79 protein-coding genes and 1 tRNA gene (2 of these 80 cut by a window edge) are annotated in these 115,343 nt (G+C 63.6%); 39 read left to right on the forward strand and 41 right to left on the reverse strand.

Annotation, left to right across the window (positions count from 1 at the left end; genetic code table 11):
* Window positions 1-697, forward strand: the 3' portion of a protein-coding gene (locus E5K00_RS13455; protein WP_135463846.1) for a BamA/TamA family outer membrane protein. It extends 1,181 nt beyond the left edge of the window; the window shows 697 of its 1,878 coding nt (coding positions 1,182-1,878); the start codon falls outside the window, past its left edge; the stop codon is at window positions 695-697.
* A 72-nt stretch (window positions 698-769) separates the two neighbouring features.
* On the opposite strand, the gene E5K00_RS13460 is transcribed toward E5K00_RS13455, so the two are convergent.
* Window positions 770-1,930 carry an alpha/beta hydrolase gene (locus E5K00_RS13460; protein ID WP_245328293.1) on the reverse strand — a complete coding sequence of 387 codons (1,161 nt, stop codon included), beginning with the start codon at window positions 1,928-1,930 and terminating at the stop codon, window positions 770-772.
* A gap of 243 nt (window positions 1,931-2,173) precedes the next feature.
* On the opposite strand from E5K00_RS13460, the gene E5K00_RS13465 reads away from it, so the two are divergent.
* The 8 genes from E5K00_RS13465 to E5K00_RS13500 all read left to right on the forward strand — a co-directional run bounded on the left by E5K00_RS13465 (window position 2,174) and on the right by E5K00_RS13500 (window position 12,232).
* Window positions 2,174-2,246, forward strand: a tRNA-Met gene (locus E5K00_RS13465).
* A gap of 131 nt (window positions 2,247-2,377) precedes the next feature.
* Entirely contained in the window at window positions 2,378-2,803 is a 426-nt protein-coding gene (locus E5K00_RS13470) for a DoxX family protein (RefSeq protein WP_135463847.1), read from the forward strand.
* A gap of 150 nt (window positions 2,804-2,953) precedes the next feature.
* Window positions 2,954-3,370: a hypothetical protein gene (locus E5K00_RS13475; protein WP_135463848.1), complete on the forward strand. Its 417-nt coding sequence runs from the start codon at window positions 2,954-2,956 to the stop codon at window positions 3,368-3,370.
* Between the two features lie 243 nt (window positions 3,371-3,613).
* Window positions 3,614-7,987, forward strand: coding sequence for a CusA/CzcA family heavy metal efflux RND transporter (locus E5K00_RS13480; RefSeq protein WP_135463849.1), 4,374 nt, complete (start codon window positions 3,614-3,616; stop codon window positions 7,985-7,987).
* Window positions 7,988-8,013: 26 nt separating this feature from the next.
* Window positions 8,014-9,198 carry an efflux RND transporter periplasmic adaptor subunit gene (locus E5K00_RS13485; protein WP_167856882.1) on the forward strand — a complete coding sequence of 395 codons (1,185 nt, stop codon included), beginning with the start codon at window positions 8,014-8,016 and terminating at the stop codon, window positions 9,196-9,198.
* 152 nt (window positions 9,199-9,350) lie between these two features.
* Window positions 9,351-10,538: an MFS transporter gene (locus E5K00_RS13490; RefSeq protein WP_135463851.1), complete on the forward strand. Its 1,188-nt coding sequence runs from the start codon at window positions 9,351-9,353 to the stop codon at window positions 10,536-10,538.
* 215 nt (window positions 10,539-10,753) lie between these two features.
* On the forward strand, window positions 10,754-11,191 hold the full coding sequence (locus E5K00_RS13495; protein ID WP_245328294.1) for a DUF983 domain-containing protein: 438 nt from the start codon (window positions 10,754-10,756) through the stop codon (window positions 11,189-11,191).
* 177 nt (window positions 11,192-11,368) lie between these two features.
* On the forward strand, window positions 11,369-12,232 hold the full coding sequence (locus E5K00_RS13500) for an AraC family transcriptional regulator (RefSeq protein WP_135463852.1): 864 nt from the start codon (window positions 11,369-11,371) through the stop codon (window positions 12,230-12,232).
* Between the two features lie 264 nt (window positions 12,233-12,496).
* Here the strand turns inward: E5K00_RS13500 and E5K00_RS13505 are convergent, their stop codons facing one another.
* Entirely contained in the window at window positions 12,497-14,689 is a 2,193-nt protein-coding gene (locus tag E5K00_RS13505) for a TonB-dependent receptor (RefSeq protein WP_135463853.1), read from the reverse strand.
* A 192-nt stretch (window positions 14,690-14,881) separates the two neighbouring features.
* Between E5K00_RS13505 and E5K00_RS22845 the strand changes: the two genes are divergently transcribed.
* Genes E5K00_RS22845 through E5K00_RS13520 form a run of 4 tightly spaced genes read left to right on the forward strand, consistent with a single transcriptional unit; the run spans window position 14,882 to window position 19,476 of the window.
* Complete coding sequence (locus E5K00_RS22845; RefSeq protein ID WP_167856883.1) at window positions 14,882-15,448, forward strand: biliverdin-producing heme oxygenase; 567 nt, start codon at window positions 14,882-14,884, stop codon at window positions 15,446-15,448.
* Window positions 15,430-17,745, forward strand: coding sequence for an ATP-binding protein (locus tag E5K00_RS13510; RefSeq protein WP_167856884.1), 2,316 nt, complete (start codon window positions 15,430-15,432; stop codon window positions 17,743-17,745). Before E5K00_RS22845 ends, E5K00_RS13510 begins: the two co-directional genes overlap by 19 nt.
* Complete coding sequence (locus tag E5K00_RS13515) at window positions 17,746-18,192, forward strand: response regulator (RefSeq protein ID WP_135463855.1); 447 nt, start codon at window positions 17,746-17,748, stop codon at window positions 18,190-18,192.
* Window positions 18,193-18,204: 12 nt separating this feature from the next.
* On the forward strand, window positions 18,205-19,476 hold the full coding sequence (locus tag E5K00_RS13520) for an ATP-binding response regulator (protein WP_135463856.1): 1,272 nt from the start codon (window positions 18,205-18,207) through the stop codon (window positions 19,474-19,476).
* Here E5K00_RS13520 and E5K00_RS13525 read toward each other — a convergent pair.
* Together E5K00_RS13525 and E5K00_RS13530 are read right to left on the reverse strand one after the other, a co-directional pair.
* Window positions 19,464-21,032 carry an ABC transporter permease/substrate-binding protein gene (locus tag E5K00_RS13525; RefSeq protein ID WP_135463857.1) on the reverse strand — a complete coding sequence of 523 codons (1,569 nt, stop codon included), beginning with the start codon at window positions 21,030-21,032 and terminating at the stop codon, window positions 19,464-19,466. The genes E5K00_RS13520 and E5K00_RS13525 overlap by 13 nt on opposite strands.
* Entirely contained in the window at window positions 21,020-21,982 is a 963-nt protein-coding gene (locus E5K00_RS13530) for an ABC transporter ATP-binding protein (protein WP_135463858.1), read from the reverse strand. Before E5K00_RS13530 ends, E5K00_RS13525 begins: the two co-directional genes overlap by 13 nt.
* Window positions 21,983-22,046: 64 nt before the next feature.
* Here E5K00_RS13530 and E5K00_RS13535 point away from each other — a divergent pair, with 64 nt between their 5' ends.
* The gene (locus tag E5K00_RS13535) at window positions 22,047-22,568 is read left to right on the forward strand and encodes a GNAT family N-acetyltransferase (protein WP_135463859.1); all 522 of its coding nucleotides are present in this window, start codon (window positions 22,047-22,049) and stop codon (window positions 22,566-22,568) included.
* Window positions 22,569-22,573: 5 nt separating this feature from the next.
* Here E5K00_RS13535 and E5K00_RS13540 read toward each other — a convergent pair whose 3' ends face one another.
* The 3 genes from E5K00_RS13540 to E5K00_RS13550 all read right to left on the reverse strand — a co-directional run bounded on the left by E5K00_RS13540 (window position 22,574) and on the right by E5K00_RS13550 (window position 28,420).
* Window positions 22,574-24,679, reverse strand: a complete 2,106-nt coding sequence (locus tag E5K00_RS13540; RefSeq protein WP_135463860.1) for a tetratricopeptide repeat-containing sensor histidine kinase — start codon at window positions 24,677-24,679, stop codon at window positions 22,574-22,576.
* Between the two features lie 145 nt (window positions 24,680-24,824).
* Complete coding sequence (locus E5K00_RS13545; RefSeq protein WP_135463861.1) at window positions 24,825-27,629, reverse strand: outer membrane beta-barrel protein; 2,805 nt, start codon at window positions 27,627-27,629, stop codon at window positions 24,825-24,827.
* A 2-nt stretch (window positions 27,630-27,631) separates the two neighbouring features.
* Complete coding sequence (locus E5K00_RS13550) at window positions 27,632-28,420, reverse strand: GLPGLI family protein (protein WP_135463862.1); 789 nt, start codon at window positions 28,418-28,420, stop codon at window positions 27,632-27,634.
* 147 nt (window positions 28,421-28,567) lie between these two features.
* On the opposite strand from E5K00_RS13550, the gene E5K00_RS13555 reads away from it, so the two are divergent.
* The 5 genes from E5K00_RS13555 to E5K00_RS13575 all read left to right on the forward strand — a co-directional run bounded on the left by E5K00_RS13555 (window position 28,568) and on the right by E5K00_RS13575 (window position 36,899).
* On the forward strand, window positions 28,568-30,025 hold the full coding sequence (locus tag E5K00_RS13555) for a sensor histidine kinase (RefSeq protein WP_135463863.1): 1,458 nt from the start codon (window positions 28,568-28,570) through the stop codon (window positions 30,023-30,025).
* Window positions 30,026-30,209: 184 nt separating this feature from the next.
* The gene (locus tag E5K00_RS13560) at window positions 30,210-30,887 is read left to right on the forward strand and encodes a response regulator transcription factor (protein ID WP_135463864.1); all 678 of its coding nucleotides are present in this window, start codon (window positions 30,210-30,212) and stop codon (window positions 30,885-30,887) included.
* A 111-nt stretch (window positions 30,888-30,998) separates the two neighbouring features.
* Window positions 30,999-32,522, forward strand: a complete 1,524-nt coding sequence (locus E5K00_RS13565; protein WP_245328295.1) for a M28 family metallopeptidase — start codon at window positions 30,999-31,001, stop codon at window positions 32,520-32,522.
* 366 nt (window positions 32,523-32,888) lie between these two features.
* Complete coding sequence (locus tag E5K00_RS13570) at window positions 32,889-33,500, forward strand: peptidase associated/transthyretin-like domain-containing protein (protein ID WP_167856885.1); 612 nt, start codon at window positions 32,889-32,891, stop codon at window positions 33,498-33,500.
* Between the two features lie 36 nt (window positions 33,501-33,536).
* Window positions 33,537-36,899, forward strand: coding sequence for a T9SS type A sorting domain-containing protein (locus E5K00_RS13575; protein WP_135463866.1), 3,363 nt, complete (start codon window positions 33,537-33,539; stop codon window positions 36,897-36,899).
* 79 nt (window positions 36,900-36,978) lie between these two features.
* Here E5K00_RS13575 and E5K00_RS13580 read toward each other — a convergent pair whose 3' ends face one another.
* The 5 genes from E5K00_RS13580 to E5K00_RS13600 all read right to left on the reverse strand — a co-directional run bounded on the left by E5K00_RS13580 (window position 36,979) and on the right by E5K00_RS13600 (window position 45,183).
* Window positions 36,979-40,140, reverse strand: coding sequence for an efflux RND transporter permease subunit (locus tag E5K00_RS13580; RefSeq protein WP_135463867.1), 3,162 nt, complete (start codon window positions 40,138-40,140; stop codon window positions 36,979-36,981).
* A gap of 122 nt (window positions 40,141-40,262) precedes the next feature.
* Window positions 40,263-41,354, reverse strand: a complete 1,092-nt coding sequence (locus E5K00_RS13585; RefSeq protein ID WP_135463868.1) for an efflux RND transporter periplasmic adaptor subunit — start codon at window positions 41,352-41,354, stop codon at window positions 40,263-40,265.
* Window positions 41,355-41,522: 168 nt separating this feature from the next.
* Complete coding sequence (locus E5K00_RS13590) at window positions 41,523-42,803, reverse strand: TolC family protein (protein ID WP_135463869.1); 1,281 nt, start codon at window positions 42,801-42,803, stop codon at window positions 41,523-41,525.
* A 198-nt stretch (window positions 42,804-43,001) separates the two neighbouring features.
* A complete protein-coding gene (locus tag E5K00_RS13595) occupies window positions 43,002-44,366 on the reverse strand; it encodes a sensor histidine kinase (RefSeq protein WP_135463870.1) in 1,365 nt (454 codons plus the stop codon).
* 139 nt (window positions 44,367-44,505) lie between these two features.
* The gene (locus E5K00_RS13600) at window positions 44,506-45,183 is read right to left on the reverse strand and encodes a response regulator (RefSeq protein ID WP_135463871.1); all 678 of its coding nucleotides are present in this window, start codon (window positions 45,181-45,183) and stop codon (window positions 44,506-44,508) included.
* 747 nt (window positions 45,184-45,930) lie between these two features.
* Here E5K00_RS13600 and E5K00_RS13605 point away from each other — a divergent pair.
* The 9 genes from E5K00_RS13605 (at window position 45,931) to E5K00_RS13645 (ending at window position 62,676) form a co-directional block, all read left to right on the forward strand.
* Entirely contained in the window at window positions 45,931-47,805 is a 1,875-nt protein-coding gene (locus tag E5K00_RS13605) for a cellulase family glycosylhydrolase (protein WP_167856886.1), read from the forward strand.
* A 94-nt stretch (window positions 47,806-47,899) separates the two neighbouring features.
* Complete coding sequence (locus E5K00_RS13610; protein WP_135463873.1) at window positions 47,900-49,930, forward strand: 7TM diverse intracellular signaling domain-containing protein; 2,031 nt, start codon at window positions 47,900-47,902, stop codon at window positions 49,928-49,930.
* 448 nt (window positions 49,931-50,378) lie between these two features.
* Window positions 50,379-52,694, forward strand: coding sequence for a beta-glucosidase family protein (locus E5K00_RS13615; protein WP_167856887.1), 2,316 nt, complete (start codon window positions 50,379-50,381; stop codon window positions 52,692-52,694).
* Window positions 52,695-52,772: 78 nt separating this feature from the next.
* Window positions 52,773-55,928, forward strand: a complete 3,156-nt coding sequence (locus E5K00_RS13620; protein WP_135463875.1) for a SusC/RagA family TonB-linked outer membrane protein — start codon at window positions 52,773-52,775, stop codon at window positions 55,926-55,928.
* 44 nt (window positions 55,929-55,972) lie between these two features.
* Window positions 55,973-57,445, forward strand: a complete 1,473-nt coding sequence (locus tag E5K00_RS13625) for a RagB/SusD family nutrient uptake outer membrane protein (RefSeq protein ID WP_135463876.1) — start codon at window positions 55,973-55,975, stop codon at window positions 57,443-57,445.
* Between the two features lie 42 nt (window positions 57,446-57,487).
* Complete coding sequence (locus E5K00_RS13630; RefSeq protein ID WP_135463877.1) at window positions 57,488-58,738, forward strand: PKD domain-containing protein; 1,251 nt, start codon at window positions 57,488-57,490, stop codon at window positions 58,736-58,738.
* Window positions 58,739-58,780: 42 nt separating this feature from the next.
* Complete coding sequence (locus E5K00_RS13635) at window positions 58,781-59,656, forward strand: glycoside hydrolase family 16 protein (RefSeq protein ID WP_135463878.1); 876 nt, start codon at window positions 58,781-58,783, stop codon at window positions 59,654-59,656.
* 114 nt (window positions 59,657-59,770) lie between these two features.
* On the forward strand, window positions 59,771-61,189 hold the full coding sequence (locus tag E5K00_RS13640) for a T9SS type A sorting domain-containing protein (RefSeq protein ID WP_167856888.1): 1,419 nt from the start codon (window positions 59,771-59,773) through the stop codon (window positions 61,187-61,189).
* A gap of 188 nt (window positions 61,190-61,377) precedes the next feature.
* Entirely contained in the window at window positions 61,378-62,676 is a 1,299-nt protein-coding gene (locus E5K00_RS13645) for a sugar MFS transporter (protein WP_135463880.1), read from the forward strand.
* 81 nt (window positions 62,677-62,757) lie between these two features.
* Here the strand turns inward: E5K00_RS13645 and galK are convergent, their stop codons facing one another.
* A complete protein-coding gene (galK, locus tag E5K00_RS13650; RefSeq protein ID WP_135463881.1) occupies window positions 62,758-63,912 on the reverse strand; it encodes a galactokinase in 1,155 nt (384 codons plus the stop codon).
* 647 nt (window positions 63,913-64,559) lie between these two features.
* Between galK and E5K00_RS13655 the strand changes: the two genes are divergently transcribed.
* The gene (locus tag E5K00_RS13655; protein ID WP_245328296.1) at window positions 64,560-66,161 is read left to right on the forward strand and encodes a family 43 glycosylhydrolase; all 1,602 of its coding nucleotides are present in this window, start codon (window positions 64,560-64,562) and stop codon (window positions 66,159-66,161) included.
* A 78-nt stretch (window positions 66,162-66,239) separates the two neighbouring features.
* On the opposite strand, the gene E5K00_RS13660 is transcribed toward E5K00_RS13655, so the two are convergent.
* Window positions 66,240-68,750 (reverse strand): DUF5686 and carboxypeptidase-like regulatory domain-containing protein, encoded by a 2,511-nt coding sequence (locus E5K00_RS13660; RefSeq protein WP_135463882.1) that lies wholly within the window; start codon window positions 68,748-68,750, stop codon window positions 66,240-66,242.
* 554 nt (window positions 68,751-69,304) lie between these two features.
* Between E5K00_RS13660 and E5K00_RS13665 the strand changes: the two genes are divergently transcribed.
* The 3 genes from E5K00_RS13665 (at window position 69,305) to E5K00_RS13675 (ending at window position 70,987) form a co-directional block, all read left to right on the forward strand.
* Window positions 69,305-69,961, forward strand: a complete 657-nt coding sequence (locus tag E5K00_RS13665) for a carboxypeptidase-like regulatory domain-containing protein (protein WP_167856889.1) — start codon at window positions 69,305-69,307, stop codon at window positions 69,959-69,961.
* A 196-nt stretch (window positions 69,962-70,157) separates the two neighbouring features.
* Complete coding sequence (locus E5K00_RS13670; RefSeq protein WP_135463884.1) at window positions 70,158-70,580, forward strand: roadblock/LC7 domain-containing protein; 423 nt, start codon at window positions 70,158-70,160, stop codon at window positions 70,578-70,580.
* Between the two features lie 47 nt (window positions 70,581-70,627).
* Window positions 70,628-70,987 (forward strand): hypothetical protein, encoded by a 360-nt coding sequence (locus tag E5K00_RS13675; RefSeq protein ID WP_135463885.1) that lies wholly within the window; start codon window positions 70,628-70,630, stop codon window positions 70,985-70,987.
* A gap of 77 nt (window positions 70,988-71,064) precedes the next feature.
* Here E5K00_RS13675 and E5K00_RS13680 read toward each other — a convergent pair whose 3' ends face one another.
* The 3 genes from E5K00_RS13680 to E5K00_RS13690 all read right to left on the reverse strand — a co-directional run bounded on the left by E5K00_RS13680 (window position 71,065) and on the right by E5K00_RS13690 (window position 79,702).
* Window positions 71,065-72,036 carry an NAD(P)/FAD-dependent oxidoreductase gene (locus tag E5K00_RS13680; protein WP_135463886.1) on the reverse strand — a complete coding sequence of 324 codons (972 nt, stop codon included), beginning with the start codon at window positions 72,034-72,036 and terminating at the stop codon, window positions 71,065-71,067.
* Window positions 72,037-72,175: 139 nt separating this feature from the next.
* Complete coding sequence (locus E5K00_RS13685) at window positions 72,176-76,129, reverse strand: DUF6923 family protein (RefSeq protein ID WP_167856890.1); 3,954 nt, start codon at window positions 76,127-76,129, stop codon at window positions 72,176-72,178.
* An 840-nt stretch (window positions 76,130-76,969) separates the two neighbouring features.
* Window positions 76,970-79,702 (reverse strand): 4-alpha-glucanotransferase, encoded by a 2,733-nt coding sequence (locus E5K00_RS13690; protein WP_135463888.1) that lies wholly within the window; start codon window positions 79,700-79,702, stop codon window positions 76,970-76,972.
* 380 nt (window positions 79,703-80,082) lie between these two features.
* On the opposite strand from E5K00_RS13690, the gene E5K00_RS13695 reads away from it, so the two are divergent.
* Window positions 80,083-85,227, forward strand: coding sequence for a translocation/assembly module TamB domain-containing protein (locus E5K00_RS13695; RefSeq protein WP_135463889.1), 5,145 nt, complete (start codon window positions 80,083-80,085; stop codon window positions 85,225-85,227).
* A 162-nt stretch (window positions 85,228-85,389) separates the two neighbouring features.
* Window positions 85,390-87,696 (forward strand): translocation and assembly module lipoprotein TamL, encoded by a 2,307-nt coding sequence (gene tamL / locus E5K00_RS13700; protein ID WP_167856891.1) that lies wholly within the window; start codon window positions 85,390-85,392, stop codon window positions 87,694-87,696.
* Here the strand turns inward: tamL and E5K00_RS13705 are convergent.
* From E5K00_RS13705 to fdhD, 7 genes are all read right to left on the reverse strand, one after another.
* A complete protein-coding gene (locus E5K00_RS13705) occupies window positions 87,693-88,286 on the reverse strand; it encodes a hypothetical protein (RefSeq protein ID WP_135463891.1) in 594 nt (197 codons plus the stop codon). The genes tamL and E5K00_RS13705 overlap by 4 nt on opposite strands.
* Before the next feature lie 143 nt (window positions 88,287-88,429).
* Complete coding sequence (locus E5K00_RS13710) at window positions 88,430-89,446, reverse strand: hypothetical protein (protein WP_135463892.1); 1,017 nt, start codon at window positions 89,444-89,446, stop codon at window positions 88,430-88,432.
* 89 nt (window positions 89,447-89,535) lie between these two features.
* Window positions 89,536-90,540 (reverse strand): hypothetical protein, encoded by a 1,005-nt coding sequence (locus E5K00_RS13715; RefSeq protein ID WP_135463893.1) that lies wholly within the window; start codon window positions 90,538-90,540, stop codon window positions 89,536-89,538.
* Window positions 90,541-90,769: 229 nt separating this feature from the next.
* Window positions 90,770-93,328 carry an FdhF/YdeP family oxidoreductase gene (locus tag E5K00_RS13720; protein ID WP_135463894.1) on the reverse strand — a complete coding sequence of 853 codons (2,559 nt, stop codon included), beginning with the start codon at window positions 93,326-93,328 and terminating at the stop codon, window positions 90,770-90,772.
* A gap of 198 nt (window positions 93,329-93,526) precedes the next feature.
* On the reverse strand, window positions 93,527-93,871 hold the full coding sequence (locus E5K00_RS13725; protein ID WP_135463895.1) for a hypothetical protein: 345 nt from the start codon (window positions 93,869-93,871) through the stop codon (window positions 93,527-93,529).
* 58 nt (window positions 93,872-93,929) lie between these two features.
* Complete coding sequence (locus tag E5K00_RS13730) at window positions 93,930-94,253, reverse strand: DUF7009 family protein (RefSeq protein WP_135463896.1); 324 nt, start codon at window positions 94,251-94,253, stop codon at window positions 93,930-93,932.
* A 100-nt stretch (window positions 94,254-94,353) separates the two neighbouring features.
* On the reverse strand, window positions 94,354-95,223 hold the full coding sequence (fdhD, locus tag E5K00_RS13735) for a formate dehydrogenase accessory sulfurtransferase FdhD (protein ID WP_135463897.1): 870 nt from the start codon (window positions 95,221-95,223) through the stop codon (window positions 94,354-94,356).
* A gap of 183 nt (window positions 95,224-95,406) precedes the next feature.
* Between fdhD and moeB the strand changes: the two genes are divergently transcribed.
* Window positions 95,407-96,540, forward strand: coding sequence for a molybdopterin-synthase adenylyltransferase MoeB (moeB, locus tag E5K00_RS13740; RefSeq protein ID WP_135463898.1), 1,134 nt, complete (start codon window positions 95,407-95,409; stop codon window positions 96,538-96,540).
* A 235-nt stretch (window positions 96,541-96,775) separates the two neighbouring features.
* On the forward strand, window positions 96,776-97,954 hold the full coding sequence (locus E5K00_RS13745; RefSeq protein WP_245328297.1) for a putative sulfate/molybdate transporter: 1,179 nt from the start codon (window positions 96,776-96,778) through the stop codon (window positions 97,952-97,954).
* 1 nt (window position 97,955) lies between these two features.
* Here E5K00_RS13745 and E5K00_RS13750 read toward each other — a convergent pair whose 3' ends face one another.
* The 6 genes from E5K00_RS13750 to moaA form a co-directional block, all read right to left on the reverse strand.
* Entirely contained in the window at window positions 97,956-99,053 is a 1,098-nt protein-coding gene (locus E5K00_RS13750; RefSeq protein ID WP_167856892.1) for a leucine-rich repeat domain-containing protein, read from the reverse strand.
* A 545-nt stretch (window positions 99,054-99,598) separates the two neighbouring features.
* Complete coding sequence (locus tag E5K00_RS13755) at window positions 99,599-100,297, reverse strand: ClpP family protease (protein ID WP_135463901.1); 699 nt, start codon at window positions 100,295-100,297, stop codon at window positions 99,599-99,601.
* A gap of 85 nt (window positions 100,298-100,382) precedes the next feature.
* Window positions 100,383-100,685 (reverse strand): hypothetical protein, encoded by a 303-nt coding sequence (locus E5K00_RS13760; RefSeq protein ID WP_135463902.1) that lies wholly within the window; start codon window positions 100,683-100,685, stop codon window positions 100,383-100,385.
* 6 nt (window positions 100,686-100,691) lie between these two features.
* The gene (locus E5K00_RS13765) at window positions 100,692-101,246 is read right to left on the reverse strand and encodes an RNA polymerase sigma factor (protein WP_135463903.1); all 555 of its coding nucleotides are present in this window, start codon (window positions 101,244-101,246) and stop codon (window positions 100,692-100,694) included.
* A gap of 93 nt (window positions 101,247-101,339) precedes the next feature.
* On the reverse strand, window positions 101,340-102,152 hold the full coding sequence (locus tag E5K00_RS13770) for an alpha/beta hydrolase (RefSeq protein ID WP_135463904.1): 813 nt from the start codon (window positions 102,150-102,152) through the stop codon (window positions 101,340-101,342).
* A gap of 365 nt (window positions 102,153-102,517) precedes the next feature.
* On the reverse strand, window positions 102,518-103,525 hold the full coding sequence (moaA, locus tag E5K00_RS13775; RefSeq protein ID WP_135463905.1) for a GTP 3',8-cyclase MoaA: 1,008 nt from the start codon (window positions 103,523-103,525) through the stop codon (window positions 102,518-102,520).
* A 129-nt stretch (window positions 103,526-103,654) separates the two neighbouring features.
* Here moaA and moaD point away from each other — a divergent pair, with 129 nt between their 5' ends.
* On the forward strand, window positions 103,655-103,897 hold the full coding sequence (gene moaD, locus E5K00_RS13780) for a molybdopterin converting factor subunit 1 (RefSeq protein WP_135463906.1): 243 nt from the start codon (window positions 103,655-103,657) through the stop codon (window positions 103,895-103,897).
* A 114-nt stretch (window positions 103,898-104,011) separates the two neighbouring features.
* Window positions 104,012-104,428: a molybdenum cofactor biosynthesis protein MoaE gene (locus tag E5K00_RS13785; RefSeq protein WP_135463907.1), complete on the forward strand. Its 417-nt coding sequence runs from the start codon at window positions 104,012-104,014 to the stop codon at window positions 104,426-104,428.
* A 165-nt stretch (window positions 104,429-104,593) separates the two neighbouring features.
* Here E5K00_RS13785 and E5K00_RS13790 read toward each other — a convergent pair whose 3' ends face one another.
* Window positions 104,594-105,784: an NTP transferase domain-containing protein gene (locus tag E5K00_RS13790; protein ID WP_135463908.1), complete on the reverse strand. Its 1,191-nt coding sequence runs from the start codon at window positions 105,782-105,784 to the stop codon at window positions 104,594-104,596.
* Complete coding sequence (moaC, locus tag E5K00_RS13795) at window positions 105,774-106,265, reverse strand: cyclic pyranopterin monophosphate synthase MoaC (protein WP_135463909.1); 492 nt, start codon at window positions 106,263-106,265, stop codon at window positions 105,774-105,776. The genes E5K00_RS13790 and moaC overlap by 11 nt, the downstream gene beginning before the upstream one ends.
* 211 nt (window positions 106,266-106,476) lie before the next feature.
* Here moaC and E5K00_RS13800 point away from each other — a divergent pair, with 211 nt between their 5' ends.
* Window positions 106,477-107,688, forward strand: coding sequence for a molybdopterin molybdotransferase MoeA (locus E5K00_RS13800; protein ID WP_135463910.1), 1,212 nt, complete (start codon window positions 106,477-106,479; stop codon window positions 107,686-107,688).
* Between the two features lie 390 nt (window positions 107,689-108,078).
* Here E5K00_RS13800 and E5K00_RS13805 read toward each other — a convergent pair whose 3' ends face one another.
* The 9 genes from E5K00_RS13805 to metH form a co-directional block, all read right to left on the reverse strand.
* Window positions 108,079-108,537 carry a putative signal transducing protein gene (locus tag E5K00_RS13805; RefSeq protein ID WP_135463911.1) on the reverse strand — a complete coding sequence of 153 codons (459 nt, stop codon included), beginning with the start codon at window positions 108,535-108,537 and terminating at the stop codon, window positions 108,079-108,081.
* A gap of 113 nt (window positions 108,538-108,650) precedes the next feature.
* Window positions 108,651-108,803 carry an MFS transporter small subunit gene (locus tag E5K00_RS22850; protein WP_167856893.1) on the reverse strand — a complete coding sequence of 51 codons (153 nt, stop codon included), beginning with the start codon at window positions 108,801-108,803 and terminating at the stop codon, window positions 108,651-108,653.
* A gap of 33 nt (window positions 108,804-108,836) precedes the next feature.
* Window positions 108,837-110,240, reverse strand: coding sequence for an L-lactate MFS transporter (locus E5K00_RS13810; RefSeq protein ID WP_167856894.1), 1,404 nt, complete (start codon window positions 110,238-110,240; stop codon window positions 108,837-108,839).
* Window positions 110,241-110,365: 125 nt separating this feature from the next.
* Window positions 110,366-111,892 (reverse strand): N-acetylmuramoyl-L-alanine amidase, encoded by a 1,527-nt coding sequence (locus E5K00_RS13815; RefSeq protein WP_135463912.1) that lies wholly within the window; start codon window positions 111,890-111,892, stop codon window positions 110,366-110,368.
* Between the two features lie 56 nt (window positions 111,893-111,948).
* Window positions 111,949-112,500, reverse strand: a complete 552-nt coding sequence (locus tag E5K00_RS13820) for a hypothetical protein (RefSeq protein ID WP_135463913.1) — start codon at window positions 112,498-112,500, stop codon at window positions 111,949-111,951.
* A 52-nt stretch (window positions 112,501-112,552) separates the two neighbouring features.
* Window positions 112,553-113,134, reverse strand: coding sequence for an energy transducer TonB (locus tag E5K00_RS13825; protein WP_135463914.1), 582 nt, complete (start codon window positions 113,132-113,134; stop codon window positions 112,553-112,555).
* Between the two features lie 252 nt (window positions 113,135-113,386).
* On the reverse strand, window positions 113,387-113,863 hold the full coding sequence (locus E5K00_RS13830; RefSeq protein ID WP_135463915.1) for a tetratricopeptide repeat protein: 477 nt from the start codon (window positions 113,861-113,863) through the stop codon (window positions 113,387-113,389).
* 115 nt (window positions 113,864-113,978) lie between these two features.
* On the reverse strand, window positions 113,979-114,935 hold the full coding sequence (metF, locus tag E5K00_RS13835) for a methylenetetrahydrofolate reductase [NAD(P)H] (protein ID WP_135463916.1): 957 nt from the start codon (window positions 114,933-114,935) through the stop codon (window positions 113,979-113,981).
* A 160-nt stretch (window positions 114,936-115,095) separates the two neighbouring features.
* A protein-coding gene (gene metH, locus E5K00_RS13840; RefSeq protein WP_135463917.1) for a methionine synthase crosses the window boundary here: on the reverse strand, window positions 115,096-115,343 show its 3' portion. 3,475 nt of this gene lie beyond the right edge of the window; the window shows 248 of its 3,723 coding nt (coding positions 3,476-3,723); the start codon falls outside the window, past its right edge; its stop codon occupies window positions 115,096-115,098.

Below are 115,343 nucleotides of genomic sequence, written 5' to 3' on the forward strand. Positions count from 1 at the left end.
CTTTTTCACCGAGCGGCGCAGCTCCCGGCTGCTGGCCGACACGGCCAACTCGCTCAAGGACCTCACCGTGCTGCCCCCGAACATCGACTCTCAGTACAACTCCTACGGCCTCGACTACAACTGGAACAGCCTCGACGACCTGCTTTTTCCGCGCCGGGGCTTTCTGGCGGCCGTGCAGGGCGCGGTGGGCACCAAGCGCATCACCAAGAACTCGGACCTGAACGACACGCTCTACAACCGGGTACCGCTGCGCACGACCCAAGTCACGCTGGGTTTGCGGCTCGAGCGGTACTACCGCATCGGGCGGGGCGGGGTGCTGCTCACCCGGCTGCGGGGCGAGTCGTTGGTGAATGAGCGGCTGTTTCTCAACGACATGTTCCGCATCGGGGGGCTGGCCACGCTGCGGGGCTTCAACGAGTACGCCTTTTACGCCAACACCTACGGCGTGGGCACCGTGGAGTACCGGCAGTTCACCGGCGCCGACTCCTACGTCTTCGTCTTTGCCGACCAGGGCTACCTGCGCCGCGACCTGGAAAAAGACCGGGGCCGCGACGCGCCCACCGGCCTGGGCGCGGGCTTGAGCTTCCGGACCGGGGCCGGCCTGTTCCAGTTCGTGTACTCGGTGGGCCGGTCCGAAAACCAGAAGATGGCGCTCAGCAACTCCAAGATTCACTTCGGCATCACCAGCCGGTTTTAGCACCATTAAAAAGCGGCTGCCCCCACCGGGAGCAGCCGCTTTTTGATATAGGCCAAAACCGTGGCGCGGAGTTTACTTCAGCGCGTTTTTCAGCTCGCCGGCGGCCAGGGCCTGCGCCTCCTTGGCCTGGGGCACGACGGCACCCATGCCGAAGAACTCGTGGGTTACGTTGTCGTAGTTCTGGTACTTCACCGCAATACCGGCCGCCTGCAGCTTGTCGGCGTAGGCTTTGCCCTCGCTCATCAGCGGGTCGATGCCGGCGGTGATAACCGTGGCCGGTGCCAGGCCCTTCACGTTAGGCGCTTTCACCAGCGAAATCATCGGGCTGTTGCCATCGGCCGGGGTGCGGAGGTAGTGCTTGAAAAACCACCCCATGAACGGCTTGCTCAGCGGCTTGGCCTGCGCGTTTTTCTGGTACGAAGGCGTATTCATGCTGTAGTCGGCAATGGGGTAGACCAACAGCTGGTGCTTGGGCTGCATGGCGCCTTTGTCGCGGGCCATCATGCACACGGCGGCGGCCAGGTTGCCCCCGGCGCTTTCGCCGGCTACGGCCACGCGCTTGGGGTCACCTTTGATGGACGCCGCGTTTTTCAGCACCCACTGGTAGGCCGCGAAGGAGTCGTTGTGGGCCGTGGGAAACTTGTTTTCCGGAGCCTGCCGGTACGCTACCGATACGAAAATAGCGCCCGTTTGCTCGGCCAGGGCCCGCACCGAGGGGTCGTACGTATCCAGGTTGGCAATAACCCAGCCGCCGCCGTGGTAATACACCACCACGGGCAGGGGCCCGGTGGCACCTTTCGGGGTGTAGATGCGGGCCTTCACGCCCGGCGCGACTTCCCGGCTCATGGTATCGAGGGGCGAGGGCGGCATCGGGATGCCGAAGTCCTTCATGACGGCCATCGTGGCGTCGGTGGCGGAGGGGGCTTTGCGTACTTCGGCCGGCGTAAGCTGCTCGGGCGGGGTGGGGCCCTGCAGGCTGGCCAGCTTCTCAATGACGGTCTGCATCTCGGGGCCGATGTTGGGCGCCCAGGCCGGGGCCGGACCGGCGGGCTTCACCGGCCGGGGCGCGGCGCTGGTGTCGGCCATTGCCGCGGTGGTGTCAGCGGTTTGCTGGGTGATATCGGCGGCCTGCTCGGTGGGCTTGCTGTTGCAGGAAGAGAAGCCGAGGCTGGTCAGAAAGACGGCCGCCGCCAAAGAGGCCGGCCGGGTCGTGGATAGGAAAGAAGATGTCATGGTGTGGTAGTGAGGGGTTGAAAAAGCAGAACAGTGGTTACGCAGCCCGTAGGTGATAGTTGGATAATATGTGGTATTAATATGGTGTATCAGGAATAGGTTATATTGAATAGTGTTGCTTGCAGCGTGTCGGGTAAAAAATATTACGCCTGATACTCAGCGGGAAAAGGCAGGGAAGGGCTGTATTTTAGGGCACTATGCAGCATTTCCGAAAAACCCTCTTACATTTGCATCACCAAACAGTGCGGGGTGGAGCAGTTGGTAGCTCGTTGGGCTCATAACCCAAAGGTCACAGGTTCGAGTCCTGTCCCCGCTACCTAGAAGGGCGTTTCCTAATCGGAGACGCCCTTTTCTTTTGTCCCCGCCTCTGAAGTTGAGCCAATAATGGCCGGCCGCGCGGCCGCAGTCGTATGCACGGGTGGCGGGGCTACTCCCCGTCTTACTGCTATGCAAGACACTGCCAAAACAACGACGTTGCAGGATGTGGGCCGGGGCGTGCTGGGCGCCTTTATGGTCGGGGCCGGGGTGGGCCACCTCACCTTCGCGCGGGTACCGTTTCAGGCCCAGGTACCCGATTTTGTGCCGATGGACAAAGACACCGTGGTGCTGCTGTCGGGCGTGGTAGAAATCGGGCTGGGCCTTGCCCTGCTGCTGGCCCGGCGGCGCAAGGTGCCGATGGGCCTGGGGCTGGCCGCGTTTTACGTGCTGGTGTTTCCCGGCAACGTGCATCAGTACACCCACCACCTCGACGCCTTCGGGCTCAACTCGGACGCCAAGCGCCTGGGGCGGCTGTTCTTCCAGCCCGTGCTGGTCGCCTGGGCCCTGTGGTCGACGGGGGCATTGCTGGCGTTGCGGAAAAGGAAAAGCGCCTGAAATGCCCCGTAAGGCCAGGAAACCCGGCGCCGGGAGTCCCGGTTTTCGGTGGAGCTTAAGCTGGTGGCGGGTGGCGCCAAGGAGGCGGACTGGATAAGCCATGGCGTAAGCGTTGGCCGAATCCCGCGCCCGGTCGTATCTTTGGGCCCCGTGATACGCCCCGTCCTCGCCCTTTTCCTGAGTGTGCTCATGCTGGTGAGCAGCCTGGTTCCGCAGAATGATGTGGAAGAGCTGGGCAAGCTGCCGCAACTCGTGCAGCACTTCCGTTCCCACGCCGCGCAGGCGCGTGGGCAGCTGTCGGTAAGCCAGTTTCTGGGGCTGCACTACGGGGCCGCCAGCACCCGCCACGACCAGTACGTGCGGGCCGTGCGCCACAGCCAGGAGCACGACAACCTGCCGCTGCGGGGCCAGCACAACTTCCCCAACCTCGACTATATCGTACCCGCCGGCCGCGTGGCCGTGCTGGCTTGCCGCCGCGTGCGGTCTAGCGCTGCCTACCGGGCTCCGGCCCGGTCGTTGTATGCTTTTGCTTTGGCTAACAGCTTGTTGCAGCCGCCCCGGGTCTAGCTTGATTCCGGCCGAGGAGTAGCAGGCGCGGCGGCAGGTACGCCGCCAGCCCGTGCCGCTCCCTTTTTTTTAGACTGCTGCCCGCCTGCCCGCCCGCTGAGTTCAGCGGTGCTGGCCCCGTGGCCCGCGGCAGTCCATTTTTTCTTGTTGCCTTCGTTAGCTGCTCCGTGCCGGAGTGGCTGGGTTCTGCCGTAGCCGGATTTCGGGCGGCGGGCCGGGCGAAGGAGTAACATCCCCTTGCTTATGCTTACCAGGATTATTGCGGCCAGCATCCGCAACAAGCTTTTCGTGGCCCTGCTGGTGCTGGGCCTTATTGCCTGGGGCGGCTACTCGGCCGCCCACCTGCCCCTCGACGCCATTCCCGACATCACCAACAACCAGGTGCAGGTCATTACCCAGAGCCCGGCCCTGGCCGCCCAGGAGGTGGAGCAGTTGCTCACGGTGCCCCTGGAGCAGCAGCTGCGCACCGTGCCCGGCGTGCAGGAAATCCGCTCGACCTCGCGCTTCGGCCTCTCGGTTATTACCGTCGTGTTCGGCGACGAAGCCGATACTTACCTGACCCGGCAGCTGGTGGCCGAAAAGCTCAAAGCCGCCGAAAGCAGCCTGAGCCCTGATGCCGGCCACCCCGAAATGGCCCCGATTACCACCGGCCTGGGCGAGATTTTCCAGTATTCCATCCGCACGGAGCCCGGCTATGAGAAGCAGTTTTCCCTGACCAAGCTGCGCGAGGTGCAGGACTGGATTGTGAAGCGGCAGCTGGCCAGCGTGCCGGGCGTGGTGGAGGTGAGCAGCTTTGGTGGGGCCGTGCGCCAGTACGAGGTGAGCGTAAACCCCGAGCGGCTGAACGCGGCGGGCGTGTCGCTGGCCGAGCTGTTTGCGGCCTTGCAGGCCAACAACGCCAACACCGGCGGCTCCTACCTGGAACAAGGGCCCAACGCCTACTTTATCCGGGGCGAAGGCCGGGTCAGCAGCCTCGACGACGTGGGCAACATCGTGGTGAAGCACACCCAGGGGCTGCCCGTGCTGGTGCGCGACGTGGCCCGGGTCGGCTTTGGGCAGGCCATGCGCTACGGGGCCATGACCCGCAACGGCCAAGGTGAAACCGTGGGTGGTATCGTGCTGATGCTCAAGGGCGCCAGCTCCGAGCAAACCATCAAGGGCGTCAAGGCCCGGGTGGCCGAGATTCAGGCCACGCTGCCCAAGGGCCTGGTCATCGCGCCGTTTCTGGACCGCACCAAGCTCATCGACAAGGCCATTCACACCGTGACCAGCAACCTGGTCGAGGGCGGCGTTATCGTCATCGTGGTGCTGCTCGTGCTGCTGGGCAACCTGCGCGCCGGCCTGGTGGTGGCTTCCATGATACCGTTGTGCATGCTGTTTGCCCTGGGCCTGATGCGCACCTTCGGCGTGTCGGCCAACCTGATGAGCCTGGGCGCGCTGGACTTCGGGCTGATTGTGGACGGGGCCGTGATTATCGTGGAAGCCATGATTTTCCACCTCGTGCACCACCGGCGGCAGGCCGAAATCGAAACGATGGACCACGTGGCCGAAGCCGCTGCCACCCGCATGATGCGCTCCGCCTTGTTCGGGCAGCTCATCATCCTGATTGTGTACTTCCCCATCCTGGCCCTGACCGGCATCGAGGGCAAGATGTTCCGGCCCATGGCCCTGACGGTGAGCTTCGCCATTATCGGGGCTATGCTCTTGTGCCTGACCTACGTGCCGGCCGTGTCGGCCTGGGCGCTGCGCAAAGACATCAAGGAGGAAGGCACCTTCGCCGACCGGCTGATGAAGTTTCTGTACCGCGGCTACCGGCCCCTGATTACGGCGGCTTTGCAGTGGCGGCGCACCGTGGCGGGCGGGGCCCTGGCGCTGCTGGCCCTGAGCGTGGTGATTTTCCTGCGCATGGGCGGCGAGTTTGTGCCCCAGCTCGACGAGGGCGACTTTGCCGTGAACGTGACGCTCAAGCCCGGCTCCTCGCTCAGCCAGAGCATTGCCACCACCACCAAGGTGCAGCAGATTCTGCTCCGCAACTTCCCCGAAATCGAGCAGGTAGTGGGCAAAATCGGCACCTCGGAAATTCCCACCGACCCGATGTCGCTGGAAGATTCCGACCAGATTGTGGTGCTCAAAGACCAGAAGCAGTGGACTTCGGCCCATTCCCGGGAAGAGCTGGCCGGCAAGATGCAAGCGGCCCTGGCCGGTATTCCGGGCGTTACGCTGGAGTTTCAGCAGCCCATTCAGATGCGCTTCAACGAGCTGATTTCGGGCGTGAAGTCCGACATCAGCATCAAGATTTACGGCGACGACCTGGCCCTGCTCTACGAAAAGGCCAACCAGGCCGCTACCCTGATCCGGCCCCTGGCGGGCGTGGGTGATTTGAAGGTCGAGCAGATTGTGGGCCTGCCCCAACTGCGTGTGACTTACGACCGGCAGAAAATGGCCCGCTACGGCCTAAACGTGGCCGATCTGAACACCCTGCTGCGGGCTTCCTTCGCCGGCGACGTAGCGGGCCAGGTCTACGAAGGCGAGCGGCGCTACGACCTGGTGCTTCGCCTCGACTCGCTGAACCGCCGCAGTATCAGTGACTTGCGCAGCCTCTACGTGGACTTGCCCGGCGGCCAGAAGATTCCGCTGGGCGAAGTGGCTACCGTGGCCTTCCGCAACGCGCCCATGCAGGTCTCGCGCGACGATGCCCGGCGGCGCATCAACATCGGGGTGAACGTGCGCAACCGCGACGTGGAAAGCCTGGTGGCCGACATTCAGCAGCAGCTCAACACCCACCTGAAACTGCCGCCGGGCTACACCGTGGCCTACGGCGGGCAGTTCGAAAACCTACTCCAGGCCAAGTCGCGCCTGCAGGTGGCCGTGCCGGTGGCGCTGCTGCTGATTTTCCTGCTGCTCTACCTGTCGTTTCGCTCGGTAAAGCAGGCGGCCCTGATTTTTACCGGTATTCCGCTGGCGGCCATTGGCGGCATTCTGGCCCTGTGGCTGCGCGACATGCCCTTCAGCATCTCGGCCGGCGTGGGCTTCATTGCCTTGTTTGGCGTGGCCGTGCTCAATGGTATCGTGCTGGTCGCCAGTATTAACGACTTTGCCGCCACCGGGGTGCGGGCCGTGCGGCAGCGGGTGCTGCACGCCACCTCCGAGCGGTTCCGGCCGGTGCTGCTCACGGCGGCGGTGGCTTCCCTGGGCTTTCTGCCGATGGCCTTGTCGTCGTCGGCGGGGGCGGAGGTGCAGAAGCCGCTGGCTACGGTGGTTATCGGCGGACTGATTTCGGCCACGCTGCTCACGCTGGTGGTGCTGCCGGTGCTCTACACCCTGTTTACCAAAGACGGGGAGCCCAGCCCCACCGACGACGCGCCCGAACACGAGCCCAGCCGTTTGGCCTCGGCCGGCCGGCTGCCGGCGATGCTGCTGGTGCTGGGTGGCTCCCTGCTGATTTCGGGGGGCGCGGCGGCCCAAAATCAGCCGCCCGCCACCCCGCTCACGCTCAGCCAGGCGCTCCAGCTGGGTACGCAGCAAAGCCTGCTGCTGCAAACGGCTACCCTGGAAACCCAGCGCCAGCGCGCCCTCACCCGCACCGGCTACGACGTGCCCCGCACCGCCGTGGATTACCAGTTTGGCCAGATTTCGGGCCCGCTGCGCGACCAAAGCCTGAACGTGGTGCAGCAAAGCGCCCTGCCCCAGGTGTATGCTGCCCAGCGCAAGCTGCTCGAAACCCAGGTGCTGACGGCCGAGCAGCGGGCCCGCAGCCAGCGGCGGCAGGTGACGCAGGCCATTCGCGGCGCCTACTACCAGCTCCTCGCCGACTACCGCCGCCTGGCCTTGCTGCGCCGCCAGGACAGCCTCTACCGCCGCGCCGCCCGGGCCGCCAGCATCCGCTACCGCACCGGCGAAACCAACCGCCTGGAGCAGGTATCGGCCGAGGCCCGGGCCCAGGAGCTGCGCAACCAGCTGGCCACGCTGCGCACCACCGTGCAGGTGCAGCGCCAGCAGCTGGGCGTGCTGCTCAACGCCGGCGGCCCCATCAGTATTGATACCACGACCAGCCTGGTGGTGCCGCTCACGGCCGCCGACACCGTGCTGCTCGCGCCCGAGGCCAACCCCACGCTGGCCGGCTTGCAGCAGCAGGTGGCGGCCAGTCAGCAGCAAACCCGGGTGGAAAAGCTGCGCCGCCTGCCCGAGGTGCGGGCCGGCTACTTCACCCAGACCATTAACACCGAGCGGGGCTTTCAGGTGGGGCAGGTGGGCGTGTCGGTGCCCTTGCTGGGCGGAGTGCAGAAAGCCCGCATTGCCGCCGCCCAGCTCGGCGAGCAGGTGGCCGCCTCCGAGCTGGCCTACGCCACGGCCCAGCTGAACGGGCAGGTGGCGGCCCTGCGCCAGCAGCTGCTCCGGGGCCGGGCGTCGCTCAGCTACTACGAGCAAACGGCCCTGCCCCAGGCCCGCCTGATTCTGACCACCGCCGAAAAAAGCTTCCGGGCCGGCGACATCGACTATGTGACCTACGTGGTGAATACCGAGCCCGCCTGGCAGATCCAGCAAGCCTACCTCAACCAGGCCCGGGACTACAACGAGCTGGTTATTGCCCTTCAAACTCTTACCGCTACCGAATAATGGCAGCTTCCTCTTCGCTTTTCCGCATGAATCGTTTTTCAGTTGCCTCCTGGGCACTACTCCTTAGTAGCGTTGGATTCAGCTCCTGCCAGTCCGACAGCCAGGCCGCCAAAACGGCCCCGCCGGCCGCTGAAGCTCCCGCCGCCCCGGCTTCGCCCGACCAGGTGACCATCAGCGCGGCCCAGCTGGCGGCGGCCGGCATCGAAATCGGGGGCTTCACCCACAAGAACATGACCACCAACGTGCTGGCCAACGGCGTGGTCGACGTGCCGCCCCAGAACCGGGTGTCCATCAGTCCCGTGATGGGCGGCTACGTGCAGCGGGTCGACGTGCTGCCCGGCCAGCAGGTGAAAAAGGGCGAGGTAGTGGCCATCCTGCGCCACCCCGACTACCTGCGGCTCCAGCAGGAATATTTGCAGGCCCGGGCCCGGCTGAAGTTTCTGAGCCAGGAATTGCAGCGCCAGCAAACCCTGGATGCCGAGGACGTGGGCGCCAAGCGCAAGCTCCAGCAGGCCCAGGCCGACTACGCCACCGAGCAGGCCACCGAGCGGGCCCTGGCCGGGCAGCTGCGCCTGCTGGGCCTGGTGCCGGAACGATTGAAGGCCTCGTCCCTGACGCCCAACGTGGCCCTGACCACCCCGCTCAGCGGCTTCGTGAAGGCCGTCAACATCAACCCCGGGCAGTACGCCAACCCCCAGGACGTGCTGGTCGAAATCCTGAATCACGCCGATCTGCACCTGGAGCTCAAGGTGTTTGAGAAGGACATTGCCCGGCTGCGCAAAAACCAGAAAATCCTGTTCAAAGTGCCCAGCAGCGCGGTGCAGCAGGAGTTTTCGGCCCACATCTACCTCATTGGCCAGGACTTCGACGGCGAGGCCCGCACCGTGAACGTGCACGCCCACCTCGACGACAACAAGGCCCCGGTGCTGCCCGGCCAGTACGTGGCGGCCCAGATTCAGACCGGCGGGGCCCGGCAGCCCACCCTGCCCGAGGAGGCCGTCATTCAGGCCGGGGAGCTGAGCTATATTTTTGCCCGCGTGGGCAAGACCGGAAACCACTTCCGGCGTTACCGCGTTCAGACGGGCCCGGTGCAGAGCGGCGACGTGGCCATCCGGCCCCTCGACGAGCTGCCCGATACCACGCAGCTGGTGCGGCGCGGGGCGTATTTTCTGGAAGCTGAGCTGAGCAAAGGCCAGCAGCAGGAAGAATAAGCCCCGCGCGGCCTGTTGCTCCGGCCTGGGCTGCCATCGGCGGCCGGGCCTCCGTTCCTTCTTCCGCTATATCCCACCTGGTTTACCGTTTCCGCCCGGCTCCTTAGCCGGGCGGACGGCTTTTTTTTGTTCAGTATTGCCTTCGCGCGCAGATGGGAAAAACGAAATTATTGCCGCTGGCCCTGGGTGGGCTGGCCATTGGTACCACCGAGTTTGTGATGATGGGGCTGCTGCCCAACATTGCCGCCGAGTTCCGGGTCACGATTCCGCAGGCGGGCTACGTTATTTCGGGCTACGCGCTGGGCGTGGTCATCGGGGCGCCGCTGCTGGCCGTGGTGGGCGGGGGCGTGCCGCCCAAAAAAATGCTGATGCTGCTGATGCTGCTCTTTGCGGGGTTCAACACGCTGTCGGCCTTCGCGCCGAATAACACCGTGCTGTTCATCACCCGGCTGTTGTCGGGCTTGCCGCACGGGGCCTTTTTCGGGGTGGGCTCGGTGGTGGCCAGCCGGCTGGCCGCGCAGGGCAAGCAGGCCCAGGCCATTTCCATCATGTTTGCCGGCCTCACGGTGGCCAACCTGCTCATGGTGCCCATCGGTACCTACGTCGGCCACCACTACTCCTGGCGCTACACCCTGGCCGGCGTGGGCCTGATCGGGCTGCTGACGGTGCTGGCCGTGCAACTGGTGCTGCCGGCCCTGGAAGCCGAGCAGAACGGCTCCGTCAAGTCGCAGCTGGCGGCCTTCAACAAGCTGGAAACCTGGCTGATCGTGCTGCTCACGGCCATTGGCACCGGCGGCCTGTTCTGCTGGATCAGCTACATTGCCCCATTGCTCACCGACGTATCCGGCTTCGCGCCCGAGCAGGTGCCCTACATGCTGATGGTGGCCGGCCTGGGCATGGTGGTCGGCAACGTGGCCGGCGGCAAGCTGGCCGATAAGCTCAGTCCGCTCAACGCCTGCCTGGTGCTGCTGCTGACGATGGCCGCCACGCTGCTGGGTATCTACTTCGTGGCCGAAAGCCGGCTGCTGTCGGTGCTGATGACCTTCGTGGCCGGCGGCTGCTCCCTGGCCGTGGCCGCCCCCATCCAGATCATGATGATTCACGCCTCGAAAGGAGCCGAAACCCTGGGCGCGTCCGTCACGCAGGCGGCCTTCAACATCGGCAACGCCCTGGGGGCTTTCCTGGGCGGGCTGCCCATTGCGGCCGGCTACGGCTACACCTCGCCGGCCCTGGTGGGCGTGGGCATGGCCCTGGCCGGCGCCGGCTTTGCCCTGGCCCTGATCCGGCTGAAAGCCAGCCAGGCGCAGCCCGCGCCGGTGGCCCAGGTCGTGGCCGGCTAGGGGAAAAGGCCGGGCTGCGTCGGAAGGTAGGCCGGCGGCCGGCTTTTTTCGGCCGGCCGGGTGGAGGCTTTTCCCGGATTCCCGTAGAAGAAAAACAGGCGCTGCCCCGGCGCTCCGGCGTTGATTTGTGCGGTAGATACTCGCTTTTGTGTCTTCTTTGGCCGGTGTGCCGCGGGTAATTTTGCCGTGTTATCTACCACTGGACTTCCACCGCTATGAAACCGATTGATTCGTCTGCCCTGGCCTTGCTCGACTTGCGCTGCCCCCGCTGCCACCAGGGGCCGCTGTTTTCGTATCCGGCCTATAAGCTCACCAAATACGCCGTGATGCCCGAGCGGTGCCCGGTCTGCGGCGTGGCCTACGAGCCCGAGCCGGGCTTCTACTGGGGAGCCATGTTCGTGAGCTACGCCTTTTCGGTGGCCTGGTTTGCCATCGGCGGCGTGGTGGCCTACTACCTGTTCAATAACCCTTCGGTGTGGGTCTACGTGCTGCTGGTCACGGGTTTGGTGCTGGTCACGGCCCCGGCCACGCTGCGCTACTCCCGGGCCATCATGCTCTACCTGTTCGGCGGCATTAAGTACGACCCCAACCTGCGGCGGCTGTCCGGCGAAACAGACCCGCCGAAACGGGCCAACGCCCCGGCTCCTTTATAAGCGAAGCCCCGCCGTCAGTGAAGCCTGGCGGCGGGGCTTCTTGCTTGAGTAAGGCAAGCTGTTTGTCGCGCAGGGGCCGGCTTTCTTGCGGCGGCGGGCCGCCCCGCTTCGTGTTGCTGCGCAATCCGCGTAGCTTGCGGCGGCAGGCGCGGCTCCGGTGGCCGGGTTTGCCGCCGCATGAAAACTCCCGCCCTGCCCGTTCTGGCCATCCATTCGTTTGCGCCGGCCGGCACCAATCATTGGTACTACGTTCAGCAGCTCGCCGCCCACGTGCGCCAGTTTCCGCACGTGCGGGAGCCTCACGCCCACGATTTCTACCTGCTGCTCTGCGTCACCCAGGGCCAGGGCACCCACACCATCGACCAGATTACCTACGAGCTGCAACCTGGCAGCCTGTTTTTCCTGGCCCCGGGTCAGGCTCACTCCTGGGCACTGTCGGCCGACGCGCAGGGGTTTATTCTATTCTTTACCGCCGAGTTCTACCTGCAATACTACCCGGCCAGCCGCCTGGCCGAATACCCGTTCTTCCACCCGGCCTTCCCGCCGGTAATCCAGCTGCCCCCGGCCGAAACCGACATTCTGCCGCTGTTCGAGCGAATGTACGGGGAGGAGAAAACGGCGGCGCCCAACCGCGCCGAAGTGGTGGGTGCCTACGTGTATCTGGTGCTGGAGCTGGCTACCCGGGCCTATCCGCGGGCCGTGGCCGGGGCACCGTCGGCCTACGGTCTGCAACAGGTGCGCGCGTTTGGCCTGCTGCTCGACGAGCATTTCCGAACCGAGAAATCGGTGCGCTTCTACGCCGCAAGCCTGGCCCTGACGGCCAACCACCTCAACGCCATCTGCCGCCGCATCCTCAACAAAACTGCCAGTGACCTGATTCACGAGCGGGTAGTGGCCGAGGCCAAGCGTCAGCTCACGCACTCGGCGCAGTCGGTGGCCCAGGTGGCGGATGCGCTGGGCTTTGAGGAGGCTTCCTACTTTGCGCGCTACTTTAAAAAGTACGTGGGCCAGACGCCGGAGGCTTTTCGGCACAAGCACTAACGGGTGGTTTTGTAGCATTCAAAAACGGGCGGGAGCGGAATGCTACAGTTCTGTAGCATTGAAAATTAAATTCTTTGGGAATGCTACAAACCCCAGGTAGCATTCCGACTCACCTGCGTCCGACATCCTAAGTTCGCCCCGTCTGCATCATCCCGCCTGAAAAGACATCGAAGCATAGCCGCACTGATTACCGCGACAGCCGGCAAGATTCCTCGGACTCTGCTTGATGCGCAGAATGCTCGGAATGACGGGCTGGGCTGGTCGTTACAGCTTCAGCGTCATCGACAGGTTCAGCACCCGGCCTTCGAGCGGGGCCCAGAGCTGGCGGAACGCGGGGTTGGTAAAGCGGCCCTGGGCGTCGCTGAGCACCACGGCCTCGCGGCGGGTCTGGCGGTAGTCGAGCAGGTTTTCGCCGTTGAGCACGAAGGCCACCGGGCCGGTACCGTAGCGCAGCATGGCGGCCGTAATGAAGTAGCCGGGCGTGCGGGTGCCGTCGTCGAGGTACTGCCGGCCCACGTAGCTGGCCTCGGCCCCCAGGCGCCAGTGCTGGCCCAGCTCCAGGGTGCCCACGCCCGCTACTTTGTGCCGGGCAATCAAGCTCAGGTAGGGGTTGGGCGTGTCGTGCTGGCGGCGGGCATCGGTAAACACGTAGCCCAGGTACAGCTCCGTCTCGTCCTGCTTGAAGCGCACGTACGTTTCCGAGCCCTGGGTCAGGAAAGGCGTCGGGGCGTTGAAAAAGCTGATCAGGCCGGTGGCCGCGTCCTGGCTGACGAGCAGCGGGTGGGCAATGCGGGTCAGGAAAAACGACTGGTTGATGGTCAGCACAAACGAGTCTTCGCCCGTGCCGCTGGTGGTCTGGAAGTTCACGTCGGCGTTGGCCCCGGCCGACTGTTCGGCCCGCACCGCGCCGGCGAACGGCAGCACGTGGGCAAAGTCCCGCTCGTCTAGCTCGTTGGCAAAAAACGACGGTGCCTTGTAGCCCAGCCCGCCCCCAATGCGCGACGACAAGGCCGGGCTGAACTGCAGCAGGGCGCTGGCCCGGGGCAGCACGAAGGTGCCGTACTGGTTGTGGTGGTCGAGGCGCAGGCCGGTTTGCAGCGTCAGCAAGGAAGTCGGCTTCCAGTCGTCCTGCACGAACACGCCCGGCGTCACGTAGTCGTAGGCGCGCAGTTGGAGCTGCTCGGGGTGGCGGGGCCGGAAACTTTCGCCCGTGACGTTCAGCCCCGCTACCAGCGTGTGGTGGGCCCAGAGCAGCAGCTGGCTGGCCTCGGAGTAGTAGGAAAGCTGGCGGGCGTCGAGGCCGGTGGTGTTGGTGCGGGCCGTGCGCCGGAAGTCGCTCAGGCTGCCCTTGAGCGTGAGCTGGTTGCCGCTGGCGCGGGTGTAGTCGTAGCGCACCTCGCCGGTGTGCCGCCAGCTGGTGTTGTCGATGAAAAACTGGTGCTGGGCGTCGGGCTGGCCGTCGAGCACCTGCATGTCGCCGCCGCGGCGCTGCTCGTAGGTGCCGGTGTAGCCCACGATGAGCTTCTGGCTCGGGCTGGGGTAGTAGAACAGCCGCGGGTGCAGGGTGAGGCCGCGCAGGCGGGGCAGGTCGGAGAAATCGTCCTGGTTCACGTCGACGGCCTGCTGCCGGGTGCCGCCGGCAAAAAACGTGTAGCCCAGCCGCTCGGAGCGGCCCGAGGCAAAGCCGTGGAGGTTGGTTTCCCGCAGGGTGCTCTGGTTGACCAGCACCGTGCGCTCGGGCCCGCTGCGCTGGGGCTCCCGCGACACGAGGTTAATCATGCCGGCAATGGCCCCGCCCCCGTAGAGCGTGCTGGAAGCGCCCTTGATGAGCTCCACCTGCCGTAAATCGAGGGGCGGAATCTGCAGGATGCCGAAGCTGCCCGCGTAGCCCCCGAACAGCGGCACCCCGTCGCGCAGCAGCTGGGTGTACTTGCCCGACAGGCCCTGAATCCGCAGGTCGGCGTTGCCGGTGGTAGCCGAGGTGGGCTGCACCTGAATGCCGGCCACGTCGCCGAGCAGGCTGGCAATGTTACCGGGCTTGAGGCCGCCTTCTTCCTGAACTTCCTCGGAGCCAATGACTTCGATACGGGTCGGCAGGTCCTCGATGCGGGAGTTGGTGCGGGTACTGGTCACCACGACTTCGCCCAGCTCGGCCGGGGCCGGGGCCAGCAGCACCAGCCGCTCGGCGCCGGCCGGCTGGGGCAGCACCAGCCGCAGCCGCCGGGGCTGGTAGCCCAGCAGCGAGAATACCACCGTGGTGCTGCCCGCCGGCAGGTTGCGCAGCACTACGTGGCCGGCGGCATCGGCCGCGCCGCCGGTGCGGGCCGCCGGTACCACGGCCGTGGTACCGGCCAGGGGCTGGCGCGTCAGGCTGTCGAGCACCACCGCCCGCAGGTCGGCCTGGGCCTGGGCCGCCAGGCTGAGCAGCAGCAGAAAACTCGTGAGAAGAAGGCGCATAAAGCAGGGTAGAAGCAAACCAAGGCACAAAAAATGGCAATGAATCTGAAGATTGTCTGGGGCCCCAACCCGGGAACCCCGCCGACGCTGTTGCCTTTTATTCAGGAAGACCTATGTTCTGATTGAACTCGGCGGGGCAAAAAAACCGTTGTTGTTCCTTTATCTTTACCTGTCTTACCCCGACCGTCCCGTATGCCGCCTACGCTTCCCCATCCGGCCATTCTGCAACAGTTGCGCGCCGAAACCCGGCCCTACCACGATGCGCTGGAACAGAACGAGTTCAACCAGGCCATCCGGGACGGCCGCATCACCACGGGCATTACGCACCGGTTTCTGGCCAAGCTCTACGGTTTTCTGGTGCCCTACGAAGCCCGCCTGCGCCAGCAGCCGCTGGGCCCCGAGTGGCACGTGGGGCAGCGGCAGCGGGCCCACCTGATTCCGGCCGATTTGGGCGTGGCCGCCACCGAGTTGCCGTTGTGCGCGGCCCTGCCCAAGCTCGACACCTGGCCCCAACTGTTGGGCTCGATGTACGTACTGGAAGGCTCCACGCTGGGTGGGCAGGTGCTGGCCCGGCAGCTGGCCAACGCGGGAATTGCGGGCCGCGCCTACTTCACTGGCAATGGGGAGCAGACCGGCCCGCTCTGGAAAAGCTTCTGCCAGCTGCTGGCCGCGGCCACTACCGACGACAACCAAGCCGAAATCGTGGCCTCGGCCGCTTCTACCTTTCAAACCCTGCACGCGTGGATCGAGAAACCGTAATCTACAGCGACGAGAGCCTGCTGAATGCCCCCGTTACCCTCACCAACTGCGACCGGGAGCCGATTCACATTCCCGGCTCGGTGCAGCCCTACGGCTTTCTGCTGTGCCTGAGCCCCGAAACCCGGCGCGTGGTGCACGCCAGCGAAAACACGCTGGTCCTCATTGGTATAGCGGCCGAAGATTTGGTGGGCCAGGGCCTGGACAAGGTACTGGACGCGGCTACTGTTGCGGAAGTAGAAGCCCTGCTGCCCACCCTGACCGAAACGGCCAAGCTGCTGGGGGCCCGCCTGGGGTTGGTGGCCGGGCAGCCGTTCTACAAGATTATTCTGCACCGCCACGACGAGCTGCTGTGGCTGGAGTTTGAGCCCGTGGCCGAAACGGCGGTCAGCGCCGTGGATTTGCCCTCGCTGAACCTGGCTTTGGGCCAGATGCTGGGCGCCTCCTCCGTGGCCGAGTTCTGCCAGCTGGCCGTGGATCAGGTGCGCGACATCACCGGCTTCGACCGGGTGCTGATGTACAAGTTTGTGGAAGATGCCAGCGGCGAAGTGGTGGCCGAAGCCAAGCGCGCCGACCTGGAGCCCTTCATGGGCCTGCACTATCCCGCCACCGACATTCCGCAGCAGGCCCGGGCCATGTACCTCAAAAACTGGCTCCGCTTTATTCCCAACGTCAGCTACGAGCCGGCCAAGCTCGTGCCGGTGCTGCACCCGAAGGCCCAGCGCCCGCCCGACATGACCTACGCCGTGCTGCGCAGCGTGTCGCCGATTCATCTGGAATACATGCGCAACATGGGCGTGGCGGCTACCATGACTATTTCCGTCATCCAGGAAGGCGTGCTCTGGGGCCTGATTACCTGCCACCACATGACTCCGCGCCTGGTCAGCTATGAGCTGCGCGAGCTGTGCCTGTTTCTGGGCAAAACTTTCTCGGCCCTGCTCAAAACCAAGCAGCAGCAGGACGAGCAGGCCTACCGCCTGCACATCCGCGACACCCAGGTGCGGATTTTTGAGCTGGTGGGGCAGCACAGCAACTTCGTGGAAGGCCTCTACCAGCGTATGCCCACCATCCGCGACGCCTTCAGCTGCGGCGGGTCAGCCATCTGCTTCGAGGGCGACATTATTACCCTGGGCATCACGCCCACCCAGGAGCAGATCCGGGAGCTGATTCAGTGGCTGAAGGAAAACGTGCGGGACGACGTGTTCTACACCGATTCCTACGTGAAGCACAACCCCGAGGGCCTGGCTATTCGCGGGGTGGCCAGCGGCTTTATTGCCATTTCCCTGGCCCAGGAATCCGGCGACTACATCATCTGGTTCCGGCCCGAGCAGATTCAGACCGTGACCTGGGCCGGCAAAACCCAGAAGGCCGAAGTGTTGCAGGACGGGCAGCTCAAACTCTCGCCCCGCCAGTCGTTTGAGGCCTGGGCCCAGACGGTGGTCAACACCTCGGCGCCCTGGCTGCCGATGGAAGTGGCGGCGGCCAAGGAAATTCGCCTGCACCTCTCGGATGTGCGCCTGAAGGTGTTCAACGAGCTCCAGACCCGGGCCGTCAGCCTGGCGCGCCTGAACTCGGAGCTGGAGCGCAGCAACTCCGAGCTGGACTCCTTTGCCTACGTGGCCTCCCACGATTTGAAGGAGCCCCTGCGCGGCATTCACAACTACAGCTTATTCCTGCTCGAAGACTACGCCGACAAGCTCGACTCGGAAGGCGTGGGCCGCCTCCAAACCCTGGTGCGCCTGAGCCAGCGCATGGAGTCCCTGATTGAGTCTTTGCTGCAGCTCAGCCGCGTGGGCCGCCAGGACCTGACGGTGCAGGAAACCAACGTGCAGGAGTTGGTGGAGGAAATCGTGGACCTGCTGCACCCGCGCTTCGAGCAAACCGGCACCCACGTAACCATCGTGGGCGCGCTGCCCACCTTCCGCTGCGACCTGGTGCGGGTGCGGGAAGTGTTTCACAACCTGCTCACCAACGCCATGCGCTACAGCAACCACGCCGAAAAGCAAATTCGCGTGGGACTGGCCCCGGCCGGCGTGCTGGGGCCGAAAGGCAGCGGCAGTCCCGACGATTTTTACGTGTTTTACGTTCAAGATGATGGCATCGGTATCGAGCCGCGCCACCACGAAGCCATCTTCAAGATTTTCAAGCGCCTGCACGCCCAGGACAAGTACGGCGGTGGTACGGGCGCGGGCCTGGCCATTGCCCGCAAAATGGTTGAAAAGCAGGACGGCGAACTGTGGGTTGACTCTGCGCTGGGGCAAGGGGCCACGTTCTATTTCTCCATCTCTAAGCACCTCTAAGTGATAGTCTCAACTCACAAGCCCATTCTGGTAGTGGAAGACAGCGTGGAAGACTTCACGGCGCTGGGCCGAGCCTTCCGCAAGCATGCCCTGCCCAACCAGCTGCTGCGCTGCGAAGACGGCGACCAGGCCCTGGAGTATCTGCTGGGCTATGGCAAGCACGCCAACTGGCCCCAGCAGCTGCCCGCCTTCGTGCTGCTCGACCTGAACCTGCCCGGCACCGACGGCCGCACCGTGCTCGAAACCCTGAAGCGCGACGCCCGGTTGCAGTCCATTCCGGTGATTATCTTCAGCACGTCCACCAACAACCGCGACATTGAGGACTGCTACCGGCTGGGGGCCAACAGCTACCTGACCAAGCCGATTGAGTACGCCGCCCTGGAAGAAAAAACCCGGCTGCTGGTGCGCTACTGGCTCAATACCTCGGAATTACCCTTGACGAATTAGGTTCTGGCGCGCGTGAAAAAAATCCTTCTCGTTGACGACAACGAGCATGACCGGATGTTGTGCCGGCGCTTCCTGGGCAAGCAGATAGGGCACGAGCGGCTGGAGATATTCGAAGCGACTTCCGGCGAGGAGGGTATTGCGCAGTTCCGGCGCGTGCGACCCGACTGCGTGCTGCTCGACCACAACCTGCTCGACACCGACGGACTGACCCTGCTGCAGGATCTGCGGGCGCTGAGCCCGCCCGATGCCCTGTGCGTGGTCATGATTACGGGCGGCGGCAGCGAGGAGCTGGCCGTGCGCGCCCTCAACAACGGCGCCCTCGACTACTTGGTCAAAGGCCGCTTCGACCAGGAGCTGCTGTGCAAAACGGTGCTGCACGCCATTGAGAAAAACGAGTGGCGCCAGTACGTGGGCCGCTACCACGGGCAGCTCCAAACCGTGAACCAGCAGCTGCGCGAGTCGCTGGACGAGCTTACCGAAGCCCGCCAGCAGGTGCAGCAAACCAACGCCCAGCTGCTGGCGGCCAACCAGGAAGTGGAGGCCCGCAACAAGGAGCTGGCCCGCACCAACCGCGACCTGGACAACTTCGTGTACGCCGCGTCCCACGATTTGAAGCAGCCCATCAACAACCTGCGGGGCCTGTTTGATGAGCTGCGCCGCACCGCCACCTTCGACGACCCCGAGGAAGCCCAGGTGCTGCGCCTGGTCGACGAATCGTTGCGCGACCTGACCACGACCGTCACCGATCTGTCGGCCGTGGTGCAGGTCGACCGGGCCCCGGGCGAGGAAAACACCGAGCCCGTGCTGCTGGCCGACCTCACCGCCGACGTGCTCCAGACCCTGCGCCCCCAGCTGCTCAGCGCCCAGGGCACCGTGCGCACCTGCTTCGACCAGCTGCCGGAAGTAGTGGCCGTGCGCACCAGTCTGCGCACGATTCTGCTGAACCTGCTGGCCAACGCCGTGAAATACCGGCAGCCCGAGCGGCCCCCGCGCATCACGCTGCGCAGCCGCCTGGCCGACAACCAGGCGGTGCTGGAAGTGCAGGACAACGGCCTGGGCATCGACCTGGAGCGGAACGGCGCGGAGCTGTTTCACCTGTTTCGGCGCTTCCACCCCGAGGCCGGGGAAGGCACCGGCGTGGGCTTGTTTCTGGTTAACCGCCTGGTGCAGGCGCAGGGGGGCCACATCGAGGTCGAAAGCACCCTGGGCGAGGGAACCACGTTCCGGATCTTTCTAAACCAGGCTGGCAGATCCTCCCCGCTGGTCCTTACTCAACGCAAGTAGCGGCTCAGCTGCGAAATGGAGGTGATGCCCAGCTGCCGGGCCTGCTGCTGCCGCATGAGCAGGGCGTAGGTGTTGTTGAAACCCAGCGGGGCCAGCCACTCCAGCCCGTAGCGCCGCCGAAACTCCCGCTGCACGTAGCCGAACACGGCCGGCGGCCGGCCACCCAGCGAGTCGAGCACCGCCGCCGAGGGCTGCAGCAGCACCAGCAGGCCGGTGCCGGTGTACTCCGGGTACAGGTCGATGGCGCCGGTGCGCAGGGCTTCGAAGCAGATGGTGGTGCCGCCCAGCCCGGTCTTGGTTTCCACCGCCAGGTTGGTGTTACCCCGAATCAGGGCGGCATACATTTCCAGCAGGATATACTGCTCGGCAAAAATCTTGGAGCCCAGCCGCACCACTGCCGCCCCCGGCGCGGCCGGCCGGGGCTGCCGCCACAAGCCGCGCCGGCGCAGAAAGGCGTGGGCTACGGCCCGCGGCTCCTGGTGCAGGTAGTCGACGCGGTAGTTCAGGTTGGTCATCACCGAGTCGGAAATCTGCCCGGCCAGCTGGGCCAGCACCGCCGTCAGCTCGGGGTGTTGCCGCAGCAGGGCCGGCCGCACCACCGGGGCCGCGTAGTAGGGCGGAAACACGCGCCGGTCGTCGCGCAGCACCCGCAGGTCGTAGGCCCGGATGCGGCCGTCGGTGGAATAGCCGTCAATCAGGTCGACATCCTGGTGGCGGGCGGCTTCATACACCAGGGCCGGGGCCAGCACCACGCTGGGCAGGCGGCGCAGCCGGTACGCGGTTTTCAGGCCCGGCAGCCCATCGGCCCGGCCCACGAACTCGGGGCTGAAACCGGCCAGCAGCTTGCCCGTAGCGCGGGGCAGCAAGTACAGGCCACCCAGCAGCGGCAGCAACACCAAAAGCCCGGCACCCACGCGTATTAAGCGCCGGGCGCTCAGGCGCTGCAAGCCCGCCAGGGCCGCGTCGAAGCCCAGCGCCAGGGCGGCGGCGGGTAGGGCTCCGGCCAGAATCATCACCGGGTTGTTCAGGGCAATGCCGCCGAAGATGAACTCGCCCAGACCACCGGCCGCCACGTAGGCCGCCAGGGTCGCCACCCCCACATTGATGACCGTCGCCGTGCGGATGCCGGCAAACACGACCGGCAGCGCCAGCGGCAGCTCCACGCGGCGCAGCACCTGCCCGTCGGTCAGGCCCAGGCCCCGGGCGGCTTCCACCACCGCCGGGCTCACGCCCTGAATACCGGCCAGCGTGTTGCGGATGATGGGCAGCAGCGAGTAGAGAAACAGCGCGAAAATGGCGGGCCGGGGCCCAATACCCAGCAGCGGAATCAGGAAGCCGAGCAGGGCAATGCTGGGCACGGTTTGCAGCGCGCCGGCCACGCCCAGCACGGCCGGGGCCCAGCGGGGGCGGCGGCTGAGCCATAGGCCCAGGGGCAGGCCCAGCAGCACCGCCAGCAGCAGCGAGGCCGCCGTGAGGCCAATGTGCTGCAAGGTTTGCTCGCCGAGCTTGCCGGCCTGGGTTTGCCAGAAGGTGAGCAGCTCGGTTAGCGTTTCCATGCGGTTTCTTCTCGTTGCAGGGCCTGCCCGAAGGCAGCCATCAGCTGGGCCAGGTCGAATGAATAGGGGCGCGCCGCGCGGGGCTGGCCGGCCAGGGTCAGGTGCTCCAGTACTTCCTGAATGGTGGTTTGAGCCGACTCAGCGGGTTGGCTTTCTGGTAGAAAGGGGGCCACGTCGACCAGAGTGAGGGTGCGCAGCTGCAACGCTAGTCTTTCGGCGGCAAAGAACTGGCGGACGAAGTCGTTGGCGGGCTGAAGCAGCAGCTCCCGCGGGGTGCCCAGCTGCTGCACCTGGCCGGCGTTGAGCAGCAAAATCCGGTCGGCCAGCTCGAAGGCTTCGGTGACGTCGTGCGTCACGAGCACCACCGTTTTGCGGCGCAGCTCCTCCAGCTCCCGAAACTCCCGGCGGATGCTGGCCCTAGTGATGGGGTCGAGGGCCCCGAACGGCTCATCGAGCAGCACGATGGGCGGGTCGGCGGCCAGGGCCCGGGCCAGGCCCACGCGCTGCTGCTGCCCGCCCGAAAGCTGGTGCGGGTACTGATTGGCGTAGCGCTCCGGGGGCAGATGCAGGCGGTTCAGCAGGGCCGTGGTACGGTCGATAATAGAGTCCGGAGAGTGGCCCAGCAGCCGGGGTACCACCGCAATATTCTCGGCCACGGTGTAGTGGGGCAGCAATCCTACCTGCTGAATGACGTAGCCCATGCCCCGGCGCAGCACCGCGGGCGGCTGCCGGCGCACGTCCTGCCCATTCACTTCGATAGTGCCCGCGTCGGGCTCCACGAGGCGGTTGAGCAGCTTGAGCAGGGTGGTTTTGCCGCAGCCGCTGGGGCCGAGCAGCACCAGCGTTTCGCCGGGAGCCAGGGCAAAGGAGACATCCTGCACCACCGCGTGGGCACCGTAGCGCTTGTGGGCGTGCGCAACGCGGATGGCGGGCAGAACAGAGTCGGGCATGCGGCGGGGAAAGCGGGAAACGAAAGGTATCGGCTCAACAACCGCCAAGGTATACTTTTGTGCTATGAACCCGACCCTGACCACCGTTCCCGCCACGGCCGCCGATATTCCCGAGCTGGTTTCCTTCGTCAACAGCGTGTACCGGGGCGAAACCTCAAGGCAGGGCTGGACCACGGAAGCCCACCTGCTCGACGGCCCCCGCATCGACGCCGATGCCCTGGCCGAGATGCTGCAAGCCCCCGGGGCCGTGCTGCTGATGGGCCGCACCGAGGCCGGCGAGCTGGTGGGCTCGGTGTATTTGCAGTTGCAGGCCGAGGCTATGTACCTGGGCATGCTCTCGGTGCGGCCCACCCGGCAGGGCGGTGGCATCGGCCGGTTGTTGCTGGAAGCCGCCCACGCCCACGCCCGGGAGCTGGGCTGCACCCGCATGAAAATCACGGTAATAGCGGTGCGGCACGAGCTGCTGGCCTGGTACGAGCGGCAGGGCTACCAGCGCACCGGCGAAACCGTACCCTTCCCCACCGACCCGCGCTTCGGCATTCCGCGCCAGCCCCTGACGCTGCTGGTGCTGGAAAAGCCGCTGTAGCCGCGCTACAAGCCCGGCCGGGGCTCCAGGTCGGGCGGCAGGCTGGGCTCGGGCGTGCCCGCAAGGGGCAGGGTTATGACGAACTCGGTAAACTCGCCCTCCCGGGTGTCGACCGTGAGGGTGCCGCCGTGGCCTTTGGTTATCAGGTCGTAGCTCAGGGCCAAACTCAGGCTGGTGCCTTCGCCGGGGGTGGGCGGGGTGGCAAACCGCTCGAACAGCGTGGGCCGCAGCTTTTCGGGAATGCCCACCCCGTTGTCGTGCACCCGGATTTCGATGTGGCCGGGGGCCGCTTTGGTGCTCACGGCTACCTGCGGCACGTAGCCTTCCTGCTTGAGCTGCTGGCGCTGGAGCACGGAGGCAAACGCGGTGGTGTAGAGGCTGACGAGCACCCGGCCCAGGTCGTGGCGGATGATGGAGAGGTTGCCCACGGCCGGGTCGAGGGTGGGTAGCAGGGCGGCGTAGAAGTTGCGGTTCTTGGCCCGCACGTCGTGGTAGGTCAGGCGCAGGTAGTCCTCCACGAAGGCGTTGACGTCGGTGAGCTGGTGGGGGCCGGGGCTGTTGCGCGAGTATTCCAGCATGCCGCTCACGATGGAGGCCGCCCGCTGGCCCGAGCGCACGATCTTGCGCTGATACTCGCTGAGCACCTGTAGGTTGTCCAGCGCGTTGTTGGTTTCGTCGGTGTCCAGGCCCAGCCGGGCCAGCTCCCGGCGCAGCTCCTCGATAAGGTCGGCGCTGATGCCGGCCAGGTTCTTGATGTTGCCCACCGGCGTCTGAATCTCCTGGGCCACGCCGGCCATCAGCTCGCCCAACGACGCCATTTTCTCGCGCAGCACCAGCTGGCTCTGGGTGGTTTTAAGCTCGTGCAGCATGCGGCCCAGCGTGTCGCGCTGCTGGGTTATTTCCTGCTTCTGCTGGGTTATTTCCTGGTTTAGAGTGGAAAGCCGGGTGTTGGCCCGGTGGTGCAGGTGGTTGTTGCGCCACAGTACCAGGGCCAGCACCAGCAGGCTGCCCAGCACGAAGGTGAGGATGTAGAGCCGGGTGCGGGTTTCAAACTGGCTCCGCTCTTCCTCCAGCTCGCGCAGGCGCTGCTGTTCGGCAAAGCCAATGGCGTCGACCTGCTTGATGCGCTGGGGGTTATACAGGCTGTCTTCGGCCTGCAGCATCACGCGCATGTATTTCAGGATGCTGTCGGGCTGGCGCCGGGCCTCGAAAGCATTGGTGAGCAGGCGGCTGTTGTGCACGATGCCAATGACGAACGGCAGCGTCTGACCAATACTCAACGACTTGCGGGCGTAGTAGATGCTGGAGTCGGTGCTGTGCTCGCGCTGGTAAAGCTCGGCCATGTACTGGTAGGCCCGGCAGGCGCTGCGCAGGTCGTGCTCGGGAAAAGCGGTCTGGGCGCTGCGCCGGTAGTAGGTCAGGGCCTCGGCCGTTTGGCCCCGGGAGGCGTGCAGCAGGCCCAGCTCGCGCAGCACGTAGGGCAGGGGGTTGCCCCAGCAGCTCTGATTGACCGTGCGCGAGTTGCGCGTCAGCGTATAGGCCTGGTTCAGAAAGTATTCGGCCGAGTCGAGCTGGCCCCGGCCTTCGTAGCTGGCCCCCAGGTTGGTCAGCACGCTGATCAGCTGGGAGTCGTCGCCGATGCCGGGCTGCTGGTAGAGGCGGCGGGCCCGGAAAAAGTAAGCCAGGGCCGGCCGGTAGTCTTCCAGTGAGTGGTAGAGCAGGCCGATCTGGTTGAGGGTGCGGGCCATGCCTTCCCGGTCGTGGCTGCTGGTGTGCAGCTGCAAAGCTTGCAGGTCGATGCGCAGGGCCTGGGGCAGATTGCCCCGCTCACCCATCAGAATGCCCAGGCGGGAAAGGCAGCGCCCTTCGCCCTTGGGGTAGCCAATCTGCCGGGCCAGCGCCAGGCCCTGCCCCGCGTACCACTGCACCGAGTCGAAGCGGGAGTAGCGGTAGGTGGCGCTCAGATCGGCCAGCAGCAGCACCCGCGTCGTGTCGGCTTTGGCCGTGGCCAGCGCCGCGCGCAGGGGCCGCGTCTGCGGACTTTGCGCCCGCAGCCCGGAGCCCGACAAAGCGCAGTAGCATAGAAATAGCACGGGAAATAGTTTCCGCATGCATAAAAGTAAGCAACAACCATTCGTCAAATAATATATTATTCGATTAATGGCTGTTGCGGCGGCGGCTAAGGTGCTCTGCGCGTGGGTGAAACGGCAAGCCGCCGCCCCCCTAAGCCAGAGCGGCGGCCTGAAAAAACTTTCCCTACACTCCAAATTTGCGCAGCGTGTAGCCGACGCTCAGCAGGAAGTAGCGGGTGAGCACGCGGCTGCGCACGTCCTCGAAATACGTGTCCGTCACGTTGCGCACCACGCTGCGGTTCTGGTTGAGCACGTCGTACACTTGCAGCTTCACTTCGCCCTGCTGGTTGGCGAAAAACTGCTTGGCCAGGGCCACGTTCCAGAGGCCCACCCGCTGGTTGTAGCCCGCCGCCCGGCCCCCGTTGTTGCTGAGCCATAGGTCGGAAGTCAGCACGAAGTGGGCCGGCAGTTGGTAGTACACGTCGGCCGTGAGCGTCTGGGTGACGTAGGCCGTGTTCTGGCGGGGCAGCAGCGAGTAGCGCGCCGCCTGGTAGGTGAGGTTGCCGCTCAGGCCAAACTCCAGGTGGTCGTTGAAGCTGGAATTGACGCTCAGGCCCTGGCCTAGGCTCCAGGTGCGGGCCTCGTTTACCTGCTCGTTCACGAAGCCCAGGCCGTGGGTCAGGTTGACGTTGGTGGTCAGGTTCAGGTTGATTTTGTGGGTGGCCAGGCGCTGCCCCAACGACAGAAAGCCGGTCAGGGAACGGTAGCCGTTGGCATTCACCGGCCGGGTGGTCTGGGCTCCATTCGCGCCGAAGCTGGTGGCGGCCACGATGCGGTGCTGCACCCGGGCCGCGTCGAGCAGCACAAACACGCTGCGGTTGGTGCGGGCATTGAACTGGTTGTAGGTCGTGAGCAGGGAGTGTACGTACTCGGGCCGCAGGTCGGGGTTGCCGCGCTGCACGTTCAGTGGGTTGGTGTTGTCGGCCACGGGCTGGAGCTGGTCGGCCGAGGGTACGTTCAGGCGGGTGCGGTAGCTCAGGCGCAGCGTACGGTTCTGGCTGCCGTTGTAGGTGAACAGCGCGTTGGGCAGCAGCTGGGTAACGTCGCGGCGGAAGGTGGTGTCGGCCGTGCGGTTCTGCACCCGCAGGCGGCCCCGCAGCGCGTCGAGGCCCAGCCCGTAGGTGTAGCGCAAGCGGCGCGTCTGGAGCGTGAGGCCGGCGCGCTGGGCCCCGAAGCGGCTGCTGAACTGGTTGCTCAGGCCCGAATTCAGCGCGTCGTAGCGGCCGGTGGCTTCGCGGTAGTCGCGCACGGCCCGGTCGGCTTGGTTGCGGATGTCGGTCAGGGTGTAGTGGCCTTCCAGCTTGCGGCTCAACGACACAGGCTCGGTGTACGACACGTTCAGCACGTTGGTCTGGCTGCCGGCGCTTTGCTGGATCTGCTGGTTGAGGCCCACCGTGCGCGGCGCCCCGGGCGGCGTGAAAAACGTGTTGGTGGCTTCGTTGCGCGTCTGCGCATGCTCGTCGGCCAGCACCGTGTTCAGATTCGCCGACAGCGTGCGGCCTTCCTTGCCGAATTTGCGCATGAGCAGCAGGTTGTTGGCCCCGTTCAAGGTGGTTTCGGTGGTGCGGTAGCGCAGCCGGCCCTGGTTGAGCAGCGCGCCGTTCTGCATCGTCGCTTGCTCGCTGGCCTGCTGCTGCCCGGGTTGCTGCCAGGCCACGAAGGGCGTGGCGCGCAGGGTCGTCAGGGAGTCGAGCTTGTAGTCGAGGCGCAGGTTGAGCCGGTGACCGGGCGTGGTTTCGCGGGCCGCCAGGTGCTGGTCGGTGAGCAGGGGCGCGGTGGTCTCCCCGTTCTGGTTGGGGGCGGTAGCGGCGTTTTCGCGGCGCAGCTGCTGCTCGGTAGTCACGCGGGTGCGGCTGCCCAGGTAGCTGGCGGCTACTTCGGCTTTTTTGCCCCAGGCGTCGCGGTAGTTCAGCCCCACCGCCCCCGATTCGAGGATGTTGTCGGGCTGCTCGTTGTCGGAGTCGGTGCCGCGCGGGCCGCTCTGGCTGCTCACCCGCGCCCGGCCGCCGGGGTCGGGGTTGGAAGGGCCGGGCGTGGCGGTAGCCGGGCCGCCGTTCGAGGAAAAGCCCTGCTGGTTGAGGTTGTTGGCCATAGCCAGGGCCGAAATCTGCCGGCCGTTGTTGAAGCGGTTTACGCCCAGCCGGGCCTGGTAGCGCCCAGCGGTGCCCGCCCCGGCGCTGTTGGTGCCGAAGTAGCCCCGGCGCTTGTCGCGCTTGGTTACCAGGTTGATGGTACGCTGCTGGGTGCCGTCGTCGATGCCGGAAAAGGCGGCCTGGTCGCTCTGCTGGCTGAAGAGCTGCACCTGGTCGATGATGTCGGCGGGCAGGTTGCGGGTGGCCATCTTGGGGTCGTCGCCGAAGAAGGGCTTGCCATCGACCAGCACCCGGCTCACGGCCTGGCCCTGGGCCCGGATGTTGCCGGCCCGGTCGACTTCCACGCCCGGCAGCTTCTTGAGCAGGGCCTCCACGGCGGCGTTGGGCTGGGTTTTGAAGGCCCGGGCGCTGAAAGCCAGCGTATCGCCCGACAACGACACCGGGGCGCGTTCCTGCTGCACCACCACTTCGCCCAGCGTCTGGGTCTGGGCCCGCAGCCGCAGCGCCCCCAGGTTCGCCGAGGGTGCCGCGTCGGTCAGGCGCACGGGCACGAGGCGGCTTTGGTAGCCCAGAAACGTAATGAGCACCAAGTAATTGCCCGTCGCCACGCTGCGCAGCCGGAACTGCCCGTCGCCGTCGGTAATGGTGAAGGTCAGGTACGACGAGTCGCGGGCCGCCAGCAACGACACCGACGCCTCGCGCAGCACCTTGCCGCTCACCGAGTCGAGGGCCGCGCCGGTGATGGTGCCTTTGCCGGCCGCCGCTTGTTGGGCCCGGGCCGGCGCGCCGCCCAGCAGCGGGAGCAGCAAGCCGAGAAACAGGAGAATGGGGCGCATGGTTAGGGGCGGCCGTTTTCGCCTTCCAGCAGCTTGAGGCGGAAGTCGGCGCGGGCCTTTTCCTTGAGGTCCTTCAGCTCGTCGGGCGTCACGGTCTGGGCTTTTTCGGCGGGGCGCACCGTGCTTTCGGCCACGGCCTTCAGGTCAATCTTGCTGGCCCGAAACTGCTCCCGGGGGCTTTCCAGGGCCAGCACCACGCCTTTGGCCGGCAGCAGCTCCCTCACGGGCGAGTAGGTGAAGGGCAGCTCCGTGGTGTACCAGATGGTGTAGGTCTGGTCTTTGAACGGCACGGTGGCCTTGCGGCAGGTGTAGCCGGCAATTTTCCTGGTCTGGTTGGTATTCTGCCAGCCGGCGGCCTGGGTCAGGGGCCGGTCGGAGCGGTAGGTGGTAGTGGTTTCGCCCTTTTTCACGCTGACCACCGTGCTGAGCTGGTTGTCGGGCACGCTCACGTACACCACTTCCTCGAAGGGCTTGCCCAGGTTGGTCATCTGCGGAACCGCGCCGGGGCCGCCTTCCACGGTCGTGCGCAGGGCCCCATCCTGGCGCTCTTCCCGGGCGTAGCCGCCGGCAAAGCTCACCGTCACGCTGTAGTTGTGCACGTCGGAAATGTCGGTGGGGTAGTCGGGGCTGCCGGGCTTCACCTCCTGGCCGTTGACCATCACCCGCATCTGGCCGGGGTTTACTTTCTGGGCCGCTTCGTACTGAATGTGGCCGGTGGTGGGCGTCGTCGTCTGGGCGTGGGCGGCCGACAGCAGGGCGCCGGTGCTGAGCAGGAGTAAGAGCTTTTTCATGGGCTGAGGTAGGGGTTGAGTTGACGGCTCAAACCTCCCACATCGGCGTGTTAAGCACTGTTATAGAATGTTAAACAGTGTTAACGCGGCACCAAACCGCCTGGAAACCGGCTATTTTCGGCTTCTACTCCAGTCACCCTCTGCCCCATGAAACGGCGCATCCGCTCCATCTTCTGGCTCATGACGCTCTGCATTCTGGGCATCAACGGCTTCCAGGCGTACTGGCTCTACACCACGTACCAGCTCACCAACACCCAGTTTGAGCGCACCGTGCGCGAGGCCCTGCTGGCCGTGCTGCAACAGCAGCAGCTGCGCGCCGCCCGCCAGCTGCTGCGCTCCACCGCCAACCCCGACCACAAGCCCGTGCGCATCATCCTGCGCCAGCTCGATGCCAATGGCCCCGGCCCCACCGACCAGCTGGAGGTGATGACGCGCCAGCAGGTTACGAAAACCAACGGGGCGCTGGAAATGGTAAAAGTGGAAAAGCAGGTGCGCCTGCGGCCCGGCGTGGCCACCGGTCAGGCCGCCGATACGCTGGCCCGCGCCATTACCCGGCAGCTGCTCCACGACTGGGCCCGGGAGCAGCCCACCGACCTGGCGCAGCTCGGCCGAGCCTACCGCGCCGAGCTGCGCCTACGCGCCGCCGACGCCCCCTTCGTGCTCGATACCCTGACGGCGCGGCCCACGCCGGGCGGCGGCCGCGCCGCCGCCCCACCCAGCGTCCGGCGGCCGGGCTACGCCGTCCGAACGCCGGCGGTGCTGCTCAACCCCGTGCGCGACCAGTACGTGCAGGCTTCGTTTGCGGCGCCTACGTCGTGGGTGCTGCGCCGCATGGGCGGCCTGCTGGGCGGCTCGGTGCTGCTACTGGCCCTCACCACCGGTTGCTTCGCGCTGATGCTGAGCACGATTCTGCGCCAGAAAAAGCTGTCGGAAGTCAAGAACGACTTCATCAACAACATGACCCACGAGCTGAAAACGCCCCTGGCCACGGTGTCGGCGGCGGTGGAAGCCTTGCAGCACTTCGGGGCCCTGAACGACCCGAGCAAAACCGCGAAGTACCTGGCTATTTCCCGGCAGGAGCTTCAGCGCCTTTCCGATTTGGTGGAAAAAGTGTTGCACATTGCCGTGGAGGAGCGCCAGACCCTGGAGCTGCACCCCGAGCTGGTGCACCCCGCCGAACTGGTGCGCGAGCTGGTGGCCCGCCACGAGCTGCAGGCCGCCAAGCCGGTGCGCTTCGAGGTGAGCCTGCCCGCCACCGGGGCCGCGCGCTTCGACCGGCTCCACGTCAGCAACGTCATCAACAACCTCATCGACAACGCCATCAAGTACTCCCGCGAGCAGGTCCGCATCGGCATCCGGAGCGAGCAGGAAGGGCAGGGCTGGCGGCTCACCGTCACCGACGACGGCATCGGCATTCCCCAAACCTACCAGGAGGCCATCTTCGACCGGTTTTTCCGTGTGCCGACCGGCAACCTGCACCCCGTCAAGGGCTTCGGGCTGGGGCTGTACTACGTGCGGCAGGTGGTGGAGCGTCACGGCGGCCACATCCGGGTGCGCAGCACGCCCAACCAGGGCAGCGAGTTTTCCTTCTGGCTGCCCGCCTGATAGAACGACAGTATAAGGATGAGCCGGGTATTTGCCACGTTACACATCACCAAAAAACGTCATGCAGAGGCGTAGCCGAAGCATCTCGCGTGCAACAGTAATCTGATTACTTGAGCAATATCAGCACGCGAGATTCCTCGCGTGGCTCGGAATGACGATAGATTCATCCCCAACCACCTTGCGCATGCCCACCGTTTTACTAGTCGAAGATGAAGCCGCCCTGGGCCTGATCGTGAAGGACAGCCTGGAGATGCGCGGCTTCACGGTGCAGTACGCCGCCGACGGTGAAGAAGGTCTGCGCCTGTTCCGGCAGCAGCCCCCCGACATCGTGGTGGCCGACGTGATGATGCCCCGCATGGATGGCTTCACGCTGGCCGAGCACATCCGGGCCCAGAGTCCGGCGGTGCCCATCCTGTTCCTGACGGCCCGCTCCCAGACCGCCGACGTGGTGCGGGGCTTCGAGCTGGGCGGCAACGACTACCTGAAAAAGCCCTTCAGCATGGATGAGCTTATCGTGCGCATCAAGGCCCAGCTCAGTCGGCTGCCGGCCGCGCCAGCCGCCCAGGGACCTTTGCCGCTGGGGCGCTACCGGTTCGATTATCCCAAGCAGAAGCTCTACCTCGACGACGGCCGCGCCGAGGACCTGTCGAACCGCGAGGCCGAGCTGCTCAAATGCCTCTACGACCAGCGCAACCAGGTGCTGGCCCGCACCGCCGTGCTGCGCGAGCTGTGGGGCGACGACAGTTTTTTCAACGGCCGCAGCCTCGACGTGTTCATTACCCGCCTGCGCCGCTACCTCAAAGACGACCCGCAGGTGCAGATTCTCAACATCCGGGGCATTGGCTACAAGCTGATTGTGTGAGGCCGCCGGCTGCCGTGGGCCGGGGCCGCTAAACTTTCGGCCCAACTCAAAGTATAGTAGCTTCCCGACCCGCCCGGGCGGGGGTGCTTCTGTCCGTTGAGCCTGTTCGTCGTGAAAAAAAGCCTGTTCTCCTTCCCGCAAGTGTTGCCGGCGCTGCTGCTGGCCTCGGCCGCCGTGCTTAGCTGCACCCGCCCGCCGGCTTCCTCGTCGGCCGCGGTTATTGCCCCGGCTACCGCGCCGCCGGCGTTTGCCGCCATCCGGGAAGACGAGCTGCGCAAAGACCTCTTCGAGCTGGCCAGCGACAGTCTGCGGGGCCGCCGCGCCGGCACCGCCGACGAGCTGCGGGCCGCCGTGTGGGTGGCCGAGCGCGCCCGGCAGCTGGGTCTGGAACCCGCCGGCGACGATGGCACGTACTTCCAGTTTTACCCGCTGCGCCGCCTCACGGTGGCCGCCAGCACCAAGGTGCAGGTGAATGGTCAGCCCTTGGCCCTGTGGCAGGATGCCTGGGTGACGGCGCCCATCGAAGCCCGCCTCGACGCGCCCGTCATCTGGCTGCCCACCCTGGCCGACACGGCCCGGACCAGCCTGCGGGGCAAGGTGGTGGCCATGCGCCTGCTGCCGCCCCGCCCGCTGCCGGCCCCCAAGATGAGCCTTTGGGGTTTCCGCTACATTCTGGCCGCCCTCAATCAGCAAACGGCCGTGCTGCGCCGCCAGGGCGTAGCGGCCATTATGCTGGTCGCCGATAATACCGCCGAGCCCCAGCTGGGTTTTGTGGGCCACCGCTACCAGGATGGGGTGTACCAGCTGCCGAGCATGGCCCCGCCCGCGCCCACCGTGCCGGTGCTGCTGCTGCGGCAGGCGGCCGGGGCCGCGCTGGCCTCGGGCAAGGCCCGGGTGAAGGCCGAGCTGGATATGAACACGTTTATTTATCCGTCCGTCAACGTTATTGCCCGGGCCCCGGGTGCCGATGCCGCGCTGCGCCAGGAACACGTGCTCTTCAGCGGCCACCACGACCACGACGGCGTGGGCGACCCGGTCGCCGGCGACTCCATCTGGAACGGGGCCGACGACAACGCCACCGTGAGCGTGGCGATGCTGGCCATCGGGCGGGCCTGGAAGCAGCGGCCCGGCCAACGCTCGGCGCTGCTGGTGTGGCACGGGGCCGAGGAACGCGGCCTGCTGGGCTCGCGCTGGTACGCCGAGCATCCCACCGTGCCGAAAGCCTCGATAGTGGCCGTGCTCAACGGCGATATGATCGGGCGCAACGCCCCCGACTCGGCCGCGCTGCTGGGTTCTACCGGACCGCACCGCAACTCCACCGCTCTGGTCGATATGGCGTTGCAAGCCAACCAGCAGTTTACCAAGTTCACCCTCGATACTTCCTGGGACGACCCCAAGCACCCCGAGGGCTGGTACTTCCGCAGTGACCATGTGCCCTACGTGCGGGCGGGCATTCCGGCGTTGTTTTTCACCACCCTGCTGCATCCCGACTACCACACGCCCCGCGACGAAGCCTCGCGCATCGACATTGCCAAGCTGGCCCGCATGACGCGCTGGATGTACGCCACCGGCTGGGCCGTGTCCAACACCCCGCAGCGCGTAGGGGTAGACCCCGGCGCTAAGCTGGAACGTTGAGCGCTGCCGGCCCGGGGCCGCGCCGCGCCGGGCTAGGGCTGGCGGCCCCACGCTTTGCGGCGCGGCCGCAGATAAAATAATTTTAAATTATAAATATACCTATTACCTTGCAGTCGTTTTCCCGCCGGGCTCGGGAAGGCTGTTACCGCTAAGCCCCCGTTATTCTTATTTCGATTCTACTTTTTTTACGGTCTTACTTTTTATTTCTATTGACTATAGCCATTTCTCTATACCACCGCTACACTCCCTGACTGTACGAGTCGAACGTATGTTCCGCTGACTGGCCAACGCCTGCCTCGGACCGGATACTCCTGCTTTTTATTTCGTATAATAACTTTGTTATCAACTATTTGTTGGCGAATTGTCGTGCCCGTTATTGTGGGTTTCGGTCTGCTCTCCGGCTGCGGCCGGCCCTTGCTGCCGGCCAGGCCGCTACGGCTGTCAGGCCACGTGGTCGACCGGCACACGGGCCAGGCAGTGGCCGGAGCCACGGTGTGGGTGTATGGGCAGCGCGGCAGCGGCCTGGCTTTAGGAGGCTATTCCGCGGTGAACGAGCCGCACGCGGCCGACGCGGACGGGTTCTTTCGGTTTGCATTTTTGCCGGATCCGGGCGGGAGCTACCTGCTGCTGGCCAGTGCGCCGCCGGGCTACGAAACCCTGTGGGGCGAGGCGCCCGGAATCGGGCGGCACCGCCGCCGCAAGCACCTTCGGCTGCCCATGCAGGCCCCGGCCTACGTGCGGGTGCAACTGCTGGACACCCTGCCGCTGACGAAGGCCTGGATAACGGTGTACGGCTACTCGGGCGGGGCCGATGAGTTCAGCCTGCCCGGCAGCCAGAGCTATGTGCGGCGGCTCGACGCCCACGAGCCGCGCCGGGTCAGCTGGAACATCATCACGGAGAACGGGGTCCGCTACGAGGGGTACAAGGATTTGTTAGTTAATGGTTTAGATACGGTTACGTTGAAAATACGCTTTTGATTCCTGCATTCACTTTTTACACTCATTTCTATTTCTATGTCAAAAAATCTATTGTTTCTGGCCCTGTTGGGGCTGAGTATTCCGGCGTATGCCCAGGAAGAGCTGACGATGGGCAGCCTGGCTACCGAGCTGCAAACCAGCCTGAGTACCCTGAAGCCGGGGCGCATGAAAACCACCGTGCTGGCCGACCTGTCGGTGGCGCTGAGCAACCCCAAGCGGTTTGCGGGCAACGGCGACACCATCAACTCCTACGCCAACTGGGAGCAGCAGTACCTGGAGTTCTACCGTACCTCCCTGAACCGCAGCACGCTGCCCACCCTGCCCCAGCTGCGGGAGCGGATTGCTTCCCGCATTGCCAACGGGCAGGTGCCGCTGCTGGTGCTCAACTACGAGTACGACAAGCTGCGGGCCGATGCCGTGACGCAGAAGCTGATTACCATCGACTCGGTGAACGCGCAGGTGTACGACGGCCCCGACCTGACGCGCAGCCCCTACGAGCAGGGCCGCATCTTTGCCACGGCCGTACCGATTGAGAACTATTCGGGCAGCTACTCGCTGTATGTGGGCCCCGAGTTTACGTTTGGCAACCTGCCCACTCAGGAAGTATGGCTCGACAGCGGCGACGGCATCGGCTGGCAGCTGCAGCCGATGGGCTCGACCAAAACGTCGCTCTGGAATAACAACGAAGCCACCTACCGGGCATCCTCGTCATCTCCATCGTCGGCGTCATCGGCGGCGGCGGACGTGACGGGAGTTGTGGAGCAGCAGCAGGTGTGGGTGTATGCCAACGGGGCCTACGCCACCACGGCGGTGCACCGGGCGCAGGCCGCTTCCATTGCCCCGGACATGATTCTGGGCCTGGCGGCCTCCCGCCTCTGGGGCCAGAACGACCGGGCCCGCGGCGTGGGCTGGGTGCGCTGGGGCGCGGGCAACACGTCCGGTAAATTCCGCCGGCCCCTGATTTTTGTGGAGGGCATCGACTTTGCCGATAAGCGCGCCGGCACCCAGTGCGGCAACTTTGCCCCCGGCAGCACCGGTCCGGTGTCGGCGGCGGCGTTTCAGGCGGCTAACTGCGGTGGGGTTTCCAACCAGGGGCAGGGTGTTTTCCGCAATGGCGAAGCTGGCTGGAATGAGCTGGTCGACTACAACCCCGAATACAAAGCCCTGGAAAAGATGCCGGTGCTGCGGGCCCAACTGGAGCAGGCCGGCTACGACATCGTCTACCTGGATTTCACCAAAGGAGCCGACCTGATCCAGAACAACGCCATGCTGCTGGTGGAGTTGCTGGACTACGTAAACAACCCGGCCAACCGCACGGCCAATGCCGAGGAAGCCATTGTGATGGGCGCCAGCATGGGCGGACAGGTGGCCCGCTTCGGCCTGGCCTGGATGGAGCAGCAGGGCCTGTGCCACAACTCGAAGCTGTACGTGTCGATGGACTCGCCCCACCGCGGGGCCAACATTCCGCTGGGCATTCAGTATTTGCTGCGCCGCCTGCTCGACGTGTCCAACGACGTGCAGGACAAAGTGGACAACCTGCTGAAGCCGGCCAGCAAGCAGATGCTGGTGTACCACTTCGACGACTCCCAGGCCATGTCGCTGCGCAATGAGTGGCAGACCTGGCAAAACTCGCCGGGCAGCTTCCCCTCCATGCTGCGCCGCGTGGCCGCGGCCAACGGCAGCAAAACGGCGGCTACCCAGCTGGGCATGTGGCCCGGCATGGATATGATTCATTTGCAGCGCCTGAACCCGATTAATACCTACATAGTGGGCCAGGGCGAAGCCTACGCGCTGCCGGGCACTACGGTGGGTGGCCGCAGCAACACGGTGTTCCGCTACCGCCGGCCGTATAGCATCACCTGGAACTACCGCACAGTCTCGTCGGCCGCGCCGGCCTACGACACGGCGCCGGGCTCGATGTATCGCACGGCGGGCATGGTGCGCGAGGCCAAGAACATCTTCTCCAAAGGCCCCGACTGGAACACGTTTATGCCCACGACCAGCGTGCTGGGTGTTTCGGCGGCGGGCTCCATTTACAGTCCCAACCTGAACTACAACGTCAGCACCATCGACCCCACCAAGCCCGACCGTAGCAAGTACGACTTCGACGCCTACTACGCTCCCGACGGCAACGAGCCCCACGTGCAGATTACCAACGGGCAGGGCTCGGCCTACGGCAACCCATCGTACACCAGCAACAACAGCGGCTGGATTCTGGACGAGCTGGCGGCCTCGCGCCACGACCTTGCCTCGAATCTGAGCACGATTTATAACTTCGGCAACGCCTACCGCCGGTTGTTGCCCTCGGTGCAGATCAACAGCGGCGGGCAGCTGTACATCAACAACGGCTACTTGCCGGTGAATGGTGGCACGGCCGCGACGCAGGGCCTGCCCTCGGTCGGCAACTTCGACATGTACACCTCCAGCTGCGGGACCAAGGTGCAGCTCAACACCGGCGGTATTTTCGCCGTGGGCGTGAATAGCACCTATACCGCTACCCTGAGCATGGCCAACAACAGCCTGCTCGACCTGCGCAGCGGCGGCCGCACCGACGTGAACGTGGGCTCGGTGCTGCGCATCAAGGCCGGGGCGACGCTGGTCGTGCGGGCCGGCTCTACGCTGAACGTCTACGGGCAGGTGATTGTGGAGTCGGGCGCTTTCCTGTGCGTCGAAAACCCGGCCAGCATCGTGGTGGCCTCGGGTGGGCAGTACATCGTAAACCCGGGCGTGAATGCCTACGCCAACCCGGCGCTGGGCCTGGGTACGCTGGCCTGCGCGCCGGTGCCGGTGAGCTGCACCAGCAGCTCGGTGGCCCTCACCACGACGACTTCCAACGTCTCGGCCTGCGCCGCCACCTACCGCTTCACGGCGTCGGGCACCAACGTTGGTTCCAACTACCAGTGGAGCATTGATGGCTACCCGGTAACCTCGTACAACGGCCGCACCTACGTGGATGTGCGCCTCGATGCCTACGACCCGGACGTGGATATTGCCGTGACGGTCAGCAGCCTGTGCCCCAGCGTGGCGCCCGTGTCGACGAGCCGCTACGTGAACAAGTTTATCAGCCCCAAGTGCAGCGGCCAGGCCCGCGAGGCGGTAGTGGCCCAGCGCATTTCGCTCTATCCTAATCCGTCGGACAGCTACCTGCTCATTACGTCCAAAGACCCCGCCCGCACGGCCGTAGCCGCCAGCGGCGAGGATGCAAAACCCAGCCCATCCTACGACTTCCAGACCTTCCGGGTGGAGCTCTACGACGGCCGGGGCAAGCAGATCAGCGCCAAGCAGACCCAGGCGGGCGAGCTGAAGCTCGACACGTCGAAAATTCCCAACGGGCTCTACCACATCAAGGTAATCCAGGGCGACGAAGTGTTGCAGGAAAACATCAGCATTCAGCACTAGCCCCCTCCGGCTTGCGGCGAATGAAAAAGGCCGGCAGGATGATTCCTGCCGGCCTTTTTGTGTTCTCAAATTTTCCGCCCTAGTGCAGCGCCAGCTGGGGCTCGGGGGCGAGCGGCTCTGCCTCCGGGGCGCCGTACTTGCTGTACTCGGCGCGGTAGGCGCGCTCAAAAATCAGGGGGAAGATGAACAGGGTCAGGATGGTGCCGGTAATCAGGCCGCCGATAACCACAATGGCCAGGGGCTTAGAGGTTTCGGAGCCGATACCGGTGCTGATGGCGGCTGGCAGCAGGCCGATGGTAGCCATCAGGGCCGTCATGACCACCGGGCGCACCCGGCTCGTGACGCCCTCGTAGATGCTCTTGTCCAGGCTTATCTTGCGCAGCATGTTCTGCTTGAAGACTGTAATCAGAATCACCCCGTTCTGGATGCAGATACCGAAGAGGGCAATAAAGCCGATGCCGGCCGAGATGCTGAAGTTGGTGTGCGTAACGAGCAGCGAGGCAATGCCGCCGATGATGGCGAAGGGCACGTTGAGCAGCACCAGGCCGGCGTCCTTGAGGTTGCCGAAAAGAATGAACAGGATAAAGAAGATCAGGCCGAGCGAGATGGGCACCACCTGCGTGAGGCGCTGGGTGGCGCGGCGCTGGTTTTCGAAGTCGCCGGTCCACTTCATGGTGTAGCCCTTGGGCAGGTGCACGGCGGCGTTCACCTTCTGCTGCGCCTCTTCGATAGTCGAGCCCATGTCGCGGCCCCGGATGCTGAACTTGACGGCGGCAAAGCGCTGGTTGTCGTCGCGGTAGATGAGCGAGGGGCCGTTGACGGGGCCGATGGTCGAGATTTCCGAAATCGGGATGGTCTTGCCGGCCTGGGTGGGCACCATCAGCTGGCGAATTTCGGCCGGGGTGGAGCGGTACTGCTGCTCGTAGCGCACCCGGATGGGGAATTTCCGCTCGCCCTCGTAAAGCTGGGTGGCCTGCTTGCCGCCCACGGCCATTTCCAGCACCGCGTTGGCGTCGGCTTTGTCCACGCCGTAGCTGGCCATCTTGTTCTCATCTAGCTCCACGTGCAGCTCGGGCTGGCCGATGTTGCGCAGGGCCCCCAAATCGTCGATGCCCTTGATGTCCTTGAGCACGGCGTATACTTCGCGGCCTTTTTCCTCCATGAGCTTGAGGTCGGTGCCGTAGATTTTGACGGCAATGGAGCCTTTCACGCCCGAGGCGGCTTCTTCCACGTTGTCCATGATGGGCTGCGAGAAGTTGAAGTCGACGCCGGGGAAGCGGGCCAGCTTCTGCTTCATGTGCTCAATGAGCTCCTCGCGGTAGGCGGCGTGCTTCATCTTGTCCTGCACCTGCTTGGTGTGCTTGATCTGGACCAGGAACTCGTTGTTGTAGAAGCCCGTCGGGTCGGTGCCGTCGTTGGGGCGGCCGGTCTGGCTCACCACGTCCGACACCTCGGGGAAGGACAAAAACACCCGGCGCATCTCGTTGCAGAGCTTGTTCGACTCGTCCAGGCCGATACTCAGCGGCAGCTGGGCCCGCACGTAGATGGAGCCTTCGTTGAGCTCGGGCAAGAACTCCGACCCCAGAAGCTGGAAGGCCCCCAGGCCCAGGCTGACCACCAGGGCGGCCACGAGCAGGCTGATTTTCTTGCGGGCGTAGGTGAAGCGGAAGAAGCTCTGGGCCCCGCGGTTGATGCCGCGCACGAAGAAGTTGTCCTTTTCTACCACGTTTTTGCGCAGCAGCAGGCTCGTCAGCACCGGCACCAGGGTCAGGGTGAAGATCAGGGCGCCGAGCAGGGCAAAGCCCAGGGTCCAGGCCAGGGGTGAGAACATCTTGCCTTCCACCTTTTCAAAGGAGAAAATCGGCAGCAGGGCAGTAATGATGATGGCCTTGGAGAAGAAGATGGCCTTGCCCATGTCGCGGCCGGTTTTCTTGATCAAACCCAGCTTGGCCAGCTTGTTAAACTTCTCCATGCCCATCTTGTGGGCCTTATGGTCGAGGGCCACGAAGAGCCCTTCCACCATCACCACGGCCCCGTCGATGATGATGCCGAAGTCGATGGCGCCCATGCTGAGCAGGTTGGCACTCATGCCCTTGAGCCGCAGGCAGATAAAGGCGAAAAGCAGCGCCAGCGGGATGATGACCGAGACGATAACCGTGGTGCGCCAGTCGGCCATGAACAGGAACACAATCAGGGTGACGAGCACAATGCCTTCCACCAGGTTGTGAATCACGGTTTCGGTCGAGAAGTCGATGAGCTGCTGCCGGTCGTAGAAGGTTTTGATCTGTACGCCGGGGGGCAGGATTTTCTCGTTGAGTTCCTGCACCTTGTCTTTGAGGCGGGCAATGACTTCGGAGGGATTTTCGCCCTTGCGCATCACCACGATGCCTTCCACCTTGTCGTCCTGCAGCCCGCGGCCCACCTGGCCCAGGCGGGGCAAAGCCGATTCCTGCACGGTAGCCACGTTCTTAATTACAATCGGGGCTCCGTTCACGTTCTTGATGACCGTGTTGTTGATGTCGCCGATGTTGTTGAGTAACCCCAGGCCGCGCACCACGAAGTTCTGCTGGCCCTCGTTGATGACGTCGCCGCCCACGTTGATGTTGGAGCGCTGCACGGCGTTGTACACGTCGAGCGGGGTGATGCCGAAGGTCTGGAGCTTGGTCGGGTCCACGCTGATTTCGTAGGCCTTCACTTCCCCGCCGAAGCTGTTCACGTCGGCCACGCCGGGCACGGCCTTCAGGTTGCGCTCAATCACCCAGTCCTGGATGGTTTTCAGCTCCCGGGCGGTTTGGTCTTTGCCCTCAATGGTGTAGCGGTAGATTTCGCCGGTAGGGCCGTAGGGCGGCTGCACGTCGGGGGCGGCGCCGTCGGGCAGGTCCACCGAGCGCAGCAGGTTGTTGACCTGCTGCCGGGCAAAGGCATCGTCCACGCCGTCGTCGAAAATGACCTTCACCACCGACAGGCCGAAGAGCGAGGTGGAGCGCACACTCGTCTTCTTCTGCACCGGGTTGAGGGCAATTTCAATCGGGGCCGTGACGAACTTTTCCAGCTCCTCGGCTGAGCGGCCCGGCCACTGGGTGATGATGGTAATTTCGGTGTTGGTGACGTCCGGAAACGCCTCGATGGGCGTGTTGCGGTAGCTCACCACCCCGGCTACCACGGCCACGGCGGTCATCAGGAAGATGAACCCGCGGTTTTTGAGTGAAAAGGCAATAATGCCCTGGATGAACTTGTTCATAGTGTTGAGCTATTAGCAGTTAGCTGATGGCTATTAGCATTTTTAGAAGGCAAAGCGGAGCCTGCCGGCTCGTCGGGAGCCGTTGCCGGAGTTGAAAGGAGAGCAGCTGCCAGCTACATTACCTAGTCGTTCAGCTCGTCGTAGACCAGCAGCTGGTTCTGGCCGATGATTCGCTCCCCGTCCCGCAGGCCGCTTTGCACGTAGCTCACCTCGCCCACGGTTTTGGCCAGCTTCACTTCCCGGGTTTCCACGTGGCTGCGGTCCTTGAAGACCATCACGAAGTTGCGGTCCTTGTCGAACACCACGCTTTTGGCGGGCACGGCCAGCATCTGCCGGCTTTCGGTGTTCTGCACCTTGATCTGGGCGTACATCTCGGGCTTGAGCAGGTAGCCGGGGTTTTTGAGGCGCACCCGCACTTTCATCACCTTGCTTTCGGGGTCGAGGACGTTGAAGACCTTGTCGATGCGGCCGGTGAAGTGCTTGTCGGGGTAGGAGAGGGTCGTCACGTCGGCCGCGTAGCCTTCCTTCACCTTGCTGATGTCGGACTCGAAGACGTTGGCCAGAATCCAGATGTCGTCCAGGTTGCTGACGGTGAAGAGGTTGCCCACGTTATCGGCGTTGAACTGCATGTGGTCCGTCACGTTCTTCTCGGTGATAAAGCCCGAAATCGGGGCCCGCAGCTCGTAGGTCCCGTCGTCCGACACGCCGTAGACGTTCATCTGCTTGCGGGTTTTGCCCAGGTTGCTCTGGGCCCGCTGCAGCTCCTTGCGGGCCAGGGTCACGTCGCGCTCCGAGGCCAGGCCAGCCTCAAACTGGTCTTCGGCCACTTGCAGGTTTTTGCGGGCAATGTCCAGGTCGGTGCCGGCCGAGCTGCGCTGGTTCTGCAGGTCGGCAATTTCCCCGCTCCGAATCACGGCCAGCACCTGGCCCTTGGTGACATGGTCGCCTAGTTCCACCGAGAGCTGCTCGACCACGCCGCCCACCAGCGGGTAGACCTTCACGGTTTTGTCGCCGTCGGAGGCAATCTGGCCCGAGAGGGTCAGCTCGTCGCGCACGGGCTGGGCATGCACGGTGTCAATCTTGATTTCGCGCAGCATGGTATCCGAGAGCGAGAAGCCGGCGTCGGGCTTGGGTTCGGTTTCGGCTTCCTTGTGGGAGCAGCCCGCCAGCGTGAGGCTCAGGGCAAAGGGCAGGAGAGGGGCAAAGCGGTTCATATGCGTTGGGGTGAAATGTCGTGTGGGGAAACCCCACCCCCGGCCCCTCCCCTCCGGGAGAGGGGTGCCAGACGTCAACGTGGCGAGTATGTGCCGCTCCTGAATCCTGTTCAGGAATCGTTGAACGCACCCCTCTCCCGGAGGGGAGGGGCCGGGGGTGGGGTAATATTATTCGGCCTTGAACACCGGCCGGCCGACGGCGAAGTTGAGCTGTTCGAAGGCCCGCACCCGGCTGGCGCGCAGGTTGTTGAGTTGGAGGAGGTTGTTTTTGTAGCTCTCGTAGAAGTCCAGGAATTCGACGATGGTCAGGTTGCGCTTGGCGTAGCTCTGCTCGATGCCGCCGATAAGCCGGTCGAAGTCGCCGGTGTCGCGGTTGGAGCCCTGGTAGAGCTGGTCGGCTTGTCGGGCCAGCTGGTAGGCCTGGTGCACGTCGGTTTGCACCACCAGTTGCTGCTGCTCGACCAGGGCCTTGCTGCCTTCAATCTGGGCCCGGGCGGTGCGGATGTTGCCTTGGTTGCGGTTGAAAAGGGGCACGGCCAGGCCCAGGGTCACGGCGTTGTAGTTCTGGATGTAGTTGCCGGCCCGGTCATACACGTAGCCCACGGCCAGGTCGGGGGTGGCCAGGGCGCGCTGCAGGCGCAGGTTCTGGGTTTGCTGCTCGGCGTAGGCTTGGCGGGCTTTCAAATCGGCGCGCTGCACCAGGGCGGTGTCGGCCAGCTGCTGCTCGGAGTAGGTGCCCAGGCTCAGGTCGCGCAGGGCGGCAGGGTTGGCCACGGGGCGGTAGTAGGTGCCCGAGTTGTCGCGCAGCAGCACGTGGAAGTCGGCCTGCTCGTTGGCCATGTCGGTCAGCAGCACCTGGCGCTCATTCTGAAGCTGAAACAGGAAGGCCTTGAGGCGAATTACCTCTTTCAGGGCAATGTTGCCCTTATCGTACTGGCTCTGGTACTGCGCGACGGTGTGCTGGAAGGTGCTGATTTCCTTGTCATATACCCCAATGGTCTGCTGCTTGAAGTACAGATCGTAAAAGGTGGTGCGCAGCTGGTAGCGCAGGTTGCGGAGCAGGTCTTCGAAGGTGAAGTGCTCGACCAGAGCATTCTGCTGGGCCACGCCCGCGGCGGCTTTGCGGCGGCCGGCCAGGGCAAAGAGCTGCTGCACCTGCACGGCGGTGTTGCCGGTGCGCGTCACGTCCAGCACCTTAGTGGTCTGGGGGTTGTAGGTGTTTTGCTCGATGCTCACCGTGGGATTGTCCCAGAGGCGGGCCTGCACAATCTGGGCCTCGGCGGCCGTCACGCTGTAGCGCTGGGCCAGCAGGGCGAGGTTGTTCTGCACGAAGCGCTGCTCGGCTTCGGGGAGGGTAAGACGGGTAGTGTCGGCGGGGGCGTCGGGAGCCGCGGCGTAGGCCGAGCCCGTGAGCAGCAAGGCGGTCAGCAGCAATAAGAAGCGTGGCATATCCTGGTCAGGAAGGTTGGATATGCAAGAGTACGCCGGCCGTATTAGGCCCAAATTAGAGGGGTATTAGAAACGGATTAGAATCTGAATATTTCGATAAAAGCGGCGTTTAAACGCAGATAAAGCCGTTTTGCCGGCAAAGAAAAAGCTGCTCAGCACCGAAGAAAGTAGCTGCCCGGCACTGGCCCGACCGCCGGCCTAGGCTCCGAATATCACCTCTGCCGTGGTGCCGGCGCCGAGCTGGGAGCTGACGTGCAGCTGGCCGCCGTGCAACTCGATGATGCGCCGCGCCAACGGCAGCCCCACCCCGTGGCCCACCACGATACGGGCATTGTCGGCCCGGAAGAAAGGCTGGAAGATGCGGTTCAGGTCTTTGGGCGCAATGCCGATACCGTGGTCCTCGATGCGCAGGTGCACCCGCCCGTGCTCGAAGCCGAAACGCACGCCCACCGGCTGACTTTCGGAGTACTTCAGGGCATTATCGAGCAGGTTGGTCAGGGCGCGGCTCAGCAGCTGGCGGTTGCCCTTCACTTCGAGCTGCTCGGGGGTGGCCGGCAGCTCGCCCATCGTAATCTGGACCCGGCGGCGCAACTCCGGCGGCAAGGCTTCCCGGGCCTCCCAGATCAGCTCGTCGAGCCGGATGTCGTCCCCGTGGTCGGCCGCGCTGTCGGCCTGGGTTAGCTCCAGTAGGTTGTTGATAAGCGACTTGAGCTGCTGCAATTCGTGCAGCACCGAGCCCAGGGCCTCGCGGTAGGCGGCCGGCTCCCGGTCCCGGTTCAGCAGCACCTGAATTTCGCCGATGGTGGCCGTGAGCGGGGTGCGCAGCTCGTGGGACGCGTTGCTGACAAAGGTGCGCTGCCCCTCGAAGCCCTCTTCCAGCCGTTCGAGCATCCTATTAAAGGTGCGGGCCAGGCGGGTTATTTCGTCCTGCTCGCTGCGGCTCAAACCCTGCTCATCCACGCGCAGGTGCAGGTCGTGGGCGGTGATGCGGTCCACCTGGTCGTTGACGGCGGCAATGGGCGTCAGGACCCGGCCCGCAAACAGGCGGCCGGCCACGTAAATCACCACCAGGCTGCCCACGAAGATGCAGGCCAAGATGGTGGCCAGGTGTTCTAGCCGTTTGCGCCCCGCCTGGTTTTCGGCAGCGGCCACGATGATGTATTCGCCCTGGTTGTCGCGGTAGAAGATGCCCACCGCCTGCCGGGTGCCGATGTCGAAATACACTTCTTTTTCCGTCAGGATGCGGGCCAGGATGCGGCTGGAGATGTAGACGCGGCGGTCCTGCTCGATAAAGCGGGGGTGGAGGTGGGCGTCGTAAATCTGCAGCACCTCGCCCGCCAACGTGCGCAGGTAGCGGCGCTGAAACTCCCGGAACGCCTCGGCCCGCAGCTCATCCTGCTCCAAAAACACGTAGCCCGTCACCTCGGCCCGGTCGCGCAGGCGCTGGTGAAACTCCTCGTGGGTGTAGTCGGCCTGCAGAATGTAGACCACCGTCATGGCCGCCAGCAGAATCACGGCAACAAGCCCCAGAAAAAGCCAGGTCAGGCGGTTACGGATGGTCACTTTTATAAGGTGCTAATGTGGGGAATGTGGGGAATGTGAAGAATGTGCGGGATGTGAAGAATATGCGGGATGTGGGGAATGTGCGGAATGTGAAGAAAGTGTCATTATCCACATTCGCACATTCCTCACATTTCCCACATTAAAATTCTTCCCGCATCACGTAGCCCATGCCGACCACGGTGTGAATGAGCTTGGGGTCGAAGCCTTTATCTACTTTATTGCGCAGGTAGTTCACGTACACGTCGATGACGTTGGAGCCGGAGTCGAAGGAGTCTTCCCAGGAGTTTTCGGCAATTTCGGCCCGGCTCAGCACCCGGCCCTTGTGGCGCATGAACAGCTCGAGTAAGCCAAACTCCCGGGCCGTGAGCTTGATGGGCTGCCCGCCCCGGGTGACGGTTTTGGCGGCCGTGTCGAGGGTGAGGTCGGCTAGGGTGAGGGTGGCGCCTTTGGTTTCCTGCCCCCGGCGCCGGGTCAGGGCCCGCACCCGGGCCAGCAGCTCGGGAAAGTCGAAGGGCTTGACCAGGTAGTCGTCGGCCCCGCCGTCGAAGCCCAGCAGCTTGTCGGTAGTGGTGCCCAGGGCCGTGAGCATCAGGATGGGCACCTGCTGATCCTGGGCGCGGATGGCCTGCAATACTTCCAGGCCGCTGAAGTGGGGCAGAATGACGTCCAGAATGACAAGCTCGTAGGCGTGCGTCAGGGCCAGCTGCCGGCCGAAGCGCCCGTCGTAGGCTACTTCCACCTCGTAGTTTTCCTCCTCCAGCCCGCGCCGGATAAACGCTGATACTTTCGGCTCATCTTCTACCAGAAGTATTTTCATGGGATGCGGCAGTTAGGCCCGGCACTGCGCGTCGGGCAACGGTGAAATTAGTGACTTCGATTGGTTGCCAACTACGGGCCGGCGCGTGAGGCCCGGATGAACGGCTGGCTACCCGGGGCCGGCCGCACCCGATAGGTGGTAGAGTGCTGAAAATAATTGAACAAAACTTGGGGTAAACGGCCGGTTCTCTGTTGTTTTTTATCTGGACGACCCTGGCAAGACAGAAGGTGATGGAGGATGATCGGGCCGCCTTTGCGTGTGCTATAAGTGTATACGCGCGTTGTGCGACAAGTTTCAAAAGTGCTTTTTTGAGCCCTTTAGCCCGCTTTCGAGCTTGCATTTTCCAAACAACCTCTGAATATTTGATCCTCTGCAAACGTTTGCGGTTTGCGGCTGGCCCTGCTGCCTACCCAACCAGGGCCCAGGTTATTCGCCGCCGCCGGTCCTCCTCAGAGCCTTACGTTTTTGCCCTGCCGTCCCGGTTTCGCTTTTCCGTTCGGTCTGCCTTCTTGCCCCATCTCCTTCCGTCGCTGCCGCTGGCCCCCGGGACGGAGCAATAGAAATAGAGGCCCAGAAAATCATTGAGAAATAAGCCAGATGTTCAGCGAAATGGTCAGTAATACGGCCGGGTTGGCCTCACTACAATAAATGGGAGAGGTGAAGTCCCTGGGTGGGCCTTCACCGAAACGGGACGGGATATTCCCGTCCCGTTTCTATTTCGTGGGGCGACTAGTACTTTCTTTTAGCATGAAAAACATTGATTGTCAGCCTAAAAGACGAAAAGCGCGCCGCTGGCTTCTGTGGCTGGCGCTGCTGCTGGCGCCTGGCCTGGTCAGCGCCCAGCGCCTGAGCATGCTGCGGGCCCAGGGCGGCAAAATCGTGGATGCCCAGGGCCGGGAAGTGGTATTGCGGGGTTTCAACGTGGGCGGCTGGCTGCTGCAGGAAAGCTACCTGCTCAAAACCGACACGCTCGACTCCCAGGCCCGCATCCGCGGCGGGCTGCTGCGCACGATGTCGGACCAGGAGCTGGAGGCATTCTACGAGCAGTACCGGGCCACGTTTGTTACGAAGGCCGACATCGACTTCGTGGCGGCCCAGGGCTTCAACTGCGTGCGGCTGCCTTTCCACTACGACCTGTTTCTGACCCGGCAGCAGCGCCTGGAGCGCAACAAAGTCAGCCGCCGCCCCCGCGACCCGCAGGCCGTGGAGGCTTACGTGCAACACCTGGCCCAGTGGTACGACCAAAACCAATTGTTCACCGACGCGCAACAGCTCGACGGCTTCCGCCTCCTCGACCAGGTGCTGAGCTGGTGCGCGGCCAACAACCTGTACGTTATCCTGGATTTGCACGCGGCCCCCGGCGGCCAGGGCACCGACCGCAACATCAACGACAACTTCGTGCCCCTGGACCTGTGGAAGCGCCACGACCGCCAGGGCCGCCTGATCTACCAGGATATTACCGTGCGGCTCTGGGAAAAGCTGGCCGCCCGCTACCAGCACGACCCGCGCGTGGCCATGTACGACTTTATCAATGAGCCGCATAGAGTCGACATCGAGAATGGGTTATCGAACGATAATGCCGAAATAAACGTCCTCTACAGCCGCCTGATCAACGCGGTGCGCGGCCGCGGCGACCAGCACCTGGTGCTACTCGAAGGCAACGGCTACGGCAACGAATACACCAACCTCACGCCCGACAAGCTACACGTGCAGGACCGGAGCAACCTCGTCTACAACGCCCACCGCTACTGGTGCCCCAACGACCCCGCCGCTACCGACCCCAACCCGAACCAGATCAACCTGCTGGCTAACCTGGCGGCTTTCCGGGCGAAGTGGCAGGTGCCGGTGTGGGTAGGGGAGACGGGGGAAAACTCGAACGAGTGGTTTGCCGGCGCGGTGCAGGGCCTCGATGCCCAGAACATTGGCTGGTGCCACTGGAATCTGAAGCGGGTGGAAGGCGTGACCAGCCTGCTGCGGGTGCGCCCCTACGGCAGCATCCTCACGCCGGCGGGCCGGGCCGCGCTGCTGCGCAATAGCCAGTTCAACCAGTGCGTGCCCAACCGCGACGTTATTGCCGCCCTTACCCGCCCGGCCACGGCCCGCACGCCGTTTGCCGCGCTCAGCATTCCCGGCACCATCCACGCCACCAACTACGACATGGGCCGCAACGGCATTGCCTACCACGACGCCTACGCCGAGCGAATCGACTACCGCAAGCAAGCGCCCACCAACAACGGCAGCCTCTACCGCAACGACGGCGTAGACATTGAGGCCGTGACTGATCAGGCTTCCAACGGCTTTGCCATCAGCGACATGGCGGCTGGCGAGTGGGTAAATTACACCGTGTCGGTCACCAAGGCCGGTGCTTACACGCTACGGGCCCGCGTGAAAAACGAGGCCCGCGCCCCGTCCCGCCTCACCGTTAAGCTCGACGAGGCTGTCATCGGGAGCCTGACGGTAGGCCCTGCGGCCGGTGCGGCCTGGACGACGGTAGCCGTGCCCACGACGGTGCTGCCGGTGGGCAGGCATACGCTGCAACTCTACGTCGAGCAGCCCGGTGCCAGCCTGAGCTGGCTTCAGTTCGATTTATCTTCCACCCCCACCACGCAGGGCGGCCAATAACCACCCCCGCTGCCCCCGTTTGCTGCCGCTGTCCTGGTGGCTCCCGCCGGCGTTGCTGGTTGCCCTGCGTTGGTTTGCTTAAATTGGGAGCTTCATGAGGCCCTACATCCACAAATTCCCCCGATTTCAGGCCGTCAGCTCCCTGGGCTGGCGCATCTTAGGCTGCCTGAGCCTGCTGCTGCTGATCTGTGGTGTAGCCTCCGGCCAGCCCGCTTCCCACGAAGACACGCTCCGGATCCACGCCGGCATCAACGAGCTCTACGTGGACCCCTCACGCTACGCCGTGCTCGAAGATCCTTCGGGCCGGCTTACGCTGCAGGACGTGCAAGGTGCCCGCTGGGGCTCCCGTTTTCAGGCCGGCAACCTCACTTCCGGCGGCAAGCTGGCCGGCAACATCGAGAATACGGAGTCGGCCTACTGGCTGCGCATCCACGTGCGCGCCGACAACTCCGACGAGCATCACTGGTACCTGGAGATGTTCGATTCCCACATCAACGACCTGACCTTTTACGGCCCCACCCGGGCCGGCCAGTACGCGGCCGTGCACACCGGCGCCGATTTGCCCTTTGCCACCCGCCCGTATTCCTACAAGAACTTCCTGTTTAGTCTGCCCCTGCAGCCGGGCCAGACGCATACCTACTACCTGCGGCTGAAATCCAGCTCCAAAACCAGTTTTCTGGGCCGGCTGCGCAACGAGGCCATGCTGTCGTCGCACTTCCAGAGTGAGTACGGCATGCTTGGCGGCTTCTATGGTGTGCTGCTGATCATGGTGGTCTACAACCTGTTTATCTACCTCTTTATCGGCGAGCAGACTTACCTGCGCTACGTAGTTTACGTGCTGAGCTGCAGTCTGTTATTTCTGTCGGAAGACGGCCTGGGCTTTCAGTACATCTGGCCCATGCTGCCCGATCTGAACCGCATCGTGAATGCCGGTGCCCCGATTCTGCTGCTGCTCACCTTCGGCTACTACGCCCGCCATTTCCTGGACGCCCCCCAGCGCCTGCCCCGCTTCGACCCACTCGTGCGCCTGGTGGTTTTGTTCAGCGCCGGCCTGCTGCTGCTCGATACCCTGTTTATTCAATCGGGATTCAGCTTCTGGCTGTACCTGCTGCCCTATGGCATGCTCTACTACGCCGCCATTCGGGTGTACCGGCAGGGTTTTCGGCCGGCCCGCATCTTTCTGCTGGCTCAGGGTGGGGTAGTGGCGAGTCTTTTGTTCTTGATTACCAGAAAGTTGGGAGTTGATTTTTTCAACAACGCCTTCACGGTGTACAGCATGAACGTAGCCTTCGTCTTTGAGGTGGCCGTGCTTTCCTACGCCCTGGGCGAGAAGATAAAGAGTATCAAGGATGCTACTATCCGGGCCCAGGAAAAGCTGGTGAAGCAGCTGCGGAAGAAGCACTTAGCCCAGGATCGGCTGGTGGAGCAGCTCCACCAGAACCAGGAGCTGAAAGACCAGCTCAACTCGGAGCTGGAAGCGCAGGTAGCACGCCGCACGGAGGAGCTGCGCCAGCAGAGCGAAACCATTGTGGCCCAGAACCGGGAGCTGCTGCAAGCCAACGGCCTGCTGGCCCTGCAGTCGGCGGCCATTGAAAAGCTGAACACCGACCTGCAACGCGACCTGCAGCAGGCTCAAACGGCCCGGGTGCTGTCGAAAGAGGTAGATTTTGGCGAGTTCAGCCAAATCTACCCTGACAAGGACGCCTGCCTGAGCTACCTGGCCGATTTGAAGTGGGCCCAGGGCTACCGCTGCCGCAAATGTGGGCACGAGAAATACTGCGATGCCCGCGAGGCGCACGCCCGCCGCTGCACCAAATGCCGCTATGTGGAGTCGGCTACGGCCTACACGATGCTGCAAAAGTGTAAGTTCTCCATCATCAAGGCCTTCTACGCGGTGTTCCTGATTTACACGCACAAGGGTAACTACTCGTCGCAGGAGCTTTCCCGGGTCTTGGAGCTGCGGCAGGGCACTTGTTGGAGCTTCAGCCAGAAGGTATTAGAGGCCATGCGCCGCCGCCGCCTGGCTCCCGACTACGATGAGAACGAAGGCTGGACCCACGTGCTGCTCGACTTTACGACGACCACGGAGCAAGACCAGCTAACCGTTGAGGCCGAACGTTCCTGAGGAACTGCAAACGTTTGCGGCACCTAAGCAAAATTATTTTCGAAAAAAGCGGCTTTTCGGCCGCTTTTTTCATTGTTTTTTAGCCGTAGATGCTGTTCACTGCAAAAGCCGGGTTAGGGTCAGAATTAGCCCCAAATGCCCCGGCTGGCGTGTGCGGTAAGTGTATAATCACGATGTGAAGTAGGTGCAAAAACCCTGTTTTTGGCTTGTATGAGGGGTTTTTGCTATTGCATTTCCTGAACAAGGAAGGATATCTTTGGGTATTCCCCCCAACAAAATGGCTACTTCTCATCCTTCTCTGGTAGCTCCGGCTGGAGCATCCCGGGGGTTCGTGTTCCCGCAGAGTTCAGTGGCGGTCCGCGTTACCCAGGCTTTCGTGCTCGGTACGGCTTTGTGCCTCGGCAGCAGCTGCCAGCGGGCCGCTGTGCCCGCCACAACTGTGGCGCCGGTGTCCGCTGCTACCTCTACCAGTTCGGCTTCTGCGGCCAGCAGCGAGTTGCCCCGTGCTGTGGTGAGTGAGCGGGTAGCGGCGCTGCTGGCCCAGATGACGCTGGAAGAGAAAATCGGGCAGATGACCCAGCTCACGAACACCGTCATCAACACGACCGGCGTACAGAAAGACGTGACGCTGGACTCGGCCAAGCTGGTGCCCCTGATCCGGCAGTATCACGTGGGTTCCTTTCTGAATGGGGAGGCCGTGCCCGCCACGCAGTGGGTTCGGTATTCGGCCGCTTTGCAGCGCATCGCTATGCGCGAGTCGCGCCTGCACATTCCCATTATCTATGGCATCGACCATATGCACGGGGCCAGCTACGTGGCCGGCACGGCTATTTTTCCGCACAACCTGAACCTGGGTGCCACCTTCAACCCCGAGTTTGCCCGCCAGACGGCCCGCGCCACGGTGCTGGAGTCGGCCGACCTGGGGCACCACTGGGTGTTTGCGCCCGTGCTCGACCTGGGCGTAAATACCTACTGGCCGCGGGTGTACGAAACCTACGGCGAAGACCCGCTGGTCGCCTCCGTGATGGGGGCCGCTTTTGTGCGGGAGATGCAGGAAAACAAGGAAATAGCGCCCTACAAAGTCGCGGCCTGTGGCAAGCACTTTCTGGGCTACTCCGACCCGCGCAACGGCTGGGACCGGACCAACGCCCAGATTTCCGACCAGCGCCTCCAGGAGTTTTTCCGCCCCTCGTTTCAGGCGGCCATGGATGCCGGCCTGAAAACCATCATGATTAACAGCGGCCTGATTAACGGCGAGCCGGTGCACTCGTCCAAGGCCATTCTCACCGATCTGCTGCGCCGCCAGATGGGCTTTAAGGGCGTCGCCGTGACCGACTGGGAAGACATCATCCGGCTGGTGCGCATCCAGAAAACGGCTCCTAACGAGAAGGAAGCCACGTTCCAGGCCATCGACGCGGGGGTGGACATGGCCATGACGCCCTACACGACCAACTTCTGCCGCTACGTGAAAGAGCTGGTGCAGGAAGGCCGCCTCACCGAAGCGCGCATCAATCTGTCGGCGGGCCGGGTGCTGCAGCTGAAAGACGAGCTGGGGCTGTTCGAGAACCCCATGCCCCGCACCGACCGCCTCAGCCGCATCGGCGACCCGGCCCTGAAACTACAGGCCGTAGAAGCCGCCCGCGAATCCATCGTGCTGCTGAAAAACGAGCAGAACACGCTGCCGCTGGCTCCCGCTAAGGTAAAGCGCCTGTTGGTGGTTGGTCCCTCGGCCGACTCCCGCGCCAACCTGGCCGGCGGCTGGACCCTGGCCTGGCAGGGCCGCCCGGAAGCTGAATACCCCAAAGAGGTGCTGACCATCTACGCCGCCCTGCAAAAGGAATATCCCGGCGCCCAAGTGCAAACGATTCCGTACCGGGACGCCGCCGGTAAGCTGACGCTGGCCGCTGTTAACGCGGCGGCCCGGCAGGCCGATGCCGTGGTGCTGGCCCTCGGGGAGCGGCCCTACACCGAGGGGCTGGGCAACACCAGTGACCTGACCCTACCCGACGACCAGCAGCAGCTGGTGCGCGCGGCACAAGGCAGCGGCAAGCCCACGGTGCTGGTCGTCATCGGCGGCCGGCCCAGTATTATTCGGGGCGTGGCCGAGAAGTCGGGGGCTGTTCTGTGGGGCGGGCTGCCGGGCTTTGGCGGCGGGCAGGCCATTGCCGAAATCATCAGCGGCAAGGTGAATCCCAGCGGCAAGCTTTCCTTTACCTACCCGCAGTTTGCCGGCCACATTTCGCCCTACCACCACGACAACAACGAAAACTCGCTCGACCTGAGCGACTTCGGGGCCGGCTTCGAAAACCGGGGCCCCAAATTCAAGCCGGCCATGCTCACCGAATACGGGGAAGGCCTGAGCTATACCTCGTTCCGATATAGCACCCTGCAACTCTCCGACTCGGTGCTCAGCGGCAGCGGCACGCTACGCGCCACGGTGCAGGTGACCAACACCGGCCGCCGCGCCGGCAAGGAAGCCGTGCTCTGGTTTCTGACCGACGAGGTGGGCCGCGTCACCCGCCCCGTGCGCTTGCTCAAGCACTTCGAGAAGCAGGAGCTGGCCGCCGGCGCCAGCCGCACCTTCACCTTCGAGATTCAGCCCCAGCAGCACCTGACTTACCCCAATGCCCAGGGACAGGCCCAGCTGGAAGACGGCTTCTTTACGCTCCGCGTGGGCGGCCAGACCAAGCGCTTCCGCTACGTGACGCCCACGGCCGCTACCACCCCCGCCGACCGGCAGGGCAGCGCCGGCACCCGACCCTAGAACCATCGGCCCCGGCCGGTCGGCTTCCGACGGAGGGCTTTCCCCTTTTTCGCTCCACACTTCCTAATTCCTACCTCCATGAACTCAAACCACTACCCGCATTTTCTGCGGCGGGCGCTGCTGCTGGCGACGCTGGGGCTGCCGGCACTGAGCCTGCCCACCCTGGCTGGCTCGGCAGCCCTGCCGCTGCCCGTGGCTGGACGTCCTACGCTGGCCGATATTCCGGTGTCGGGCCGCGTGACGCAAAGCAACGGCGAGCCGCTGCCCGGTGTTACCGTGCTGGTGAAAGGCACCTCCCTGGGTACTTCGACCAACTCCGACGGTACGTTTTTGCTGAACGCGCCGGAAAACAGCACGCTGGTATTCAGCTACGTAGGCTACGTGCGCCGGGAAGTAGCCGTGACCAGCGCCAACAGCGGCAGCCTGGCCGTGACGCTGGACGAAGATCTGAAGGCGCTGAGTGAGGTGGTGGTAGTGGGGTATGGCACGCAGGAGCGCACCAGCGTTACCGGGGCCGTATCGTCGGTGTCGGGTAAGGACATTGCTGCCCAGCCCGTGGCCGACCCCGTGCAGGGTCTGCAGGGCCGCGCGGCGGGTGTTACCGTCACCCAGAACTCGGGGGCCCCGGGTGGCGCCGGCGGCACGGCCGTGCGGGTGCGCGGCATCACCTCGGCCGGCAACAACTCGCCGCTGTACGTGATAGATGGCTACCCGCTGCCCTCGAACGACGCGAACGGCAACTCGGTGGAAAACCAGCTCAACGCCATCAACCCCAACGACATCGAAAGCGTTGACGTGCTGAAGGATGCCTCCGCGACGGCCATCTACGGCTTGCGGGCAGCCAATGGCGTGGTCATTATCACAACCAAGCGCGGCAAGGCCGGCACCGCGACCATCAACCTGGATGCGTACCGGGGCGTGCAGCAGGTGTGGCGCAAGCTGAGCCTGCTGAACGCGGAGGAATATGCCACCATCAACAACGAGTCGCGGCTGGCCAAGGGCGAGCCGATTCTGCCCCAGCTCAGCAACCCCAAGGCGTTGGGGGAGGGTACCAACTGGCAGGACCAGATTTTCCGGCCCTCGGCCGTGATTCAGAGTTACAACCTGTCGGCCTCGGGCGGCAGCGAAAAGGCGCGCTACGCGGTGTCGGGCGGCTATTTCCAGCAGGATGGCACCATCATCGGGTCGCACTTCGAGCGGTTTACGCTGCGGGCCAACGGCGACATCCAACTCAATAAGATTCTGAAAATCGGCAACAGCCTGTCGCTCACCAACCTCAACGACCGGCAGGTAGATACCGGCAGCAACGAGTTCGGGGTGCTCAGCAACGTGCTCCAGATTCCCTCCACGCTGCCGGTCTACAACGCCGACGGCAGCTGGTACGAGCCGACCAGCACCGACGGCTTCGTGGAGCCCAACCCCGTGCTGCAAGCCCTGATTACGGACTCCAAGTTTACCCGCAACCGGGTGCTGACCACCTTCTTTGCCGAGCTGGAGCCGCTGAAAGGGCTGCGCTTCCGCACCAACGTGGGCGCCGACCTGGTGTTTGACAACTACAATGCCTTCTCGCCGTCGCTCGGGCCCAACTCGCCGCGCAACGCCACGGCCAGCGCCAGCGCCTACAACAACTACAACCCCAGCTACCTGATTGAAAACACGCTGAGCTACGACCGTCTGTTTGGCGGTAAGCACCAGGTGACGCTGCTGGCGGGTCAGTCGGCCCAGCAGTTCAACTACAGCACGATGGCCGTGAGCCGCGCCGGCTACACCAACAACGTGCTGCGCCAGATCAACAACGGGCCCGAAAACGCGCTGCTGCGCAACAGCGGCGCCGTGAGCCCCCCCGACCGCCTGGCCAGCTACTTCGGCCGCGTCAACTACGAGTTTGCCGGCAAATACCTGCTGGCCGCCACGGCCCGCTACGACGGCAGCTCGGCCTTCGCCCTGGGTCAGAAGTTCGGCTTTTTCCCCGGCGTATCGGCGGGCTGGCGCATTTCGGAGGAAGCCTTCATCAAGGACATTGCCAGCATCAGCAACCTGAAGGTGCGCGTGGGCTGGGGCCGCGTGGGCAACCCGCTCAACGCGGGCCGCTTTGCCTACCTGGCCAACATTAACTCCGGCATTACCTACCCATTCGGTTCCGCCGGCGACATCAACATCGGGGCCGCGCCGACCAAGCAGCAAAACACGCTGCTGAAGTGGGAAATCAACGAGCAAACCAACGTGGGCCTCGACGTGGGCCTGTTCCAGAACCGCGTGGAAGCTACGCTGGACCTCTACAACCGCCGCTCGCCCAACCTGATCAGCCTGGTGCCACCGCCCTACGTGACGGGTACCTACGAATCGGTGAACACCAACGCCATCGACTCCTACAACCGCGGCCTCGACCTCTCGGTGACGACGCGTAACTTCCAGGGCGCCAACGACGGCCTGACCTGGACGACCACGCTGGTGTTCTCGACCTACTCCAGCCGCATCGACAAGCTGGGCGTGGCCGTGCCCTTCAACGGCCTGACGGACCGCAACCTGAACGCCGTGGTGCGCTACGACGAAGGCCAGCCCTTCGGTTCGTTCTACGGCTACGTGGCCGACGGCCTGTTTCAGAACACGGAAGAGGTGAAAAATCACGCCCGCCAGACCGTCGGCACCGACCCCGGCAAAAGCACCGCCCCCGGCGACATCCGCTTCAAGGACCTGGACGGCGACGGCGTCATCACCGACAAAGACCGCACGTTTATCGGCGACCCGAACCCGGACTTCACGTATGGTGTTACCAACACGCTTACCTTCAAAGGCTTTGATTTCAACGTGTTTCTGCAAGGCTCGCAGGGCAACGACGTCTACAACCTGAACCGGGTGTATACCGAAGGCGGCCTGACGACCAACGGCAACTCCAGCACCCGCGTGCTGAAGCGCTGGACCGGTGAAGGCACCAGCAACGACGTGCCCCGTGCCATTGCCGGCGACCCCAACCTGAACCTGCGCATTTCCAGCTACTTCGTGGAAGACGGATCCTACATGCGCGTTAAGATGATGACCCTGGGCTACACCGTGCCCAAGACCATCGTGAGCCGCGTGGCGGCCCAGAGCCTGCGCGTGTACGTCAGTGCCCAGAACCTGCTGACCCTCACCCGCTACAGCGGCTTTGACCCCGAGCTGGGGCAAGGCGGCGTCGATCGGGGCGTGTACCCGCAGTCGCGCGTGTTTCTGGCTGGCCTGAACATCGGCTTCTAAGCCGGTCGCGCCGTTTTTTCATCCTTCTGCCTTTCATTCCCCCCATGAAAACGACCACTACCAAAGCCGCCGGCGCGTTGCTGCTCCTGAGCCTGCTCGCGGGCTGCGGCGAAAAGTTTCTGGATGTGAGCCCCAACAGCTCCGTGACCGACGAGAATTTCTACCAGACCGAAACCGACGCCATTCAGGCCACCAACGCTGCCTACGCCGAGCTGAGCCGGGGCGGCCAGTACAACTACGCCCTGTGGGGCATCGGCGACATTATGTCGGATAACTCGACCACCGGTGGTGGCGGGGGCGGCGACGGCCTGGAGGAGCAGCAGCTCGACAACTTCAACATTCCGGCCAGCAACCCCATGACCACCCGCCTGTGGAACGGCAGCTACGTGGGCATCGGCCGCGCCAACCTAGTGCTGGAAAAAGTGCCCGGCATCACCAGCATGTCCGACAAGATCCGGCGGCGCTGCCTGGGCGAGGCGCACTTCCTGCGGGCCAAGTACTACTTCGACCTGGTGCGGGCCTTCGGCGACGTGCCCCTGATTACGACTCCGGCCAAAAGCCCCGAGGACGCCCGCCTGCCCCGCACCCCCGCCGACCAGGTATACGGCGTGATTATCTCCGACCTGACTTCCGCCATCGGGGAGCTGGACGAAAGCTACTCGGGTGCCGACCTGGGCCGCGCCACCAAATGGGCCGCCGCCGGCCTGCTGGCGAAAGTGCAGCTCACGCGGGGCAACATGGGCGAAGCCGCCCGGCTGGCCCGCGACGTAATCGGCTCGGGCAAGTACAGCCTGTGGACCAACTACGGCGACAACTTCCGGGTGGAAAACGAGAACGGCCGGGAGTCCCTGTTTGAGGTGCAGTACATCAACGGGAAAAACGAATACACCTTCGACGGGCTGGGTTTCGTGGGCAACGAGTTTTTTGCCCCCCGCGGCCAGAACCTGGTGCCCCAGAACGGCTACGGCTTCAACGTGCCGGAGCCGGAGTTCGTGCAAGGCTACGAGGAGGGTGATAAGCGCCGCGACGTGACCATCTGGAAGCCCGGCGACAAGTACCCCGACGGCCGCGTGCAGCCCGCTTCCCTGCAAGGCTCGCCCAACGGCTACAACGTGAAGAAGTGGTTCGTGGGCAAAACCAACACCCTGGTTTGGGATTCGCCCCTGAACATTCCGGTGCTGCGCCTGGCCGAAATCTACCTGATTCACGCCGAGGCCGCCGGCCCCGTGGAGGGCCGCGAGTCCATCAATCTGGTGCGCCGCCGCGCCTTCGGCGATGCCAACCACGACCTGCCCGCCGGCATGGCTCCCGAGGCCTTCAAGGCGGCCGTCGTCAAGGAGCGGCGCTACGAGCTGGCCTTCGAGTGCGACCGGTGGTTTGACCTGAAGCGCACCGGCGACCTGCTCCGCTCCCCGGCGTTGCAGGCCAAAGGCGTGAAGCCCTTCAACGTGCTGCTGCCCATTCCGCAGTCGGAGCGCGATGCGAATCCTAACCTGAGTCAGAACCCCGGCTACTAGCCCCGGCCTGCCTTGTTCCGCCGATTTTTAACCTGCCCGTATATGACTAGTTTTTTTCGTAAAGCCGCCTGGATGCTGCTGGCCAGCCCACTGGTTCTGGCTTCGTGCCAAAAGGAAGACGACGACAACACGCTGGAAGGTCCAGTGCCCGTATCCGACTTCACGGTGTCGCTGAACACGTCGCAGTTCCCGATTGTGGCCACCTTCACCAGCACCAGCAAGGATGCCTTTCTCTTCCAGTGGAACTTCGGCGACACGCCGGTGCGCGGCTCCGGGCCGGTCGTGACGCACACCTACAAGCGCCCCGGCCCCGTAACGGCCACCCTGACCACCGCCGGCCCCGGCGGCACGGGCAACGTGGCCAGCAAGGAGTTTGACATTCCGACCGCCTGCGGCAACAACGGCTTCGCCGTGCTGACGGCCTGCGCCACCTCGGGCGCTACCACCTGGACGATTTCCGACCAGCCCCGCGCCATTGTGAAGCTGGCGGCCAACGGCACTGAGATTTCGGCCTCGGGCGTGCTGCCCGCCTGCCAGCTCGACGACCAGTTCTCGTTTACCAGCGTGTACACCTTCAGCTACGATGCCGGGGCGTCCACGTTTGCCAACGGTGCCTGCGGTGACGCCCTGAGCCTGAACGCCGACTTCGTGTACAAGGTCAACGGCTCGCTGGGGCAGATTATCCTGCAAAACAAACGCTCGTTCATCGGCCTGCCCGATTCGGTGGTTAACAAGACCTACGACATCGTGGAAGCCTCGGCCACGCGCCTGCGCCTACAGGGCACCAACCCCGACGGCACCAAAACCATTGTGACGTATGCGCCCCAGCTCTCGGCCCTCGACCGCGCCAAGCGCCTGCTGACCGGCGGCTCGTCGCGCACTTGGGTGCTCGACAACACCCAGGAAAAAACCATTGTGGTGGGCCCGAGCGATGCTGACCCGACCAGCTACTTCGGTGGCGGGGCGGCGGGCAGCCTGCCCGGCTGCCAGGCCGACGACGAGTTTACCTTCAGCGACGCCGGGGTGTATACCTACAATGCCAAGGCCGAGACGCTGGTAGCCGGCGCCGGGTGCGGAGCCCCGCTCTCGGGTACTTCCGCCTTCACGTTCGGCGGCGCTACGGGCGCCGGCATTGCCCAGTTTGAGCTGGCGCGGCCCACGTCCTTTATCGGCGTGACCGACGCTAACAACCGTATTTACCGCATCCTGGCCATCACCGAGCAGACCATGCTGCTGCGCGTGGGTCCTCCCACCGGTGGCGTGGTGCACACCATGAAACTGCGCGTGAAATAGCCTGTTCGGCCCCGCGCTCTAGCCCCTTATTCTCTTCCCGTCATGATTCGTACCTCCCTCTTTATTCGCCCGCGCCTGTTGGCGGCCGTGGCCGTGGCAGCCGTAGCAGGTTTGCTCTCCTGCACGCAGGAACCCGAAAAAGTGCTGCCCGCGCCCAAAACGGCCGAGCCCATCGTAAACGAGGAAGCCCGCGACTACGCCCAGTACACCGAGCTGGCCTGGAGCGACGAGTTTACGGGCGGCCAGCTCGACGACACCAAATGGACCTATGAAATAAAGGACCAGTGGTTTAACAACGAGCTGCAGGCCACCACCAACTCGCCCAAAAACCTGTTTCTGGCCGGCGGTGTGCTCAACATTCAGGCCCAGAAGGAAAACCTCAACGGCAAGAACTACACCTCGGCCCGCATCATTACCCGGGGCAAAAAAGACTTCGGCTTTGGCCGCCTCGACGTGCGGGCCAAGCTGCCCAAGGGCAAGGGCATCTGGCCCGCCATCTGGATGCTGGGCTCGAACGACCAGACCGTGCCGTGGCCCGTCTGCGGTGAAATCGACATTATGGAGCTGCGCGGCAGCACGCCCAACGTGAACATCAGCACCGTGCACTACGGGGCCACCACCGCCCCGGCCGACAAGCGGCAGATGGGCACGACCAAGGCGCTGGCCAGCGGCGACTTTTCGGAGGCTTACCACACCTTCACCCTGATCCGGAGCAAGGACCTGCTGCGCTTTTTCCTCGACGGCACAGAGTACTACCGGCTCACGCCCACGCAGGTGACGCCCTACCCGTTCAACAACCCGTTCTACCTGATTCTGAACGTGGCCGTGGGGGGCAACTTCGACGGCAACCCCGACGCCACTACCACCTTCCCGCAGCGCATGGAGGTAGAGTACGTGAAGTTCTGGAACTACAAATAAGCCCGTGGCCCGCCGGCCCCAACTGCTGGGGCCGGCGGGCTTATGGTACTGAAGCCGGCTCCTCGGCCCCGACTCTTCTTTCATTCCGCATTCCCACTTTCTAACCCCATCGGTATGTTGTCAACTTTTACAAAATCTCTTCTCATGGCGGGGGCTTTGCTCACGCTGGGCCACACGGTGGCGGCGCAGACGCTCTACGACAACTTCGAGACTACCCGGCGCGTGTCGTACTCGTTTACCAGCGGCGTGTTTACCCAGCCTACCGCCAACCCGTTTCCCAGCGCGGCCAACAACAGCGCCAGCGTGGCCCGCTACGTGCGCAACGCCGCCGAGCAGTTCGATGTTATCCTGATCAACCCGCAGGCGCCGCGCCTGGCCGACGTGACGCCCTACCTGACCGGGGCCAAGAAAATCAGCCTGAAGGTGTATAGCCCCGCTGCCGGCCGCGCCATGCAGATTGTGATACAGAACAAGACCAAATCGGCTACGGGCTACCCCAACGGCAACGTGGGCGGCACCTTCAACGCCACTACGACCGTGGCCAACGCCTGGGAAACGCTCACCTTTACCTACACGGCCGGCGGCCCGGGCGCGTTTGACCCCACCGCCCTGCCGACCGAAGCCGACCAGCTGGTGCTGCTCATCGAGCCGGCCACCAACAGCGGGGCAACCTACATTCTGGACGATATTACGGGCCCCGAGCTGGCTACCAGCGCCCCGGTGGTCGATCAGCTGTACGAGAACTTTGAAAACGTGCGCCTGCTGAACTACGTGCTCAAGAAAAGCAACGGCGGCTTCAACGGCGACACGCTGAACAACGCCCCCTCGACGGCCAACAACAGTGCCCGCGTGGGCCGCTACACCCGCAGCAACCAGCAATTTGACGTGCTGGTAGTGCGCCCCAAGCAGCGCCCCGCCGACGTTTCGGCCTACCTGACCAATGCCAAGCAGATGACCATGAAGGTGTTCAGCCCGGCGCCCGGCATTCCGTTCCAGATTACGATGCAGGACTCGACCCGCGCCGGCGCTACCAACTACCCGGCCGGCCGCCACTCGGAATACGTAGCCACCACCACCGCTACCAACGCCTGGGAAACGCTGGTTTTCAACAACGTCAGCCGCCCCGACGCGACGGTTTCCTCTACGTCCGTCAACGAGCTGGTGCTGCTCATCGCGCCCAACACGACGACCAAGCGCCGCGTGTATCTGGATGACTGGTATGGCCCCACGCTGCTGACGGCTACGCCGACCACCGCCGCCCGCCCGGCCGGCGCCGAGCTGGCCGCCAGTTGGCCCAACCCCGCGGCCGACTACACCAACATCAGCTTCTCGCTGGCCAAACCCACCACCGTTACGCTGGCCGTGTATGATGCCCAGGGCCGCCGCGTGGCCGTGCTGCTCGATGCCCAGACCCGCCTTACCGGCGAGCACACGGTGACGCTGCCCACGACCAATCTGGCCTCGGGCCTCTACCACTACCGGCTGGAAGTGGGTGACCGGGCCGTGAGCCGCGCGTTCAGCGTGACGCACTAGCACGGGCTTGGGGTAGCGTAATTTGGCTACTTCAGCCCTTACCGGCGCCCGATACCCTACGTTCCAGGGCCTGCCTGCTAATGCGGCGGCCCTCGTTCGCCGAGGCTGGTTTCGCGAAGTTAGGAGCGCGGAGCCAGCCTCTTTTTTTGCCCTGTTCAAGGCGTTTCACTTTCTCTTTCTTCCTTCCTATGGCTCTTGTTGCTCCTTCCCAGGCCAGTGCGCCTACCGCTGCCGAGGGCGGCCAGCCGCGCTACACGTCGGCCCTGGCCTCGCTCACGGTACTGTTCTTCATGATGGGTTTCATCACCTGCCTGAACGACATTCTGATTCCGTACCTGAAAGGGCTGTTCACGCTCAGCTACGCCAAGGTGAACCTGGTGAATTTCTGCTTTTTCGGGGCCTACCTGGTGATGGGCGTTCCGGCTGGCCTGCTGGTGAAGCGCCTGGGCTACAAGGGCGGCATGCTGGTCGGCTTTCTGATTGCGGCCCTGGGCTGCCTGCTGTTTTACCCGGCTGCCGCCAGCCGCACGTTTGCCCTGTTCCTGGGGGCGTTGTTCGTGCTGGCTACCGGCATCGTGACCCTGCAAGTGGCCGGCAACCCCTACGTGGCTATTCTGGGGCCGGCCGCTACGGCCTCGTCGCGGCTCACGCTCACGCAGGCGTTCAACTCGCTGGCTACCACTATTGCCCCCATCCTCGGCGCCCGCCTGATTCTCTCCCACCTGCCCGACCTCAAGAAGCTCTCGGCCGCGCAGGCCGCCGCCCTAGATGTCTCCTCCGTGCAGTACCTCTACCTCGGCATCGGGGCCGTGCTGGTGCTTATCAGCTTGCTGCTGCTGTTTCTTAAGCTGCCCACCATTTCGCACGCTCCCGCGCCGGCCGGCGACACCCAGCGCGCTTGGCACTACCGCCACCTGGTGCTGGGTCTGGTCGGGATTTTTGCTTACGTCGGGGCCGAAGTAGCCATTGGCTCCCACATTGTGAGCTACCTGGGCCAGGCCGAGGTGATGAACATGCCCGCCCAAACGGCTGGCGAGCAGGTAGCCTTCTACTGGGGGGCGGCCATGGTGGGGCGCTTTGCCGGTATTTTCGTGCTGCGTGCCTTCCGGCCCGGTCGGGTACTAGCCTTCACGGCCCTGGGAGCGGTGTTGCTGGTGCTCATTTCCATCAATACCAGCGGAGCCGTAGCCATGTGGAGCCTGCTGGCTGTGGGCCTGATGAACGCGGTGATGTTCCCCGTCATTTTCACGCTGGCCGTGGCCGGGCTGGGCCGCCACACCGAAGACGCGTCCGGTCTGCTGTCGGCGGCCATTGTGGGCGGCGCCATCATTCCGCCGCTCTTCGGCCTCATTGCCGACAGCCAAAGTGGTGGGGGCGGCGTGCACGCCCTGCGCCTGGCTTTTGCCCTGCCAATGCTCTGCTACCTCTACATTGTATGGTATGGCCTGCGCGGCAGCCGCCCGGCCGCTGCCCCCGTCACGGCCTGATAGCCGCGCCTGTGTTAGACGTAAAAAGCCGCCGACCACTAACAGGGTCGGCGGCTTTTGCGTTGTACGCCTGCTGGCTTCTTACTCCTGAACCAGCCCTACACCATCCACAATAGTAGCCTCGTAGGTGTCCAGCTTCCGGCCCAGGCGCTGCTGGTAGCCGGCTTTCATGTGCTCCACGAAGGCCGCCACGTGCTCGGTAGCTACCAGGTTGATGGTGCAGCCCCCGAAGCCGCCGCCCATCATGCGGCCCCCGTAGATACCCGGGGCCGTCTGGGCCAGCTCCACCAGCACGTCCAGCTCGGGGCAGCTTACTTCGTACTTGTCGCGCAGGCCGGCGTGGGAGGCGTAGAGCAGTTGGCCCGCAGCCGCTAGGTCGCCCTGGGTCAGTACCCGGCAGGTTTCCTCCACGCGCTGATTTTCCTCCAGCACGTACGAGCAGCGCCGGTATATTACTTCGCCCAGCTCGGCGCGGTGCGCCGCCAGCTGGGGCAGCGTCGCGTCGCGCAGGCTCTTGATTGCCGGGTAATGCTGCTGCAAGATGGCCACGCCCCGCTCGCACTCCTGGCGGCGGGTGTTATACTCAGAGCTGGCCAGGGCGTGCTTCACGCCCGAGTTGCAGAGCACGATGCGGCAGCTGCTGGTATCGAAGGGGTAGTACTCGTAGGCCAACGAGCGGCAGTCGAGGCACACGGCCTGCCCGCGGCGGCCAAACACGCTGGCAAACTGGTCCATTAGGCCGCACATTACCTGGGCGTATTCGTGCTCGGCGGCCTGGCCCATCTTGGCTATTTCCATGGGTTGCAGGCCGGTGCCCAGCAGCTTATCCAGGGCGTAGAGCATGCCACACTCCACCGCCGCCGACGACGACAGCCCCGCCCCGGCCGGCACCGTACCCCCAAACACGCAGTCGAAGCCCGGCACCGCCACCCCGCGTTTTTGCAGCTGAGCCACCACGCCCAGCAGGTAGTTGGCCCATTGGGTGTGGCTGGGCTGCACCGCGTCGGCGGGCACGTCCACGGCTTCTTGCAGGTCGTGGGCGCGCAACCGGATGGTGCCGGTCTGGTTCAGGGCCACCGCGAAGTACATTTCCTTGTCGATGGCGGCGGGCAGCACGTAGCCGCCGTTGTAGTCGGTGTGTTCCCCAATCAGGTTGATGCGGCCCGGGGCCCGCACCAGCAGCGGTTCGGCCTGAAACTGCTGGCGAAACGCAGCGGCAATATCGTGGATAAGCATAAGCCCTGAGGGTTGAGTGGGTGGAGAGCAGCCGGAGCCGCAAGTTGGCTCGCGGCGGCGAAGGTAAGTTTACGCGGCTGGCTTTTCTTTGGCTGCCTTTCGAGCCGGAACGCAGTAGGGCAGCGCGCACAAAAAACGGGTAAGATGTTGGGCCGCTTGTGGGAGGCTCGCCGCGGGGCCAAATGCTAGCCCAGAAACAAAAACCTGCTGCATTTCTGAGAAATATTAGTTAAGTTATACTTGTGCCGGAAATTAGTTGCGGAGTTAGGCCAGAGTGGTCAGAATTGTGCTCCACCCTTCCTCTCTGAAGCTCGCGGGGTATTTCAGAAAAATAGGCTGAATCGAACTTGATTTACGGCTTCGAGCGTTGCGGGTCATCTTTTGCCGGCTGAGCTTTACCGCCCAGTGAGGGGAAAGCAGGAGACATCAGGCAGTATTAAAAAAATACACTTGTTTGGTTGCCGATTGAAGTAAAATAGTATCTTTCGGTTTGCTGCGCTAAGCCGGGTTCCAAATTCCCCCACTGTTCAGCTCGTAAGAGCAAACCTGGCCGTGCAGACGAAGTGTAGTGTGTTTTGGTCTGGCCCTCGGGCTGGCACCGTCCCGAAGCCCATCTTTCGTTTCCCACCCCTTTTTTTTCTTCTATTGTGTCGTTCGACCTCGAAAGCGGACCGTCTTACGCGGCGGTTCCCCCTGTAGATTCCTCGACTGAGCATGTGGCCCCGGCGCCACCGGTCGAAGCTGTGCCCACCGTGGCCCCGCCCGTGGAAGCGGCCCCCAGTCCCAACTACGCCAACATCGTGCTGCCCGGCGACTTCCCGGACCCGACCATTGCCAAAATCGGCAATACGTACTGGGCCAGCGCAACCTCGGCCGAGTGGGGGCCCGTGTTTCCCCTGTTCAAGTCCGATAACCTGGTCGACTGGGAGCTGGTGACCCACGTGTTTCCCGGCCCGCTGCCCGACTGGTGCGACGCCAATTTCTGGGCCCCGGAGATTTTCTACGAAGGCGGCAAAACCTTCATCTACTACACCGCCCGCCAGAAAAACGGCCCGCTGTGCGTCGCCGTGGCCAGCGCCGACCAGCCCGAAGGCCCCTACACCGACCACGGTCCGCTGGTGGGCCAGCCCCTGGGCTCCATCGACGGCTTCCCGATGCGCGACGAGCACGGCGACCTGTACTTGGTCTGGAAAGAGGACGGCAACAGCAAAGGCCAGCCCACGCCCATCTGGGCCCAGCGCATCAACGAAGAGCGCATGGCCCTGGTCGGCGAGAAAGTGGAGCTGTTCCGCAACACCGAGAAGTGGGAGGGCTGCCTGGTGGAAGGCTCGGCCATCGTGCGCCACGCCGACTACTTCTACATGTTCTACGCCGGCAACGGCTGCTGCGGCAAGTGCTGCAACTACGCCACCGGCGTGGCCCGCGCCCAGAGCCTGCTCGGCCCCTGGGAGAAGTGCCCCCAGAATCCGATTCTCGATAAAAACAAAACCTGGAAGTGCCCCGGCCACGGTACCGTGGCCGAGTACGAGGGCCGCTGGTTTCTGCTCCACCACGCTTACTACACCGACAGCCACGAGTTTGTGGGCCGGCAGGGCATTCTGAGCGAGTTCACCTGGAATGCGGAGGGTTGGCCCGAGTTTCAGGGCCAGAGCCCCCAGGCAGCCCCGCTGGCCGATCTGCGCGTGCTCAACGTCACCGACGACTTCAGCGGCCCGCAACTGGCCCAAACCTGGCAGTGGCCCGTGGGCGAGCAGCCCGAGGTCGGCGTCAGCGACGGGCAGCTGCTGCTCACGGCCCGTCCGCAGGGCCTGGGTGCTATGGTGGCGCAGCGCACGTTTGCCGCCACCTACAAGGCCATTACTACCCTCGACTTCGCTTCCCTGGCTCCCGGCACCTTTGCCGGCATCGGGGCCATCGGCGACCATGCCAACTCCCTGACGCTGCTGGCCGGCGACAACAGCCTGCAGCTCTGGCACGTGAAAGGCGGCCAGCAGCAATGCCTGACCAAAGTAGCGGTGGAAAGCTGCAAACACCTGTCGCTGCGCCTGGAGGTGTGGGGCGGGCAGCGCTACCGCTTCAGCTTCAGCCCCGACGGCGTGACGTGGGTAGCCATGCCCACCGAGAGCTTTGCCATCAATGGCACCTACCTGCCGCCCTGGGACCGGGGCATCCGGGTGGCGCTGCTGGCGCAGGGGCCGGCCTCGTCCACGGTGGCTTTCAACCATTTCGCGCTGCGCAATCAGCGGTAAGCAAGACTTTATAGGAAAGCAAAAGCCCCGGTTACGTTAGTAGCCGGGGCTTTTGCTTGTCGGGTGGAAGCAGTTGGGCTACAGCTTAAACTGCAGGCTGAGCTTGACGCCGAAGTTGCGGGCTTCGGCCGCATTGCGGTAGGTGAGGCGGTGCAGGAAGTCGACGCGGGCTACCTTGAAGATGTTTTCGACGCCGTAGCCCACCTCGGCGTAGGGGCCGTGGTCGAGGGCCTGGAAGGTGGGCAGCTTTTCACCGGTCGAGGGGTGCCGGGGCGGGCTCAGGTTGCGGTTGGCGCTGCGCACGTCGCCAAACAGCACGTTGCCCGAGGCCAGCAGCCGCCAGTTGAGCTTGCGCAGCAGCGGCAGGCTATTGAGCAGCAGGCCCTCGAAATGGTCTTCGACCCGCACCGAGGCATACCGGTCGCTGACGAACTCGAAGTAGCGCATCAGGTTGAAGGCCGCACCGTTGTAGAACGGCGACTGGTTGCCCATGTGGGTTTTCAGCAGGGGATAGGGCACCGTGCTCGGAATGTAGCCGGCCTCGAACCGGTAGTCGGCGCGGCCAAAGATGCCGACCTGTAGGCTCTGAGTAGTAATAAAGGTCAGCTTCTGGTATTTGAAATCACTGCCGAAGATGTGGTTGGCCCCCAGCGTGTAGCGGAACACGAACACCGGCCAGCGCATCAGGCCAATGGCCCGGCGGCGGTTTTCGGTTTCAATCAGCACCTCGTCGTGGGCGTAGCGCGACTCCAGAATCAGCTCCGACAGGGTGATGTTGGCCGCCGTGGGCGCGCCCGGCACCCGCCGCTCGGTGTTGTAGTAGGCAAAATCGTAGAGGGGCGTGAAGCGCTGGTGGCGCACGATAATCTTCTGGGTGAAGCCCCGGATGATGTCGGTTTGCAGGGAAAGGCCCCGGACGTCGCGCATCAGCGGGCGGCTGCCCCGGATGCGGCCGATGCGGGCGGCGGCATCAAACAGCGGGTTTTCCTGCCCAAACTCATTGTCGAGCAAGGCTACCTGGTCGAGGTCGTGACGGTACTCGGCTCCCAGCACCGTCCAGTGCTGCCGCTCCAGAATCCGGTTGACGCGGACTCCGAACTTGATGCGTCCGTCGCGGAAGCCGTAGGCCGCGTAGGCCCGCACCAGCCAGTCGCGGCTCAGCTCAGGCGTGGTCCGGAAGCCGAAGCGCAGGCGGTGGCCCTCAATGTCGTTGAAGCCGTAAGTCGCCAGAATCGGACCCAGGTCGAGGGGCCCCACGCGCTTGTAGCCGTTTACCAGCACGTCGGCCAAATCCAGCACCGACCGCACGCTGGGCAGCTCCCGCACCGAGTCGAGCACGGCCAGAGTGGTCTGGTCGGCCCGGCTCAGCGAGTCGGGCCGGTTCTTATCGAAGTAGTCCTTGGGAATCTGGCTGGCGTTGGCCGCCGTCTCCACCGGGTTGTCATAAAAGGCCAGGTCCCGCTCGTGGTTCCGCTCGAAGTTGGAGTTGATGGTGTTGAACTGCACCAGCATACCGGCCTGGTTGTCGGCCGGCTTCACCCCGACGCTGACCCGCACCCGGGCCGGCAGGCCGGCGCCCTGCTCCGGGGGCGTCATCTCCTGGTCGATGCGCAACTCACTGACGAAGTTGATGTTGGCCTCCGGGCTCTTGGCCAGGCTCAGCTTGCGCAGGGCGTAAGTGTCGGCCGTAATCCAGATGGTGCCCACGAAAGCCAGGTCCTGGGCGCGGCGCGGCTGCACGGCCAGCTGGTAGCACCAGTCCTGCCCCACGAACACCGAATCCTGCAATTCATACTCGTAGGCCAGCTTCCAGCCGTCGGCAATGGGCGAAATGAAGTCCTTGCCCAGGATGTTCTGCCAGTTGGAGTAGAAGTTGTAATCCTGGAACGAGGAGCCCAGAATCTGGGAAAGCACCGAGCCCTCGCGCGGCCCCAGCCCCCGCAGCTGCCGCCGCCGGATTTCCTCCCGCTTCCGGATCGGGTGGTTTTGGGTGTACACGCGCGAGAGGATTTCGGAGGCGAAGATGGGCAAGGCCTTGGCGCTGATGTTACCGGCCCCGGCCCCCTTGCTCATGCTGTCCGACAAGGCCAGCATGTCGCGGATCACCTTGCGCTTGGCCAGGCGGGCGGGCAGGTCGGTGATGGTGGTTTGCAGGCGGTTGTAGCTGTCAAACTCGAAGGCTTTGAGCTGGCGCTTGTCGTTCTGGGGTTTGTGGGCCTGCACCCGCCGCAGAATCACGTAGGCCGGATTCTCGCGGGGCCGCACGACCACCTCACTCAGCGTCACGGCCCCCGAGCGCAGGGCAAAGTTCACGGTCTGGGGGCTTTGCCGGCCCACGGGCTTTTTCAGGGCCAGAAAGCCCAGCGCGGAGGCGGCCAGGGTGTCTGCGGGCTGGCTGAGCGTCAGTTGGTAGCGGCCCTCGGCGTCGGCGGTGATGCCGATGGTGGTGCCGGGCACGAAAAGGGAGGCAAAAGGCACGGGCTGCCCCGTCGCGGCTTCGGTGATGCGCCCCGAAAAAACGATGCGCTGCGCCTGCGAGGGCAGGGTAATGACTAAGAATAAGAGTAACAGCGCGTAAGAATGCTTCATAAGGTACGCTAAGCCGGTATTGTTCAATAGGCGGGAAGGGGGCAGCTTCGAAAGTTACATACTACGGTGCAAACAAAAAACGCCCGAAATCCAATATCTCCTCATCCTTGGAAGTTTCTGGCCGCATAAGTCCGGATGCGGGCTACATAGTTCCCTGAAGATAGAGACTTTGCTAACCACTTGGGCTATAACTATCTCTAAATCCTGGCACTTTATCCGGTCGTTGCTGGCCCCAACGCCTGGCCGGCATTCGCAGTACCGCTGCTCGCGCGCCAATTGCTGTTGAGCTGGTATTAATCCGTTGTTAACGACAAAATTGGTGACTTAAAGAACAGGGTCGGAGCCGGACCGCTAAATCCTTTCAACGGTTGGAAAGGATGGTTTATATATTAAATCAAAACATTTATCGAATATCATTAGTACTAGGATTATTCGCAGTATATATTGGTCTGCCGTTGGTTCAGACCTTCGGCAGCCGCCCCCCTCTTTTTTCACACCTCATTATTGTAACAATGGCACTAACCGCTTACCCATTCCATCCGACTACAGGAGAGTTGCTGCGCAGTTACCGCGACGCCTACCTGCGCGGCGACTTATCCGGCAAGAATGCCGAGCTGGTCGACGCTTATCTGAAAGCTAACCCGAATGAGGGGGACGAGGCGCTAAAACGTTTCTACGCCCTGCAAGAGAAAGGCCACGATGTGCGGCCCGTGGGCTGGCTCCAGCACCAGTTTCACCTGATGCGCACCGAGCCGGTTCGGTTTCGGCGGCGCGCCGGCTCCATTGTTTTGGTCGGCGCATTGCTGAGCGGGGCCGTGCTGGCCGGTACCAGCCTGCCTAGCAACGATAAAATCGGGGTGCCCGCGGCTACTATTGCCGCCACCAGCGAGGAAATGCTGAGCGTGGCCGCCGAAGCTGCTGCCGCGAAGAAAATGGCCGTCGTCAACGGTCGGATTCTGGACGAGAACGGCCGCCCGCTGATCGGGGCGACGGTGCTGGACAAAACCAGCGGCCGTGGCGTGACCACCAACGCCGAGGGTAAATATTCTCTGCTGGTGCCCGCCAACCAGACCTCGAGCCTGCAGTTTGGCTACGGTGGCTACTCCGAAGACGAAGTGCAGGTGAAAGGCCGTAGCGTGCAGAACGTGACGCTGCTGCCCCGCACCGACAAAGCGGTGAAGACCCCGAAACGCCACTGGTGGCAGTTTTAGATTCTAGTTTAAGGTAAAGCAGTCATACCAGTGCTTAGCTGGGCCTGGCAGGGAAGCGGGAAACGGCTTCCCTGCCAGGCTTACGCGGCAAGCCGACACGTAGCCGCCGGCCATGCTTTGCCAGTAACGAAGAAACCGGCTTCCTTTTCAAGGGCTGGCCAGATGGCCCGGGCTAGGTTTCTTCTCTTTTCACTCAATGAATATTCCGTTCTTCAACCGCCTCCCCTTAAAGAAAGTCACCGTAGGAGTAGCCGATGAAAACGGGGCCCGCGCTCAGAAAGTACTGGAAGGCCTTTTGGCCGACATTCCGGACTTGCTGATGAGCTGCGTGGTAGATTCTGCCTCGGGTAAAGTCCTGGCTTTTTACACGACTACCAACGCCTACAACCCCAACCAAATCAGCCTGCGCAACGCCAAGCTGCTGAAAACCATGCAGGAGGCGCTGGTCAGCAAGGCTTGGGTGGGTGGGCCGCTCACGGATGTGTCGGTCATTCTCGAAGATCAGCTTCATCATCTGCGGCCCCTGAATGACGGGAAATGGTATTGCTTTCTGGCCGTGCGTACGGCCGATGCCAACCTGGGTATTGCCAAAGAAATCATGCGCCGCCACACGGCCTGACCTCAGTTATCAACTCTTCACTTTTTACTTTACACGCTCACCTCAACATGCCCAGTCCCAAACAAACCATCCAGGATATTCTCGCCGAACTGCCCACCCTGCTGGCCGTAGCCGTTGTAGAAACCGAAACCGGTATGCCCCTGGCTTCGCACGCTAACATTGCCGACTTCGACATTGAAACCGCCGCTGCTTACAACACGGAAGTGGTAAAAGCCAAGCTCAAAGCCATTCAGGCCCTGAAGCTGAACCAGACCGTGCAGGACATCCTGCTCACTCTGACCGATCAGCTGCACCTGCTGAAGCTTTCTTCCGACGGCTCCAAGTTCGTGTACCTGGCCGTTAACTCGCGTGATACCAACCTGGCCCAGGCTCGTCAGATTCTGAAGGCCCACTCCGGCATGAACTAAGCTATAGCGGTTTAGTTTCCAGCAAAAAGCCCATTAGCACTGCTGCTAGTGGGCTTTTTCTTTTTATTCGGACCCTGTTATTTAGGGCACTCTTCCCGGGTCAGGGTTTCGTGAATGGCAATGGCGGCCTCCATACCCTCGGCGGCGGCCAGCAAGGCCTTTTGCGGCCCCGACGTGGTGTCGCCGGCCGCGTACAGGCCGCTGATGCTGGTCTGGGAGTGTTTGTTTATCCAGACGGCACCTTTGCTGGTCAGGCGGCAGCCTAGCTGCTCGGCCAGGGTGGAGCGCTGGTGCTGGTGCGGATGCACAAACAGGGCGTGGCGGGCCAGCTTTTCGCCGCTCTGGAAAACGATATTCCGCAGCTGCCCGCCGGCCGTGCCTTCCAGGTGACTGATGGGCTCCTCGTTCACTTTTATTTTCTGCTGGCGCAGGCGGCGGCGGGCATTGTCGGAGAGGTGGCCCGGCCCGTCGGTGCATACCACCAGGTCGGGGGCCCAGCGGCTCACCAGCAGGGCCATGCCGGTGACTATTTTGCCTTGCCCATACACGGCCAGGGGCTGGTTGCGCACTTCCCAGCCGTGGCAGTAGGGGCAGTGCAGCACCCCGCGGCCCCACAGGTCGCGCATGCCCGGCACGGGTGGCAGCTCATCTTCCACGCCGGTAGCCAGCAGCAGCTTGCGGGCCGTGGCGGTAAACGTGCGCCCCGATTTGCCTTCGGCCTCGACGGTGAACGTGCGGCCGGCCGGCTTCACGCGCTGCACCTGAGCCCGGCGTACTTCTACCGTTTCGTAGGGTTCGAGCTGGGCCAACCCCACGCGCAGCAGCTCGGCGGGCTTGATACCGTCGCGGGTGAAAAAGCTCTGTACGCCGGGCGAAGGAGCATTGCGGGGCGGCCCTCCGTCGCAGACCAGCACCCGGCGCAGGCAGCGCCCCAGGGCCAGGGCGGCACTCAGGCCGGCGCTGCCCGCCCCGATGATGATGACGTCGTAGTCGGTGGTGGGCTGGGCGGGGGCACGGTGGCGCGGAACAGGAGTAGCGTGGTGTGACATGGTCTGGATAGGTAACACCTGCTATACCCCGAAACGGGCCTCACGGTTAAGTCATTCGTAGCCAAAAAGCTCCCGAAAGGCCAATAAAAAAGCCTCTCCCGAAGTAGGAGAGGCTTTTTTGGTGTGAAATGCTTGCCGCTTAGTTTTTCACCAGGCGCTTCGTGATTTTCACGTTGCCGCCCCGGATAACCACCAGGTAAGAACCTGGATTCAGGCTGCGCACGGCGAAGGGATGCAGCGTGCCGCCCGCGTAGGTCGTGGTGCTCAGCGTACGGCCCGTTACGTCGACTACCGAAACCTGGTAGTTGCCGGCGGGCAGCGAGGTCAGGTCGAGCTGGGCATCCTGGTTGGGCACGGTCGGGTTCGGGAACACCGAAGGCTCAGCCTTCACGGTTTCGAACAGCACGGTGCGTACCGGACCCTGGTTGACGGTGCCGTCGGTGTCGATCTGCTTAAGGCGGTAGTAGACGGTGCCCAGGTTCTTGGAACCAACACCGGCATCTACGAAGCTGTAGCTGTGAGCCTGGGTGCTGGTGCCCGCGCCCTGTACCGTGGCAATCGGGGTGAAGGCCTGCTCACCGTAGGCGCGCTCTACGACGAAGTGGTCGTTGTTTTTCTCCGAAGCAGTAGCCCAGGTCAGACGGGCGTTCAGGCCCACGGCTTTGGCTTCAAACGAAGTCAGCTCGACGGGCAGCGGGGCGTTGTTAACCACCGTGATGACCCCGGAGAACTCCGACGTGTTGCCCACGGCCAGGCCGTTGACGGTGGCCGGTACGGTAGCCGTAGCCGTCAGTTTGTTGGTTACCAGGGCCGTGCGCTGGGCCGCCGTTACCGGAATCGAGAAGACGAAGCGGCTCACGCCACTTTCCGAACCGTGGTTCAGATCGGTACGGCCGCCGGTGTAGCTGGCGAAGCGCGTGTCGGTGTCGCCGGCCGAGCCTTCGGTAGCGTTGAACAGGTAGGTAGCCCCTTCACCGAAGTTGGTGGGGTCGGCGCTGGCTACGAAGAACTCGATGAGCGCCCCAGCCCGGGCATAGCCCGATACCACCAGGTTGCCGCCAGTCGTGATGGTCGCTTGGGTGAAGACCGGGAAGTTGAGCAGGCTGTTGGCACCGCTGGCGGCCGTTTTGCCGTTGGCGTTCAGCGAAACCCCGTCGCCGGTAGCAGTGGTGTTCGACGAGAGGTCGATGCCCAGGTTGCCGGTCACGCCGCTACCGTTGTTGTTACCGGTGTTGTTCTGGGTGAAGCGGTTGCCCGAGGTACCCGACATGGCCACGATACCGTCGCCGGAGTTGCCGGTGATGGTGTTGGCGCTGATCAGGTTGTTGTTGCCGGCCAGGATGGCAATACCCGCGTCGTTGTTGGTAACGGTACCGGCACCGTTGGCAGTGATGGTGTTACCGCTGATGGTGTTCGTGTTGTTGGTGCCACCGGCGGCCAGCACGATGCCATAGCCGGCGTTGCCGTCGATGGTGTTGCCGCTGATGGTGTTCGTCGAGGCGTTGGTCAGAATCACGCCAACCCCGTCAGAGTTGATGAAGTTGAAGTTAGCTACGTTGGAAATGGCGGTCCGCAGGATGTTGTTGCTAACCGTCACGCCCGTGGCATTTGCTTCCAAGCGCACCGCGCCGGCGAAGTTGGCCGTAGCCGTAACGTCGGTAATTACCGAGCCGGCCGTGTTGGCGCCGCTCAGCGTTACGGCGTAAGCGTCGGATACTACCTGCGCTACGGCGTTGCTGGCGCTGTTCAGGCCGGTACCCAGAGCGTTGGTCAGCGAGACGGAAGCAATGCGGGTATTGGCACCGTAGGAAATCAGACCGGCGTAGCGGTTGAAGTCGATGGCAATTTCAGCGCCCGTGCTCGTGCCAGCCGTTGCCGTTGCCGTTTCACCCGTGCGGTTCGACTGCAGCTTACCATCGATGACGGTGTTGTCGTCGTACATCGGGCCGAAGGCGGCCGACGACAGCGTGATGGTAAACACGCCGGTCGTGGCGTTGTAGCCTGGCGAGGCGAAGCCCACGCCGCGCAGACCGCCGGTTGCAGCAATGCCGTTGTTGATCATGAAGATGGCGTGCTCCTTGCCCACCGTCAGACCTTCCTGCGCCAGGTTGTCGTTGGCCAGGTAGCTGCTGTTCTGGATGAATTGGCGCAACGAGCCCTGTCCGGCATCCAGCGTATTGACTACCGTGTCGAAGTTGAAGCCGAAATCGACTCCAGCCAAAGCGCCGGAGGTTTGAGTTCTGGCCGTAACAAGCGACTGAATAATAGTGCTAGTCGATTGGCCCTGCAATGTCACAATCGCCGAGTTGTTGGTGTTGGGTCCTACGTCTATCTGGTTGGGGTCAGCACCTCCTACTTGGTTGTTGTTATTGTAGATATAGGTCTGAACACCGGCTACAGCCGCCGCGAAGCGGTTAGGCCGGGTGCTGGTTACGGAACCGTTAACCACGCGCACCTGATAGTTGGTGCTGGCGGCCAGAGCGGCACCACCTGAAGTGGTAGTAAACACGTAACCGCCGTCGGCATCTGTGTTCGTCGAGTTCACAAAGGCGCCACCAGCCGTATACAGTTCTACCCGCACGTTGCTGATTCCCCGCCCCTGGCTGGTCAGCTGGTCGCGGCCCAGGCCACCACCGTAGTTGATGTCCTCAAACACGGTACCTTGAATCGAGACGCCGAACCGGATGGGAGTAGCCGAAGGCGTGTCGCCGTTGGCCGTCACGGGCAGCGAAGGTGTGTTGGTCGACTGGTCCTGGGCCAGCAGGTTGCCGGGGGGCAGCACGTCGCCGTTGGACAGCTGAATGTGACCCTGGTTGGCCGCCGTGCCGCTGATAGTTGAAGCGTAAGCGCTGTTGAACTGGGCCGTGGTGGGCGTGCCCGGGTTGCTCGGGAACGTCACCCGTACCGTGAAGTCAATCAGGGCGCTCTGGCCGGCCGTCAGGCTCTGGTTGCCCGTCAGCAGGTCGGCGTTGGTGCCCTGGCCGTTGTAGGCCGCGCTCACCGCCAGCGTGGGCGCCGCGCCGCCGTTGGCACCGGTGTTGGTAATGGCTCGGCTCTGAATAGCCAGCGTGCTGGCGGTCGGGAAGGCACCGTTCGCGCCGAGGAAGTCCGTCACCTGCACGTTGGTAGCCGTAGAGGTGCCGGTGTTTTTTACCTGGATGTTGAAGCGCACGTCGAACTGCCGCGCCGTGCCCGTGGGCGTCACGCTGATCAGGTCTTTTACCACGTCGATGCGCTGGTCGGGGTTGATGCAGCTGGCGCCGTCGCTGTTGTTAGCCGCGTCGATAGTACTGATCAGGGTCGCCGCGCCGGTCTGCAAGTCCACGGAGTAGAAACCGGCCGAGTTGGCCGTCCCTACCGTACCGTTGGAGTAGGCATACATATTGCCCGAGACGTCGAAGAACGACGAGCCGAAGATTTCCGGCGACGCCGAGCCGCTGCTCAGCGGGGTGACAACAGCGTTGGTAGTACCGACCACAATGCGCGACACGTCGCCGAGGCGGGCCACCGAGTAGAGGGTATTGTCGGACGGATTGTAGCCGATATCGGTGAAGTTGTCGTTGGCCGGAGCGCCCCCCGAGTTAACCAGAGGCAACTGGTCATGCGTGGTCAGGACAGTAGCGAAGTTGGCAAGGTTCAACCGGAACAGCGTGTTGCGGTAGGTGGCATCGGTACTGTTACGCGTGGTCAGGTAGTAGTTGCCCTGCTTGTCGAAAGTACCCGAGTTGTATTGGGCCAGGGGCAGGTTGGTGCGGCCCAAGTCCTGAATACCACCCTGCCCGATGCGAAACAGGTGAATACCCGTCGTTGCGTTGGGGGTGCCGTTGTCGGCGGGGTAGGTCACGGCATACATGTAGCCGTCCTGGGGGTTGTAGCCCAAGGCGTTGAGTACCGTACCCAGGTTGCCAGTAGCATTGGTGCCGCCAAACGTGTACACGCTGGTGGTGTAGGTGGCCGTAGCCCGGTTCACCACGTACAGGGCCGAAAAGGCCGCGCCGCCGGTACCTACCTGACGAATCTGGTAGAATGTACCGTCGCAGGAGAAGGCAGTGCCTTCGGCCTGGGCTTGGGCCTTTTGCGGAGAAAAAGCCATCAAGAATAACAGCACGACTGCTAAGCGTAAGACTGTCGTCATAGGAAAGTTTATAAAAGGAGCAAAGAAAGTTCTACTTCAGGAAGGGTTTCGGTTTTAACACACTAACCAATATGCAAACTTACTCTGTGTAACTCAATTACCCAGGATTTTTTCGGTGAACGTCTGCCGGTTCTCGCTGAAAGATGACTGATTTTATCTGAACGGTCATATTTTTTCTCTTTTTATACTGTTAAGCTTGTAGTTAAATAGTGCAATTCATAATTATTATTTTACAGTTGATAAGGAGCGGACGGGATACAGCCTTTTGCTGGCCACGGCGTTGCTTGTCCTTGGAAGCCCGCCGTCACCCGTTATTGTCGCATAGCTATACGATTTGGATTTCGACGCGGATTGCATCAGGCTTATTATTCGATAGTTAGAAAAAAGCAAGAGCCCGCGGGAAGCCTTTTGGGTGCGTAATAATGCTTTTTCACAGTATAGAGAGGCTGAATTATTCGGGGTTCTATGTATTCAGCTAATCCGGCGAAGCGGGGGCTGGCCCGGCAACGCCCAGCTCAGACCCGCTTGTATTGTGTGCGCGACCAGCCTGTTTCAGCGCGAGGGTAGGGCTGCCGGTTGGGCCCAATAGCGGCCCTGGACGGATGGCCGGGAGCTGAAGTTTCCATCGACAGAAACGGCCGCCAGATGATGAGTCATAAACCGGTGGGCAAGCCGGAATAATGCTGCTAAGCAAGCGGAAGCCCCGCCGCTGGTAAAGGCTATAAATACAAAACGGTTTCATCAGGACGATGAAACCGTTTTGTAAGTAGCAGCTTGCAGTAGCCCAGTCAGGGATACTTAGTACACCTGCTGGCGGCCGCTGGCCACCACGAGCCGTTGCACGTCGTGGTTGAAGCCGACTTCCTGCACCAGGTCCTCCAGGTTCAGGTGGAGGCGGTACTTCCAGAAGTGGGTCGGGTTGCTGGGCACGTTGATCTGCTCGTCGAGCGGATTGGTCCGGCGCAGGTCCGGATCCATGGCCAGCAGGTCCTGGAGCGGAAACACCGCCCACATGGCCGGCGAGTGCAGGTGCTGCACCGTTATTTCGCGGGCCACCCACGGCTCGCAGTGGTAAGGGGCGCCTTCGCCCCAGTGGCCCAGGGTATTCTCGAAGAAGCGCTGGGTCCGGATCGGGTCTTCTTCCCACCAGCCGCGCACCGTGCTCATATCGTGCGAGCCGGGACTGACCACCGATAGGTAAGCAGCCGCGTCGGGGTGGCCAAACTCGACTTTGGGGTCGGAGGGCATGCGCTGGATGTTGAGGCCCAGGATGCCCAGCGCCTTCATCACGCCCGGCACCGATTCGGGCACCATGCCCAGGTCTTCGCCGCAGATCAGCATGTTGGTGGCGTAGCGCACGGCCGGCAGCTTCACCATGCCCTGGTCGCGCCAGAAGTCCTCGTGCCGACGGTAGAAAAAGTCGTTGTAGAGGTCGTGGAGGCGGTGGCGGGTGTGCTCGTCGAGCTCCCGGAACGAGTACGTTTTGGGCAGCGTGATGCGCGGGTGGTAGAAGTCGGGCTGCTCGGCGGGCACGAACAGCACCTCGTTGACCAGCTTGTAGAGGTTGGTCCGCAGCCAGGCGTAGTGCTCAGCGTTGCCCGGGTCTTGGGCAATTTTCTGCTCGAAAGCGGCATCAATCTGGCGCTGGGTGCGGAAGGCTTCCTTCAGGCGGAAAACGCCGGGGCCAATTTCCTCCAGAAACTCGTTTTTCACCGCCTCGGCCTGCTCCTTAAACAGGTCGGTCAGGATGTGCCAGCGGATGTAGGGCTCACAGAGGCGGCCGTGGTCGAACCAGCCGATGCGCTGCTCGATTTCGTGGCGGTGCAGGGGCAGGGCGGGGGAGAAGTGACCCAGCAGGCCTTCTACCGAGTGGGCAGGCATTTCCCAGATGCGGAAAAAGCCCAGAATATGGTCGATGCGCAGCGCGTCGAAGTAGCGGGCCAGGTGGCTCATGCGCTGCTTCCACCAGGCGTAGCCATCCTGGGCCATCCGCTCCCAGTTGTAGGTCGGGAAGCGCCAGTTCTGGCCCGTGGTCGAGAAGTCGTCCGGCGGGGCGCCGGCCTGCTGGTCCATGTGATACAGCTCGGGCTGGGTCCAGGCGTCGGCCGAGTGGCGGTAGATGCCGATGGGCAGGTCACCTTTCATCACCACGCCGCTCTGGCGGGCGTATTCCACGGCTTCGAGCAGCTGCTTGTCGAGGTGGAACTGGGTGAAGAAGTGCAGGCCAAACTCGTCGAAGTCGGGCTGAGCTTCACTGGTCAGCTCCTCCAGGTTCTGCGGAGTTTGGAACTCGGCGGGCCACTGCGAGAAGTCGGCCGTGCCGAACCGGTCGCGCAGGGCCGAGAAGGCCGCGTAGGGCACCAGCCAGCTTTTCTGCTCCTCGCGGAACGCGTGAAACGCGGGGTCGGCCAGGAATTGGGCTTTCTCCTGCTGGTATAACGTCTTGATGAACTTCCACTTGGCATTCATCACCGGCTCGTAGTCCACGAAGTCGCGGGCGTTGAACTCGTCGCGCAGCTTATCCAGCTCCTGGCGGTCGGCGGCTTCGCGCAGCTCGGCCACATCGTCCAGATTCAGGTACTGCGGGTGCAGGGCAAACACCGAAATAGCCGCGTAGGGGTACGAATCGACCCAGGTATGCGTCGCGGTAGTGTCGTTGATGGGCAGAATCTGCACCATTTTCAGCCCGGTGCTGGCGGCCCAGTCGATGAGCAGCTTCAGATCCGGAAACTCGCCCACGCCCAGGCCGCGGCGGCTGCGCAGGGCAAACACGGGCAGGGCCACGCCCGCCCCGCGCCAGTGGCCGGTGGGGTAGCGGAAATGCTCGTCGGCCCGCACCCGCAGGGTTTTGCGGTCGGCCGAGGGCGAAATAACCCGGTCGTCGCCGGCTTCCAGGTGCAGGATTTTCTTGTCGCGCGGGTCCCAGATGCCATACTTATACTGCGTGGTGCGCTCGGGGTGCTCCAGAGCCACGTCGGCGGTCCAGGTCGGGTAGCTGGCGTCGGAGAGGATAACGGCCTTGCGGGCGTCCCAGGCGCCCAGGGCCGGGTCGGAGCCGAGCACGCACAGCTGGTGGTCGGAGTCGACGCGGGGCGCGTCGAGCTGGAAGCGCACCACCGAGTCGGCGAGGCGGGCCGGGGCGGCTTTGGCGGCGGGCCGGGCCGGGCGGCGCATCAGGGCCTGGGTGAAGGCGGCGGTGTGCAGCTCGTTTTCGGGCTGGGCGGCCGGGCGCCAGTAGTCTTCCAGCACGATGCGGCTAAACTGCCGGCCGTCGTAGCGTACCGCGCGGTTGTTTCCCCACTCCCAATCCTGGTTGCCGGTGCGCTCATCCAGCAGAATGTACTTGTACTCTACCGTGCCGGCCTGGTCGTCGGGCAAGCTGATTTCCTGGCTCCAGACGCCCGAGGCCGGATGATAATGAAGACTTAGCGCCTGAGCCAGGTTCCAGGAGCCCAGGGCGGGCTCGGAGCCGCACACCACCAGCCGCTGGCCCCAGGCAGTGTAGAATGGCAGGGTAAAACGAAGAATCATGGGAGGGTGGAAATCGAATTGGAGGCGAAAGATAATAGAGTGCGGGGGGAAGTTTTCACTGCCCCGGCGGAATTGATAAGTTGCGTAGTTAATTACGCTGCGGTCCGGGGTTTTTCGGGCTGGTAAAATTCAATTAATTAGTTAGTTAACCAAGCAAAGGGCGTGGGGTGGTACGTGGCGGGTTTTTAGGATTTTTATTTATCCAAAGAAAGCTATATTCTAAGCTGCGGGGTAGGGGTGCGCAACGGTCGGCCGCAAAGGGAAAAGCCAACCTGCCGGGCGCTTTTTGCGTTTGGACGAGCGGACCCTTTTAGACTTTTCGCGCCATCAACTCTCTACCGACCTACGCCCGCCGCGCCCTGTATGCTATCCTGGGGCTCGTGGTCTTCGTGCTGCTGCTGGTAATCGTGGCAGTGGTGGCATTGCAATTTCCCGCGACGCAGGACTTCGTAGCCCGCCGGGCCGAAGGCTACCTGCGCGACAAGCTGGGCACGGAAGTGCGCATCGGAAAATTCCGCACCGACTTCCGCAACGCCATTTCCCTCGACAACGTGTATCTGGAAGACCAGCAGCGGGATACCCTGCTGTCGGTGGGCCATTTGGGCCTGAACCTGGACTTGTGGGCCCTGACCAAGTCCCAGATCAACGTGAAGTCGTTGGAGCTCAACGACGGCACGCTGCACATCAAGCGCACCGAGCCCGACAGCGTGTCGAACTACGACTTTATCGTGGCCGCCTTCACCTCCGGCGACACCACGACTACCGCCCCGGCGGACTCGACCGGCGGCTTCAAGTACAATATCGGCGACCTGCATTTGTCCAACATTTACCTGACCTACCAGGACCAGGTCGACGGCAACGACATCCGCACCAAGGTGGGCGACCTGGCCGTGACGATGGACGAGGTGGACGTGGATAAGTCGATTTACCGCGTCAACACGGCCGCGCTGAAAAACACCAGCATCGGAATAGTGCAAAGCAAGGTGCCGCCGGACACGCCTTCCGAGCCCCTGACCACCGTGTTCGGGCTGAACAGCGCCGCGCTGAACAATGTGAGTCTGACCTACCGCAACAACGTGGCGGCCCAGTTTATCAGCACCCGCATCGGCGAAGCCCAGGCCACGGCCGACAACATCGACCTGATTAAGTCGCGCATCGACCTGAACACGCTCACGCTGCGCAACACCTCGTTTGCCTACGCTCAGAACGAAAACGTGCCGGTGGAGCAGCGGGTGGTGAACCCGGCCGAGGCGGTGCGGGATTTGAACGAGTCGGTGGAAAAAGCCACGGGCGCGGCTACCAGCTGGGTCGTGACGCTGAAGAAGTCCGACATCAGCGGCGTGGACGTGGCCTTCGACAACTTCAACCAGCCCCGGCAGCGCACCCGCGTGCCCGGCATGGACTACAACCACCTCAAGTTCACGGACCTGGTGCTGAACACGGAAAACCTGTCGTATTCCGAAAACAGCACCACCGGCCGCATCGTGAACCTGGCCGGTAAGGAGCAAAGCGGCTTCCAGGTAAACAGCGCCACGGCCGACGTCATCTTCGACTCGGTGCAGACCCGCCTCGACAACCTGGACCTGATTACGCCCCACACCCGCATCCGCCAGACGCTGGCCATGCGCTACCAGAGTCTCGACGCCCTGGCCGACACCAAGCAGCTGCCCAACCTGGGCATCGAGGGCGACCTGCGCAACGTGCGTCTGGGCTTCCGCGACATCCTCTACCTAGCCCCGGACCTGGCCGGCACGGCTCCGTTTACTACCGGCGCCAACCAGTCGGTGCTGATTAGCGGCAAGGTGAACGGGCGCGTGGGCGACATGCGGATTCAGAACCTGGAGTTCGTGGGCTTCCGCAACACGGTGGTGAAGGCCAGCGGCCGGATTGTGGGTTTGCCCGAAACCGACCGGCGCCTCTATACCGATTTGAACATCAAGCAGTTTTCGACCTCGGATGCGGATTTGAAGAGCCTGCTGCCCAAGGGCACGATTCCGGCCGAGTACCGCCTGCCGGCCCGCATGACGGTGGCTGGCACGTTCAAAGGCCGGCCCACGGCCCAGATTTTCGACGCCAACCTGCGGGCTACGACCAGCTTTGGCAATGCCACGGCCAAGGTGGACATGGGGGCCGGACCCAAGGGCCAGGAGCCCATCAACGCCACCTTTACCACCCAGGGCCTCGACGTGGGCAAGTTTCTGCGCGACCCGACCATCGGCAAAGTCACCGCCAACGGCCGCCTGACCGCCCGGGGCCTCGACCCGGCCCAGATGCGCGGCAAGCTGGTCGCCAACGTGCAGAGTGCCCGCTACAACGGCTACAATTACCGCGGCATTACGGCCAACGTGGACATCGACCGGCAGATTTATAAAGTGGACGCCCGCAGCAGCCAGGACCCCAACCTCAACCTGGATTTGCTGGCTACCGTGAACCTGCGCGACGCCCGCAACCCCACCTACACCGTGGACCGCCTGAACCTGCGCGGGGCCAACCTCACGGCCCTGGGCTTCTACACCGGCGGCGACCTGCGCATCCAGGGCGACTTGCAAGCCAACATCAGCGGCTCGGATCTGAACTCGCTCAACGGCACGTTCTCGGGCCGGCGGGTGGTCATTATCAAGGACAAGCAGCCCTTTGCCCTCGACTCGCTCAGCGGCCGGATTCTGCAGCGGCCGGGCCGCACCGAGGTGGATTTTGCCTCCAACGTGCTGGACGCTACCCTGCGCGGCAACACCCGCCTCGGCGACCTGGCCCTGGAGCTGCAGCGCCACATCGACCGGTATTTCGATTTGCCCGGGGTGCGCTACACGCCTTCGAGCGTCTACCGGCAGTTTACCTTCGACGCCAACCTGAAGAACCCCAAGATTGCCACCCAGCTGGTGCCCGGTCTCAAGCAGATTTCACCCTTCAAGCTGACCGGTAGCTACGACAGCCGCGCCGCCAACCTGACCGTGAACAGCCGGATTCCGCTGATTGTGTACGACGCCTACCGCCTGGATTCCCTGCGGCTCAATGTGTCGTCGGACCCGCAGAAGCTGGACTACGTCCTGCGGCTGCGCCAGGCCAGCCAGGACACTTCCCTGCGGCTGCCCAATCCCAGCCTGACCGGCAGCATTGCCAACAATAAAATCGGCACCAACCTGCGCATCGCCGAGTCGGACAGCGCCCAGCTGCTCAACGTGGCCGGGGTGCTGCAAGTGTTCAGCCAGGGCGCCGCCTACGCCTTCAGCTTCGGGCCCAACCTGGTGCTCGACAACCAGCAGTGGAGCGTGGCCCCCGACAACGAGGTGCGCTACACCACGGCCACCGGGGCCATTTTCGCCCGCAACGTGCGCCTCAGCCAGGGCAACCAGGTGCTGGCGCTGCAAACCCTGCCCGGCGCGCAGTATCCCTTGCAGGCCACCATCACCAACTTCGACCTGAACGGCCTGGCCAAAGCCGGCGGCATGCCCGACTCGATGCTGGCCGGCACCATCAATGGGCAGGCCGTGGCCTTCAGCATCGGGCAGCCCAAGCAGGCCTTTACCGCCGACCTGGCGTTGACCAGCTTCGCCTATAACAAGGCGCTGGTGGGCGACGTGACGCTGAAAGCCACCAACCCCACGCCGGACCGCTACAACGTGGATGCCCGCCTGACCAATGCCCAGGGCACCGACGTGCGGGCCGTGGGCTACTACCTGGCCACGCCGCCCAGTCCCATCCGGTTTGCCGTAACGGTTAACCGCCTCGACCTCAAAACCGCCGAGCCGTTCTCGGCCGGGCAGCTGCGCGAATCGACCGGGGGGCTGACCGGCAACCTCGACGTGACGGGCACCGTTGCCCAACCCCTGATTCGCGGGGCCATTACGACGACGGCCGACGCGGGCTTCACGGTAAGCCAGCTGGGCGCACCCTACCGCGTGCCGAGCCAGACGGTGAACTTCGGGGCCCAGGGCCTCACGTTCGACAACTTTACGGTGCTCGACTCGGTGGGCAACAAGGCGGTGGCCTCGGGCACGGTGTTTACCCGCAACTACGTGGATGACTACCGCTTCAACCTGAACGTGACGACCGACAAGTTTCTGGCCGTGCAAAGCTCCCGGCAGGATAACCCCCTGTTTTGGGGCAAGCTGGTCGTGGATTCGGATACCCGGATTTCGGGCGACCTGACTTTGCCGGTGGTGCGCACCCGCGCCGTGGTGGCCGAGGGCTCCGATTTGAAAGTAGCGGTGCCCAACGACGAAGCCGGCTTCGTGGAGCGGGAGGGCATCGTGCAGTTCGTGGACCTGAGTGCGCCCGTCGATACGGCCCTGGCCCGGCAGGCTGCCCAGGACACCGTGAAAACGGCTTCGGGCTACGACATTACGGCCACCGTGACGGTCAACGACAACACGCCTTTCACCATCATCATCGACCAGGCCAGCGGCGACAACCTGCAAGTGCGGGCCTCTGGCACCCTGCGCACAGCCATCGACCCGAGCGGCACCATCACGCTCAGCGGCCGCCTCGACGTGACCGAGGGCAAGTACGCCATGTCGCTGTATGACCTGGCTTCCCGCGAGTTTGCCATTGCCCCCGGCAGCACTATCTCCTGGACCGGCGACCCGTACAACGCCCAGCTCAACGTGTCGGCCATCTACAACGTGAAGGCGCCTCCGGCCGAGCTGCTGGCTGCCCAGGGCCTGGCCGACGAAACCCTGCAGGCCGTGGGCCGCAACCAGCTGCCGTTCCAGGTGTATCTGAACGTGACCGGCGAGCTGCTCAAGCCCGTCATCGGCTTCGACATCAGGCTGCCGGAAAATGCTCGTAGTGAGCTGCGCGGCCCCATCGAAACCCGCCTGGCCCAGCTGCGCCAGCCCAGCGAAGCCACCGAGCTGAACAAGCAGGTATTCTCTCTGCTTGTTTTGAACCGCTTTATGTCGCAGGACCCCTTCAAGTCGAGCGGGGGCAACATCGTGGCCGACCAGCTGCGGGGCTCAGCCAGCCAAGTGCTGACCCAGCAGCTCAACAACCTGACGGGCAGCTACCTCTCGAACCTGGGCGTGGAGCTGGGCGTCAATTCGTACGCCGACTACTCCTCGGGGGCCGAGAAAACCCGCACCGACCTGAACGTGGCCGTGCGCCGGCAGCTGCTGAACAACCGCCTGACCGTGCGCCTCGGTACCGACGTGCCCCTGGGCGGCGGCAACCAGGCCTCGACCGGCCAGAACAGCGGCGGCGTGAGCAGCTTTGCCGGCGACGTGAGCGTGGAGTACAACGTGCTGGCCAACGGCCGGATTCGCCTGCGGGCCTTCCGCAACAACGCCTACGGCGACATCGACGGCCAGTTTGTGCGCACCGGGGCCTCGCTCATCTTCCAGCGCGACTACCGCGACCTGGCCGACCTGTTCAAGGGCATCGACGACGTGGTGAAGGAGGAAGTGAAGCAGGAGCGCCGCCAGCAGCGTCGGCAGCGCAAAGCCGCCCCCGACTCGACCCAGGCGCCCGTGGCTACCGTCCGCCGCGACTCGGCCCGGGCCCAGGCGGCTCCTACCACCAGCCGCTAGTTTTTCGTTTTTCTACTGAGTTCAATGGCCTTGTCTTTCTTCTCCCGAGCGCAACCCCACCCCCGGCCCCTCCCCACAGGAGAGGGGTGCGTTCAACGATTCTGTCGTCTGGCACCCCTCTCCCGGAGAGGAGGGGCCGGGGGTGGGGTCCGCCTGCTGGCCGTGGCCGCCGGACTGCTGGCCAGTGGCTGCTCGGGCACCAAGTTTATTCCCGACGGCGCGAAGCTGTACACGGGCGGGGCGGTGAAGGTGAAGTCGGACAATACCATTCCCAACGAGGCGACCCTGACCACGGAGCTGACGTCCGTTATTGCCCCCAAGCCCAACTCCTCGATTCTGGGGCTGCGGCCCAAGCTGTATTTCTGGCACATGGGCGTGGGCAAAACCAAGGGCCTGGGCCACTGGCTGGCCGATAAGTACGGCGAAAAGCCCGTGCTGCTGAGCGAGGTCGACACCCAGCAGGTGAAGCGCCTGATGGTGAACCGCCTCAACAACAACGGCTACTTCAAGCCCACGGTCAGCAGCAAGGTGGCGGTGAAAGGGGCCACGGCCAAGGTCGACTACACGGCCCTGGTGGGCAAGCCCTACACCATCAAGGAAATCCACTTCCCGGAGCGCGACACGCTGATTGACCGGGCCATCCGGGCCACCGAGTCGGCTTCCCTGCTCAAAGTCGGCGACCCGTACAACCTGCAGACGTTCGTCAACGAGCGGGTCCGCATCGACGGGGTGCTCAAGAACCAGGGCTACTACTACTTCACCCCCGACTACCTGCTGTTCCAGGTCGACAGCACCCTGGACAACCAGGTGAACGTGTACCTGAAGGTGAAGGCCACCACGCCGCCGCGGGCCGCCAAGCCCTACGTGCTCAACAACGTGACGCTGAACACGAGCTACAACCTCTCGGACACTACCCAGAACCAGAAGCCGATTATCTACGAGAAGTACCGGTACTTCCCCGATGAAAAGGTGTTCAAGGCCCGGGCCATTACCAACGCCACGTTTCTCTACCCCGACAGCCTGTACCGCCGCCGCCGCTCCGACCAGACCCTGAGCCGTCTGATGAGCCTGGGCACGTTCAAGTTCGTGGACATCCGCTTCCGGCCCGCCCGCGCCAAAGCCGACTCGGCCGGCTACGGTTTCCTTAACTCCTTCGTGCGCATGACCCAGGTGCCCAAGCAGTCGTTGCGGGCCGAGGTGCTGCTGGTCAGCAAGTCCAACGGCTTCACCGGGCCCGGCTTTCAGGTGCAGTACCGCAACCGCTCGGCCCTGCGCGGCGCCGAGCAGCTGCTGATCAACCTGACGGGCACCTTCGAAAACCAGACCCAGTCGAACACCAACACTATCGGCGTGACCAGCTACGAGCTCGGGGTAGACGCCCAGCTGCTGGTGCCGCGCCTGCTCACGCCGCCCTTCGATATCCGGCTGCGCAACTCCGACTTCCAGCCCCGCACCAGCTTCGGGGCCGGCTACCGCTACGTGCAGCGGGTGGGGGCCTTTCAGGAAGACGTAGTGAGCCTCAACTACGGCTACACCTGGAAAACCAAGCTCACCAACGAGCAGGAGCTGCGCCCGATTGATCTGCAGTACATCCGCCTGGGCACCACCAGCCCCGAGTTCGACCAGCTGCTCATCGACCGGCCGTTTCTGGCCAACAGCTTCCGCCAGCAGTTTATTCTGGGTAGCAGCTACCGCTACACCTACAACCAGCAGGCCCTGGAGCAGCGCCGCAACCAGATTTACTTTAGCGGCGGCATCGAAGGCTCGGGCAACCTGGCTTATCTGGTCAGCAACCTCGCGGGCCGGGAAAAAGTCACCAACCCGGCCGACAACAGCCAGGCCTACACGTTCTTCAATCAGGAGTTTTCGCAGTACACCAAGGTTGATCTGGAGCTGCGCAACTACTTCCGCACCAGCACCAACCCCACCAGCGGCAACAAGATTGCCACGCGCCTGCTCATTGGGGCCGGCATTCCCTACCTCAACTCCAAGGTGCTGCCCTACCTGAAGCAGTACGGCATCGGGGGCCCCAACAGCGTGCGGGCCTTTGCCGCCCGGGGCATCGGGCCCGGCACCTACCGGCCCGCTACCGCCCGCGAAACGTCCACGCAGTTCTACGACCAGGTGGGCGACGTGCGCGTGGAGGCCAACGCCGAATACCGCCAGGATTTGTTTCCCTACGTGAAAGGCGCCCTGTTCGTGGACGCGGGCAACATCTGGCTGGTCAACCCCGACGACCGGCGCCCCGGCGGCCAGTTCGACGCCAAAAGCTTCCTCAAGCAGCTGGCCGTGGGGGCCGGCGCCGGCATCCGCATCGACGTGCAGTTCTTCGTTATCCGCTTCGACGTGGCCTACCCGCTGCGTTACCCCTTCGACACCGGCGCCATCAAGGATGTCAACAACAACGAAATCGTGGGGGCCGTCAAGTCGTCGCCCCGCCTGAACATTGCCATCGGCTACCCGTTCTAAGCCTGCCGCGCGGCACCCAGGCGCTGATGGAAGGCCAGCACATCTTCCGGCTGAAAGTTGGCGCCCGTCAGTTCGCCGCCCTGAAATACCGGCGTCTGAATAGCCAGCACTTCGTTCTGGTTTAGTTGCCCGCCGCTGGCCCGGAAGCTGTCGAAAACAGCTTGGTCGAGGAAGCCCGGCAGGCGGTCTTCGGGCAGCCAGTCGCTGAGCAGGCTGGCGAAATCCAGGCCCTCGTAGGTGGCGTAGGTGCCCTGCCACGGGTCGAGCAGGCCGATGGGGGCGTCGGTGCCTTCCTCGGTGGTGTTTTCGGCCACCAGCAGGGCCCCGTAGGCATTGCGCCCGATGACGGTCCGCTCGACCTCCGGCGTCAGGATGCTGGCCCAGGCCGTCAGGGCCAGGTTCAGCTGGGGCAGCTCGGCCCCGAACAAATACAGAAACCCCTGCCGGTACCAGCCCGCGCCTACCTCGTCGTACATCATCCGCCACAGGCTCTTGTCGAACTTATCGGCGAAGAAGTCGCCGGGCGGCACCGCCGGCGCGGGGCGGCCGAAGTGGTGAGTGAAGATGGAGATTTCAGGATCGGTAGACATAGCGGCGGGAAATAGCACAAGCAAGATTACGAAGAGAAGCGCGGGGAAGCACTATGCCGGGCACCAGACACGGGCCCTGGTTACGGCAAAAAGCCCCAACGCTTCTAAAAACGTTGGGGCTGAAAAAAGCGCCGTGCCGAAAACTACCGCTTGTAGCAGAGGTAGATGTAGTCGCCGCCGGCGCCGGCGTTTACGTCGCCGGGCTCCTTGACCCAACCGGCCGGGGGCTGAATGCTGCTGCTGTTGCCGGCCAGCACGCCTACTTCCCGAATTGGTCCTCCGTCGTAGGAGTTCTTCGACAGGTAGCCGACAATCATCTGCCCGCCCGCGCCATCGTTCAGGTCAATCTGCTTGTAGGAGTTGATGAACGTGTTGGTTGGGTTCCAGATAACGTCGTAGTAGGTGTACGGGGGGCGCCACACGGTAATAGTTACGCCGCTGCCGCCGTTGCCGTACACGGCCAGCTTGGTAACGGGCGACTGGTCTTTGCGGCGGCCCCAGTTGCCTTCCAGCGTGTTTTCGTAGCCGTGGTCTTCCACCCGGTTGCGGGAAAACGTCATGTAGATGTACTTGCCGCCGGCTCCCTTATTCAAATCCAGATTGAGCTTGGTATAGCCGCTCTGCGCCCCGACCGACGCGTAGCTGCTCTTGGCAAACTCCAGGTCCAGAATGTAGTTGTTGGGGTTGTTGGTCGCGTCGCCGTCGTAGGAAAGGCCTTCCGAGCTAACGAAGGTCGACGTGACGGCGGGCGTGCCACCCCCGCCCGAGCCGCCGTAGCAGTCGAGGCTGGTGGGGCCACATTCCTCAATGGGGTCTACGTCGTCGATGGGCAGGCCCGCTTCGTCGCCGTGGGCCTTGGCCTCGGCCAGCGCGGCGCGCATGTTGGCCAGCGTGCGCCGCTCGGCGTCGAGCTTGAGACGCTGTGGGCGGGTAGGGCCGTCGGCTACCTGGGTGGCTTTCGATACGTACTGGCCCAGCGGATCTTTACCCACGCCTTCCGCGACGCGCTGCACGAAGGCATTCCAGACGGTTTGGGCCTGGCTCAGCGAGGCCTTGGAGTCGTTGGCCGGGGCCACATCGGTTTCTTTCGAGCAGCTGGCCAACACGGACAGGCTGGCCAGGGCGGCTGCGGTCAGCCGGACGGAAATAGGGGCTTTCATAAAACAGGGCTACACATGGATAAAAAGTTCGGCCCGGCCACCGGTGCAATGACCGTGGTCCGGGCCGTCCTCAAGAAATAATGAGTGTGCTATTGCTTATAGCAGAAGTAGATATAGTCGCCGCCCGCGCCTTTGTTCAGGTCGGCGTTGTGGCGCTTCCAGCCGGCCGGGGGCTGAATGCTGCTGCTGTTGCCGGCAATGATGCCGACCTCTTTGAAGGGGGCTCCTTCCCCGCTGTTTTTCGACAGGAAAGCATAGAGAGCGTCGCCGCCGGCTCCGTCGTTCAGGTCGATCTGCTTGTAAGAGTTGATAAAGCCGCTGGTTGGGTTCCAGATGATGTCCAGGAAGGTGTAGTCGGGCCACCAGGCACCCGCTACCCAGCCCATACCGGCGCCGCCATACACTTCAAACTTGCGCACCGGGAATTTGTCCATCGTGCGGCCCAGGTTGCCTTCCCAGGAGGTCGTGTAGCCGTGGTCTTCCACCCGGTTGCGGGAAAAGCAGAGGTAGATGTACTTGCCGCCGGCCCCCTTGTTGAGGTCCAGGTTGAGCTTGGTGTAGCCCGTTTGGGCGCCCACCGACGAGTAGCTGCTCTTGGCCAGCTCCAGGTCCAGAATGTAGTTGTTGGGGTTGTCCGTCGGGTCGCCGTCGTACGACAGGTTCTCGGAGCTGACGAAGGTCGAGGTCACCGTTGGGGTGACCACGCCGCCGCCGCCCCCGCCGCCGCAGTAGTAGCCATCGTCGCAGACGGGCTCCTCGGGCACGATGAGGCTATTCTCGCCGCCGTGTGCGGTGGCCAGCATGCTCTGGATACGGGCCCAGGTGCGCTCCTCAGCGTTCATCTTGAGGCGGGTGGGGCGGGTGGCCCCGTCGGCTACCTGGGTGGCCTTCGACACGTACTGACCCAGCGGGTCGCTGTTTACACCTTCCGAAACGCGCTGCACGAAGTCGTTCCAGGCAGTCTGGGCCTGGGTGGGCGCGTCTTTCGGGGAGTCGGCCGGCACCACGCCGGTTTCTTTGGAGCAGCTGGCCAGCAGGCTGAGTCCGGCCAATAGGGTTACGAGCTTGTGGCCCGCGTACGAAGGAACCTTCATTGCAATAGAGGTAAAAAGATAGGTTGAAGTGTAAGAATGCCCGCGGCCCGGCACTGGGCAGCAGGATACCGAAAAGTAGAAGCGCCGCTCCGGGCCCCGAACTTTATTACACCAACCTGGGCATTAGCAGTATCAAGCCCCATTTTTAAGGAGCTACCGGGGGCAAAGGCCACAAAAAAAAGGCTTCCCGCGGCAGCGGGAAGCCTTTACAAAACACCAGCAAAGCTGCCTACGAAACGGCCGCCACCCGGGCTTCGAGGTATTCCTGGGTGCTGTTCACGGCCAGCGTCGGCACCACCGTCACCACCACGTACTTCGAAGTGGGTGTGTTGCTGACCTTGGCTACTGAGCCGACGGGCACCAGAGGGTTGGCCTCGGGGAAGTAGGCCGCCACGTTGCCCTGGGGAATGTCGTAGGGCACGGCCACGAACTTCTCCACCGTGCGCTTTTCGCCCTTGAAGTGGCTGGTAATGTCAATCAGGGCCTTGGCCTCGATGCCCCGCGCGGCCATATCCTGGCGGTTCATGAACAGCACGCGCCGCTCGCCGTGGATGCCGCGGTACCGGTCGTTGTACTCGTAGATGGTGGTGTTGAACTGGTCGTGGCTGCGGATGGTCATCAGCACCAGCTGGCCGGGCTCCAGAGTGTTCTTCTCGAAGTCAGTGGTCGTGAAGTTGGCCTTGCCGTTCTTGGTCGTGAATTTCCGTTCCCGGGGGCCGTTGGGCAGGTAGAACCCGCCGGGGCGGCGCAGCTTCTCGTTGAAGTTCTCGAAGCCCGGAATCACGCGGCTGATATGGTCCCGGATGACGTCGTAGTTCTCGGTCATGGCCACCCAGTCGGCAATGTCGATTTTGTTGCCCAGCGTGGCAATGGCCACCCCGCAGAGAATGGCTACCTCGCTCATCATCTGCCCCTCCAGCGGCACCAGCACGCCCTTGTTCTGGCTGACCACGCCCATCGAGTTTTCGCAGCTGGTCATCTGGTGCCCGCTTTTCTGCATGTCCACGTCGAGGTGGGTGAAGCAGGGCAGCAGCAGGCTGGTTTCGCCGGTGGTGAGGTGGCCGCGGTTGAGCTTGGTGCCCACGAACACCGTCAGCTTCTGCTTGCGCATGCCCTCGGCAATGATTTCGGTGTCGGGGCCAGCGGCCAGCAGGTTGCCGCCCAAGCTGAAAAACACCTTGGTTTTGCCCTTGTACATGGCCTTAATGGCCTCCACCGTGTCGTAGCCGTGCTCGTAGGGCGGCTGGAAGCTGAATTCCTTGGCCAGCGAATCCTGAAACTCCTTGGTGGGCTGCTCCCACACGCCCATCGTCCGGTCGCCCTGCACGTTGGAGTGGCCCCGCACCGGGCAGGTGCCCGCGCCGGGCTTGCCGATGGCGCCCTTCAGCAGGTGCAGGTTCACGATTTCCTGGATGGTCTGCACGCCCTGGCGCTGCTGCGTAACGCCCATCGCCCAGCAGGTAATAATCTTCTGCTTGGTGGCCAGGATGTTGGCCGCTTCCAGCAGCTGAGCCCGCGAAATGCCGCTGACTTCCTCGATGTCCTCCCACGAGGTATTGCGGATATTCTGCTCAAACGACTCGAAGCCGGTGGTGTACTTGTCGATAAACGGCCGGTCGACGACCTGGCCCGGATTCCGGTCCTCGGCCTCGAAGAGGTGCTTCATGATGCCGCGCAGCACGCCCATGTCGCCATCCACGCGCACTTGCAGGAACAAGTCAGTAATCTGGGTTCCGTCGCCCATCAGCGCGCCCAGGGCCCGCAGCGGGTTCATGAAGTCCTGGGGGTTTTTGAAGTGGTTGAGGCCGGCTTCCAGCAGCGGGTTGATGCTGATGATTTTGGCCCCGTTGCGCTTGGCCTTTTGCAGGGCCGTGAGCATGCGCGGGTGGTTGGTGCCCGGGTTCTGCCCGATAATCAGGATGACCTCGGCCTCGTGGATGTCGTTGAGCGTGACCGAGCCTTTGCCCAGGCCCAGCGTCGGGCTCAGGGCCGCGCCGCTGCTTTCGTGGCACATGTTGGAGCAGTCGGGCAGGTTGTTGGTGCCCAGGAGCTTGGCAAACAGCTGAAACAGGAAGGCCGGCTCGTTGGGCACCTTGCCCGAGGTGTAAAACACCGCCTCGTTCGGCGAATCGAGGCCGTTAAGGTTGTCGGCAATGATGGTAAACGCCTCAGGCCACTCGATGGGCGAGTAGTGGTTGTCGCCGGGGCGCTTCACCAGCGGGTGGGTCAGGCGGCCGGCGTTGTTCTGGTCCCGGTCAGTCATCTTCGACAGCTCAGCCAGGCTGTAGCGGGCAAAAAACGCGGGGCCGGCGGCTTTGTCGTCGGCGTCGGAGGCGGTGGCCTTGGCGCCGTTTTCGCAGAACTCGGCCACCGAGCGGTGGTGGTCCGGGTCGGGCCAGGCGCAGCTGGAGCAGTCGAAGCCGTCCTTCTGGTTCATGTGCAGCAGGCCCTTGGTGCCGCGGGCCATGCCGCCTTCGCTCCAGCTGAACTCCATCGACTTGAGCACGGCCGTAACGCCGGCCGCTACCTTCTGCTGCTCTTCTAGCCGCAGGCCGGTCAGGGCCTCGGGCGGCTGGGCCAGAATGGGGTGCTTGTACTTGGCGTTGGCTACGTCGGGGGCTGGAATCACGCTTTCGTCTCGTTGGTGTTGCGGGTCGGGGCGGTAATGGTCGGGGGCGGGGGCTTTGCCCTGGTCGGGTCGTTCCCCGCTTTTTGGGGCATTGGCTTCGGCGCCTTGCTCTTCTTGTTTGCCAGCTTTGCTGGGGTCTTCGGCGGGGGACTTTTCCATGCTAGGAAGAACAGATAAAACGGGGAAAGGATAGGGGGCGCGGCGTTTTTTTCCGGCGGCCACCCAACGCAAACCCGGGAACCACGTTCCCGCCGCCGGGCCGCCCAGCACCCCTGGTTCAGACGCAGAAGCGCGGGCAGGGGTTGCCGAAAACCACCTGATTACCTGCCGGTAGCGCTATATAGACCCTCGTTGGTACTACTGCCGCTCCAGCGTAACGGCCGTGCCCTGGCGTACCACCCGGAACACCTGGTCGGCGCACTTCACCAAGCGGACCGACGGAGTGAGCCGCACGGTATTGGCCCCCGGCGCCGGCTCTGACCTTTTGCTGACGAACCTTTTCTCGTAGCTAAGCAGCAGCGTGTCAGCTACCTGCCGTTGCTCGGTAATCTTCAGATGCTGCGCCGAGTTCAGCGACGAAAGCTGAACCTGCCCCGCCGCATCCGGCAGAAAAAACACCGAATCAGGGGTATCAGGCGACACTTTCGTGGCCAGGCAGCCGGTCAGCAGCCCCGCCGCGAGGCACAGCAGGTAGTTTTTCATAGGGGACGAAGGTGAGTCGCAAGGCTAGGAAGATACTGCGGAATGGGCCCCGGCGGCACTAGTGGCGGCAGTCGAGGTCTTTTTCCACCAGAATCTTCAGGGGCTGGTCGGGGGCTACCAGCAGGGTGGCCGAGAGGCCGTTCTGGTCGGAGCTGGTCCAGTGCCGGGCCAGGGCGGCGGGTACTTTCACCGTAATGGCCCCCGCGCCGTGGCTGATGCGAAACTCTGCCGACTCGGCCCGCTCCAGGGCGTAGGTCAGGCGGTCGGCGGCAGTGGGGCCCAGGGCCACGGTGGCGGCCACGCGGCCGGTTTCGGCAAACTGCCGCACCTCGGCCTCCGACAGGCGCAAACGGAGCGAGTTATCTTCAATACGAAGCTTCATAGGGTATTTTTTAGCGAAGCAAATCCAGACTGGTGCGCCCTCGGCGGGCAAGATAGAGCTTGCCGGATCAGTCGGCAATGTCCTTTTCTTCTTTCCGAACTCAGGCCGTCGGCGGTTGTAGCCGCCACTGGCCGCAGTACACGTTGTAGCGGCCCTGGCGCACGAAGCCGCACAGCGTCATGCCAAACTCCCGGGCGGCCGTGACGGCCAGGGAGCTGGGGGCGCCCACGGCGGCCAGCACCGGAATGCTGGCCACGGCGGCCTTCTGCACCAGCTCGAACGAGGCCCGCCCACTCACCAGCAGCACCGCGTCGTGCAGGGGCAGCCACTCTTGCAGCAGCGCGGCCCCGATTACTTTGTCCAGGGCGTTGTGGCGGCCCACGTCTTCGCGCAGCAGCAGCAGCTCGCCGGCCGGCGAAAACAGCGCCGCCGCGTGCAGGCCGCCGGTTTGCTCGAACAGCGCCTGGGCCGCCCGCTGCCGCGCGGGCAGCGCATGAATCACCTGCGGGTCGAGGTAGGGACCGGTGGTGGGCAGCACGGGGCAGGCGGCGGCATGCACCGCGTCGATGCTGGTTTTGCCGCATACCCCGCAGCTGGAGGAGGTGTAAAAGTGGCGTTCCAGCCGGGGCAGGGCCACTTCCACGTTTTCGTGCAGCTCGGCGCGCACCACGTTTTCCCGCTCCTCTTCCTTGGCCACGTCGGGGCAGTAGCGGATGCCGGCCAGCTCGGCCCGGCTCCGGATAATGCCTTCGGTGAGCAGAAAGCCCGCGGCCAGCTCCATATCGTGGCCGGGGGTGCGCATGGTAATGGCCAGGGTGCGGTGCTCGCGCTGCCCGGCCGGCCCATAGCCCAGGCGAATTTCCAGGGGCTCTTCGGCGGCAACCACATCCGAGGCCGGGGTTATTTCCGAACCGGCCACCTTGTGCACCGTGAGGTAATCGTAGCTGGTCGGGGGGAGGAAGGGTTCCAAGAAATTCTGAATTAGGAATTATGAATGCTGAATTGTGGGCAGGCCGTTGGGTGGCCGGCGGGTTCGGGCCCGGAAAGGTTAACTTTTGACAGAAGCAGTAAGTTTAAACCCAAACGGAATTACGAAGCAGGTTACCCTCCCCAATTCATAATTCCGAATTCAGAATTCTTAATCTAAAAAAGCGTGCTTACTTCCGACGAACGCCACCGTTACCAACGCCATTTGCAGCTGCCCGAAATCGGGGAGGCCGGGCAGCTACAGCTCAAGGCCGCCCGCGTGCTGGTGGTGGGGGCGGGCGGACTAGGCTGCCCGGTGCTGCAATACCTGGCCGCGGCCGGCGTGGGCACCCTGGGCATTGCCGACGCCGACCAGGTGGAAATGAGCAACCTACAGCGCCAGATTCTGTTCGGCCCCGCCGAGCTGGGTCAGAACAAGGCCGAAGCCGCCGCCCGCGCCCTGCTGCGCCTCAACCCACTGGTGCACTGCGAAGTAATACCCCACCGCGTCGACGTGGCCTCGGTGCGCGAGCTGGTAGCGCAGTACGACGTGGTAGTCGACGGCTCCGACAACTTCCCGACCCGCTACCTACTCAACGATGCCTGCGTGAGCCTGAACAAGCCGCTGGTATCGGGGGCCATTTACAAGTTCGAGGGGCAGGTGTCGGTGTTCAACTACCAGGGCGGACCCACCTACCGCTGCCTGTTTCCGCAGCCGCCCTCGGCCGCCGAAGCGCCCAACTGCGCCGCTACCGGCGTGCTGGGCGTGCTGCCCGGCCTGGTGGGCTGCGCCCAGGCCACCGAAACGCTCAAGGTTATTTTGAACCTGGGCGACATTCTCAGCGGCCGGCTCTGGCTGTTCGATGCCCTGTCGTTCCAGACTCGCACGCTACGCTTCGCGCGCCAGCCCGAGCGGGCCGCCCTCAACCTCGACACGGCCGACCCGGCCGACTACGCCGAGCTGTGCCGGCCGGCCGCAACAACCGTGGCCGCCATTACGCCCGCCGAGCTACAAGAGCAGTTGGCCGCCGAGCAGGCACCGTTTCTGCTCGACGTGCGGGAGCTAACTGAGTACCAAACTGGCCACCTGCCCGGTGCCGCCCTGATTCCGCTGGGCACCCTGGCCCAGCACTGGCAGGGGCTGCCCCGGCACTACCCCATCGTGGTGTACTGCCGCAGCGGCCGACGCAGTGCTCAGGCCATTGGGCTGCTTCAGCAGGAATTCGGCTTCGACAACCTGCTAAACCTGACCGGCGGGATGCTGGCCTGGCAGGAGCAGGCTGAGGTTCAGCAAGAAGAAGATACTGAAACGTCCCGCTAAAGCACGTTGTATCCACCAAATAGAACGTCATGTCGAACACCGTGAGACATCTCGCGTGCAATGGTAATCAGATTACTCTGGCAACGTCAGCACGCGAGATGTCTCAATATGTTCGACATGACGGTCTTTTTCCAACAACGTCAGCACGCGTCGTGTCTTCTCTCGGCTTGCTGCGCAGAATGCTCGTCCTGACGGCTGATTATTTCCCCCACCGCCTTACTTCCTGAGCCCAGCTTTGACCCCGCCGCCAACCATCATCAGCCCCCAGCCGCCACCGGTGCGCCGCATCCGCTTCGACCGCAACGAGCTGGCCGGGGCCTTCGGGGATTTGGGTACCGACTTGCCGCTGCTCATCGGCGTCATTGCCGCCTCGGGCGTCGACAGCGCCGGGCTGCTCATCGTGTTTGGACTCTTGCAGATGTTTTCGGGCTTGTGGTACGGCATGCCCATGCCGGTGCAGCCGCTCAAGGCCTTTGCCGCCCTGGTTATTGCCCAGAAAATTCCCGGCCGCATCATCTTCGGCGGCGGGCTGGCCATCGGCCTGAGCATGCTGGTCTTGTCGGTCACGGGCCTGATTGATGCCCTGGCCCGCCTGATTCCCAAGCCCGTGGTGCGCGGCATTCAGTTTGGGCTGGCCCTGCAGCTTTCCACCCTGGCCCTGAAGGAGTACGTGCCCGCCGACGGCCCGCCCGGCTACGCCCTGGCCGCCGCCGCGTTTACCGTGACGGTGCTGCTGCTGGGCAACCGCCGCTGGCCGGCTTCCCTGCTGGTGATTCTGCTAGGCATCATCTACGCCCTGGTCTTCAAGCTCGACCTGGCCACGGCCCAGCAGGCCCTGGGTCTGCATTTGCCCACCTGGCACCTGCCCCAGCGCGCCGACATCCTGACCGGGGCCGTGCTGCTGGCCCTGCCCCAGATTCCGTTGTCGCTCGGCAACTCCATTCTGGCCACCCGCCAGGTCATTCACGACCATTACCCTGAAAAGCAGGTGACGGTGCGTCAGATCAGCTTTACCTACGGGCTGATGAACGTGGTGGCGCCCTTTTTCGGGTGCTTCCCGGTGTGCCACGGCTCGGGCGGCATGGTGGGGCACTACGCCTTTGGGGCCCGCACCGGCGGCTCGGTGGTGCTCTACGGCCTGCTGTTTCTGGTGCTGGGTTTGTTTTTCAGCCAGGGCTTCGCCGATATCGTCCAGATTTTTCCCCTCCCGATTTTGGGCGTGCTGCTGCTGTTCGAGGCCCTCACCCTGGCCACCCTCCTGCGCGACCTGACCTCCTCGAAAGCCGACCTGACGGTGGCCCTGCTGGTGGGCGTGCTCTGCAGCGGCCTGCCCTACGGCTACCTGGTGGGCCTGGTGGTGGGCACGGCCGCGTACTACGCCATGCGCCGCGGCTGGGTGGGGCTGGGCCGGTAGCCTACCGCTCCAGCTTCCTGAGCTTCGGCAAGCGCCGTAGGTCAATGGCGGTAGAGTCGAGGCTATTCCACTCAACATTCAATTCCTCCAGCTTATGCAATTGGTAGATAGGCTCAGGGAGCCGGACGCTGTCGGCCAAGCCGCCCCGCAAATCGAGGCTTCGTAGCTGCGGCAGTGCCAGTAAGGCATCCAGATTCTCTAACTGGTTGCGCCGCTTGCTGTTCCAGAAGCCTCGCAACCCCAACTTTTCCAGGTGTTGCAACCGGCCGATGCTGGCGGGTACTACGCTTAGGTTGGCATTGCCCAGGTGCAGTTCCCGCAAGCCGGTCAGCCCATTCACGGCCGCCGGGTACTCCAGCAGATGGTTGTCGTTGAGGTTGAGCCGGCGCAGGCTTTTCATCTGCCGGACTGCCTTTGGAATGCTGTCCAGCTGGTTGCATTCCAGGTTCAGCTCCTGCAGGCTATCCAGCTGGTAAAGCACTACTGGGAACTCCGTCAGGTCATTGTAGCCCAAATCCAGCTTTTTCAGCCGCTTCAGCTTCCCGATGCCCTCGGGAAGGCTTTTCAGGTCGCTCAAATGCAAGCTCAGGCTATCGAGGTTATATAGTTCGCCCAGCCGGCTGTACAGGGTGTCGGGGCCACTATCCCGGCCGTTGCGCTTCTCGTACTGAATGGCATACGTAACCAGATCCAGGGACTTGACCTTGGCCGGCTCTTTCAGGGCCAGCCGTAAATCGTCGTACTGGCCTTTGTAATCCTTGCGGGTCCGCTCGAAATAAGTGGAGTCGAGGCGAAATGTAAACGTGTGCCGCAGTAAGGGTTGGCGCTTCTTTTTCCAGTTAACGTACTGCAAATCGAAACGCAGGCGCGGCTGGGTGCGCGAGTTGTTCAGCCGCGTAATAGTACCTGCGATGCCTGCAAACTGCTCGAAGTGCCACGTCGCCCGGTCAAAGCCGATGACGGCAAAGGCTGCGTTGGGCACCGGCATTGCCTGACCCACTGGCAAATCGATCAACTGTTTGAGGCGCACAAATACCTCTTTTTCGTACCAGGTGTCGCTGATGTGGGGCCGGTTAGAAAAATAGCGGTAGTGCAACACCTCAAAACGGCCAGTGTCCAGCTCTGTGCCGCCAATGACATCGGCCTGCCACAGGTAGGCAGTCTGGGTACGGCTATATTGCCGATGGATGGTGCGTTTGTAAGCCCTCTTTAGCGGCTTGCAGCTCACCAGTATTACCAGAAAGATGCAGGCCAGCCACAAGGCAGAGTGCCAGCGCGTAGAATAAGAATAGATGTGCGGCAAGGAAATCGGTAGTCTAGTTTTACTCTAAAGCTACAGTTTTCGGTGGTGGGCACGGCCGTGTACTACGCCATGCGTCGCGGCTGGGTAGGGCTGGGCCGGTAGGAGTTGCCGGGCCGGGGAGCAGTTGCGGAGGGCAAAAACAATTGTTTCTGAGCTCCGGGGCAGTAGCGGAGGGCAAAAACAAAAAAATAGATGCTCCGCTGCTCCCCCGGAACCTTCCAACAAATGTTTCGGGGCTCTGCTACTCCCCCGGAAGCTTCCAACGAATGTTTACAGGCTCCGGGGCAGCGGCGGAGCTTAGAAACAATTGTTTCGGGGCTCCGCTACCGGTAAAGCACCATTTACTCCTGGCCGCGCTCCAGCACCTCGTCGATCAGGCCGTAGTCCCGGGCTTCGTCGGCGCGCAGCCAGTAGTCCCGGTCCGAGTCGTCGTGGATCTGCTGGTAGGTTTTGCCGGTGCGCTCGGCGTAGATCTGGTACAGCTCCTGGCGCAGCTTCACCACTTCGCGGGCCGTAATTTCGATGTCGGCCGAGGGCCCTTGCACCCCGCCCGAGGGCTGGTGAATCATGACGCGGGCGTGGGGCAGGGCCGAGCGTTTGCCGATGGCCCCGCCGCAGAGCAGAAAGGCGCCCATCGAGGCGGCCAGGCCGGTGCAGATGGTCGCCACGTCGGGGTGCACGTACTGCATCGTGTCGAAAATACCCAGCCCGGCATACACCGAGCCGCCCGGCGAGTTGATGTAGAGCAGGATGTCCTTCTTGCTGTCTACCGACTCCAGAAACAGCAGTTGGGCGGTAATGATGTTGGCAATGTTGTCGTCGACGGCCGTGCCCAAAAACACGATGCGGTCCATCATCAGGCGCGAAAACACGTCGATTTCGCGGAAGTTCTGGGGCCGCTCCTCAATCACGGAGCGGGTCATGCCGGTTACGGCGGCGTGGTACTGGCCACCCACGTAGTGCTGGTACCGGTCGAGGCTGGTGCTGGGGAGGCCCCGGCCGAGCACGGCAAATTTTCGGAATTCCTGGGAGGAGAGCATGGGAAGAAGGGAAAAAATGGGCGTGAGAAACCCGGCCACCTTGCAGGCAAGGCAGCTGGGGAAAGAAGACAATAGGGAAGGAAGGCTAGCGGCCGGAGCCCGGCTTGCGGCCGGACAAAGCCCGGCGCAGGTGGTCGGTGGCGGCTTGCAGCCAGCCGCGCCGCCGGGTGGTTTGCTCGAAGCGGCTATGGATCAGCTCCAACTCCTGGCGCAGCTGCCGCCGGCCGGCCTCGCGCAGGGCGTGGTAGAGCTGGCGCTGGGCATCGGCATCGGCGGCCAGCTCGGGGTCGGTGAGCAGCTGCACTTGCCACTGGGCGGCTTCGGCGGCGGTGGGCCGGCCCAGCAGGTGGTGCTCCAGACGGCGCAGACGTTCGAGGGCGGGGCGCATAGCGGGTTACTGGGCTAGCAGGTGAGCCGCCACGGCCCGCACCGACTTGCGCAGGCGCTCCAGGCACTTGAATTTCTGCACCGTGGCCGAGCGCACACTCTGGTAGTGGTGCGCGTCGGCAATCTGCTCGAGGGGCTGCTGGAAGTAGTAAAATGCCAGCAGAATGCTCTTGCACCGCTCCCCGAGCTGCTCCACGTAGTCGAGCACCGGCAGGGTGGGCGGCTCGGCGGGGGCCTCCGGTTCGGCAAGGTGGGCCGCGTGCTCGTCGGTAAACTCGGTGAGGGGCAGCCGGCCGCGCCGGCTCAGCTCGCGCCGCCACAGGTTGCGGCTGATGCCCAGCAGGTAGGTGCTGACCGAGGAAGACAGCACGAAGTCGGGAGTGGTGGCCTTCTCGTAGAAAATCACCAGGGCATCCTGAAACACGTCCTTGGCATCGGGGGCCGCGCCGCCGTGCTGCTGCACGTAGCGGCGCACCAGCGGAAAGGCGCGTTGGTACAGCCGGGTGAGGGTCGGTTCCCGATCGGTGAGCAGGGCCTGCCGCAGAGATGCTGAAGTTTCCATGATACGTAAAAGCCTGACCAGTACGTGAAGCAGCGCCGGTCTGATAGGTAATCCGCGTTTCGGGCAACTATCACCCGGGGTTTCCGGAAAAAGTTACGGAATCAGCGGCAGCTGGCCCAGGATACGGCGGATGTGGGCCCGGTAGTCGGGGTTGCTGGTCATGCCGTTGTGCCCCGCCCCGACCAACGTAATAAACTGATCCTGGGGCTTGAGCAGGTCTTTGAGCTGCATCGTGGTGCGGTAGTCAATCACCTCATCATGCTCGCCGTGGAAGATGACGATGGGGCACTTTACCCGGGGCAGCACGGCGTCGGTGCCCAGCGGGTAGCGCACCACGAAGCCCGGCACCCAGGGGTAGTGCTGCCGCGCCGTGGCCCGCATGCTGAAATAGGGGGCCTGCAACAGCAGCAGGCGCGGGTGCTGCCGGGCCGCCAGCCAGGCCGCCGCGCCCGTGCCCAGGGAATAGCCCAGCACGATGGTGCGCGCCTCCGGAAACTCGGGCAGCAGCTGCTGGTAGGCCGTTTGCACGTCGCTGAGAAACTGCTCCTGGCTGCTGATGGTGCCGCCGCTTTTGCCGTAGCTGCGGTAGTCGAGCATGAACACGCTGTAGCCCAGCTCGGTATAGAGCGAGGCCGCGTCGCCCCAGCTGTCGAGGGCGCCGGCGTTGCCGTGCAGGTAGAAAATCAGGCCCCGGGACGAGTCGGCTGGGAACAGCAGGCCGTGCAGGCGGGTGCCGTCGGTAGTGGTTATCCACCGCTCCTCGGCGGGCTGCGAGAAGGAAAACCGGTAGTCGGCCGGCAGCTTCGTGGGGAAAAACAGCAGCCGTTCCTGCTTGAAATAGAGCACCACCAGCACCGCCACGTACAGCAGCGCCACAAATCCCACGACTCCGAATAAGACCTTCATAGCAGCCTAAGAATACGCAGTTCAGAGGAATTATGACGTTTTACCTACTGCGTCATTGCGAGAAACGAAGCAATCCGGCCTCTGAAATGTGCTGCGCCCTCTACTGTTAAAAGCCCTGACGCCTGACCCGTGTAACGCGAAGTTCCACTTCGCGAGGCGTGCACGCCATACCAACGACAATCGTTCAACGTCTCGCGAAGTGGAACTTCGCGTTACAAGCAAAAGCCCTTTCCTACTCGTGCGGGAAAGGGCTTTCCGGTAAAAGGTCAGGTCGTATTGCGCAGAGCACGAATTGCTTCGCAAGCCCGCAATGACAAAGCAAGCATTAGCACATCAGCACTTTCCCACATTAGCACATTAAAAATCTAGCCGCCAATCGTGCTCATCGACTCGAAGCTGAGCTGGTGCACGGGGCGTTGGCGCTCGGCTTCGAAGCCGTTGGCGGCCCGGTGACGGAAGGCGTTGGCCAGGGCGGCGGCGACGTCGGTATCGGGGGCGCCGGTGCGCAACAGGGCCCGCACGTCGAGCACGCCCTGGTCGTAGAGGCAGGTTTTTAGGCCGCCTTCGGCCGTGAGGCGCAGGCGGTTGCAGGTGCCGCAGAAGGTGCGCGAGTAGGCCGCGATAATGCCCACCCGGCCCTGATGGCCGGCGGCGGTGTAGTGCGAAGCCGTGTCGCCGGGCCGGGTGGCAATGGGCGTGAGCAAGCCCAGGTGCTGCTCCAGGTGCTCCCGGATGCGCAGGTGGTTCCACGGAATCTGGATGGCGCCGTGGCTGCCGCCGTTGAAGGGCATTTCCTCGATAAAGCGCACGTCCACGGGCAGGTCGCGGGTCAGCTCGGCCAGGGGCACGAGGTCCTCGATGTTCTGCCCGTCCATCACCACGGCGTTGATTTTGACCTTGATACCGGCCGAGAGCAGGGCGTAGAACGTGTCGAGCACGCGCGGCAGCTCGTCGCGGCGGGTGATGCGGGCAAACCGGGCCCGGTCCAGCGTGTCCAGGCTCAGATTCACGGTGCGGATACCCAGGCGGGCCAGCTCCGGAATGTGGGGCGCGGTGAGCACGCCGTTGGTCGTCAGGCTGATGTCGTCGATGCCCGGAATCTGGCTCAAACGGCCGATAAAGGGCACCAGGTCGCGGCGCACGAACGGCTCCCCGCCGGTGAGGCGCACCTTGCGCACGCCCAGGCCGGCCAGAATGCCAACGGTCCGCTCCATTTCCTCGTAGGTCAGCAGCTCCTGCTTGGGCAAATACTGGATGCCTTCCTCGGGCATGCAGTAAAAGCAGCGCAAATTGCAGCGGTCCGTGACGGCCAGGCGCAGGTATTCCAGCGGCCGACCGTGGTTATCAAACAAAACAGGAGAAGCAACGGACATAGACCAGCGGAAATACAACTAATGCCTCAACGCAGATAGCGCGGAAAGGGATTCAGAACAAAAAACCGGGAACAGACTTTTCTGTTCCCCGCCGGCCGCGTATACTGCCTCCGGAGCTTAGACAAACAAATGAAACTGAAAATTGCGCTTTTTGGCATTGCCAAAGAAATTGTAGGCAGCTCCTCGCTCGACCTCGACACGCCCGACCAGCAGTCGGTGGCCGACTTGATGCGGCAGCTGCAAACCCAGTACCCGGCCCTGCGGGAGCTGACCAGCCTGGCCATAGCCGTCAACAGCGACTACGCCACCGACGACTACCAGTTGCAGGAGCGCGACGAAATAGCCCTGATTCCGCCGGTCAGCGGGGGATGATTTTCAATTAAGAATTATGAATTAGGAATTATGAATCGGGGGCGCCCAGCGCCAGCGCCATTCTGCATTACCGAGAATTCATAATTCTTAATTCCTAATTCTTAATTCCAAAAAATGCACATCAATCTTACCGACCAGCCCATTGACGTGGCCGCCGTGCTGGCGTCCGTGCAGGACGACGGGGCCGGGGCCGTCAACACGTTCATTGGCACGGTGCGCAACCAGAGCACCGGCCGCCGCGTGGTGCGCCTCGACTACGAAGCCTACGATGCTATGGCCCTCAAGCAGATGCAGCGCGTGGCCGAGCAGGCCCAGGAAAAGTGGCCCATGCTGCGCCAGGTAGCCGTAACGCACCGCAAAGGCCGCCTCGACATCGGCGACGTGGCCGTGGTGGTAGCCGTATCCACGCCCCACCGCGCCGACTCCTTCGCTGCCTGCCAGTACATCATCGACACCATCAAGCAGGTGGTGCCCATCTGGAAAAAGGAGGAGTACGAAGACGGCTCCGTCTGGGTAGCCGCCCACCCGTAGCGCTTGTCTTAGAGCTAAAAAGCTAGTTCCCCTCCTTAGATAAGGAGGGGCTAGGGGTGGTTGAAACGGTAGAACAAGTTTTAGAACTAGTTTCTAGTCCTCGTTCAAAATCGGTCAACCACCCCTAGCCCCTCCTTATCTAAGGAGGGGAACTAGAATAGCTTTCTAGTTCCCCAACTCCCGCTTCGCTACTTCCGCTTCTTCGGGCGTATTCACGTTGCGCAGCTCCCTAGGGTCGGGGGCGGCCAGCAGCTCGATGTCGGAGTTGATGAGCGCCTTGCGGGGGCAGGAGTAGCCTAGGCCCAGAAACCGCAGCAGCGTGCCGTAGCCCCGGGGCTCCCAGATGGTAATCAGCGGCTCGGGAAACTCGTTTTCGGGGCTCTGGAAAGCCGTGGCCATCTTGGCGCCGTTGCGGTGCCGCACCAGGTGCCGCAGGCTGGCCTCCGACAAAAACGGCAGGTCGCAGGCGACTACCAGCCAAGCCGCGTTGGGGTCGAGCTGGAAGGCCGAGAGGATGCCGCCCATCGGACCCAGGTCCAGAAACCGGTCGGGCAGGGGCAGCAGGCCGGCGGGCAGCTCGGCTATCTGGTCGTGGCGGCAGGAAACGTGCACGTCGGTGCAAACCTGGGCCAGCAGCTGGGCCGCGTACTCGCGCTGCTCCAGGCCGTGGTAGTGTAGGCGGCCCTTGTCGGTTTGCATCCGCTGGCTCTGGCCCCCGGCCAGCACCAGGCCCCGCAGCGGGGGCAGGCTGCGCTGCCACCAGCTTTTAATAAAGCCGGCAATGCCTTCAGTATCAGCTAAGGCCAGCGTCGGAATATCCTGGCCGGCAAAATGGTTTTGCAGATACTGCGGTACTTCCGTTACGCCTTCAGGGAGCAAGATCAGCTGCACGTCGGTGAGGCGGTCCAGCTTTTTCTCCAGCGGCTTGGCCGGGTCCAGGATGATGAGCTGCTGCCGGGCGCGGAAGTGGTTGCCGTTGACGAGCACCAGGCTCTGGTGGGCCAGCAGCTCCTTTTGGGCAAAGCCGTCCAGCTCCCGGCGCTGATCCACGCGGCGGAAGTGAATCTTGTCGGTCAGCTCGGCGCTGGCCCCGGCCTGCATGATGGGGCTGGCCCCGCCCGCGCCGCCGCTGTCGGCCTCGTCGCCGGCGGCGTGGTCGGCATCCACGTAGCCCACGCTCAGCTGCGGGGCCAGAAGGGGCAGCAGGCGAATAACCAGCTCCTTGATTTTGCCGCAGGGTGCGCCCAGAATAGCCAGCTCCTGCCGGCTAAACTCGCCGCTGACGGGCCGGGCCAGGGCGGCGTGCTTAGTGCGGGGCTTGGGCGCGCCCTGCGGCGTGGTGGGATTAGTCGGCATGATGAAAGTCGCTTTTGCCGCCGGTTTTGTCCAGCAGCCGGGTTTCCTGAATCACAATGTCGTGGGAAAGGGCCTTGCACATGTCGTACACGGTGAGGGCCGCTACCGAAGCCCCGGTCAGGGCTTCCATTTCCACCCCGGTTTTGCCCGTCACGGTGGCCGTGCAGATGATGTGAATTTCTTCCTCACTGACCACTTCAATCTGCACCTGGCAGTCGTCGAGGCCCAGCGGGTGGCAGAGCGGAATCAGGTCAGCGGTTTTCTTGGCGGCCATGATGCCGGCCAGAATAGCCGTCTGGAACACCGGGCCCTTGCGGGTGGGCAGGTCGCCTTGCTGCACCAGGCGCAGAATTTCGCGGCCCAGCAGCACGCGGCTGCGGGCCCGGGCCACGCGGCGGGTTGGGGTTTTGGCCCCCACGTCGACCATGGCGGGCTGGCCGGCGGCGTTGAGGTGGGTCAGGGAGCGGGAAGAATCAGGCATAAGCAGGGAAAGATGACGGTGTACAAAGCAGGCGGGCGGGCCGAAAGTTGCGCAAAGCTCGCAACTTAACCCGCCCAACCCGGTAGAGACGCATAGTTGCCCCGGTGCGTTGGGCCCGGCCGCCGGTTTCCGGCCCGGCTGCGGCCGGCAGCGCCGTTCGGTTTACTTTGCATTCCTTCACTTCCGCGCCCCGCGCATTTTTTTTCGCCCGATGATTTCTGTTGACGAAGCCACGCGCCAGGTGCTGGCCACGGCCCGCGCCCTGCCCCCCGAAACCGTTCCGCTCCCGCTAGCCGTGGGCCGGGTGCTGCTCGAGCCGCTCTACGCCGACCGCGACTTTCCGCCCTTTCACCGGGTGGCTATGGATGGCATTGCGCTGGCTTTTAAAGCAGTAGCCGCCGGACAAACCGCCTTTCCCATTGCCGCTACCCAGCTGGCCGGCATGCCGCCCCAGCCCCTGCTCGACGAACACGCAGCCGTGGAAATCATGACCGGGGCCGCCCTGCCGCCCGGCACCGATACGGTGGTGCGCTACGAAGACCTGGAGTTTCAGGAGGTGAACGGCCGGCGCGTGGCCGCCCTGCTGGTGCCGCCGCCCGCCGCCGGCCACAACATTCACCACCAGGCCGCCGACCGGCAGCAGGGCGACCTGCTGCTGCCCGCCGGCACCCGGCTGAGCCCGGCCGAAATTGCGGTGGCGGCCACCATCGGGGCCGCGACGCTACGCGTGGCGCGGCCGTTGCGGGTGGCCGTCGTCAGCACCGGCGATGAGCTGGTGGAGCTGGAGCAAATCCCCTTGGCCCACCAGATCCGACGCTCCAACGCTTATATGGTGCAGGCCGCCTTGCAGCAGGCCGGGGCCGAGAGCGACGCTTTTCACTTCAACGACGACCAGCAGGCTCTGCGCCAGGGGCTGCCGCCGCTGCTGGCCGCCTACGACGCGCTGGTGCTGAGCGGGGGCGTCTCGAAGGGGCAGGCCGATTTTCTGCCCGCCATGCTACAGGAGCTGGGCGTCACCCAGCTGTTTCACGAGGTGCACCAGCGGCCGGGCAAGCCGTTCTGGTTTGGCGAAAAAGCCGACGGGGCCGTGGTGTTTGCCTTGCCCGGCAACCCGGTTTCCACCTTCGTCAACTTCTACCAGTACGTGCTGCCCTGGCTGCGGCGCTGCCAGCAGCCCCACGGGCAGCCCCAGAAGCTTACGGCGCTGCTGGCTACCGACTTTTCGTTTGCCCCCCGCATTGCCTACTTCCTGCCGGTGCGCCTGGAAACAGCGCCCTACGGCCACCTGCTGGCCCACCCCCAGGCCATCGGCGGCAGCGGCGACCTGGCCTCCCTGCTGCACTGCGACGGGTTCCTGCGCCTGCCCCCCGAGCCCACCGAGTTCAAAGCCGGCGACGCCTTCCCGCTGGTGCGGTTTCGGTGAAGCGGTGAAGCGGTGAATGAGTGAGTTGTAACCGGCTAGGTAGGGGGGCGGGGGGCGGCAGCAGCTTTGGCGGCCAAATCCAGAATGTGCCCTGGCACCTTCCAAAGGCCGATAAATGCACGCGCTGACGTTTCATACGCTCGCGCCGAGGCTTCGGACGCCCGCGCCGGTGATTGGGAGGCCGGTGGTCAGGCATCAGAGGGGCGTGCTGGCGCTGCGGGCGCGCGGGGCAACGCGCTGAAGGCTGGCGGACAGACTGCGGAAGCACTTGCCCCGGCTCCGAATGCCGCCGGGGCTTGCTGGTAAAAGGACGGGTCGTGCTGCGCAGAGGACGGATTGCTTCGTCTCGGCTTCATGCGCAGAATGCTCGCAATGACAGACTTCACTCATTCACTCATTCACCGCTTCCGAGCGTTTGAACTCGTGGCGGCAGTGGAAGCAGTGGTAGCGCTTGCCGCGCAGGGGGTAGCCCAGCAGCACCGAAAGCATCAGCATCGGGAAGCTGTAGGTGTTGCGGGTGGCGGGGCCGAAGGCCACGTCGGTGGAGTTGCAGCGGGGGCAGTGGAGGATGTCGGACTCAGCGTGCTCGTCGTCGGCGTGGCTGGCCGTCATCGGCACGGTTTCGTAGCGCAGCACTTCCAGGGCCGCCGCTACGTCCTGCTCGCGCACGTGCAGGCGCACGCCGCCGGTGGCCGGGCCGTAGAGCCGGTTGAGCGACACCAGGTTTTCGTTGGTCAGAAAGCAGGGAATCTGCTCGGCTTCCAGCCGGCTTTTGGCCAGGTGTGCCGTAATGGGGTCGGCAAAGGACTCAAGCACCACGATGCGGTCCTCGGCGGGCTGGGAAGTCATGGGAAGTAGTTGCTGATCAGAGAGTAATTAACAAACAAAAGAGCATTCGGCGGCGGGCCGAATGCTCTTTTTATTTACCAGTTGGGTACTGTTTTAATAGGTCTTAGAGCCAATCACTTAAACAAAGCCAGGGCCTTGATGAAGGTTTGCGACACGCCCCAGGCCAGCGGCAGGCCCACGTAGAGCCAGGCCAGCACGACGGAGCCGCCCAGCGCGGCCTTTTCCGGAGCCGCCGCGGGGGCAGCAGAAGTTGATTTCGGGTCCATGAGAAGAAGAGGGTAGCGGTGAAATAATACGGCCTAGTGGCCGCCGGCTTCGGGCGTTACGTCGCCTTTTTCGTAGTACTGCTCCTTGACGGCCGTCACGGCCAGGTTGGCCAGCAGGCCCAGCACCAGCACGCCGGCCATGGTGTAAAACACGTTTTGGTAGGCTGCCGCGCCGGTCAGGCCCTTGGCCTTGGCGCTTTCGTGCAGGCTGTGCACGATGAGCGGCCCCAGTACGCCGGCCGTGCTCCAGGCCGTGAGCAGGCGGCCGTGAATGGCACCCACCTGGTATTTGCCGAACAAATCGGAGAGGTAGGCCGGAATGGTAGCGAAGCCGCCGCCGTACATGCTGATGATGACGCAGGCTACCACCACAAACAGGGTGAGCTGCAGGTTGTGGCCCAGGGTCGGAATCAGGGCGTAGAGGGCAATGCCAAGGCCGAAGTAGATGGCGTAGGTGATTTTACGGCCCAGCTTATCGGACGCCGACGACCAGAAGAAGCGGCCCAGCAGGTTGAACAGGCTCAGCAAGCCCACGAAGCCCGCCGCCGCCGCCGCCGTCACGCCCCGCCCCGCGCCCAGCGCCGATTCGGAAAACGTCTCCTGAATCAGGGGCGAGGCCGTTTCGAGCACCCCGATGCCAGCCGTAACGTTGGTGAGCAGCACCACCCAGAGCAGCCAGAACTGCGGGGTTTTAATGGCGTTGTCGGCCGATACGTTGCGGGTCGTTATCAGTGCGTTGTGCTCGGTGCTGGGCACGTAGCCCGCCGGCTTCCAGTCGTCGGCGGGCACCCGGATGGTCCAGACGCCGAACTGCATGAACAGCAGGTAGACGATGCCCATCACGATAAACGTGGGCGCCACGCCCATCGGGGCCGAGTCCTTGAAGTGGCTCATCAGGTTGTTGGCCAGCGGGGAGCCAATCATGGCCCCGCCGCCAAAGCCCATGATGGCCATGCCGGTAGCCACGCCCTTACGGTCGGGAAACCACTTGATGAGCGTGCTGACGGGCGAAATGTAGCCGATGCCCAGCCCGATGCCGCCCACGAAGCCATAGCCGAAATACAGCAGCCAGAGGTTGTGCATATGCACGCCCAAGGAGCCAATCAGGAAGCCGCCGCCGAAGCAGAGCGAGGCGGCCAGCATGGCCTTGCGCGGACCCACCCGCTCCAGCCACTTCCCGAAAATGGCCGCCGAGAGGCCCAGCAGCACAATGGCAATGGAAAACGTCCAGCCAATCTGGCCCGGCGTCCAGTCGTCGGCGGCCGGCTTATCCACGTTGCCGCTGATGAGGGCGCCCAGGGGCTTGTTGAACACGCTGAAGGCGTAAGCCTGCCCGATGGCCAGGTGAATGGCCAACGCGGCGGGCGGCACGAGCCAGCGGTTGTAGCCCGGCGGCGCGATGGTGCGGCTGCGGTCCAGGAAAGAGTCGGATGCCATAAGGGGGTTGTGGTTGGGGTAAGAAGGAGGAAAGGAGCGGGAGATGCCGGCTGGCAAACAGCAGCCGGGCGGCCACGAACCGGGCCGGACGCGTTGTTACTAAGAGGGACTATTCCGCTATTGTTTTAATTTTCAGCGGCCTGGTGCAGCAGCCAGCCCTTGGGGCCGCGGGCCTGGGTGCCCTTCAGAAACTCCGCCACGCCTTCCCGGATCCGCTCGGCCAGCTGCTGCTGAAAGGCCGGGTCAATCAGCCGCTTTTCGTCCTCGGCATTCGACACAAAAGCCGTTTCGACCAGGGCATTGGGGTATTCGGTGGCCCCGTTCAGGTTGAAGTTGAAGCTGCCCACGTTGCCGAAGCCCTTCAGTCCGGTCTGGCGCACGGCGTTGTAGATGGCCAGGGCCAGGGGTCGGTAAGCCACGTAGCGGTAATACGTGCTGGTGCCCTGCACGGCGGCGCTACCCGAGGAGTTGACGTGGATGCTGAGCAGCAGATCGGGGTTGAGCTGGCGCATGAGCAGCACGCGGGAGCCGTTTTCTACCGTTACGTCGGTTTCGCGCGTCATCAGCACCCGAGCCCCGGCCTTTTCCAGCTCCTGCTTCAGCTTCTGGGCAATGGCCAGCGTGAGCACCTTTTCCTGGCTGCCTTTGGCCGACGTAGCCCCCACGTTGGTGCCGCCGTGGCCTGCGTCGAGGCCGATGGTGAGGCCCCGCAGGCGCAGCTTGGCCGGCGGCCGCTTCACCCGGATGCGGAGGGTAGTGCCCCGGTAATCAATGCGGTAGCCCCAGGCCTGGGCGTGGCGCAAGGGCAAAACGACCCGGAACACGTCGGGTTGGGGCTGCTCGTAGTACACGTCGCCCAACTCCCGCAGGCCGTCGCGCTGGGTTATCCAGTTGGTGTTGGAAGTCGCCCCGAACACGTCGACCACCAAGCGGGTGGGGTTGGTCAGCAGCTGGGAGCGGTAGGGCAGGCGGGCTTCCAGGGGCACCAGCACGTTGTCGTAGAGCGAGTCGCCGGTCACGCTCCAGGAGCCGGTGAGGGAAGTGGGCACGAAGCCGCCGGCCGGCAGCAGGCGCAACACGTCCTGGGGCACCCAGGCCACCTGGTTGTCGGCCAGCCGCACCCGGTACTGCGTGCCCACCATGCCCGTGAGGTGCAGCACCACCGCCGAGTCGAGGTAGCCGAGCTTGGCCCCGCCCAGCCGGTCTTCGCCCAGGCCGTAGTTCAGGTAAGCCAGCTGCCCTTTGGTGAGAGCCAGCTGGGGCGCGTCGGGGCTGAGAAACCGCACTTTGCTGCGGCTGAAGGCCGAGGCCAGCGCCACCGTGTCGTTGCGCAGCACCTGAAACAGAATCGGCCGGTTCTGGAGCGTATCGCCGGGGCGCACTACGTAGGTGCCCTGGTAGATGCCGCGCTGGCCTTTGGTGAGAGCAGGCGGCAGCTCGGTCATCGGCAAGCCTTTCAGAAAGGTCACGCGCTGGCCGGGCCGGCCTTTGAGGCGGACCTGCAGCCGGTCGCCGGGCCCGAGCCACTGGTTGGTGGCGGGCACGGTTTCCGCCGATTCAATCAGGGCCTGGGCGCGGCTGCCGGCCGCGAAGCCGCTGAGCAGCACCAGCAACAGCCACCGCAAGCGGCGGCCGGAAAAAATGGAAGCCATAGAAAAACGCAAAAAAGCCCCGCAGAAAGCGGGGCTTCGGGGTAAAAACTGCGGGGTTACTTTTGCACGGCCTGCACCGCGTCGCCCAGGTCTTTCACATCGCGGCTGGTTTCGTGGGTGGTAAACTCGGCCTGCAGCGCCCGGATGTGCAGCTCGTCGCGGCCCTTCACGTCCAGCCGGATAGCCTTCAGCCGCTCGTTCAGGCGCTTATAAATGCTGCTGGCGTAGTCCCAGTCGCGCTGGCTCCACTGCTTGCGCTGGGCGCGGGTCTGGCGCAGCAGCTGCACGTAGGCCGGCTCGATGGTCGTGGGCGTCAGGGTTTCGATGTCGGCGTAGGTGCCGAGCAGCTGCTGGGTGAAGGCCGCCGTAGCCTTGGGGTCGAGGGGCTGGCGGTTGCGGGCCCGCGAAACGGAGTCGAAGCGCGCCGCGCGCCGCCCGGCGGTGCGCAGCTTGTCGGCGGTGCGGTCGGCCAGCGTGTCGAGCTTGCGGGCTTCGTCGCGCACTATTTCCTGCCGCTCGCGCGGGGTACTGTCGCAGGCCGACAGCAGGCCAGTGCCCGCCAACAGCAAGGCAGCACCGGCAACGGAAGAGAGACTGAGTCGTGTCATAGGCCTCTCTACGTAACCGGCGCGCCGAAGATTACCCAGGCGCTATACTCACTTACTGCGCTACCGGCTGCAGCTTAAAGGTGAACGGCAGCTCGTAGACCACGGGCACGGCGCGGCCGTCCTTGCGGGCCGGAATCCACTGCTGCGGAATGGTGCGGCACACGCGCATGGCTTCCTCGTCGCAGCCGCCGCCCACGCTCATCAGCACCTTGTGGCCGCTGGCCTGGCCCAGGGTGTCAATCGTGAAGGAAATCAGGACTTTACCCTGGAGCTTGCGGTCCTGCGCGGCCGAGGGATACACCAGCTTGGCAGTGTACGAAGCCAGGGCCGGGTCGCCGCCGATAAACAGCGGCGGCTGGTCGACGCGGGAGCGGGACCATTCGCCGGGCTTGAGCTGCACATCATACATGATATCCTCGACGGGGCGGTAAAAAACCAGCTTTTTGGCGGTGTGGTCGTATTTCTGGACCGTCACCTGCCGTCCGTCGCGGGTGTAGGCAAAATATTCCCAAAGGCCAATCTTGTTGCCTTTCTCAATCATGCCGCTCTCAAACTCCGTTTTGCGCAGGCGCTGAGACCAGGAAACCGTTGGCAATGCGCAAGCCAACAGTACTACGAGTACAGTTTTTTTCATAGAACGGGTGGGAAAAACTGCTCCGCTATAACCGGCCGCCGCAAACCAAGGGGGGATTTGATTTATATTAGCTGCTTAAATAGTTATATAGGAAGCGGGCTGTTACAAAAAGTGAAAAAGGGTGTAGAGGAGGCTTAAAAGCTGATAGACAGCCGAAAAGAGTGTAAAAAAGATGAGCTTACACCTTTTTGGAAAAGGCATAAGCTCAGTAAAGTTAAAGATTTATAAGCAGCTGAGCAAGAACAAACAGCGCTAGTTATTCTCGTCGAGGTGGTCGCCCAGGTCGTGGAGGCGGGCCCGTAGGCCGGGAAAGTGCGGGCAGATGGCCTCCAGGCGCTTCAGCACCCGCCGCGTGCCCCGGTAGTCGCCCAGGGTTTGCAGAATGGTGGCCCAGCCCGACAGCGCGCCGAAATGCCGGGGCTCCAGCCGCAGGGTCTGGGCAATGTCGAGCAGGGAGGCGCGGTACTCGCCGCGCAGGTAGTAGGCCGTGGCGCGCTTGTTCCAGCCTTCCGCGAAGCCCGGCTGCCACTCAATCAGGCGGCTGAACACGCCGATGGCGGCCGTATAGTCGCCGGCCGCCAGGGCCCGCAGCCCGATTTCGAGCTCCTTATCCTGCTGCCAGTCGCCGGTGGTGAGCCACAGCTGCCAGATGCCGTTTTGCAGGGCTTCAATCTCCTGGGGCGCGGTAGCCACGCGCAGGCGGGCAAACAGGTTGTCGAGCGTATCCAACGGTGAAGTTGTGAAATGGTGAGCTGGTGAGTTGGACGTTCGCTATGCGCCATCGGCACACATGGCGCGACTTGAACGTCCAACTCACCAGTTCACAAGTTCACCATTTCACCGCTTAAAACAACGCCGCCGCTACCCGCCGGATGGATTCGGACTTACCCATGCTGTAGTAGTGCAGGCAGGGCACGCCGTGGGCCATCAGCTCCTTGCTCTGGTTGATGCACCACTCGATGCCGATCTGGCGGGCCGCGTCGTTGTTGGGGGCGTGGTGCACGGCCTCGCTCAGCTCCTCCGGAATGTTGAGGTAGAAGGAGCGGGGCAGCATCGTGAGCTGGCCCTTGGTGGTCAGGGGTTTCAGGCCGGGAATGATGGGCACGTGGATGCCGGCCTCGCGGCAGCGCTTTTCGAAGTTGAAGTACTGCTCATTGTCGAAAAACATCTGGGTCACGATGTAGTCGGCACCCCGGTCGACCTTGTGCTTGAGGTAGCGCAGGTCGGCCGCGTAGTTCGGCGACTCAAAGTGCTTCTCGGGGTAGCCGGCCGTGCCGATGCAGAAGTCGGTGGCCCAGGTGTCGTCCTGCTCTTCGTCGAGGTACTCGCCCTTGTTGAGGTTGGCCATCTGCCCGATCAGGTCGCAGGCGTAGCTGTGGCCGTCGGGCTCAGGCTTGAAGTAGCCCTCGGATTTTATCGGGTCGCCGCGCAACGCCAGCACGTTGTCGATGCCCAGGAAGTGCAGGTCAATCAGGGCGTTTTCGGTTTCCTCCTTCGAGAAGCCCCCGCAGATCAGGTGGGGCACGGTGTCTACGTCGAAGCGGTTTTTGATGGCCGCGCAGATGCCCACGGTGCCGGGGCGGCGGCGCACGGTCTTCTTTTCCAGCAGGCCGTTGGGGTGCTGGCGGTACACGTATTCCTCCCGGTGGTAGGTCACGTCGATAAACGGCGGCTTGAACTCCAGCAGCGGCTCGATGTTGGAAAACAGCGTCTGGATGTTCTCGCCTTTGCGGGGCGGCAGCACTTCGAAGGAAAACAGCGTCTTGCCGTTGGCGCGGGCCAGGTGTTCGGTTACTTTCATATGACGGACCCCACCCCCCGACCCCCTCCCCTCCGGGAGAGGGGGAGCTGAACGGCGTAGGTATAACGTAAGATACTTAGAACTCAGCTCCGGCTAAGTGAAGAGGAATTTGTCGTCTGGCACCCCTCTCCCGGAGGGGAGGGGCCGGGGGTGGGGTTTCCTACCGCGCCGTGACGGGCGCGGCGGCTAGGTCGTAGTTCAGGTTCGGCGACAACCACCGCTCCAGATCAGCCACCGGCATGTTCTTGCGGCGGGCAATGTCCTCGACCTGGTCGCGCCCGATTTTACCCAGCCCGAAGTAGCGGGAGTCGGGGTGGGCGTAGTAGAGGCCACTGACGGACGAGGCCGGGTACATGGCCAGGTTTTCGGTGAGCTTGATGCCGGTTTGGTTGTCGGCATCGAGCAGCT

The sequence above is a fragment of the Hymenobacter aquaticus genome, assembly GCF_004765605.1.
GTDB classification, from domain to species: Bacteria; Bacteroidota; Bacteroidia; order Cytophagales; family Hymenobacteraceae; genus Hymenobacter; species Hymenobacter aquaticus.

Coding starts and splice junctions, on each gene's coding strand:
- E5K00_RS13460 (WP_245328293.1), bottom strand. CDS start 1,930: ATGACATCTTCTTTCCTATCCACGACCCGGCCGGCCTCTTTGGCGGCG.
- E5K00_RS13470 (WP_135463847.1), top strand. CDS start 2,378: ATGCAAGACACTGCCAAAACAACGACGTTGCAGGATGTGGGCCGGGGC.
- E5K00_RS13480 (WP_135463849.1), top strand. CDS start 3,614: ATGCTTACCAGGATTATTGCGGCCAGCATCCGCAACAAGCTTTTCGTG.
- E5K00_RS13485 (WP_167856882.1), top strand. CDS start 8,014: ATGAATCGTTTTTCAGTTGCCTCCTGGGCACTACTCCTTAGTAGCGTT.
- E5K00_RS13490 (WP_135463851.1), top strand. CDS start 9,351: ATGGGAAAAACGAAATTATTGCCGCTGGCCCTGGGTGGGCTGGCCATT.
- E5K00_RS13495 (WP_245328294.1), top strand. CDS start 10,754: ATGAAACCGATTGATTCGTCTGCCCTGGCCTTGCTCGACTTGCGCTGC.
- E5K00_RS13500 (WP_135463852.1), top strand. CDS start 11,369: ATGAAAACTCCCGCCCTGCCCGTTCTGGCCATCCATTCGTTTGCGCCG.
- E5K00_RS13505 (WP_135463853.1), bottom strand. CDS start 14,689: ATGCGCCTTCTTCTCACGAGTTTTCTGCTGCTGCTCAGCCTGGCGGCC.
- E5K00_RS22845 (WP_167856883.1), top strand. CDS start 14,882: ATGCCGCCTACGCTTCCCCATCCGGCCATTCTGCAACAGTTGCGCGCC.
- E5K00_RS13525 (WP_135463857.1), bottom strand. CDS start 21,032: ATGGAAACGCTAACCGAGCTGCTCACCTTCTGGCAAACCCAGGCCGGC.
- E5K00_RS13530 (WP_135463858.1), bottom strand. CDS start 21,982: ATGCCCGACTCTGTTCTGCCCGCCATCCGCGTTGCGCACGCCCACAAG.
- E5K00_RS13535 (WP_135463859.1), top strand. CDS start 22,047: ATGAACCCGACCCTGACCACCGTTCCCGCCACGGCCGCCGATATTCCC.
- E5K00_RS13540 (WP_135463860.1), bottom strand. CDS start 24,679: ATGCGGAAACTATTTCCCGTGCTATTTCTATGCTACTGCGCTTTGTCG.
- E5K00_RS13545 (WP_135463861.1), bottom strand. CDS start 27,629: ATGCGCCCCATTCTCCTGTTTCTCGGCTTGCTGCTCCCGCTGCTGGGC.
- E5K00_RS13550 (WP_135463862.1), bottom strand. CDS start 28,420: ATGAAAAAGCTCTTACTCCTGCTCAGCACCGGCGCCCTGCTGTCGGCC.
- E5K00_RS13555 (WP_135463863.1), top strand. CDS start 28,568: ATGAAACGGCGCATCCGCTCCATCTTCTGGCTCATGACGCTCTGCATT.
- E5K00_RS13560 (WP_135463864.1), top strand. CDS start 30,210: ATGCCCACCGTTTTACTAGTCGAAGATGAAGCCGCCCTGGGCCTGATC.
- E5K00_RS13575 (WP_135463866.1), top strand. CDS start 33,537: ATGTCAAAAAATCTATTGTTTCTGGCCCTGTTGGGGCTGAGTATTCCG.
- E5K00_RS13580 (WP_135463867.1), bottom strand. CDS start 40,140: ATGAACAAGTTCATCCAGGGCATTATTGCCTTTTCACTCAAAAACCGC.
- E5K00_RS13585 (WP_135463868.1), bottom strand. CDS start 41,354: ATGAACCGCTTTGCCCCTCTCCTGCCCTTTGCCCTGAGCCTCACGCTG.
- E5K00_RS13590 (WP_135463869.1), bottom strand. CDS start 42,803: ATGCCACGCTTCTTATTGCTGCTGACCGCCTTGCTGCTCACGGGCTCG.
- E5K00_RS13600 (WP_135463871.1), bottom strand. CDS start 45,183: ATGAAAATACTTCTGGTAGAAGATGAGCCGAAAGTATCAGCGTTTATC.
- E5K00_RS13605 (WP_167856886.1), top strand. CDS start 45,931: ATGAAAAACATTGATTGTCAGCCTAAAAGACGAAAAGCGCGCCGCTGG.
- E5K00_RS13610 (WP_135463873.1), top strand. CDS start 47,900: ATGAGGCCCTACATCCACAAATTCCCCCGATTTCAGGCCGTCAGCTCC.
- E5K00_RS13620 (WP_135463875.1), top strand. CDS start 52,773: ATGAACTCAAACCACTACCCGCATTTTCTGCGGCGGGCGCTGCTGCTG.
- E5K00_RS13625 (WP_135463876.1), top strand. CDS start 55,973: ATGAAAACGACCACTACCAAAGCCGCCGGCGCGTTGCTGCTCCTGAGC.
- E5K00_RS13630 (WP_135463877.1), top strand. CDS start 57,488: ATGACTAGTTTTTTTCGTAAAGCCGCCTGGATGCTGCTGGCCAGCCCA.
- E5K00_RS13635 (WP_135463878.1), top strand. CDS start 58,781: ATGATTCGTACCTCCCTCTTTATTCGCCCGCGCCTGTTGGCGGCCGTG.
- E5K00_RS13640 (WP_167856888.1), top strand. CDS start 59,771: ATGTTGTCAACTTTTACAAAATCTCTTCTCATGGCGGGGGCTTTGCTC.
- E5K00_RS13645 (WP_135463880.1), top strand. CDS start 61,378: ATGGCTCTTGTTGCTCCTTCCCAGGCCAGTGCGCCTACCGCTGCCGAG.
- galK (WP_135463881.1), bottom strand. CDS start 63,912: ATGCTTATCCACGATATTGCCGCTGCGTTTCGCCAGCAGTTTCAGGCC.
- E5K00_RS13660 (WP_135463882.1), bottom strand. CDS start 68,750: ATGAAGCATTCTTACGCGCTGTTACTCTTATTCTTAGTCATTACCCTG.
- E5K00_RS13670 (WP_135463884.1), top strand. CDS start 70,158: ATGAATATTCCGTTCTTCAACCGCCTCCCCTTAAAGAAAGTCACCGTA.
- E5K00_RS13675 (WP_135463885.1), top strand. CDS start 70,628: ATGCCCAGTCCCAAACAAACCATCCAGGATATTCTCGCCGAACTGCCC.
- E5K00_RS13680 (WP_135463886.1), bottom strand. CDS start 72,036: ATGTCACACCACGCTACTCCTGTTCCGCGCCACCGTGCCCCCGCCCAG.
- E5K00_RS13685 (WP_167856890.1), bottom strand. CDS start 76,129: ATGGCTTTTTCTCCGCAAAAGGCCCAAGCCCAGGCCGAAGGCACTGCC.
- E5K00_RS13690 (WP_135463888.1), bottom strand. CDS start 79,702: ATGATTCTTCGTTTTACCCTGCCATTCTACACTGCCTGGGGCCAGCGG.
- E5K00_RS13705 (WP_135463891.1), bottom strand. CDS start 88,286: ATGTCTACCGATCCTGAAATCTCCATCTTCACTCACCACTTCGGCCGC.
- E5K00_RS13710 (WP_135463892.1), bottom strand. CDS start 89,446: ATGAAAGCCCCTATTTCCGTCCGGCTGACCGCAGCCGCCCTGGCCAGC.
- E5K00_RS13715 (WP_135463893.1), bottom strand. CDS start 90,540: ATGAAGGTTCCTTCGTACGCGGGCCACAAGCTCGTAACCCTATTGGCC.
- E5K00_RS13720 (WP_135463894.1), bottom strand. CDS start 93,328: ATGGAAAAGTCCCCCGCCGAAGACCCCAGCAAAGCTGGCAAACAAGAA.
- E5K00_RS13725 (WP_135463895.1), bottom strand. CDS start 93,871: ATGAAAAACTACCTGCTGTGCCTCGCGGCGGGGCTGCTGACCGGCTGC.
- E5K00_RS13730 (WP_135463896.1), bottom strand. CDS start 94,253: ATGAAGCTTCGTATTGAAGATAACTCGCTCCGTTTGCGCCTGTCGGAG.
- E5K00_RS13755 (WP_135463901.1), bottom strand. CDS start 100,297: ATGCTCTCCTCCCAGGAATTCCGAAAATTTGCCGTGCTCGGCCGGGGC.
- E5K00_RS13760 (WP_135463902.1), bottom strand. CDS start 100,685: ATGCGCCCCGCCCTCGAACGTCTGCGCCGTCTGGAGCACCACCTGCTG.
- E5K00_RS13765 (WP_135463903.1), bottom strand. CDS start 101,246: ATGGAAACTTCAGCATCTCTGCGGCAGGCCCTGCTCACCGATCGGGAA.
- E5K00_RS13770 (WP_135463904.1), bottom strand. CDS start 102,152: ATGAAGGTCTTATTCGGAGTCGTGGGATTTGTGGCGCTGCTGTACGTG.
- moaA (WP_135463905.1), bottom strand. CDS start 103,525: ATGTCCGTTGCTTCTCCTGTTTTGTTTGATAACCACGGTCGGCCGCTG.
- moaD (WP_135463906.1), top strand. CDS start 103,655: ATGAAACTGAAAATTGCGCTTTTTGGCATTGCCAAAGAAATTGTAGGC.
- E5K00_RS13785 (WP_135463907.1), top strand. CDS start 104,012: ATGCACATCAATCTTACCGACCAGCCCATTGACGTGGCCGCCGTGCTG.
- E5K00_RS13790 (WP_135463908.1), bottom strand. CDS start 105,784: ATGCCGACTAATCCCACCACGCCGCAGGGCGCGCCCAAGCCCCGCACT.
- moaC (WP_135463909.1), bottom strand. CDS start 106,265: ATGCCTGATTCTTCCCGCTCCCTGACCCACCTCAACGCCGCCGGCCAG.
- E5K00_RS13800 (WP_135463910.1), top strand. CDS start 106,477: ATGATTTCTGTTGACGAAGCCACGCGCCAGGTGCTGGCCACGGCCCGC.
- E5K00_RS13805 (WP_135463911.1), bottom strand. CDS start 108,537: ATGACTTCCCAGCCCGCCGAGGACCGCATCGTGGTGCTTGAGTCCTTT.
- E5K00_RS22850 (WP_167856893.1), bottom strand. CDS start 108,803: ATGGACCCGAAATCAACTTCTGCTGCCCCCGCGGCGGCTCCGGAAAAG.
- E5K00_RS13810 (WP_167856894.1), bottom strand. CDS start 110,240: ATGGCATCCGACTCTTTCCTGGACCGCAGCCGCACCATCGCGCCGCCG.
- E5K00_RS13815 (WP_135463912.1), bottom strand. CDS start 111,892: ATGGCTTCCATTTTTTCCGGCCGCCGCTTGCGGTGGCTGTTGCTGGTG.
- E5K00_RS13820 (WP_135463913.1), bottom strand. CDS start 112,500: ATGACACGACTCAGTCTCTCTTCCGTTGCCGGTGCTGCCTTGCTGTTG.
- E5K00_RS13825 (WP_135463914.1), bottom strand. CDS start 113,134: ATGAAAAAAACTGTACTCGTAGTACTGTTGGCTTGCGCATTGCCAACG.
- metF (WP_135463916.1), bottom strand. CDS start 114,935: ATGAAAGTAACCGAACACCTGGCCCGCGCCAACGGCAAGACGCTGTTT.